At 61.6% G+C, this 111,780-nt stretch carries 93 protein-coding genes and 3 tRNA genes (1 of these 96 only partly in view); 44 read left to right on the forward strand and 52 right to left on the reverse strand.

Going from position 1 to position 111,780, the window contains the following annotated elements:
• Both CCR95_RS08935 and CCR95_RS08940 read right to left on the reverse strand, forming a co-directional pair.
• A protein-coding gene (locus CCR95_RS08935; RefSeq protein WP_201093665.1) for a Uma2 family endonuclease crosses the window boundary here: on the reverse strand, nucleotides 1–478 show its 5' portion. It extends 401 nt beyond the left edge of the window; 478 of the gene's 879 nt are visible here — the first part of the coding sequence; its start codon is at nucleotides 476–478; the stop codon falls past the left edge of the window.
• Between the two features lie 123 nt (nucleotides 479–601).
• Nucleotides 602–1,354, reverse strand: coding sequence for a metal-dependent hydrolase (locus CCR95_RS08940; protein WP_201093667.1), 753 nt, complete (start codon nucleotides 1,352–1,354; stop codon nucleotides 602–604).
• Nucleotides 1,355–1,636: 282 nt separating this feature from the next.
• On the opposite strand from CCR95_RS08940, the gene CCR95_RS08945 reads away from it, so the two are divergent.
• From CCR95_RS08945 to CCR95_RS08960, 4 genes are all read left to right on the forward strand, one after another.
• Entirely contained in the window at nucleotides 1,637–2,527 is an 891-nt protein-coding gene (locus CCR95_RS08945; RefSeq protein ID WP_201093669.1) for a carbon-nitrogen hydrolase, read from the forward strand.
• 91 nt (nucleotides 2,528–2,618) lie between these two features.
• Nucleotides 2,619–3,740 carry an anthranilate phosphoribosyltransferase gene (locus CCR95_RS08950; RefSeq protein ID WP_201093670.1) on the forward strand — a complete coding sequence of 374 codons (1,122 nt, stop codon included), beginning with the start codon at nucleotides 2,619–2,621 and terminating at the stop codon, nucleotides 3,738–3,740.
• Between the two features lie 2 nt (nucleotides 3,741–3,742).
• Nucleotides 3,743–4,075, forward strand: a complete 333-nt coding sequence (locus tag CCR95_RS08955; RefSeq protein WP_201093672.1) for a non-heme iron oxygenase ferredoxin subunit — start codon at nucleotides 3,743–3,745, stop codon at nucleotides 4,073–4,075.
• 101 nt (nucleotides 4,076–4,176) lie between these two features.
• Nucleotides 4,177–4,611, forward strand: a complete 435-nt coding sequence (locus CCR95_RS08960; protein WP_201093673.1) for a host attachment protein — start codon at nucleotides 4,177–4,179, stop codon at nucleotides 4,609–4,611.
• Between the two features lie 56 nt (nucleotides 4,612–4,667).
• Here CCR95_RS08960 and CCR95_RS08965 read toward each other — a convergent pair whose 3' ends face one another.
• The 3 genes from CCR95_RS08965 to clpS form a co-directional block, all read right to left on the reverse strand.
• Nucleotides 4,668–5,453 (reverse strand): FRG domain-containing protein, encoded by a 786-nt coding sequence (locus CCR95_RS08965; RefSeq protein WP_201093674.1) that lies wholly within the window; start codon nucleotides 5,451–5,453, stop codon nucleotides 4,668–4,670.
• Nucleotides 5,454–5,473: 20 nt separating this feature from the next.
• Nucleotides 5,474–7,735 (reverse strand): ATP-dependent Clp protease ATP-binding subunit ClpA, encoded by a 2,262-nt coding sequence (clpA, locus tag CCR95_RS08970; protein ID WP_201093675.1) that lies wholly within the window; start codon nucleotides 7,733–7,735, stop codon nucleotides 5,474–5,476.
• 68 nt (nucleotides 7,736–7,803) lie between these two features.
• Entirely contained in the window at nucleotides 7,804–8,127 is a 324-nt protein-coding gene (gene clpS, locus CCR95_RS08975) for an ATP-dependent Clp protease adapter ClpS (RefSeq protein WP_201093676.1), read from the reverse strand.
• Between the two features lie 283 nt (nucleotides 8,128–8,410).
• On the opposite strand from clpS, the gene CCR95_RS08980 reads away from it, so the two are divergent.
• On the forward strand, nucleotides 8,411–8,617 hold the full coding sequence (locus tag CCR95_RS08980) for a cold-shock protein (RefSeq protein WP_014780733.1): 207 nt from the start codon (nucleotides 8,411–8,413) through the stop codon (nucleotides 8,615–8,617).
• A gap of 125 nt (nucleotides 8,618–8,742) precedes the next feature.
• On the opposite strand, the gene icd is transcribed toward CCR95_RS08980, so the two are convergent.
• Nucleotides 8,743–9,999 (reverse strand): NADP-dependent isocitrate dehydrogenase, encoded by a 1,257-nt coding sequence (gene icd, locus CCR95_RS08985; protein WP_201093677.1) that lies wholly within the window; start codon nucleotides 9,997–9,999, stop codon nucleotides 8,743–8,745.
• Nucleotides 10,000–10,426: 427 nt separating this feature from the next.
• On the opposite strand from icd, the gene rapA reads away from it, so the two are divergent.
• Nucleotides 10,427–13,216 carry an RNA polymerase-associated protein RapA gene (gene rapA / locus CCR95_RS08990; protein WP_201093678.1) on the forward strand — a complete coding sequence of 930 codons (2,790 nt, stop codon included), beginning with the start codon at nucleotides 10,427–10,429 and terminating at the stop codon, nucleotides 13,214–13,216.
• 119 nt (nucleotides 13,217–13,335) lie between these two features.
• On the opposite strand, the gene CCR95_RS08995 is transcribed toward rapA, so the two are convergent.
• Complete coding sequence (locus tag CCR95_RS08995) at nucleotides 13,336–13,902, reverse strand: NUDIX hydrolase (RefSeq protein ID WP_201093679.1); 567 nt, start codon at nucleotides 13,900–13,902, stop codon at nucleotides 13,336–13,338.
• Between the two features lie 369 nt (nucleotides 13,903–14,271).
• Here CCR95_RS08995 and phoB point away from each other — a divergent pair, with 369 nt between their 5' ends.
• From phoB to CCR95_RS25820, 4 genes are all read left to right on the forward strand, one after another.
• A complete protein-coding gene (gene phoB, locus CCR95_RS09000; RefSeq protein WP_201093680.1) occupies nucleotides 14,272–14,958 on the forward strand; it encodes a phosphate regulon transcriptional regulator PhoB in 687 nt (228 codons plus the stop codon).
• Nucleotides 14,955–16,328 carry a phosphate regulon sensor histidine kinase PhoR gene (gene phoR, locus CCR95_RS09005; protein WP_242523139.1) on the forward strand — a complete coding sequence of 458 codons (1,374 nt, stop codon included), beginning with the start codon at nucleotides 14,955–14,957 and terminating at the stop codon, nucleotides 16,326–16,328. The genes phoB and phoR overlap by 4 nt, the downstream gene beginning before the upstream one ends.
• A 14-nt stretch (nucleotides 16,329–16,342) precedes the next feature.
• A complete protein-coding gene (locus tag CCR95_RS09010) occupies nucleotides 16,343–16,582 on the forward strand; it encodes a hypothetical protein (RefSeq protein ID WP_201093801.1) in 240 nt (79 codons plus the stop codon).
• Nucleotides 16,583–16,666: 84 nt separating this feature from the next.
• Nucleotides 16,667–16,792, forward strand: a complete 126-nt coding sequence (locus tag CCR95_RS25820) for a hypothetical protein (protein WP_276570244.1) — start codon at nucleotides 16,667–16,669, stop codon at nucleotides 16,790–16,792.
• Here the strand turns inward: CCR95_RS25820 and CCR95_RS09015 are convergent.
• Nucleotides 16,785–17,210, reverse strand: a complete 426-nt coding sequence (locus CCR95_RS09015) for a cobalamin biosynthesis protein (protein ID WP_201093681.1) — start codon at nucleotides 17,208–17,210, stop codon at nucleotides 16,785–16,787. The two genes, CCR95_RS25820 and CCR95_RS09015, sit on opposite strands and share 8 nt — an antisense overlap.
• Before the next feature lie 16 nt (nucleotides 17,211–17,226).
• Here CCR95_RS09015 and CCR95_RS09020 point away from each other — a divergent pair, with 16 nt between their 5' ends.
• A complete protein-coding gene (locus tag CCR95_RS09020; protein WP_201093682.1) occupies nucleotides 17,227–18,645 on the forward strand; it encodes a cobyrinic acid a,c-diamide synthase CobB in 1,419 nt (472 codons plus the stop codon).
• A 277-nt stretch (nucleotides 18,646–18,922) separates the two neighbouring features.
• Nucleotides 18,923–19,762, forward strand: coding sequence for a TIM barrel protein (locus CCR95_RS09025; protein ID WP_201093683.1), 840 nt, complete (start codon nucleotides 18,923–18,925; stop codon nucleotides 19,760–19,762).
• A 338-nt stretch (nucleotides 19,763–20,100) separates the two neighbouring features.
• Here CCR95_RS09025 and CCR95_RS09030 read toward each other — a convergent pair whose 3' ends face one another.
• Nucleotides 20,101–20,457 carry a hypothetical protein gene (locus CCR95_RS09030; RefSeq protein WP_201093685.1) on the reverse strand — a complete coding sequence of 119 codons (357 nt, stop codon included), beginning with the start codon at nucleotides 20,455–20,457 and terminating at the stop codon, nucleotides 20,101–20,103.
• Between the two features lie 18 nt (nucleotides 20,458–20,475).
• On the opposite strand from CCR95_RS09030, the gene CCR95_RS09035 reads away from it, so the two are divergent.
• Both CCR95_RS09035 and CCR95_RS09040 read left to right on the forward strand, forming a co-directional pair.
• Nucleotides 20,476–20,658, forward strand: a complete 183-nt coding sequence (locus CCR95_RS09035; RefSeq protein ID WP_201093688.1) for a DUF5132 domain-containing protein — start codon at nucleotides 20,476–20,478, stop codon at nucleotides 20,656–20,658.
• Nucleotides 20,655–20,831, forward strand: a complete 177-nt coding sequence (locus CCR95_RS09040) for a hypothetical protein (RefSeq protein WP_201093690.1) — start codon at nucleotides 20,655–20,657, stop codon at nucleotides 20,829–20,831. Before CCR95_RS09035 ends, CCR95_RS09040 begins: the two co-directional genes overlap by 4 nt.
• A gap of 234 nt (nucleotides 20,832–21,065) precedes the next feature.
• Here CCR95_RS09040 and smc read toward each other — a convergent pair whose 3' ends face one another.
• A complete protein-coding gene (gene smc, locus CCR95_RS09045) occupies nucleotides 21,066–24,671 on the reverse strand; it encodes a chromosome segregation protein SMC (RefSeq protein ID WP_201093693.1) in 3,606 nt (1,201 codons plus the stop codon).
• Nucleotides 24,672–24,885: 214 nt separating this feature from the next.
• On the opposite strand from smc, the gene CCR95_RS09050 reads away from it, so the two are divergent.
• Both CCR95_RS09050 and CCR95_RS09055 read left to right on the forward strand, forming a co-directional pair.
• Nucleotides 24,886–25,653, forward strand: a complete 768-nt coding sequence (locus tag CCR95_RS09050) for a metallophosphoesterase family protein (protein ID WP_201093694.1) — start codon at nucleotides 24,886–24,888, stop codon at nucleotides 25,651–25,653.
• Nucleotides 25,650–25,955 (forward strand): hypothetical protein, encoded by a 306-nt coding sequence (locus tag CCR95_RS09055; RefSeq protein ID WP_201093695.1) that lies wholly within the window; start codon nucleotides 25,650–25,652, stop codon nucleotides 25,953–25,955. The genes CCR95_RS09050 and CCR95_RS09055 overlap by 4 nt, the downstream gene beginning before the upstream one ends.
• A gap of 113 nt (nucleotides 25,956–26,068) precedes the next feature.
• Here CCR95_RS09055 and CCR95_RS09060 read toward each other — a convergent pair whose 3' ends face one another.
• The 7 genes from CCR95_RS09060 to CCR95_RS26095 form a co-directional block, all read right to left on the reverse strand.
• Nucleotides 26,069–26,482 (reverse strand): response regulator transcription factor, encoded by a 414-nt coding sequence (locus CCR95_RS09060; protein WP_201093696.1) that lies wholly within the window; start codon nucleotides 26,480–26,482, stop codon nucleotides 26,069–26,071.
• A 63-nt stretch (nucleotides 26,483–26,545) separates the two neighbouring features.
• Nucleotides 26,546–29,461: a PAS domain S-box protein gene (locus CCR95_RS09065; protein WP_201093697.1), complete on the reverse strand. Its 2,916-nt coding sequence runs from the start codon at nucleotides 29,459–29,461 to the stop codon at nucleotides 26,546–26,548.
• A gap of 26 nt (nucleotides 29,462–29,487) precedes the next feature.
• Nucleotides 29,488–29,931: a response regulator transcription factor gene (locus CCR95_RS09070; RefSeq protein ID WP_201093698.1), complete on the reverse strand. Its 444-nt coding sequence runs from the start codon at nucleotides 29,929–29,931 to the stop codon at nucleotides 29,488–29,490.
• Nucleotides 29,932–29,999: 68 nt separating this feature from the next.
• Nucleotides 30,000–34,463 (reverse strand): PAS domain S-box protein, encoded by a 4,464-nt coding sequence (locus CCR95_RS09075; protein ID WP_201093699.1) that lies wholly within the window; start codon nucleotides 34,461–34,463, stop codon nucleotides 30,000–30,002.
• The gene (locus tag CCR95_RS09080; RefSeq protein WP_201093700.1) at nucleotides 34,438–34,809 is read right to left on the reverse strand and encodes a hypothetical protein; all 372 of its coding nucleotides are present in this window, start codon (nucleotides 34,807–34,809) and stop codon (nucleotides 34,438–34,440) included. The genes CCR95_RS09075 and CCR95_RS09080 overlap by 26 nt, the downstream gene beginning before the upstream one ends.
• Nucleotides 34,810–34,894: 85 nt before the next feature.
• Nucleotides 34,895–36,121 (reverse strand): EAL domain-containing response regulator, encoded by a 1,227-nt coding sequence (locus CCR95_RS09085; RefSeq protein ID WP_201093702.1) that lies wholly within the window; start codon nucleotides 36,119–36,121, stop codon nucleotides 34,895–34,897.
• Between the two features lie 264 nt (nucleotides 36,122–36,385).
• Entirely contained in the window at nucleotides 36,386–37,087 is a 702-nt protein-coding gene (locus tag CCR95_RS26095; RefSeq protein WP_201093704.1) for a response regulator, read from the reverse strand.
• A 444-nt stretch (nucleotides 37,088–37,531) separates the two neighbouring features.
• Here CCR95_RS26095 and rpoH point away from each other — a divergent pair, with 444 nt between their 5' ends.
• The 5 genes from rpoH (at nucleotide 37,532) to CCR95_RS09115 (ending at nucleotide 46,050) form a co-directional block, all read left to right on the forward strand.
• Complete coding sequence (gene rpoH, locus CCR95_RS09095) at nucleotides 37,532–38,371, forward strand: RNA polymerase sigma factor RpoH (protein WP_201093705.1); 840 nt, start codon at nucleotides 37,532–37,534, stop codon at nucleotides 38,369–38,371.
• Between the two features lie 106 nt (nucleotides 38,372–38,477).
• Nucleotides 38,478–39,707: a phosphoserine phosphatase SerB gene (serB, locus tag CCR95_RS09100; RefSeq protein WP_201093707.1), complete on the forward strand. Its 1,230-nt coding sequence runs from the start codon at nucleotides 38,478–38,480 to the stop codon at nucleotides 39,705–39,707.
• A 295-nt stretch (nucleotides 39,708–40,002) separates the two neighbouring features.
• On the forward strand, nucleotides 40,003–43,428 hold the full coding sequence (locus CCR95_RS09105) for a response regulator (RefSeq protein ID WP_242523140.1): 3,426 nt from the start codon (nucleotides 40,003–40,005) through the stop codon (nucleotides 43,426–43,428).
• The gene (locus CCR95_RS09110) at nucleotides 43,421–44,338 is read left to right on the forward strand and encodes a GGDEF domain-containing response regulator (protein WP_201093712.1); all 918 of its coding nucleotides are present in this window, start codon (nucleotides 43,421–43,423) and stop codon (nucleotides 44,336–44,338) included. The genes CCR95_RS09105 and CCR95_RS09110 overlap by 8 nt, the downstream gene beginning before the upstream one ends.
• 98 nt (nucleotides 44,339–44,436) lie before the next feature.
• Nucleotides 44,437–46,050, forward strand: coding sequence for a c-type cytochrome (locus CCR95_RS09115; protein ID WP_242523141.1), 1,614 nt, complete (start codon nucleotides 44,437–44,439; stop codon nucleotides 46,048–46,050).
• A gap of 60 nt (nucleotides 46,051–46,110) precedes the next feature.
• Here the strand turns inward: CCR95_RS09115 and CCR95_RS09120 are convergent, their stop codons facing one another.
• Genes CCR95_RS09120 through CCR95_RS09150 form a run of 7 tightly spaced genes read right to left on the reverse strand, consistent with a single transcriptional unit; the run spans nucleotide 46,111 to nucleotide 51,066 of the window.
• Nucleotides 46,111–46,797 carry a PTS sugar transporter subunit IIBC gene (locus CCR95_RS09120; protein WP_242523142.1) on the reverse strand — a complete coding sequence of 229 codons (687 nt, stop codon included), beginning with the start codon at nucleotides 46,795–46,797 and terminating at the stop codon, nucleotides 46,111–46,113.
• Entirely contained in the window at nucleotides 46,797–47,510 is a 714-nt protein-coding gene (locus tag CCR95_RS09125) for a retron system putative HNH endonuclease (RefSeq protein ID WP_276570245.1), read from the reverse strand. Before CCR95_RS09125 ends, CCR95_RS09120 begins: the two co-directional genes overlap by 1 nt.
• Entirely contained in the window at nucleotides 47,507–48,898 is a 1,392-nt protein-coding gene (locus CCR95_RS09130; protein ID WP_201093715.1) for an AAA family ATPase, read from the reverse strand. Before CCR95_RS09130 ends, CCR95_RS09125 begins: the two co-directional genes overlap by 4 nt.
• 33 nt (nucleotides 48,899–48,931) lie before the next feature.
• Nucleotides 48,932–49,141 carry a putative PEP-binding protein gene (locus tag CCR95_RS09135; protein WP_201093716.1) on the reverse strand — a complete coding sequence of 70 codons (210 nt, stop codon included), beginning with the start codon at nucleotides 49,139–49,141 and terminating at the stop codon, nucleotides 48,932–48,934.
• A 3-nt stretch (nucleotides 49,142–49,144) separates the two neighbouring features.
• Nucleotides 49,145–49,711, reverse strand: a complete 567-nt coding sequence (locus CCR95_RS09140) for a hypothetical protein (RefSeq protein ID WP_201093717.1) — start codon at nucleotides 49,709–49,711, stop codon at nucleotides 49,145–49,147.
• Nucleotides 49,708–50,778, reverse strand: coding sequence for an ATP-binding protein (locus CCR95_RS09145; protein ID WP_201093718.1), 1,071 nt, complete (start codon nucleotides 50,776–50,778; stop codon nucleotides 49,708–49,710). The genes CCR95_RS09140 and CCR95_RS09145 overlap by 4 nt, the downstream gene beginning before the upstream one ends.
• A 15-nt stretch (nucleotides 50,779–50,793) precedes the next feature.
• Complete coding sequence (locus CCR95_RS09150; RefSeq protein ID WP_201093719.1) at nucleotides 50,794–51,066, reverse strand: hypothetical protein; 273 nt, start codon at nucleotides 51,064–51,066, stop codon at nucleotides 50,794–50,796.
• A gap of 38 nt (nucleotides 51,067–51,104) precedes the next feature.
• Between CCR95_RS09150 and CCR95_RS09155 the strand changes: the two genes are divergently transcribed.
• Nucleotides 51,105–51,344 carry a PIN domain-containing protein gene (locus tag CCR95_RS09155; RefSeq protein ID WP_276570248.1) on the forward strand — a complete coding sequence of 80 codons (240 nt, stop codon included), beginning with the start codon at nucleotides 51,105–51,107 and terminating at the stop codon, nucleotides 51,342–51,344.
• A 170-nt stretch (nucleotides 51,345–51,514) separates the two neighbouring features.
• Here CCR95_RS09155 and CCR95_RS09160 read toward each other — a convergent pair whose 3' ends face one another.
• Nucleotides 51,515–54,589, reverse strand: coding sequence for a sacsin N-terminal ATP-binding-like domain-containing protein (locus tag CCR95_RS09160; RefSeq protein WP_201093722.1), 3,075 nt, complete (start codon nucleotides 54,587–54,589; stop codon nucleotides 51,515–51,517).
• 8 nt (nucleotides 54,590–54,597) lie between these two features.
• Nucleotides 54,598–58,140 carry a helicase-related protein gene (locus CCR95_RS09165; protein WP_201093723.1) on the reverse strand — a complete coding sequence of 1,181 codons (3,543 nt, stop codon included), beginning with the start codon at nucleotides 58,138–58,140 and terminating at the stop codon, nucleotides 54,598–54,600.
• Nucleotides 58,141–58,296: 156 nt separating this feature from the next.
• Between CCR95_RS09165 and CCR95_RS25835 the strand changes: the two genes are divergently transcribed.
• Entirely contained in the window at nucleotides 58,297–58,425 is a 129-nt protein-coding gene (locus CCR95_RS25835; RefSeq protein WP_276570246.1) for a hypothetical protein, read from the forward strand.
• Nucleotides 58,426–58,537: 112 nt separating this feature from the next.
• Here CCR95_RS25835 and CCR95_RS09170 read toward each other — a convergent pair whose 3' ends face one another.
• Genes CCR95_RS09170 through CCR95_RS09180 form a run of 3 tightly spaced genes read right to left on the reverse strand, consistent with a single transcriptional unit; the run spans nucleotide 58,538 to nucleotide 64,511 of the window.
• The gene (locus CCR95_RS09170) at nucleotides 58,538–60,625 is read right to left on the reverse strand and encodes a PTS sugar transporter subunit IIBC (protein ID WP_201093725.1); all 2,088 of its coding nucleotides are present in this window, start codon (nucleotides 60,623–60,625) and stop codon (nucleotides 58,538–58,540) included.
• A 22-nt stretch (nucleotides 60,626–60,647) separates the two neighbouring features.
• On the reverse strand, nucleotides 60,648–63,179 hold the full coding sequence (gene ptsP / locus CCR95_RS09175; RefSeq protein ID WP_201093726.1) for a phosphoenolpyruvate--protein phosphotransferase: 2,532 nt from the start codon (nucleotides 63,177–63,179) through the stop codon (nucleotides 60,648–60,650).
• Between the two features lie 24 nt (nucleotides 63,180–63,203).
• Nucleotides 63,204–64,511 (reverse strand): carbohydrate porin, encoded by a 1,308-nt coding sequence (locus CCR95_RS09180; RefSeq protein ID WP_201093727.1) that lies wholly within the window; start codon nucleotides 64,509–64,511, stop codon nucleotides 63,204–63,206.
• 670 nt (nucleotides 64,512–65,181) lie between these two features.
• Between CCR95_RS09180 and surE the strand changes: the two genes are divergently transcribed.
• The 14 genes from surE (at nucleotide 65,182) to CCR95_RS09250 (ending at nucleotide 78,664) form a co-directional block, all read left to right on the forward strand.
• A complete protein-coding gene (gene surE / locus CCR95_RS09185) occupies nucleotides 65,182–65,931 on the forward strand; it encodes a 5'/3'-nucleotidase SurE (RefSeq protein WP_201093728.1) in 750 nt (249 codons plus the stop codon).
• Nucleotides 65,931–66,593, forward strand: a complete 663-nt coding sequence (locus tag CCR95_RS09190) for a protein-L-isoaspartate(D-aspartate) O-methyltransferase (protein WP_242523143.1) — start codon at nucleotides 65,931–65,933, stop codon at nucleotides 66,591–66,593. The genes surE and CCR95_RS09190 overlap by 1 nt, the downstream gene beginning before the upstream one ends.
• 110 nt (nucleotides 66,594–66,703) lie before the next feature.
• Nucleotides 66,704–67,513: a peptidoglycan DD-metalloendopeptidase family protein gene (locus tag CCR95_RS09195; protein WP_201093729.1), complete on the forward strand. Its 810-nt coding sequence runs from the start codon at nucleotides 66,704–66,706 to the stop codon at nucleotides 67,511–67,513.
• Nucleotides 67,514–67,544: 31 nt separating this feature from the next.
• Complete coding sequence (gene rpoS, locus CCR95_RS09200; protein WP_201093730.1) at nucleotides 67,545–68,561, forward strand: RNA polymerase sigma factor RpoS; 1,017 nt, start codon at nucleotides 67,545–67,547, stop codon at nucleotides 68,559–68,561.
• A 256-nt stretch (nucleotides 68,562–68,817) separates the two neighbouring features.
• Entirely contained in the window at nucleotides 68,818–70,251 is a 1,434-nt protein-coding gene (gene ccoN, locus CCR95_RS09205; RefSeq protein WP_201093731.1) for a cytochrome-c oxidase, cbb3-type subunit I, read from the forward strand.
• Nucleotides 70,252–70,268: 17 nt separating this feature from the next.
• Nucleotides 70,269–71,018 (forward strand): cytochrome-c oxidase, cbb3-type subunit II, encoded by a 750-nt coding sequence (gene ccoO, locus CCR95_RS09210; protein ID WP_201093733.1) that lies wholly within the window; start codon nucleotides 70,269–70,271, stop codon nucleotides 71,016–71,018.
• Nucleotides 71,011–71,226, forward strand: coding sequence for a CcoQ/FixQ family Cbb3-type cytochrome c oxidase assembly chaperone (locus tag CCR95_RS09215; RefSeq protein WP_014777561.1), 216 nt, complete (start codon nucleotides 71,011–71,013; stop codon nucleotides 71,224–71,226). The genes ccoO and CCR95_RS09215 overlap by 8 nt, the downstream gene beginning before the upstream one ends.
• Nucleotides 71,213–72,109, forward strand: coding sequence for a cytochrome-c oxidase, cbb3-type subunit III (ccoP, locus tag CCR95_RS09220; RefSeq protein WP_201093734.1), 897 nt, complete (start codon nucleotides 71,213–71,215; stop codon nucleotides 72,107–72,109). Before CCR95_RS09215 ends, ccoP begins: the two co-directional genes overlap by 14 nt.
• 347 nt (nucleotides 72,110–72,456) lie before the next feature.
• Entirely contained in the window at nucleotides 72,457–73,884 is a 1,428-nt protein-coding gene (gene ccoG, locus CCR95_RS09225; protein ID WP_201093735.1) for a cytochrome c oxidase accessory protein CcoG, read from the forward strand.
• Between the two features lie 16 nt (nucleotides 73,885–73,900).
• Nucleotides 73,901–74,431 (forward strand): FixH family protein, encoded by a 531-nt coding sequence (locus tag CCR95_RS09230; protein ID WP_242523144.1) that lies wholly within the window; start codon nucleotides 73,901–73,903, stop codon nucleotides 74,429–74,431.
• A gap of 15 nt (nucleotides 74,432–74,446) precedes the next feature.
• Nucleotides 74,447–74,911 carry a DUF29 domain-containing protein gene (locus CCR95_RS09235; RefSeq protein WP_201093736.1) on the forward strand — a complete coding sequence of 155 codons (465 nt, stop codon included), beginning with the start codon at nucleotides 74,447–74,449 and terminating at the stop codon, nucleotides 74,909–74,911.
• Between the two features lie 55 nt (nucleotides 74,912–74,966).
• Nucleotides 74,967–77,423: a heavy metal translocating P-type ATPase gene (locus tag CCR95_RS09240; RefSeq protein ID WP_242523153.1), complete on the forward strand. Its 2,457-nt coding sequence runs from the start codon at nucleotides 74,967–74,969 to the stop codon at nucleotides 77,421–77,423.
• Nucleotides 77,424–77,503: 80 nt separating this feature from the next.
• On the forward strand, nucleotides 77,504–77,704 hold the full coding sequence (gene ccoS, locus CCR95_RS09245) for a cbb3-type cytochrome oxidase assembly protein CcoS (protein WP_201093738.1): 201 nt from the start codon (nucleotides 77,504–77,506) through the stop codon (nucleotides 77,702–77,704).
• A 33-nt stretch (nucleotides 77,705–77,737) separates the two neighbouring features.
• Nucleotides 77,738–78,664: a sulfotransferase gene (locus CCR95_RS09250; RefSeq protein WP_201093739.1), complete on the forward strand. Its 927-nt coding sequence runs from the start codon at nucleotides 77,738–77,740 to the stop codon at nucleotides 78,662–78,664.
• A gap of 33 nt (nucleotides 78,665–78,697) precedes the next feature.
• Here CCR95_RS09250 and queG read toward each other — a convergent pair whose 3' ends face one another.
• Nucleotides 78,698–79,786 carry a tRNA epoxyqueuosine(34) reductase QueG gene (gene queG, locus CCR95_RS09255; RefSeq protein ID WP_201093795.1) on the reverse strand — a complete coding sequence of 363 codons (1,089 nt, stop codon included), beginning with the start codon at nucleotides 79,784–79,786 and terminating at the stop codon, nucleotides 78,698–78,700.
• Between the two features lie 107 nt (nucleotides 79,787–79,893).
• Here queG and CCR95_RS09260 point away from each other — a divergent pair, with 107 nt between their 5' ends.
• The 4 genes from CCR95_RS09260 to mutL are packed head-to-tail and all read left to right on the forward strand — an operon-like array spanning nucleotide 79,894 to nucleotide 85,221.
• Complete coding sequence (locus tag CCR95_RS09260) at nucleotides 79,894–81,408, forward strand: NAD(P)H-hydrate dehydratase (RefSeq protein WP_242523145.1); 1,515 nt, start codon at nucleotides 79,894–79,896, stop codon at nucleotides 81,406–81,408.
• Nucleotides 81,393–81,863 (forward strand): tRNA (adenosine(37)-N6)-threonylcarbamoyltransferase complex ATPase subunit type 1 TsaE, encoded by a 471-nt coding sequence (gene tsaE / locus CCR95_RS09265; RefSeq protein WP_201093745.1) that lies wholly within the window; start codon nucleotides 81,393–81,395, stop codon nucleotides 81,861–81,863. The genes CCR95_RS09260 and tsaE overlap by 16 nt, the downstream gene beginning before the upstream one ends.
• A gap of 55 nt (nucleotides 81,864–81,918) precedes the next feature.
• Nucleotides 81,919–83,340, forward strand: coding sequence for an N-acetylmuramoyl-L-alanine amidase (locus CCR95_RS09270; RefSeq protein ID WP_201093746.1), 1,422 nt, complete (start codon nucleotides 81,919–81,921; stop codon nucleotides 83,338–83,340).
• Nucleotides 83,341–83,346: 6 nt separating this feature from the next.
• Nucleotides 83,347–85,221: a DNA mismatch repair endonuclease MutL gene (gene mutL / locus CCR95_RS09275; protein ID WP_242523146.1), complete on the forward strand. Its 1,875-nt coding sequence runs from the start codon at nucleotides 83,347–83,349 to the stop codon at nucleotides 85,219–85,221.
• An 18-nt stretch (nucleotides 85,222–85,239) separates the two neighbouring features.
• Here the strand turns inward: mutL and CCR95_RS09280 are convergent, their stop codons facing one another.
• Nucleotides 85,240–85,425, reverse strand: a complete 186-nt coding sequence (locus CCR95_RS09280; protein WP_201093747.1) for a hypothetical protein — start codon at nucleotides 85,423–85,425, stop codon at nucleotides 85,240–85,242.
• 83 nt (nucleotides 85,426–85,508) lie between these two features.
• Nucleotides 85,509–86,180, reverse strand: coding sequence for a Bax inhibitor-1/YccA family protein (locus CCR95_RS09285; protein WP_201093749.1), 672 nt, complete (start codon nucleotides 86,178–86,180; stop codon nucleotides 85,509–85,511).
• A gap of 221 nt (nucleotides 86,181–86,401) precedes the next feature.
• Between CCR95_RS09285 and CCR95_RS09290 the strand changes: the two genes are divergently transcribed.
• Nucleotides 86,402–86,489 (forward strand) — tRNA-Ser (locus CCR95_RS09290).
• A gap of 663 nt (nucleotides 86,490–87,152) precedes the next feature.
• Here CCR95_RS09290 and CCR95_RS09295 read toward each other — a convergent pair.
• From CCR95_RS09295 to htpG, 19 genes are all read right to left on the reverse strand, one after another.
• Complete coding sequence (locus CCR95_RS09295) at nucleotides 87,153–88,874, reverse strand: acyl-CoA dehydrogenase family protein (protein ID WP_201093751.1); 1,722 nt, start codon at nucleotides 88,872–88,874, stop codon at nucleotides 87,153–87,155.
• A gap of 7 nt (nucleotides 88,875–88,881) precedes the next feature.
• Nucleotides 88,882–89,901 (reverse strand): electron transfer flavoprotein subunit alpha/FixB family protein, encoded by a 1,020-nt coding sequence (locus CCR95_RS09300; RefSeq protein ID WP_201093753.1) that lies wholly within the window; start codon nucleotides 89,899–89,901, stop codon nucleotides 88,882–88,884.
• Between the two features lie 6 nt (nucleotides 89,902–89,907).
• On the reverse strand, nucleotides 89,908–90,798 hold the full coding sequence (locus CCR95_RS09305) for an electron transfer flavoprotein subunit beta/FixA family protein (protein WP_201093755.1): 891 nt from the start codon (nucleotides 90,796–90,798) through the stop codon (nucleotides 89,908–89,910).
• A 428-nt stretch (nucleotides 90,799–91,226) separates the two neighbouring features.
• The gene (locus CCR95_RS09310; RefSeq protein ID WP_201093756.1) at nucleotides 91,227–93,149 is read right to left on the reverse strand and encodes a SurA N-terminal domain-containing protein; all 1,923 of its coding nucleotides are present in this window, start codon (nucleotides 93,147–93,149) and stop codon (nucleotides 91,227–91,229) included.
• A gap of 77 nt (nucleotides 93,150–93,226) precedes the next feature.
• Nucleotides 93,227–93,303: transfer RNA gene (locus CCR95_RS09315), tRNA-Asp, on the reverse strand.
• A 37-nt stretch (nucleotides 93,304–93,340) separates the two neighbouring features.
• Nucleotides 93,341–93,416, reverse strand: a tRNA-Val gene (locus tag CCR95_RS09320).
• Between the two features lie 13 nt (nucleotides 93,417–93,429).
• A complete protein-coding gene (locus CCR95_RS09325) occupies nucleotides 93,430–93,702 on the reverse strand; it encodes an HU family DNA-binding protein (RefSeq protein WP_201093757.1) in 273 nt (90 codons plus the stop codon).
• 242 nt (nucleotides 93,703–93,944) lie between these two features.
• Nucleotides 93,945–96,398, reverse strand: coding sequence for an endopeptidase La (gene lon, locus CCR95_RS09330; RefSeq protein ID WP_201093758.1), 2,454 nt, complete (start codon nucleotides 96,396–96,398; stop codon nucleotides 93,945–93,947).
• A gap of 326 nt (nucleotides 96,399–96,724) precedes the next feature.
• Complete coding sequence (clpX, locus tag CCR95_RS09335) at nucleotides 96,725–97,999, reverse strand: ATP-dependent Clp protease ATP-binding subunit ClpX (protein ID WP_201093759.1); 1,275 nt, start codon at nucleotides 97,997–97,999, stop codon at nucleotides 96,725–96,727.
• A 188-nt stretch (nucleotides 98,000–98,187) separates the two neighbouring features.
• A complete protein-coding gene (gene clpP, locus CCR95_RS09340) occupies nucleotides 98,188–98,832 on the reverse strand; it encodes an ATP-dependent Clp endopeptidase proteolytic subunit ClpP (protein ID WP_201093760.1) in 645 nt (214 codons plus the stop codon).
• Nucleotides 98,833–98,920: 88 nt separating this feature from the next.
• Entirely contained in the window at nucleotides 98,921–100,216 is a 1,296-nt protein-coding gene (gene tig, locus CCR95_RS09345; protein ID WP_201093761.1) for a trigger factor, read from the reverse strand.
• 127 nt (nucleotides 100,217–100,343) lie between these two features.
• Nucleotides 100,344–101,729, reverse strand: coding sequence for an oxygen-independent coproporphyrinogen III oxidase (gene hemN, locus CCR95_RS09350; protein WP_201093763.1), 1,386 nt, complete (start codon nucleotides 101,727–101,729; stop codon nucleotides 100,344–100,346).
• Nucleotides 101,730–101,793: 64 nt separating this feature from the next.
• Nucleotides 101,794–102,117, reverse strand: a complete 324-nt coding sequence (locus tag CCR95_RS09355) for a general secretion pathway protein GspF (protein WP_201093765.1) — start codon at nucleotides 102,115–102,117, stop codon at nucleotides 101,794–101,796.
• Complete coding sequence (gene prmB / locus CCR95_RS09360) at nucleotides 102,114–103,037, reverse strand: 50S ribosomal protein L3 N(5)-glutamine methyltransferase (protein WP_201093767.1); 924 nt, start codon at nucleotides 103,035–103,037, stop codon at nucleotides 102,114–102,116. Before prmB ends, CCR95_RS09355 begins: the two co-directional genes overlap by 4 nt.
• 196 nt (nucleotides 103,038–103,233) lie before the next feature.
• Nucleotides 103,234–103,710, reverse strand: a complete 477-nt coding sequence (locus CCR95_RS09365; RefSeq protein WP_201093769.1) for an Rrf2 family transcriptional regulator — start codon at nucleotides 103,708–103,710, stop codon at nucleotides 103,234–103,236.
• 166 nt (nucleotides 103,711–103,876) lie between these two features.
• Nucleotides 103,877–104,383: a DUF1249 domain-containing protein gene (locus CCR95_RS09370; protein WP_242523147.1), complete on the reverse strand. Its 507-nt coding sequence runs from the start codon at nucleotides 104,381–104,383 to the stop codon at nucleotides 103,877–103,879.
• Nucleotides 104,384–104,642: 259 nt separating this feature from the next.
• Nucleotides 104,643–105,014: a thioredoxin gene (gene trxA / locus CCR95_RS09375; protein WP_201093770.1), complete on the reverse strand. Its 372-nt coding sequence runs from the start codon at nucleotides 105,012–105,014 to the stop codon at nucleotides 104,643–104,645.
• A 247-nt stretch (nucleotides 105,015–105,261) separates the two neighbouring features.
• A complete protein-coding gene (gene adk / locus CCR95_RS09380; RefSeq protein WP_201093771.1) occupies nucleotides 105,262–105,921 on the reverse strand; it encodes an adenylate kinase in 660 nt (219 codons plus the stop codon).
• Between the two features lie 172 nt (nucleotides 105,922–106,093).
• Nucleotides 106,094–108,013, reverse strand: a complete 1,920-nt coding sequence (gene htpG, locus CCR95_RS09385) for a molecular chaperone HtpG (protein ID WP_201093772.1) — start codon at nucleotides 108,011–108,013, stop codon at nucleotides 106,094–106,096.
• Nucleotides 108,014–108,224: 211 nt separating this feature from the next.
• On the opposite strand from htpG, the gene CCR95_RS09390 reads away from it, so the two are divergent.
• Nucleotides 108,225–109,859 (forward strand): alpha-D-glucose phosphate-specific phosphoglucomutase, encoded by a 1,635-nt coding sequence (locus tag CCR95_RS09390; RefSeq protein ID WP_201093773.1) that lies wholly within the window; start codon nucleotides 108,225–108,227, stop codon nucleotides 109,857–109,859.
• A 62-nt stretch (nucleotides 109,860–109,921) separates the two neighbouring features.
• Here CCR95_RS09390 and CCR95_RS09395 read toward each other — a convergent pair whose 3' ends face one another.
• Entirely contained in the window at nucleotides 109,922–110,335 is a 414-nt protein-coding gene (locus tag CCR95_RS09395; RefSeq protein ID WP_201093774.1) for a PilZ domain-containing protein, read from the reverse strand.
• A 196-nt stretch (nucleotides 110,336–110,531) separates the two neighbouring features.
• On the opposite strand from CCR95_RS09395, the gene CCR95_RS09400 reads away from it, so the two are divergent.
• Nucleotides 110,532–111,780 (forward strand): J domain-containing protein (locus CCR95_RS09400; RefSeq protein WP_476718523.1); only part of this gene is annotated, 1,249 nt, incomplete at its 3' end.

Consider the following 111,780-nt stretch of genomic DNA (forward strand, 5'->3'; position numbering starts at 1 on the left):
ACCCGGCGCGGTCTTCCGGATTGAAAGGATCGAACCAGAAATACTCGGGCACCCGCATCCGGTCCTGATAGATCTGTTTCTTCTCGCCTTTATCGCTGGCCGCCGTGCTCCGCGAAAGCAATTCGATGACCACGTCCGGCGCCTTGCCCTGCTCCCACACCACCCAGCTCTTGCGTTCGCCGCGCGGCACGCCGAGGACGACAAAGACATCCGGCCCCCGAAAATGCCGACCCCGCGTCTGCTCCAGGCTGAAATAGACGAACATGTTGCCGTTCGTGTAGCCCTCGCCCTTTTCCTGCAACCAGAGATCGAGCGCATCGATCAGGAGATCCATCTGCCACTTGTGCCGTTGCGTCTCCATGGGTTCTCCATCGTCACAAGGGAGTTCATCCTGTGTGGGCGGAACCGGCGGCATCCCCTCCGGCGGATCGCCCACCGGCCAGTCGGGATCTGAAAACAGCGGTTGGGCCATCGACATGGGCGCTTTCCTCAAGTGGCTTGCGGTGCGTCGGCGAACGTTGCAATCTAGCGCAGCCCAGGCTCCGAGTACAGTTCGGCGCAACCCGCCAAGAGCGAGAACCGACTGACATCGAAATCCGCGTCAACCCATCAAGCGCATCCACCAGACAGTCGCCTGGAGGCGGACCTGCTCGACCGCATCCTGGATCATGCCTGGTACCGCGTCCAGATCCACGGGCATTTCCAGACTGATCCGGCCCGACCAGGAATCGGCTGGCGGCGAGACCCATGCCAGCGCCAGGACCGTTGCCAGCATGGCCAGGCTGCTCCAGGGATTGTTGAGACTGAAAGGCTTGAGCGCCGTCCCGAAGGAGCGTTTCAGACGGGCGTTAAAGAGATCGACACTGTAGATCTCGTCCAGGCTCAAATGGGTTAGATAGCCGATGCCCACCATCAGACCCGCAAGCCAGGCCGGTTCGGGCGGCAGTCGCCACAACCAGGAGGCGAGATTGACGGTCGCGAGCGTCACGGCCGCGATCGCGAGCCAGGAATGCCAGATGCCGCGGTGCACCGTGAGACGGGAAAAAATCTCGAAGAAGCCATAGCGCACGCACAGATACACGCCACCCCAGATCAAGGTCAGCTCCAGCGGCGGAAAGCGGTCGATCAGGGGCAATGTCATGACGAAGGCCAATCCGGCGCCGAGCACGCTAAAGAGTGCATTGACCGGCTTGGATCGAGCCGAGTCGATATCCGGCAGCATGCTGCCGACGACGCCGAGCACGAAATACGGCAGCGCCTGGTCGTCCTGAATCAGACCGGTCGTGTGCAAGCCAAGGGTGACAGCGGCACTCACGACGATGCCGACATTCAGATGTGTTTGGAAATTGGCCATTGCTGGAAATTCAGTCGTCAGGTATCAGCATTCGTCCGGGCACGGGCATTGAGCAGTTTAACCTGTTCGCGTTTTACGGACGTGTTTGCAGTCGTGGGATCGCAAACCGTGACTTGCCGCGAAAATCGCCTACAACTGAACCGCGAGGAATGCTGAAGACTCGATATCTGCCAACTGCCAACTGACAACTGACAACTGACAACTGACAACCCCGCTTTCTAGGACGAACGACGAATTGCGCGGATAATGCAACGCCAACTCCTTCCCCTGAGGTTCAGTTTCATGCCACGGCCATCCTTGACCATCGCACTCGTTCAGCAGTCCGACCAGGGCAGCACCGCGGCGAATCTGGACGATTGCGAAACCTCCATCCGCACGGCGGCGATTCGCGGCTGCGGACTGATTCTGCTCCAGGAACTCCATAACGATCCCTATTTCTGCCAGACCGAGGATCCGGCGGTCTTCGATCTTGCCGAGCCGATCCCCGGTCCGACCACCGAGCGTCTGAGCGCGCTGGCGCGCGAGTTGGAACTCGTGATCGTCGGTTCGCTGTTCGAGCGCCGCGCCCCTGGGCTCTATCACAACACGGCGGTGGTGCTGGACTCGGACGGTTCGTTGGCGGGCATCTATCGCAAGATGCACATCCCGGACGATCCAGGTTATTACGAAAAGTACTATTTCACGCCGGGCGATCTGGGTTTCAATCCGGTCGATACCGCCGTCGGGCGCCTGGGCGTGCTGGTCTGCTGGGATCAATGGTTTCCGGAGGCGGCCCGCGCCATGGCGCTGTCGGGCGCGCAACTGCTGCTCTATCCCACCGCGATCGGCTGGGATCCGAACGATCCGCCAGCGGAGCAGGCCCGGCAGCTCGATGCCTGGATGACGATCCAGCGTAGCCACGCGATCGCCAACGGCCTCCCGGTCGCGGCCTGTAACCGGGTAGGCTTCGAAGCCGACCCCAGCGGCATCAGCGCCGGCGCTCGCTTCTGGGGGCATTCGTTCGTCTGCGGACCGCAGGGCGAAATTCTTGCGCAAGCGGACGATCAGGCCCCCAAGCTGCTGATCGTCAAGGTCGATCTGTCACGCACAGAACAGGTTCGGCGCGTCTGGCCCTTTCTGCGCGATCGGCGCATCGACGCCTATACCGACCTTAATCTACGTTACCGCGATTGAGCATTCCTCGGGAATGCTCAATGGGGTTTTTTATTGGGGTTCGATCCCATTTTCCACTAGCCATTAAAATTGACCGTCCCGGAGGACAGCCATGAGCAGCACCACGACCGCCACAGACGAGGCCAGACTTCAGATGCGCTCGATCATTCAGCGCATCGCGACCGGCCCCGAGCTGTCCAAGGACATCTCGATGGAAGAGGCGCGCATTGGCATGCGCGCGATCCTCGACAACGCGGTCGATCCGGTCCAGGCCGGCATCTTCTTCATCGCGCTGCGTATGAAGCGCGAGACCGACGAGGAGTTCAAGGGCATCCTGGACGCGATCCGCGAGGTCACCGGCCATGTGGTGGCGGAGGTGGATGACGTGGTCGATATCGCCGACCCTTACGATGGCTACAATCGCTGTCTGCCCGCCGCGCCTTTCCTGATGCCGCTGCTCGCCGAATATGGCGTGGCGGCGATCAGCCAGGGCGCGCATGCCGTGGGGCCGAAATTCGGCGTCACCCATCGGCATATCCTGGAGGCCGCCGGCGCGCCGGTGGATCTGAGCCCGGTGGAAGCCGCCGACCGGCTGGCCGATCCGACGCTCGGCTGGAGCTATGTCGATCAGCGCGCCTTCTGCGCCCCGCTGCACAATCTGGTCGACCTGCGTTCGGCCATCGTCAAACGTCAGGCGGTGACGACGGTGGAAGTCATGGCCCGCCCGATTCACGGTCGCAAGCATACGCATCTGGTCACGGGCTATGTCCATAAGCCCTATCCGCGCATCTATGCCCTGCTCGCCCGTCATGCCGGATTCGACTCGGCCCTGCTGGTGCGCGGCGTCGAGGGCGGCGTGATTCCCTCGCTGCGGCAGAAAGGCACCTGCTTCAACTATCAGCATCACTCCGAGGAACAATCCTTCGAGATCGACCCCGCCGAACTCGGGATCGCGCAGTCGGTCCGCGCCGTTCCGCTCCCCGAGGATCTGCCCCAGACCACCCGCCCTGGCGACGAGATCGCCGTTGCCGTGGATGTCCCGGCCACTGCCCGCGCCGCCGCCGAGGCGGGCATGGCGGCGCTCAATGGCGCCCAGGGGCCGACCTACGACAGTCTGGTGTTCTCCGGCGCGCTAATCCTCTGGCACCTGGGACGCGAGGCATCGCTCGCGGTCGCCGCCGACCGGCTGCGCGACATTCTGGACTCCGGCAAGGCCACGCAACGGGTGCGTTGATCATGGACCAGCCATTCGTTGCCGTCGCCGCCACGGACGCCATTGCGCCCGGAAAATTCGTCAAGGTCCTGGTCGATGAGCGGCCTTACATCGTCGCCAATGTGGACGGACACTTTTATGCCGTCGAGGACAATTGCAGCCATGAGGACTATCCGCTGTCCTATGGCTGTCTGGACGGCGACCGCATCAAGTGTTCGCTCCACGGGAGCCGTTTCAGCCTGGCGACTGGCGCGCCGCTCGACGAGCCTGCGGACGAACCGATCCGCACCTATCGATTGGCGGTCGCCGAGGGTCAGGTGTGGCTCGATCTATCGAGTCCGGCGGAGATTGGATGATTGGCGGATCTTGACTACAGTTAAATCAGGAGTTTCCCCTCGAACGGCGGGCGCCGTTCGCACGCGGAGACCCTCGTGAGTCGATAGCGGGAGGTTTCCTAATGAAGACCTGGATGCTCGTGGCAAGCGATGCACGCGCGCGCCTGTTCGAGGTTGCCAACCGGAACGCAACCCTGAATGAGGTGCTGGATCTGGTGAACCCGGAAAACCGGCTGCAAGGCAAGGATCTCAAGACCGACAAGCCTGGACGGGCGTTCGACTCGCTGGGCGGACACCGGCATGCCACCCAGACGCCGGTGGATCCGAAGGAGCAGAGTTCCATCCGCTTCGCCAAGCGGGTGGTCGACGAACTGGAGTCCCGCCTCCACGAGAACCGCTTCGAGGCGCTGAACGTGGTGGCTTCGCCGCATTTTCTCGGTCTGCTGCGCGGGCAGATGAGCGATGCGTTAATGCGCGCGGTGAAGGAAGAAGTGGCGAAGGATCTCACGCTCGAGGATGCGGCGTCACTGCAGGTGCGTGTCGCGCAACTGTTCTGATCACGGGGATTGCCGAGTCGCATTCGGCAATCCTCGGGGCAACACCCTCCGGGCAATCATCCCCGCGGACTGTAGTGGCGCGTGAGCCAGGCGGTCAGTCCTTCCAGACCGGGAAAGAACACCCGCTCAGTGACGTTCGACTGGTCGAGCTTATCGCGGATTTCCCATTTCAACTCGGCGGGGATGACGATCCGCATCCAGATATCCGGATAGTCGGCCAGCCAGCGATCGATGGCCAGCGTTGGGTCCGAACTCATCGAGAAAAACGCGAACTGATTGACGATGCGGTCGTCAATGGACGGCGGCTCGAAAAACAGCGTGAAGGGCTCGTCGCGGAGCTGATCCAGTTCGGCCAGAGTCTTGACGCTCTCGGAGAGCATCTCGACGGTGAAGACGTTGGCCCCCTCGTATTCGAGCCGCGAACGCAGCAGATCCGGGGCCATGCGATGGGCGGCAATATAGTTGACGCCCCAGATAGCGCCGTCCCGGTCGAACTTCTCGATATTGGACGTGGCGAAGTGCAGCGCGGCGAAGGGCGAATAGGTCCAGTCCAGCAGCCGGGTCGGCAGACCATAATGCTGGGCGACCGAGAGCCAGTGCCAGACCGAATCGCGCTCCACCACCCGCCGATGGGCATACTTGCGGAAATTGCGCAGCAGATGTCGTTCCAGTTGCGCATACTCGCCGCCGAGACGCATCAGGGTCGTCTCCAGCGGATAATTCGCGTCGGACAGGCCACGGAAGGCATAGCGCGAACGATAACGGCCAATCTCCGGCACCCAGGAATCGGCGAAGAGCACATCCTGGATTTCAGCCCAGGACGTGACCCGGATCGGATTCATGACGACGCTGCCAAACCGGTTTACAGCGCCCGTTTTTCCCCATTGAGATCGAATGCAAGTTCGCCATTCTCCACGCGGACGCGAACCGCGCCGCCGCCAACCAGTTCGCCGAACAGCAATTCGTTGGCGAGCGGTTTCTTGATGTGGTTCTGAATGACGCGGGCCATGGGGCGCGCGCCCATCTTGGGGTCATAGCCCTTCTCGGCAATCCAGCGACGGGCTTCGGCATCGACGATCAGGCTGACCTTTTTCTCTTCCAGTTGCTGTTCCAGCTCGAAGACGAACTTATCGACCACGCTGCGGATGGTTTCTTCGCCCAGCGAGCCGAACTGCACGACGGCGTCGAGTCGGTTGCGGAATTCGGGCGAGAAGTAGCGCTTGAGGGCCTCCAGACCGTCGGTCGAGTGATCCTGTTCGGTGAAGCCAATGGAGCGGCGCGCGGTCTCCTCGGCACCGGCGTTGGTGGTCATGACAAGCACGACGCTGCGGAAATCCGCCTTGCGCCCGTTGTTATCGGTGAGCGTACCGTGATCCATCACCTGCAACAGCAAATTGAAGACATCAGGGTGGGCCTTTTCGATCTCGTCGAGCAAGAGCACCGAATGCGGATGCTTGTTGATCTGCTCGGTCAGCAGCCCGCCCTGATCGAAGCCGACATAGCCGGGCGGCGCGCCGATCAGACGCGAAACCGTGTGCCGCTCCATGTACTCGGACATATCGAAACGCAGCAGTTCCATCCCGAGAATGCGGGCTAGCTGGCGCGTGACCTCGGTCTTGCCGACGCCGGTGGGTCCGGTGAAGAGGAATGAACCGATGGGCTTGCCCTCGTTGCCCAGCCCCGAGCGATTCATGCGGATCGCCGAGGTCAGGGCATCGATGGCCGGATCCTGACCATAGACCACCATCTTGAGATCGCGATCCAGGTTCTTGAGCGATTCGGTATCGGACACCGAGACGCGCTTGGACGGAATCCGCGCCATCTTGGCGACGATGGCCTCGACATCCGCCACGTCGATGCGTTTCTTGCGCTTAGCCGGGCTTTTCAGTTGCACATGGGCGCCGGCCTCGTCGATCACGTCGATCGCCTTATCGGGCAGATGCCGATCGTTGATATAGCGGCTGGACAGCTCGGCGGCGGCGCGCAGAGCCGGATTGGTATAGGTGACCTGATGGTGATCCTCGAAGCGCGACTTGAGCCCCTTGAGAATCTCGAAGGTCTCCTCGATCGAAGGCTCGTCCACATCGATCTTCTGAAAGCGCCGCGCGAGCGCCCGGTCTTTCTCGAAGATGCCGCGATATTCCTGATAGGTGGTCGAGCCGATGCAACGCAGATCGCCGGAGGCCAGCACCGGTTTGATCAGATTCGAGGCGTCCATGACCCCACCCGAGGCCGATCCGGCGCCGATGATGGTGTGGATTTCGTCGATAAAGAGGATGGCGTGCGGCTGGCGCTTGAGTTGCGCAAGCACCGCTTTCAGGCGTTTCTCGAAGTCGCCGCGATATTTGGTGCCAGCGACCAGACCGCCGAGATCCAGCGCATAGATCACGGCATTGTTCAGGATTTCGGGAACCTCGCCATCGACGATCTTCTTGGCCAGACCCTCGGCGATCGCGGTCTTGCCCACGCCGGCCTCGCCCACGAACAAGGGATTGTTCTTGCGCCGACGGCAGAGAATCTGAATGGTGCGCTCCACCTCTGGGCCGCGGCCGATCAGCGGATCGATCCGACCCTGGCGCGCTAGTTCGTTCAGGTTGGAGGCAAAACTTTCGAGCGGGCTGGAGCCTTCTTTTTCCTCGCCGCGCACCTCATCCGATTCGCCCGGCGCATCGTCTTCCTGATTCTCGCCCGGCACCTTGGAAATGCCGTGCGAGATGTAATTGACGACGTCGAGCCGGGTGACATCCTGCTGATTGAGAAAATACACGGCTTGGGAGTCCTGTTCGCTGAAGAGCGCGACCAGGACATTCGCCCCCGTCACCTCCTTCTTGCCGGCGGACTGAACATGGAACACGGCGCGCTGGAGCACCCGCTGAAAACCGAGCGTAGGCTGAGTATCGCGCTCTTCCTTCGCGGGGATCAGCGGCGTGGTCTCCTCGATGAAAGCAGAAATCTCGCGGCGCAGACGATCCGCGTCCAGTCCGCAGGCCCGCAGCACCTTGGCGGCCGTCGGATTGTCCAGCAGCGACAGCAGCATGTGTTCCACGGTCATGTATTCGTGGTGTTTGGCGCGCGCCTCCTTGAAGGCCCGGTTCAGTGTAAATTCGAGTTCTTTGCTCAGCATCGGCCTGTTCCAAGCGGGGGGTTTAGGAAACCATAACACTGTGCCGCACTGCGGTCTTCAAACAGCGCCTACGCCTCTTCCATTGTACACATCAGCGGATGCTGATTGCTGCGCGCGTAATCGTTCACCTGCGCGACCTTGGTCTCGGCGATCTCCTTGGTGAAGACGCCACAGACGCCAACGCCGCGGGTATGCACATGGAGCATGACCTGGGTCGCTTTCTCGCGGTTCATCCCGAAAAAAATCTCCAGCACGAGCACCACGAACTCCATCGGGGTGTAATCGTCGTTCAGTAGCAGGACTTTGAACAAGGGCGGACGCCGTAATTTGGGTTTGGCCTCTTGGACGGTCAGCCCGGATTCGCGTTCGTCTCCTGGTAGTTCGTCACTCATGATCTCGAATTCTAGTCAAAAAATGATCGTCCGCGATGCGCATCCATCGGTTCGCGTGACGAAAGTCGGGATTGGCGAGAATCCGTGCGCCCACCTGCGCCATTGTTCTGCACTCCGTTGTGAAACCGCGGAAAGCGGATCCAGCCGCAGAGCCGGTTTGACCAGCGAAATCAACTCACTATACTACTGAATTGTGGTGCCGATCGCCGGATTCAAGGTACGGTATCAGACAACAATAATGACCGCCAACCAAAGACCCGCAATCCTTAGGAGGAGTGCACCAATGATTACCGGTGTCGTCAAATGGTTCAATAACGCCAAAGGCTATGGTTTCGTGCAACCCGAAGGACGCGACGAGGACGTTTTCGTGCACTTTTCGTCTATAGACATGGATGGTTACAAGACCTTGCGAGAGGGACAACGGGTCGAGTTCGAGTTGAGTCAGGGACCCAAGGGACTCCATGCGGCCAATGTTCATCAGGTCAGTTGATGGTTTTCAATAACCTTTAAAAACATGATCTTCACTGTTTCGTAAACTGACTTGCGTCCAAGCCAATGGCATGGACGCAAGTTGTCATTGCCGCTTCCCGGCACGCGCTTCGCGTTGGAATCCGCCTACATTTTGCCGATCACCGCCGCGCCAAAGCCCGAGCAACTCAGCTTGGTCGCGCCGTCCATCAGCCGATCCAAATCATAGGTCACGGTCTTGGCCGCGATCGCCCCCTCCACGCCCTTGATGATCAGATCGGCCGCCTCGACCCACCCCATGTGACGCAGCATCATCTCGGCCGAGAGGATGAGCGAACTGGGGTTGACCTGATCCTTGCCGGCGTACTTGGGCGCGGTGCCGTGCGTCGCCTCGAACATCGCCACCGAATCGGACAGATTCGCGCCGGGCGCCATGCCGATCCCGCCGACCTGAGCCGCCAGCGCGTCGGAGATATAGTCGCCGTTCAGATTCAGGGTCGCGATCACGGAATAGTCCTTCGGGCGCAGCAGGATCTGTTGCAGGAAGGCATCGGCGATCACGTCCTTGACGACGATCTCGGTTCCGGTTTTCGGGTTCTTGAAGCCGCACCAGGGACCGCCATCAATCTCCACCGCGCCGAATTCCGCCTTGGCCAGATCATAGCCCCACTGCTTGAAGGCACCCTCGGTGAACTTCATGATGTTGCCCTTGTGCACCAGGGTCAGCGACGGGCGGTCATTGTCGATAACATATTGGAGCGCCTTGCGCACCAGACGTTCCGTGCCCTCGCGCGAGACCGGCTTGATACCGATCCCGGATGTCTCTGGGAAGCGGATCTTGGTCACGCCCATCTCGTTGCGGAGAAAATCGATGACCTTCCGCGCCTCGGGCGTCCCTTCCTGCCACTCGATACCCGCGTAGATGTCTTCCGAATTCTCGCGGAAGATCACCATATCGGTATGCTCGGGCGCCTTCAAAGGGCTCGGCGTACCGGTGAAATAGCGCACTGGGCGCAGACAAACATAGAGATCCAGTTGCTGACGCAGGGTGACGTTGAGCGAGCGAATGCCGCCGCCGACCGGCGTCGTCAATGGCCCCTTGATTGAGACGACAAAATCCTTGACCGCCGCGAGCGTCTCCTCGGGCAGCCAGACATCCTCGCCATAGGTGCGAGTTGACTTCTCGCCGGCATAGATCTCCATCCATTGGATCTGGCGCGAGCCGCCATAGGCTTTCGCCACTGCCGCATCGACCACCGAGCACATGACCGGCGTGATGTCGATGCCGATGCCGTCGCCTTCGATATAGGGAATGATTGGCTGATTGGGGACGTTCAGCGACAGGTCGGCGTTAACCTGGATCTTCTCGCCGGTTGCCGGAATCTGGATTTTTTCGTAGGCCATGGATGCTGTTCTCTTGGATCTTTAGGGGGATCGCCACAAAAACGTCATCCTACCACCGAGCCCAAGCGTTGCGCAGACCGAAGACGCCGTGTTTCGCGCGTCTTCAGACGTTTTTGAAGAAGATGCAGATGCACAATCTCGCCGATCTCACGCTCGCTCGGGCGACGATTCAGGACTGGCTCTCGCAATCGGCGGGTTGAGTTGCGCTCGGTGGATCGATGCATCGTATACTGTTTTCAATCACGGTCGTGCCGGAGCGAAACGCTGTCAGCCGGAGCGGCGTTGCGATGAGGCCTTCGTCAGCGACGGTCGGTTTTTAACGTGGCGTATCGGCGGATCCCCGATGCCTGGAGGTTGCTTCATGAATCCCCTGTCCCGTATCGATCCCGATGCCTGAGCCAATCACGATCCGATATTGCACATTGTCATGTTGACAGTGTGTGAATTTCTCCCCGGCCAACGCTGGCTGAGCGAAACCCAAGGCGAACTGGGCCTTGGCCTGGTCGAGGCGGTCGATGGTCGCCACGTTCGGATGGCCTATCCGGCGACGGGCGAAACTCGTCTGTACGCGATGCGCGAGGCCCCGCTGGCGCGGGTCGAACTGGCCCCCGGCGAGCGGATCCGCGATCGCGCCGGACAGGCGCTCCGGGTGTTGGAGACCCGGTTGCGCGACGGTCTGCTCATCTATCGCTGCGAGACGCCGGACGGAAGCGTCCGCGTACTCCCGGAGTCCGAGCTGGATGATCGTCTGCATCTCAACCGGCCCCGGCAGCGTCTGCTGTCCGCCCGGTTCGACGGCGATCAATGGTTCACGCTGCGCTACCGGACTTGGTTGCAGGGGATGCGGGAGGCCGATTCGCCGATCCTGGGTCTGCTCGGCGCGCGGGTCGCCCTGATTCCGCATCAGCTCGCGCTCGCGGCGGAGGTGGCCGGGCGCGATGCGCCGCGTGTGCTGCTGGCTGACGAGGTGGGACTCGGCAAGACCATCGAAGCCGGGCTGATCCTGCACCGGATGCTGCTCACCGGACGGGCGCGGCGGGTTTTGATCGTCACGCCCGAGCCGCTGCTGCATCAGTGGCTGGTGGAGATGCGGCGGCGGTTCAATCTGCGTTTCGCGCTGTTCGACCGCGCGCGTTTCGAGGCCATCGCCGAATCCAATCCCTTTCAGGCCGAGCAACAGGTGCTCTGTAGTCTGGATCTGCTGGTCTCGCGGCCGGACGCGGGGCGCGCCGTGCTGGACGGGCAGTGGGATCTGCTGGTGGTCGACGAGGCCCATCATCTGACCTGGTCCGAGTCGGGCGCCAGCCCGGAATACGCGCTGGTCGCCTCCCTGGCCGCGCGCACGCCCGGCGTGCTGCTGTTGACCGCCACCCCCGAGCAGTTGGGGCGGGCCGGTCATTTCGGGCGTCTGCGTCTGCTCGATCCGGCGCGCTTTCACGATGATGCGGCGTTCCTGGACGAGGAAGCGCGCTATGCGCCGGTCGCCGATCTGGCCGCGCGGCTGCTGGATGGCGCGGACCTGAGCGAAGCCGACCGGATGCTGTTGCGCGCGTTGCCAGGCGATCTCGACGGACTGAGCCGGGAGGCGCTCATCGAACAGTTGGTGGACCGGCACGGCACCGGTCGGGTGCTGTTCCGCAACACCCGCGCCGCCATCCGTGGTTTTCCGGAACGCCGGCTGTTGTCGTATTCCCTGCCCGAGCCGGACGCCTATCGCGCGCTGACGGCGGATGCCGTGACGCGACTCACGCCCGAGCACGCGCGCGGCGCCGACTGGGTCGAGTTCGATCCGCGCATCGACTGGCTGGTCGCCACCCTGCGCGCGCGGCGTCCGGCCAAGATGCTGCTCATCTGCGCCCACGCCCGGACCGTGCTGGAGCTGCGCGAGGCGCTGCTGCGACGCGCCGGCATCCACGCGGCGATCTTCCACGAAGGCATGGAGATCGTCGAGCGCGATCGGGCCGCGGCCTATTTCGCCGCCGCCGAGGATGGCACCCAAATTCTGCTGTGCTCCGAGATCGGCAGCGAGGGGCGGAATTTTCAGTTCGTGCATCATCTGGTGCTGTTCGATCTGCCCCTGGAACCGGATCTACTGGAACAGCGCATCGGTCGACTCGACCGCATCGGTCAGACCGAGACCATCCGTATCCATGTCCCGGTGCTGACCGGCGGCCCCGGCGAGGTGCTGTTTCGCTGGTACGCCGAGGGATTGGGTGCCTTCGACACCATCTGCCCGGCCGCGCCGGCCGTCTTCGCCCAACGGCGCGCGTCGCTCCTGGCCGCGCTGGAGGAGCCGGCGGGGACCGATGCGCTGCTCGAAGAGGCCCGTCGTCTCACCGCCCGGATCAACGCGGATCTATCCGCCGGGCGGGATCGTCTGCTGGAACTGCATTCGCATCGCCCCGCCCTCTCCGCCGCGCTGGTGGAAGCCATCGAGTCGGTGGACGCAAGCGGGGATGCCGCCGAGTATCTGCGGCGCTTCTGGGACGCCTTCGGAGTCGAGCATGAGCCCGGCCCCGGCGGTTCTGCGGTGGTGCGTCCCGGTCTTCACATGCTGCACGAAACCTATCCCTGTCTGCCGGAAGAGGGGCTCACGGCGACCTTCGCGCGCGCCGATGCCCTCGCCCACGAGGATCGCGAATTCCTGACCTGGGAACACCCCATGGCGCGCGCGACCATGGAATTGCTGACCGCCTCGGATCTGGGCGCCGCCGCCATGACCCTGGTGCGCGACGGGCATGGCAAGTCGCCGACGCTCCTGCTGGAGATGCTCTACGTGGCCGAGTGTCCGGCGCCGCCCGACTTGCAGGTCGGGCGTTTTCTGCCGCCGACGGTGGTGCGTTTGCTGCTGGACGCGGAGGGCAGGGATCGGGCCGGTGAGATCGCGCACGATGCCTTGCAGGGCGAGTGTCTGACCCAGAATCTCAAGCTCGCCCGGTCGGTGGTCCAGTCTCAGGCGTCCCGTCTCGCCACCCTGCTCAAGCGTGGCGAGGAGTTGGCGCACGAGGCGCTCGGGGCGCTGGAGACGGATGCGCTGGCGCGCATGCAGGTCTTGCTCGGCGCGGAACTGGAACGCCTGACCGCCCTGGCGCGGGTCAATCCAACGGTACGCGCGGACGAGATCGAGCGTTTGCGCACACGGCGCGACCGGCTTGGACAGGCACTGACCCGGACGGATCTGCGCCTGGATGCGGTACGGCTGGTAGTGATGGCGTAGAGACAAGGCGTTGCCTTGCCTCTACAACGCGGCCATGAACGCCATCGCCGCCGGTCGGATGGTGGCGGACGGGTTGGGCGGATGGCGACACCACCATGGGTAGGCAATCAACGCAACCATCAGCAGCCAGATTCTTCCGATAACATGTCGATCGTGTTCTTGATGAATGCGCCGGCGCGATAAAGTCCGATCAGGGTTTTGCTGTCGGTGATGGTGCCATCGTGACACCAGTCCAGCGCCTGACCCAGCGGCAGCCAATGGATCTCGATCACCTCGCCAGGCTCGTGGGCCGGCGGTTGAGTGGTGAGCCCGCGCGCGAGCCAGAGATGAATCACCTCGGTGAAGATGCCAGGAGAACTGTGCATCAAACCGAGCTTTGTCCAGTCCGCGGCCAGCAGTCCCGCCTCCTCCAGGAGTTCGCGGCTGACCGTGTCAAAGGGCGATTCCCCCGGATCGATCCGTCCCGCCGGAAGCTCCCACAGCCAACCCTGACTGGCGTGACGGAACTGACGCAGCAGACAGACCCGGTCCTGGTCATCCAATGCCACGGCGGCGGCCCCTCCCGGATGATGTACGATCTCCAGTTCAACCTGATCGCCGTTGGGGAGTTCCACGGTCTCAAGGGCAATCTCGATCACTCGACCTTGATAGATTGGTTCGCGTTTCAGGACTTGGCCTTCGCTCATCGACAGTTCCTCATGATGTTTGGCCCGATAGTAAACCGCGTTTGGCCGGCGATGCGGAGTTTGTGCAACGACGCGAACTCGCATGAACCGATAAAGGTCGTCATGGACGCGGTTTCAGGGATCATCATCGCCGACCACCGCCTCCAGGTCGAGGTTTGAAGCGCCGGTCGGCGATCCCTTGGCGGCCCGCGGATCGCGTCCGATGCTGGCGGCGGTCGACACGGTCATCCGACCGTAACCAGACGTCAATAAACTAGCTCCGGATCGGTTTGTGACGGGCGGCTTCGATTGACGCTGCCACGGCGCGGATGACGGTTCTCTCTCGGCGCCCCGAACGCGGCGCTCAGTCTCCCTTCAGGACCCATGGCTATGGCAACCATTCTTGTCGTCGACGATGAACCGGATATCCGCGAGGTGATCCGTTTCGCACTGGAAAACGCACAGTTCCGAGTCATTGAGGCTGGTCATGCGGACGATGCCCGTAAACTGCTCTCCAACGAAAGCCCGGATCTGATCCTGCTCGACTGGATGCTGCCCGGACGCTCCGGTCTGGAACTCGCTCAGCAGCTTAAACAAAACCCCAAAACGCGGAGCCTGCCGATCATCATGATCAGCGCCCGCGGCGAGGAGGAGGATCGTGTCAAGGGGCTGGATACGGGCGCCGACGACTATATCGCCAAGCCGTTCTCGCCGCGCGAAATGGTCGCCCGCGTCAAGGCAGTGCTACGCCGGACCCGGCCCGGCGAACTGGCCGACGAGATCGAGATCGGCGGTCTGTGCATCGATCATATCAGTCACCGGGTCAGCGTGGACGGACGCGCGGTCGAGGTTGCGCCAACCGAATATCGCCTGCTGCATTTTTTCATGACCCATGCCGATCGTGCCTTCAGCCGCTCGCAGTTGCTCGATCAGGTCTGGGGCGATCAAGTCTACGTGGAGGAGCGCACTGTGGATGTGCATGTTCGCCGCCTACGCAAGGCGCTGGAGATCTCTGGCCATGATCGTCTGCTGCAAACGGTGCGCGGCGTCGGCTACCGGTTTTCGGATAAATCTTGAGCGGTTTGAGCGCCTTGTTGGTCGAGCGGGGGGCGTCCGCGCACCGCACCCTGCTCTTCGAGCTGGGTCTCCTGCTGGTGCCGGTCGGCATTGGCGGCGGGCTTTGGCTGTTCGGTGCGAGTCTTGCGTGGGTCTGGCCGCTTGTCCTCCTTCCGTATGTTCTGCGCCATTTCTACCACCTGACCCGGCTTGCGATTCTGATCCGCCGTCATCATCGGCTGGTTCCCCCCTTTCCGCGCGGGCTATGGGGCGATCTCTATCGCAGCATCGCCCGTTATCAACAGCGTGGGCGCAAGAGCCGCAAGCGGCAAATTCGTTTCTCAAGGCGTTTTCGCGAGGCTGCCAACGCCGTGCCCGATGCGCTGGTCATCCTCGATAAACAACTTCGCGTCGACTGGGCGAATCCGGCGGCGGCCAAGCTCATGAATATCCATTGGCCCGAGGATGACGAGCGTCGCTTCACGGAACTCCTGACGAACCCGGATCTTGAGCAGTTTATCGAGGCGGGCGACTACATGCGCCCTCTGGACATTGCGCCGGCGCACAATCGCGCCATCATGCTCTCGCTGCGAATCACGCCCTTCGGCGAGCGTAAGAAGCAGCGTTTGGTGGTTGGGCGCGACATCACCAAGATCTACCATCTGAACATGATCCGCCGCGATTTCGTGGCCAATGCTTCGCATGAGTTGCGCACGCCCCTGACCGTCATCGCCGGTTTCCTGGAGCCGTTGATCGAGGCGCCGATCACGCCCAACAACCATCGCCGGCCGCTCTCGCTGATGTTCAATCAGACCGAGCGCATGCGCTCGATCATTGAGGATCTGCTCACCCTCTCGCGGCTGGAGATGCACGACAGCCCCGAAGCGCAGACGGTTGTCGATGTGCCGGACGAACTGCATCTGATCCTGCAGGAGGCGCAGGCACTCAGTAATGGCCAGCACCAGTTCGAGACCCGGATCGAGGATGATTTATTCCTGATCGGTCATCGGCCGGAGTTGCGCAGCGCCTTCTCGAATCTCATCTTCAACGCCGTCAGGCATACGCCGCCAGGCAGCCGGATTTCGATTTGCTGGCGTCATGACGTCGAGGGGGCGCTATTTGCGGTCGAGGACGATGGACCTGGGATTGCCCAGGAACATCTGCCGCGTCTCACCGAGCGGTTTTATCGCGTCGATTGCGCCCGCTCGCGCGATTCCGGCGGAACCGGGCTGGGTCTTGCGATTGTCAAGCATGTTCTGAATCGGCACGATGCGCGTCTGTGGATCGCCAGCGAGGTCGGGAAGGGGAGCATTTTTTCCTGTCGCTTTCCGATACATTTATGCGGCCAATCGTTAGCGATCAGCAACACATGCACACCCGTTTCCGAGTGAGAGGAGACGTTCGAGTGGATGGACATCCTGGAGAGCCGCATCGCCAGTGCGCGCGCGCACGCCTGGCGGCCCGGCCGGTGGTGCTGTGCGCGCGGGACACCACCGAGCTGAACTTCCACGGACAGGCCATCGACGCTCTGGAGCGGATCAAGAACCTCCTGCCGGGGCGTCCGGGTTACGTTGGGGCGACCGCACGCGATGATCGGCTGTTTGTTGAAGCCGTGTTGTATCGCGACCGTGCCGGCATGCCTTGAGCGGCTGGCAGGCCTCTGACCTGGTCGGCGCCGATCGCTTGCTGCCCGGCTTGGACGCCGAGGCGTGACTGGCCGACAAGGCGTATGACGCTCAAGCCATTCAGAGCGATTGCCACCCGCGATGACAAGCTGGCCCGCAATTTCCTGGCGGGAGTCCATGTGGCCACGGTCAGCATCCTGCTCACAGGATGGAAGAAGGGCACTACTTGATCTTTCTTCTGGGGCTCATGCGCGCGATGGCCACTGTCACGCCCAGGCCATCGGCACCGCGATGGATTTGCTTAGCCACCAGCAGTTCCCGACCGCCGGCTGCGAGCAGAGCGGCGGCCTCGGCGACGCCGGGCGTACCGACCGCGTTCGCCGTGCGGGACGAGGGGTTCGGAACCTGGACTGCGGCCAGGGTCTCGGCCGGAAAGAGCCGCAGCGGCCAGCCGCGTATGCGGGCCAGCGCCAGGAGCGCCACCTCCTCGGCCTTGCCGGCATGACTGGCGATGCAACACACCTCGACCTCGCCGAGTGGCCGCAAGGCATCGGCGATCGCGGACTCCAGAGCCGTCAGCGAAATCCCGCGCCGACAGCCCAGACCGATGGCAATCTTCAGTCTTTCAACAATCTCTTGATCAGCCATTCGTCGACCCATGCCCATGTCAGAGCTACAACCGCCCCTGTCCGATCCCGCCCCGCGCCAGTGTCCGGCACTCTTCCTGACCGCCTCCGCGTCGGGACAGGGCAAGACGACCCTGGTCGCCGGTCTGGCGCGCCATCACCACCGCCTCGGGCGACGGGTGCGGGTGTTCAAAACCGGACCGGACTTCCTCGACCCCATGATCCTGAGCCGGGCCAGCGCGGCGACGGTCGGGCCGCTCGATCTCTGGATGGTCGGTGAATCCGACTGCCGCCGCAAGCTCTGGGAGGCTGCCGGCGAGGCGGATCTGATCCTGGTCGAGGGCGCGATGGGGTTGTTCGACGGCCTGCCGAGCGGGGCGGATCTGGCCGAGACCTTCGGGATTCCGGTCGCGGCCCTGATCGACGCGCGCGGCATGGGCCAGACCTTCGGCGCGCTCGCGCTTGGCCTGGCAACCTATCGTCCGGCCCTGAGCTTCGCCGGCATCCTGGCGAATCGGGTCGCGAGTCCGCGTCACGAAGCGATGATCCGGGGCGGATTGCCGCCGGGGCTGCGCTACCTGGGGGCTATGCCGCGACTGGCCGAGGCCGAGCTGCCGAGCCGGCATCTGGGGTTGGTTCAGGCGTCGGAGATCGTCGACCTGGAGTCGCGTCTCGACCTGATCGCGGATCGGATCGGCGACACCGCCCTGGCAGAGCTGCCCGCGCCGGTCCGGTTCGCGCCGCCCGCCGAGTGGCCGGTCCTGTCCAGGCCGCTCGCCGGACGACGCATCGCGATCGCGCGCGACGCCGCCTTCTCCTTTCTTTACGAAGACAACCTGCGTCTTCTGGAGGCATTGGGCGCCGAGCTGAGCTTCTTCTCGCCGCTCGCCGACCCCGATGTCAGCGCCGACGCCATCTATCTCCCCGGCGGTTATCCCGAACTCCATCTGCACGCCCTGGCGGCCAACGCCGAGATCAAGAACGCGCTCGCCCGGCATCTCGCCGCGGGCCGTCCGCTCTATGCCGAGTGCGGCGGCATGCTCTATCTGCTCGACCGGCTCACCGACAAAGCGGGACACACGGCGGAGATGGCGGGCCTGCTCCCTGGCCACGGCCAGATGCGTCAGCGTCTGGCCGGTCTCGGCATGCAGTCGTTCGACCTGCCGCCGGGTTGTCTGCGAGGGCATAGCTTTCACCACTCGACCATGGAGACCCCTGTCGAGCCGGTCGCATCCGGTCAACGCCAGAGCGACGGGCGGGCGGGCGAGCCCTTCTACCGCCACGGCACGCTGCGCGCGAGCTATCTGCACCTCTATTTTCCCTCGGCGCCCGCGGCGGCGGCCGCCTTGTTTCTTCCAGACCGCGAGATGCTCGCGCAGGCGCCCGAGACGACACTCGCCCGGCAGGCGAGAGCAATCCGAACGCCCGATAATGCTCGCCGCCAACCGACACCATGACTCACCGACCTCCACTGATCTAGTCGATCATCCGCTCGCGCTGCCTGATCGAGTGATCAGTGGCCCGCAAACCGGACTGCTGCACTGGCGGCGGCCCAACCGCGTCACGCTGAGCAACCTGCTGCACTATCCCACCGCCAGACGGCGGATGCGGTCAACACTGATGGCATGCCATCGGCGTGCCGGTGGATCCGCCGCTGGGGGCGCCCCAAACGGTCATGTCGATCCGGCATAATCGCACCCAGCGGGGCGATCCCGCGGCAGCACTTGGGTGACCATGAAGACCTTCGGATTCAAGATCGTCGAGCGCGATCGCGGGGAGATCGAGCCGGTGGTGAGGCAGGCGCTGGCTCTGGACTGTCCCCTGGAGGTGGGGCTCTATTTCGGCGAGGCGCAGGCCCTCTCGCTGCTGCGGGAGTGCCTGCCTGGGTCCAGTCTGCCGATCATGGCCCATCTGGACCACCGGCGTCTGAGCCTGTATGGCCTGGAGGCGAACGGCGAGGCGCTGTGCGCTCAGCTCGAGCTGGCGGCGGGCCTTGGAGCACGCTATGTGATTACCCATGTCTCGTCGTACCCCATGACGCCCAGGCCGGAGCGCCAGGGCGAGGTTCTGGAGCGGCTCATGACCGGGCTCGCGTTCGCCACCGAGCGATGCCGGGGCATCGGTCTCGCGCTGCACATCGAGAATACCTACCACGGCCTCGACTTCTACCGACGCTTCTTCCAGGAGACGGCTGCCGTGGGGCTCGGGGCGACCCACTTCTGCTTCGATCTCGGCCACGCGAAGATTTGGTCGACCGAGGGGCTGCAGGACTGGCTCGGGTTTCTCACGGAGTTGGACCTGGAGGGGCGGCGTATCCACTGCCATCTGCACGCCAATGCCGGACTGAACGACGATCACCTCTCCTTTCTCGCCGCCGAGCGCAAGGGACTGACCGGAGCCGACGGCTTCACCGGCGCCTGGGACGATTACCAGGCGTTGAACGCCCTGGCGATGGCCCTGCCAGCGGCCTTCAAAGTCTTCGAGGTTCCACCGGCGGAGGCCGTGGAAAACCGCGCTCATGTGCTGGCGCGCCTGGCTGCGGCCCGATCCGCCGGGGCACCACCAGGCGCCTGAGGGGCACGCGTCGGCGGATTCTCATTTTCCCTGAGCGATCTCGGTCAGCATCTGCGCGGCGCGTAACCGATTGGTGCTTGGGCAGGAAACCACGGCGGAGACATCCCATGAGATCGCGGCGATCCCCCAAGCGCTTCGCGAAAGGGCGTCGAGGATTTCTTCACGACCACCGTCGCTGGTCCGTTCGCGCATCTCCGATGCAGACACCGGGGAAACCGATCCGGACCATGGGCGCCTTGAGATCCGGTGTTCCTGGACCTCGGCCTTCAGTGGTGCGTCGAGATCGTCGGCGTGCCCAGACGGCACCACGCGAGGGCTTGACGGAGCGCCGCCACGACCTATGCTTCCTGGATCCCGGAGAGTTGCTCGTTGAGCGAGAGGATGGCGTCCCGATCCGCCTTGGCGAGGGCGCGACCCGGTTCCAGCAGCCAATCGCACCGTTCGAGCAGCGCGCCCGGACTGCCCTTGACGGCGACCAGTCGTTGCTCGTCGGCCCCATGATGAAGCGTGCTGAGCAATGGGCGCCCCTCGGCCCGCTGATGCATCTCCAGGAACGGGTGGGCGCGGCGAACCTCGTCCGGATCCAGGCCGCAGCGACGCACGAGATCGAACAACGCCTGCTCGGTGGGCGAGCCGGTAAGCTGACCCTCGCCCTCGACACCGGCTTCGTTGCAGAGGGCGAGGATCTGGAGCAAGGACCGGAGCCCCTCGCCGTGCGGGGCGCTCCAGTCGTGGCCTATGAGAAGAGTCGCGAGGCCGCCGTCGATCTGGGCGAAATGATGGACGATCTGGTCGCCGAAGTACAAGACGAACTCGTGGAAGAGCGGTTGCGCGCGGCGGCCAGTCAGGCTGAAGAGGTGGTCGAGGCCGGCTCGAGGTCCGGATCGGTGACATGACCCCAAAGGTTCGGCGCGTCCACAAGGCCTCTGGGCGCCTGCGTCTGCGCGTGGCGGAGCGACGCGGGGATCGTCCTTGGCTCAACGCGATTGCCGAGCGCATCGCCGCGATTCCCGGTGGTTTGCAAGCGGCGGCATCGAAGACCATTGCATCAACGACATCGCCGATCTGAAAACTGAGCTGTTCAGGATCGCCGAGCAGCTTCTCCTCAACTCGCCCGTTACCCATCGCCATCCAACCCCAAGGGGAGAGCGCACTCCCCACGAGAACGGTGCGTCTCCCCATCTTTCCACGGAGACCGCACCATGAAACGCCAGCCTCGCGCACGGCGGCTGGAATCTGAAGCCCTTCGACGGAACACTCTACCCGACAGCAATCAGGCGTTGGTCGCCGAAATGACGCCCATTCAGGAAACCGCCGCCAGACGGACCGCCTCGTCCACGTCCACCGAGACCAGCCGCGAGACGCCCGGCTCGTGCATGGTGACCCCCAGCAAATGGTCGGCAATCTCCATCGTCACCTTGTTATGGCTGATGAAGATGAACTGAACTTGCTCCGACATGGCACGGACCAGCTCGCAAAAGCGCACCACGTTAGCATCGTCCAGCGGCGCGTCCACCTCGTCGAGCATGCAGAAGGGCGCCGGATTGAGCTGGAAAATGGCGAACACCAGGGCGACCGCGGTCAGCGCCTTTTCGCCGCCGGAAAGCAGATGAATGGTCGAATTGCGCTTGCCCGGCGGCCGCGCCATGACACTGACCCCGGTCTCTAAAAGATCCTCATCGGTGAGTGTCAGATAGGCTTGTCCGCCGCCAAAGAGACGCGGGAAAATCTCCCTGAATCCCTGATCGACCCGGTCATAGGTTTCCTTGAAACGGTGGCGCGTCTCCCGGTCGATCTTGCGAATCGCCTGCTCCAGCGTCTCCAGCGAGCGCGTAATATCTTCATGCTGAGCATCCAGATACGCCTTGCGCTGCGACTGCTCCTTGAATTCGTCGATCGCGGCCAGATTGATGGCGCCCAGGCGCTGGATGCGCGCGCCGACCTTGGACAGTTCCTCCTGCCACACCGCCTCGCCGTCCTCGGCCGCGCTCGCGGCGCGCGCCGCGTCGTCCATGGACTCCAGCACCGCCGCCGGGACGGCGTCCGACTCGGCAAGCTGTTCCTCCAGGGTCCGCCGCCGCACCAGTCGCTCCTGACGTTCGAGCCGCAGGGCATCCAGGCCGCGCTGATTCGCGTGAACCCCCTGCTCCACCCGCAGACGTTCCTGCTCCAGCCCGCGCACCTCGGCATCGAGCGACTCGCGCCGGTTGCGGGCATCGCCGAGCGCCTGTTCGACCTCGACCCGCAACGCCAGATGTTCGTCGAGCCGTTCGCGTTGTTCGAGCAGCGGTTCGACATCTTCCTCCAGCGCATCCTGCAACTCGTCGCGCCGCTCGCGCAGTTGGGTCTGCTGCTCGTCGGCGCGTGTCAGACTCTGCTGGGTCGCCGCCCGCGCGGCCCGGTTGGATTCGACGCTGACCCGCAGCCCCTGGCTCCGATCGCGGCAGGCGCGCTCGCGCTCGCGCCCCTGGGCGACCGCCGAGCGCAAACGGTCGCGCTCTTGCACCATGGAGTCGCGCCGCTCGGCCAGCGCATCCATCTCGGTCAGGTGTTCGTGAAGACGCTCGCGCGTCTCTTCCATCTCGGCGATGGCGTCGGCGGTCTGCCGATCGAGTTCCAGCCGTTCGTCGGCCAGCGCCCGCAGACGTTCCTGCTGATGCTCGCGACGGGTGCGCGCGCTGCTGAGTTCGGCCCGCAGACTGGATAATTCACGTTCCAGCGCCGTGCGTTGCTGATCCATGGCAAGACGCGACTGCTCCGCCTCGGCCCGCGCCGCGCGCAACTGCTCCGCGTCCGCCAACAGGGCCGACTCCCCCGCCAGCAGGTCGGCAATCTCGCTCCGCAGCGATTTGACGGCATCCGCCCGCGCCAGCACGCCGCCGCCGTCCTCGGTCGCCGGCGCGCCCAACCAGTTGCGACCGACCTGTACGCCCTCACGGGTGATCAGACGCTCGCCCGGCCCCAGAGTCTCGCGCGCATCGAGCGCGTCCGCGAGTCCCTCGGCAACCCGCACGCCCCCCAGCAGACTGGCGAGCGACCAGGGCGCGCGGACCCTGGACGCCAGCGTATCGACCGGATCGCCCGACCGCGCGGCTGCGGCTTCCTCTAAGCCGGGCTCCCTTATCCCTTCCTCCTTGTCCCTTGCCACTTGCCCCTTGCCCCTTTCCTCCATGACCGGCGTGGTATCCAACAGCACCAACCCCGGCAGCAGCGGCTCGTCCGCCGCGCCATGCCGATCCAGTCCGGTCGTTCCCACCGCCCGCAGCGCGTCGCCAAGCACGGTCTCCAACGCGGTTTCCCAGCCGGCGTCGACCTCCAGATGATCGACCAGACGGGGCGCCTCCGCGAGCCCCTGACGCGCGAGCCACGCGGCGCGCTCGCCATCCCGGTCGGCGAGCGCCGCCTCCTGCAAGGCGCTCAGCGAGGCCAGGCGTCCCCGCGACTCCTGAAGCCCCGTGCGCAGCCGGTCGAGTTCGTCGGCCAGTTGACGCAGCGCCGACTCCCGACTTTCCAGATCCTCGGCGCACCCCTGTTGATGCGACTCGATCTCGCCGATCCGCTCCTCAAGCCCCAATTCCCGCTCGGTCAGATCTTCGATCCGCGTCGCGACATCGCCCGCCTCCAGACGCGCGGCCTCCTCCTCAATGCGGCGCAGACGCTCCCGATCACGCCCGACGCGCTGCTCCAGCGCATTGATACTCGCCCGCTCGACCTGCGCCTGCTGGGCCGGGCGGGCCGCCGCCTGATTGAACGCGTCCCACTCGGACTCCCAAACCTTGAGTTGATCCTCGGCGGTCATCAAGACCCCAACAGCCTCGCCCAGCGCCTGTTCGGCCGCCTGCCATTCGGGCTCGTCGCGCGCCAGCTCGCCCGCGATCTCGGTCAGGCGCGTCTGGTCGCGCTCCAGATGACGTTCGGCCTCGTACAATTCCTGTTCCAGCCGGACCAATTCGGCCTCCCGTCGACCGCGCGCCTCGTTAGCGAACTGGATCGCCTGCTCGGCCCGCGCGATCTCCGCGCCCACGGCATAGAAACGCCCCTGAACCTCGTTGAAGCTGTCCGAAGCGGCGTTCTGATCCTCACGCAGCGCCTCGATATCCGCCTCCAGGCGACGCTGTCGCGCGATCCCGGACTCGGTGGCGTTTTCCGCCTCGGCCAGCAGACGCTCCTGGCGCGCAATCTCCGCGTCCAGCGCGCGCCAGCGCAGCGCCTTCAACTCCAGCTCCAGACGCCGCTCGTCAGCCCGAAGCTGGGTGTATTTCTCGGCGGTGGCGGCCTGACGTTCCAGATGCTGAAGTTGCTTGCCCACCTCCTCGCGCAGATCGTCGAGTCGGTCCAGATTCTCGCGGGTGTGACGGATACGGGTCTCGGTCTCGCGCCGCCGCTCCTTGTACTTGGAAATCCCCGCCGCCTCCTCCAGAAAGAGCCGCAGATCCTCCGGGCGCGACTCGATGATCCGCGTGATCATCCCCTGCTCGATGATGGCGTAGGAGCGCGGCCCCAGACCGGTGCCGAGAAACAGATCCTGAATATCGCGCCGCCGGCAGCGCGAGCCGTTCAGAAAATAGCCGGACTGACCGTCGCGCGAGACCTGGCGCTTGACGGCGATCTGATTGAAGGCCGCGTACTCGCCGCCGACGCCGCCATCGCTGTTGTCGAACACCAATTCGATGCTGGCCACGCCCACCGGCTTGCGCCCGGTACTGCCGTTGAAGATGACATCGGCCATCGACTCGCCGCGCAGCATCTTGGCCGAGCTTTCGCCCATCACCCAGCGCACGGCATCGATCACGTTGGACTTGCCGCAGCCGTTCGGCCCCACGACGCCCACCAGATTGCTTGGGAACGAGACCGTCGTGGGATCGACGAATGACTTGAATCCGGCCAGCCTGATCTTTTCGAGTCTCATGTCTCACTACTGCCAGGCGGTTTCATACGGGAAGGAAGATCTCGCCCTAAAAGAAGAGGGGTTTGTGGTGGTGGTCATGATCCGAAAGCATCATCGATGGGTGCCGGATGTGACGGCCTCCTCTACAATGGATCGACTGTTTCGACGAGTATCGAACCAACGCTCGGGCATGGCCACATACACCGAAGGATAACAAGGTAGAATCGACCGCCTTATGCTAGCGATCTTCAAGGAAAAGCGCACGCACCGCGCAGCGCTTCCGACACTTCCGCGCACGCCAGAAGGTGTACGGGTCTACGCGATCGGCGACATCCATGGACGACATGACCTACTGCTTACCTTGCAGGACAGGATTCTGGCGGATGCGGCGGGCTATCCCCAACCGGAAAAGGTTGTCGTCTATCTCGGCGACTACGTTGATCGCGGACCCAACAGCCGTGAGGTCTTGGAACAACTGAGCACGCGCCCACTCCCGGGCTTCACCTCCATTCATCTCCGAGGGAATCACGAATACTCCTTGTTGGGGTTCATGCGAGAACCGGAAGTCTATTCCAACTGGCTCGATTATGGCGGCCTGGCAACACTAAGCTCCTATGGCGTTGCTTCCGGTCACGCCGACACACGACAAGCCTTGCGACAGATGGCGCATGAATTGACTGTCAGCATGCCGGACCATCATCTCGCTTTTCTCGATCGACTGGAGACGTATCGACTGCTGGGGGATTACCTTTTCGTTCATGCCGGCATTCGACCCGGCATCCCGATCCAGGATCAATCCGCACAGGACTTGCTTTGGATCCGGAAGGATTTTCTGACATTCACGAAACCCCACCCGTATTTCGTCGTCCATGGTCATCAGATCTGCGATGAGCCTGATGTCAGAAACAACAGAATCGGCATCGATACCGGGGCTTTTGCCACCGGACGGCTGTGCTGTCTGGTGCTCGATGGCGAGGAGCGGGAGTTCATCGACACGCGGTGAAATACTGGAAAGGAATTTCATCGAATGATGCTGGACGAGGACGGCGCGCGGCTTCCGGCGGATATACCAACGTCCTGATCGTCAACGACGCAGTGCTGCTCCCGGTCGATGACGACATGAAATCTTCGTCTGATGAGCCCATTGCAAAATTGCCGGTAGCGGTGGAGCCCAAGCCGGGCGAGGGGCAAGAACGGCTGTTGCTTGCCCCTTTCCGTGTGCTACGTCATATTCCGCTCTGGCGGCATGGAGTGATCCGGTTTTCCGGCCATCGGGTAACTTCGCCGGCTGGCGTCTACCACTGAAAAGCCTTTCGCTGGCGACACCCGCTCTTCCCTCCGCTGTTGCGATCCCTGCGGGACGCATCATCCCTGCACTGCGCGATTTTGCAATTGGCTTTTCATGGCAGTACGGTCGCTCATGGGGCTTCGGTTCGCCCCTGGCGGCGACCCGCGTCATAGCGGCGCAGCACCGCACGAATTCGCCCGATCAGTTCCTCGGGATGAAAAGGCTTGGTCAGGTAGTCATCCACGCCATGTTCGAGCGCGGCGAGCTTGTCGGCCTGAAGCGTGCGAGCGGTGAGAAAGATAAAGGGAATCTCGGCGGTGAGCGGATCCTTGGCAAGTAAGGCCTTCAACATAAAGCCATTTTGACCGGGCATCATAATATCGCAGACGATGATATCCGGCCGCTCGGTCCTCGCCAGTTCAAGCCCCGACGCGCCGTCGCCGGCCGTCACCACCTCAAACCCGAAGCGTTTGACGATCAGGCTCGCGGCGAACAACTGATGCGGATCATCGTCGATCAACAATACTTTTTTATCGGTTTCCAACATGATGCCTGTTCCTGCCTGAATCGGTGATCGAGACGCTCGGGGGCGATTGCCGGACGCGGTTCACGTCCCGGCCTCCACGTTTCCGAGCCATTTTACCAGCGCCTCGGCCAACGCACCCGGTCGCACCGGCTTGGCGACATAATCGCTCATCCCCGCCGCCAGACATTGCTCGCGGTCGCCCTGCATGGCATTGGCGGTCATGGCGATGATGGGAACGGCATGATCGAGGACGGCGCTGCCCGGATCGCGGATGCGGCGCGATGCCTCCAGTCCATCCATCACCGGCATCTGCACGTCCATCAGCACCAGATCATAGGGAATGCTCGCCAGGGCGACCAGGGCTTCCGCGCCATCGGCCACGGCATCGGCCCGTAGACCAAATTTTTTGAGGATGCCCAGGGCCAATTGCTGGTTGATGCGATTGTCCTCGGCCAACAGGATGCGCGCCTTCGTCTCCGCGAAGCGCGGCGCGTCGGTCTTCTGTAACGACTCCCGCAAGGCATGACGGGTCAGGATGCCCGGCGGAGCGTTCCGCTCGGGACCGACGTGCAGCAGTACCGACAGCAGCTCCCAGAGTTCCTGCTGCCGCACCGGCTTGGGCAGATAGGCCGCGAAACCGTCGGCGGCAAAGCTGCGGGGATCGCCCCGCAGGGCCAGCGAGGGCAGAATCACCATCCGCAGCTCGGACAGCCGCGCATCGGTGCGAATGGCACGGCCCAAGGCGTCGCCGTTCATGCCAGGCATCTCCAGGTCGATCAGCGCCACGCGGTAGGGATCCGTCTCGGCGAGCCCCCGCTCCAGCATCCGCAGGGCCGACTGGCCATCCGCAACCGCGTCCGGGCGCATCCCCCAGAACCGCAATCGGGCGCTCAGGATGTCACGATTGCTCGCATTGTCATCCACGATCAGCGCACGCACGCCATCAAAAGCGTCGAGTGGGCCAGTGTAGGGCTCGTTCCCCTCGGCCTGCTTCTCCAGGCGCACGGTAAACCAGAACGACGAGCCGTGGCCGTCCTCGCTCGCGACGCCGATCGTCCCTCCCATGAGTTCGGCCAATTGTCTGGAGATGGCCAGGCCGAGCCCGGTGCCGCCATACTGGCGCGTGGTGGAGGCATCGACCTGACTGAATTTATTGAAGAGCAGCCCGAGCTTGTCGGGCGGAATCCCGATCCCGGTATCGCGCACCTCGAAGCGCAGCAGGACCGCGTCCCCGGTGTCGGTTTCCAGCGCGACACGGATCGCGACCTCGCCGGCCGCGGTGAATTTGACGGCGTTCCCCACCAGATTGGTGAGGATCTGCCGCAGCCGCCCAGGATCGCCACGCAGCCGCGTGGGCACCCCCGGTTCGATGGCGCAGAGAAACTCCAGACCCTTCTCGTAGGCCCGCTGAACCAGGCTGGCGGCGAAGTCGTCGAGCAGGCCGGACAAATCGAAGTCCAGGATGTCCAGATCCAGCTTGCCCGCCTCGATCTTGGAGAAATCCAGGATGTCGTTGATCAGACCCAGCAGCGCCTCGCCGCTGGCGCGGATGGTCTCGGCGTAGCGTTGCTGCTCCTCGCTCAGCTCGGTATCGAGCAGCAGCCCGGTCATCCCGATCACCCCGTTCATCGGGGTGCGGATCTCGTGGCTCATGTTGGCCAGGAATTCGCTTTTGGCGGCGCTCGCCGTCTGCGCCTGAAGCGCCAGCGCGTTGGCGCGGGCGTTGGCGTCCTGAAGCTGGCGGTTGGTTTCGCGCAGCGCCTCCGCCGCGTGCTTGCGCTCGGTGACGTCGCGGGCAACCGCGTAAATCCGTGTCCCAAAGGGTCGGGAGCGCCATTCGATCCAGCGGTAGGAACCGTCCTTGCAGCGATAACGGTTCTCGAAGCTCGACACCTCCTGCTGATCATCCAGCGTCGAGAGCGCCTTCAGCGTGCGTTCGCGGTCGTCGGGATGGACGAGATCAATGAAAAACCTGCCTTCCAGCTCCGCGATGGGATACCCCAGCACCCGCTCCCATTCGGGGTTCAGGCGCAGAAACTGGCCATCGGTCTGGGCGATGCAAAGCAAATCGAGACTGGATGAGAAATAGCGGTCCAGTTCATCGCGCGCCGCCGTTTCGGCGGTCAAATCCTTGCTGACGCCAAAGATGCAATCCAGGCCATCCCATTGACCGTGCCAGATTCGGCTCTCGACCGGAATCAGCCGGCCATCCCGAGTCACCAACGGCAGCGGGCAAGTGTCGCGCTGACCGGCCAGCAGCGCGGCCAGGATGTCCCGCGCCTCCTGGCGTCGCTCCGCGGGATGGAGATCCAGCAGCGAGAGTCCCGTCAGATCCTCGACGCGATAACCCAGCGTGCGTTCGGCGGACGGGTTGAGATAGCGAATCCGGCCCATCGGCGTGGTCACGAAGATCAGGTCGTCGATGCTCTCGAAAAAGGCGCGGAAGTTCGCCTCGCTCTCGCGCAGTTGTTCTTCCGCGCGCCAGCGATCAGTGATGTCGCGGCTGATGCCGAGCAGCCCGGCCAACTTGCCATCGTCAGCCCAGTAAGGGGTTTTCAGGGTATCCAGCAGTTGTCGGCGGCCATCGGGAAAGGTGACCCACTCCTCGTTGCGGGAGGGTTCCAGCATTTCCAGCATGCGTTGGTCAAAACCCCGAAAAGCCTCCGCGATGTCAGGCTCGAACAGGTCGACATCGGTTTTCCCCAGGATCTCCGCGCGCGGACGCCCGACAAATTCGGCGAACATCGCATTACAGCCGAGATAGACGCCCTGGAGATCCTTGAAAAACACCAGATCGGGAATGGCATCCAGCAGGGTCGCGATCAAACCGTCAGTGCGTGCCGACGCCGCGCCCGGCCGCGGGTGGTCGATCGTCTCCGTCGGGACCGCTCTCAGCCAGACCAGATCGGGAATCGCGCCCAGCAGATGGGCGACCAACTCGCGCTGCTCCTGTTCGAGTTTCTCCTTTTCATGCCGGTACTCGGTATTCTCGATCATCGGTGGTTCGCTCCGGCAAGGGTCAGTCATCGCGTGCCCGCTGGTTCGGTCTTTTCAGCCGCCTCGATCGAACCCTGACGGCGGCCGGCTTCATGGCGGCGCAACACCGCCCGCACCCGCTCGTTGAGATCCTGCGGATGATACGGCTTGGTAATGTCATCGTCCGCGCCCTTGGACAGGCCGGCGAGTTTGTCGATCTCATAGGTGCGGGCGGTCACGAAGATGAAGGGAATATCGGCGGTCCGCGGATTGTCGGCCAAGAGCGCGCGTAACTGCATGCCGTTCATGTGTGGCATCTGCATATCGCAGATGATGAGATCCGGCCGGTCTTGCTTCGCCCGCTCCAGCCCCGAGGTGCCATCGGCGGCGGTCATCACCTCGAAACCGAAGCGCTGCATGATGATGCGCGTGGCCAGCAACTGGTGCGGATCGTCGTCGACGATTAACAATGAGTTTACGATTTTTGCCATCGTTTATTCTTCTAAATTCCAACTTCGCCGCACACGGTATGCTCTGCATTTCATTGGTTTAACGGATCTCAGGCGGCATCCCGCGCGGCGGCGGAATGATCGCGAAACACCTCGCCGATCACGCGCATGAGCCGGTCGGGATCCAGTGGTTTTGGCAGGATCAGCGGCCGTCGTTCATCGGTGTCCAGACGATGGGGCTTGAGATCCTGGCCAGTCATCAAAATGACCGGCAAGTCAGGGCGTTCGCGCGCGAGGGTTCGGAACAGGTCGATCCCATCGAGCACCGGCATGGCGATATCCGACAGCACCAGGTCGAAGTCCGGCTCTTGCCGCAAACGCTCCAGACCGGCGGCGCCATGTTCGGCGGCGGCAAAACGGATGCCGTTCGCGGTCAGCAGGCGACCGACCGCTTCGCGTACCCGTGGATCATCCTCGACCAGCAGGATCCGCGGCATGGCGCCGACGCTGATCATGGGCGGCCTGTGGTTTAACTCCAGAGGCGCGGCGGGCGCGCTGGCGTCGATGGGCAACCACAAGCGGAATTCGCTCCCCTCGCCCAAGCGCGAAGCGACCGCGAGCGCGGCGCCGGTACGGGTGACGAATTCCTGCACCATGAACAACCCGAGTCCGTGACCGCGCTGCTTGGCCTTGGTCGAAAACAGCGGCTCGAAGATGCGTTCCAGGGTCTCGGGGCGCATGCCGTGGCCGGTATCGCTGACGCGGATTTCGAGATGCGCGCCGCTCAGCGCCTCGCCTAGACGCTGAGGCAAGGCTGGCGCCGCGTTCACCCGGCAGGCTTCCAGCGACAATTGGCCGCCATCGGGCATGGCGTCGCGGGCGTTGAGCACCAAATTGAGCAGGGCCGCCTGCAGGAAGGCGCCATTGCTGGACGCGAACAGCCCATCCTCGGTCCAAATCCGCACATCGAGGATACTCGGCAGCAACTGCCTCAGGATCGCGGTCAGTTCTTCGAAGACCTGACTCAGCGCGACCCGTTCTCGGGGAATCCCGCCGGCCCGGCTCAAGGAGAGCATTCCCGCCGTGATGATCTTGGCATGACCGAGCGCGCTCTGGGTCTCGCCCAGGATTTCGGCGATCTCCGGGTCGGCGCCCTCCCCGCTCAGCGAATCGCTCAGATAGTAGAGATTGGCGTCGATGACCCCGAGCAGGTTATTGAAATCGTGCGCGATTCCGCTGGCGAGATGGCCGATGGTCTCGCGCTCCCGAGCGCTCTCCAGTTCGCGCTGAAGCCGCTGGTTGTCCGCCTGGACCGCCATCCGCTCGGTGATGTCCTCGACCATGCCGACCGGCAGCGGCGGCTCGCCCTCCGCCACCGGCATTAGCATGACCCGCAGATCGCCCCAGACGATCTCGCCATTGGGACGGCGATAGCGCCGATTCATGCGATAGCTGTCGCGTTGGCCCGACATGAGTTCGGTAAACAGCCGATCGGTCTCGGCGCGATCGTCCTCATGAATCATAGGATCGATCGGCTGACCGATCAGCTCGGCACGATCACGGCCCAGCAGGCGTGCATAGGCATAATTGACATAGACGAAGCGGCGTTCCCGATCCGGAATGGCGATCCCAATCGGGGCATGGTCGAAGACGGTGCGCAGACGCTGCTCGCTGGCGGCGAGCCGGGCGAGCGTCTCTTGGCGTTCGGTGATGTCCTGATCGGAGCCGCGATAGCCCAACAGTGCGCCATCCGCGTCGAAAAACGGCTGGCCGTGGGTAACCAGCCAGATCCGGCGACCATCGCGATGCTCGGCGACATTGACGAAATCCGACAACAGCGCGTGCCGAGCGAAGGCATCGAGCCCCTGACGTTTGAGCGTCGCGCGTTCGGCGGCGGGCGCCAGATCGTAAAAATGACGTGTTCCGACCAGTTCGCCCGGCCGCCATCCGAGTACCGGCTCGGCCAGCGGGCTGACATAGGTATAGAGCCCTTGCGCGTCGACCTCCCAGGCGAAGGAACGGGTCTGTTCCGCGAGCCGATCATAATGCGCGAGACTCTCGCACAATGCCCTGTCGTTGCGCTCGCGCAGGAGCGCGCCGACCAGCAGATTGGAATACAGCCGCAGAAACTCGCGCTTGTTGCTGCTCCAGCGATGCGGCAGGCGCACCGCTTCGAGACCGACGAATCCAAGCAATCGATTGGCGTGGATCATGGGCATCAGCAACAGCGAGCACGTTTCCGGAGACGCCAGCCGGGCGCATTCGTCGGCCCAGTCCACGGACAACTCGGACACGTTCTGCAGGCTCACTGGCTCATTGGCGCGCAGTTGCTGGAGCATGATCGGGAAACCCGCCAGCGGCGCGCGCTGGCCGTGCGCGCGCCGGGGCGAGACGCCGGCGGCCGTCCACTCATGGGTCTTGCTCAGGGTGTCGGTCCGTTCGTCGATGAGACAGCAAAAGGCGCGGTCGAGATGACGGCCAAGGCGCCCCAATGAACGCTCGATGAAGGCATCGAGTCCAGATGGCGGCAGGTTGACCAACTCGCCGGCCAGATCGACCAGCAGATGATCCAGCGACACGCGCCGTTTCAGTTGGATCTCGGCGTCTTTGCGTTCGTTCTGGTCGAACAGATAACCGCGAATCTCGACGATCTCCCCCTGCTCGTCGCGCACCAGCTTGGTGAAATCGTAGAACCAGCGGTACTCGCCGGCGCGAAGCTTGAGCCGATAGGATTGTTCGAAGACATCGCCTTGCGCGTCGATGTGCCCCACGATCTCCGCGACAACCTGCTCCAGATCGTCCGGATGGATCAACGCCGCGTACTGGAAAGCGGCGTCCATCATCTCGGCGGGCGTGTAGCCGAGAATATCGGCCACGTTGCTGGAGACCTGGCGCACCGGCCAACTTTCCGATGCACCCCAAACGATGGTGAACACCGGCCCGACGGAGAACAGATCGCGCTCGGCGCGCAACTCATCGCGCACCGCCATTTCGTCGGTGAGATCCTTGCCGATGCCGAACAGACAGTCCTGGCCATTCCATTGCCCGTGCCAGGCTCGCGTGGAGACCGGAATCCGAGCGCCCTCCCGGGTCAACAAGGGTAGGGAGCAGGTGCCGCGATTGCCCGCTCGCAGCACGGCCAGATGCCCCTCGCACTCCTGACGCTGCTCTGCCGGGTGGAGCGCCATGATCGACAACCCCGCCAGTTCCTCGGCGCGGTACCCGAGCGTGCGTTCGACGGCCGGGTTGACATCGAGAATCCGGCCCTCGGACGTCATCACGAAGATCAGATCGTCCATGCTGTCGAAAAAGGCGTGGAAATTGACTTGCTCGCGTTCGAGCGCGCGGAAGCTGGCGTCCAGCGAGTCGGCGATCGCGGTCAGCGTGGTCGCCAATTGTTCCGTTTCGACGAAGAGGCTGGACGGCGGCGCGGTCCAGGACGCGCGGTCGCGGAGCGCCGCCGGCAGGGCGCCTGCGCTGGCGTTCAGACGCCCCAGCAGACGCGACAGATGACGGCTGCCGATCCCGGCGACGAGCAGGGCGATCAGCGTCAGGAGCGTCAGCGTCTGCATCGCCTCCATCACTGCTCGCTGGGAGCGCTCGATCAGCGAGGCCGCGCTGACCGAGACGATCAAGGCACCGCCGGCATGGGGCAAGGCGAGTTCGTAATGCGCCTCGCGATAGCGTTTCATGCGCGAACCCTGTCCCGTCAGATGGTCGGGCAGGTGCAGACGCGTCACGCCATCGGTTGGCGTGACGTCGCTGGCTGGCGCCAGGCGGACTTGCGGCTCTTCATACTCCAGCAGATCCGCGCCGAACAGCCGACGTAAGGCATTCAGCTCGGGGGATGTCGGAGTGGTGGCGAACTCGGCGGGCGGCATCGCGTCGAGTTCGCGTGCCACCAGGTGGGCGAAGAGATGAAGCCGCTGGCCGAACCGCGTCTCCAGCTCGGCGGTAAACAGCCGGTTGTCGGCGAAGGCGACCAGGAGCCCCGGCAGTAGGATGCCAGCCAGCAGGGTGGCAAAGTGAAAATCGGCGATCGGCACCCCGCCTCGCGGTTGGCGGACCAGCGCGACCAGCAGCAGAATCAAGCTCGCCAGGGCCGCGTTGAAAATGCCGTTGAGCGGTTGTTTTAAGGCGATCAGCAGGGTTTGCGACCCGTTCAAGCCGAGTCCGAGACGATAGAACCACAGCACCAGCGGCACGCCGACAAGCAGCCAGAACGCCGCGCTGGCGACGGCCAGCGGCGGCGCTGGCCGGCCGCGCCGCCGGGCCAGCGTGCGCAGCCCGCCGATGATCGCGATCTCGGCGACGAAGATGATCAGCGCATAGGGATGACCCCACAGCAACAGGGTGTAGGCTCCGCCTGCGGCGGCGACCAGCAGGGCGGGGATAAACCCGAGCCAGACCAGCGCCAGCAGCGCGGCCACGGAGCCAAACAGCAGATCGACTCCGAAGAAGAACGAGAGCGGAAAGGCATTCACGACGGCCGCGACGGCCGCGAGCAGTGCCGTGAAGAGTGCGCGCCGCGCGGCGCTGACCGAGACGTCAGGTCCAGGATGGTGGGCGGTCATCAAGATCCTCCGTGAGAAAACCTAAACCGTGTCCGGCACGGAAAACGTTGCGACGGGGTGAATACCCCGTCGCGCTGTCGTCGTTCTTGCTTTCGTTCTTGCTTTCGTTCTTGCTTTCGTTCTTGCTTTCGTTCTTGCTTTCGTTCTTGCTTTCGTTGTCGTTGTCGTTGTCGTTGTCGTTGTCGAATCGAATAACGACAACGACAACGACAACGACAACGATCGTCGCGGATAACCTGTTCCAAACCTGAGGCGGGACGGGGTATTCACCCCGTTCCATACGTTTATCCGCCGCCCCATGTGCCCGCCGCGCCCGGAAAACCTTCCGACTCTCCGCGTGAAACATGGAACGTATCCATCAACTGTTTCCCGACTTGAGCGGTACTGTCCGGTCGACATCGGGACGTAGAAAATGGACAGTTGCTAAGCGCTCAAGCCTCAAGAGCGCACGCGTCGAAGGGATCGGTGGCATCAGCGCTCAAGCGCGACGCCGCGACCATCCGCTCGATCGCCGCCAACTCGCCGGGCCGCCCGAACAGATAACCTTGGGCGAATTCCAGCCCGGCGCTGAACAGCAAGTCGCGCTGGGCCTCGGTCTCGACGCCCTCGGCGATCATCTTCAGGCCAAGACGCTGACCGAGCCCAATGATCGCCAGCAGGACGGTCATGGCCTTCATGGAGTCGAACATCTCCGACACGAAGCTGGTATCGATTTTCAGGGTATGGACGGGAAACTCCGCGAGGTCGCGCAGGGAAGCGTAACCGGTGCCAAAATCGTCGATCGCCAGCGACGCGCCCAGCAGTTGAATCTGGGCGCCGGCGGTCTGTAACAAGCGCCGGTCGTGACAGACCTCGGTTTCAGTCACCTCCACGATGACGCGACAGCAGTCCTTCAGTTCGGTCACGAGCGGTTGCAGCAGGTCGTTGACCTCATTCCGTTCAAGGGTGACCCGCGACAGGTTCACCGCGAGAAAGTTGAGATCCAACGGCCGCAGCCGCTCCTTGAGGGCGATCACCCGACGCAAGAGCGCCTTCGTCATCGGCGTCATCAGACCGGTTGCTTCGGCCAGCGGGATGAAGTCGACGGCGTTCATCAGGGAACCGTCCGCCAGGCGCAGCCGCGCCAGCACCTCAACCCCGCAGGGACGCCCATCCAGTAAGGAGACGATGGGTTGAAAGGCCGGCTCCACGCCGCCGGCATCGATGCGCTCGGCCAGCATGGCGGCATCCAGCCGGATGCGCGAGGCGTCGGCCGCACCTGGGCTGGCGCTCGGAAGTCTGTGCGGCGGACCGACTGGCGGCGGATCGAGCAATGGCATCAGATCGCTCGCCAGCAACGCTTTGGAGACCAGGCCGCGGATTTCAACGCCGCGCGACTTCGCGATCCGCTGCGCGGTGTCGAGCAGATCGTCGCCGTATCCCGACAGGAACACGACCGGCAGCGGGATCTGTTCATCGGCCAGCCAGTCGATCACATCGAGACCGCTCTCCTGTCCCAATCCGAGATCGAGCAACAAGAGGTCCGGCGCATTGGCGGCCACGGCGGTCTTGCACGCCTTGATCGATGCGCAGAACTCGAAGCCATGTCCCTGGCGCTGAACCAACCGTCGCAACGTAGATTCCATGCGAGGCTCGTCATCGAGATACAGAATATTCATGCAGATCCATCTCCGAAAAAATCGTTGGCAAGTGTAAAGATCAAACGAAATCGGGGCACCGGCGCGGTCGATCCGCATCAAGACCCGCTTGAATCGCGAACTCAATGACTCCGACCGGCGGGGGGCAGCCTTCTCGGAGCGTATTAAGTCTGTCTGATGGCGACAAAGGCAAGTAAAGGTTTGTAAAGGGTCTTGAAAGCGTGAAATCGGTTCCGGATACGCGCCTTCACGTCGCCTCCCGGGAGCGGGCAACCCGGGGGCGCGTCACGAAATCGAGGGTTGGGGCTCGACGGTCAGCCGGTAACCGTGACCCCGAATCGGCAGGATGATCAGCTCCTGATAGTTCGCCTCCCGCAACTTGCGCCGGATGCGCCCGATATGGACATCGACCGAACGATCGTCGGGGCTCCAATCGGCTCCCCGCCGGAGATTGGCGCGGCTGATCGAGCACCCCGTATGGCGGATCAACTCGGCCAGGATGAGGGTCTCGGTTTCGGTTAGAACGACGTCTTCGCCGCCCTCGCGGCAGAGCCGGCGTGTCCGTGAATCCAGTGTCGCCGATCCGGCCCGCAAACGGCCATCGGACTTCACGGCCTGACCGCGACGGCGCAGCACCGCCCGAACGCGCGCGCGCAGCTCGGCGAGCGCCACGGGCTTGATGAGATAGTCGTCGGCACCCGCATCGAGTCCCTCGACGCGATCCCGCAGATCGGCGCGTCCGCTGACGATGATCAGCCCAACCGCGGTCGTCGCGGCCAGTTCGCGGGCGAGATCCATCCCGTCCTCGGCGCCCAGATTGAGATCGAGCAGCACCAGATCCGCGCCTTCCGAGCGATACTGGAGACGCAAGTCGGCCCCACAGATGGCGACGGCGACCTGGTAACCATCGGCTTCCAGACAGCGCCGCATGATGCTGGCCGGGAGCGGATCGTCTTCGACGATAATGATTTTGATTGATGACGGCACAGTTTAGTCGCATTAAGGCGTCAACGACGCTTCATCATTATCCTGATCCACATTCCTTCATCGTATCGAATGTTTGCTGAGCCAGTTTCGCGGAGCCGTGGCGCAGGCAATGCGCCGTTCGGCCTTCCTCGGTTTGTCTATCCAGGGGCAGCCTGCCGGATCGATGATCGAAGCCGACACGCCTTCGGCGAGTTCGCGCGCACGCCGGGCGATACCCCGTAAAAGACAAAAAAACAAATTTATATTCATAACCGGTACCTATGATGACCATCGGAACATACGATGCTCGCTGTCCTGCGGCTGTATTGTGCAAAGTCGCTGTTTTAACCTAGAGTCGATGAAACTTTTGTCGCGATTCAATCTCGAAAACCACGTCGGAAGTGCTGGCTTAAACCTGACTTTATTGGTAGGCTTAATTTAAAGAGACAACTCAGGTATTGGAACATGGCTAAAGATTTCTCACTGATGCCGACAGGCACGATCGAGTCCTATATCAGCAGCGCGTATCAGATTCCGGTCCTGACCCCGGAAGAGGAAAAGTCTCTGGCGATTCAGTTGCGCGACCATGGCGATCTGGCGGCTGCACGCCGGCTGGTGACCTCCCACTTGAGATTCGTGATCCGCATTGCACGCGGCTATCTTGGCTATGGTCTCCCGCTGCCGGATCTCATTCAGGAAGGAACTGTGGGACTGATCAAGGCTGTGCGTCGCTTCGAGCCGGACATGGGCGTTCGCCTGGTTTCATTTGCCGTGCACTGGATTCGCGCCGAGATTCATGAGTACATATTGCGTAACTGGCGCATCGTGAAGGTCGCCACCACCAAGGCCCAGCGGAAGCTGTTTTTCAATCTGCGCAGCTCCAAAAAACGTCTTGGATGGTTTACCAAACAGGAAGTCGAAGACGTAGCGGCGGATCTCGGCGTCAAACCGGAGACCGTTCTCCAAATGGAATCGCGTCTGTCCAATCAGGATCTGTCGTTCGACGGATTAGAGGACGACGACGATGACTCCCCCACCGCGCCGTCGACCTACCTGCCCGATACGCGCATGGAACCGGCGAAAATGCTGGAGATTGAAGATACCGATCGCAATCAGCGTGAGCGACTCTATGCCGCGCTTCAGGGTCTTGACGAGCGCAGCAAAATCATTCTTCACGAACGCTGGTTGTCGGAAAAGAAGCAGACGCTTCACGAACTGGCCGAACAGTTCGGCGTCTCCGCCGAACGGATTCGACAGATCGAGAAAAACGCAATGAAAAAGATGCGCCTGCAACTCGAGGTTTAGAGCGATAGCGTTCGCCAGAGAGGCCATTTTTACCTGATCATCGATTCGACCGACAGCATCGTTGAGATTGCTTCGGCACATTTGCACGGATAGAAGCAGACACGAGATGAGCGAAATCGTCCTGATCAATGTCACGGGCGAGGATCGGCCGGGCATTACCGCGGCTTTGACCGAGATCCTCGCCCGTTATTCTGTTCCCATCCTCGATATCGGCCAGTCGACCATCCACAATGCCCTCACGCTGGGATTACTCATTGAGCTTCCGCGTGATGGTGCCGCCTGTCCGGTCTTCAAGGATCTGCTCTTTCGTGCCCATGGCATGGGGCTCGATATTCGTTTTACCCCTATCGATGCCGATGACTATGAAGGATGGGTGCATGAACAGGGCCGGCCACGGCACATTCTCACACTGCTCGGTCGTGAAATCGACGCCGAACACATTGCGCAAGTTTCGGCGGTCGTCGCCGAACGGGGCCTGAATGTCGACCGAATCGTGAGACTCACCGGACGCATCTCGCGACGCGATCGGCACCCGCATCCGCTGGCGTCGGTCGAACTCTCGGTGCGGGGCGCCGTCGATGATCTCTCCGATCTGCATCGTGCCCTTCTGGCACTGGGCCAGGTGATGGATGTCGACGTGTCGGTTCAGGAAGACGACATCTTCCGACGGAATCGTCGTCTCGTCTGTTTCGATATGGATTCGACTCTGATCCAGACCGAGGTGATCGACGAACTGGCCGCCGTGGCCGGCGTTGGCTCCGAGGTGGCGGCCATCACCGAGGCAGCCATGCGCGGCGAACTGGACTTTCAGGAGAGCTTCCGCCGTCGCATGGCCCTGCTCAAGGGGCTGGACGAATCCGTGCTGGCCGGGATCGCCGATCGGCTTCCGATCACCGATGGCGCGGATCGTCTGATCGCGACCCTCAAGCGCCTGGGTTATAAAATCGCCATTCTGTCCGGTGGCTTTACCTATTTCGCCGAGCATCTGCAACGCCGCTTCGGGATCGACGATGTCTTCGCCAATCGTTTGGAATTTCGCGACGGCAAGTTGACTGGCGAGGTTTCGGGCGAGATTATCGATGGCGCGCGCAAGGCTGACCTGTTGCGCGAGATCGCCGCCCGCGAGGGAATTCGCCTGGAGCAGGTCATCGCCGTCGGCGATGGCGCGAACGACTTGCCGATGCTTTCCATCGCCGGACTCGGCATCGCCTTCCATGCCAAACCCGTCGTCACTCGACAGGCCAGGCACTCCATCGCCACGGTCGGGCTCGATGGCATCCTCTATCTGCTCGGCATGCGCGATCGGGATGTGGCGATGCTGGTTGAAACCCGATAGGGACTGATCGGCTCTCAACTCCTCGCAGGCGTTCCTAAGGGACGCTTGCGGGTCACCAATTCGGCCTCTGACGAAGACGTTTTCCGTGCTGCGCAACATCGCGCCGGCCGCGCCCTATTTCCATTCCGGGCAGATTTGGGATATCAAGCTGTCGACCTTTGTCATGCACCGATCATCGGACAGGATCGCCGGGAATCGGTATAGTCCGTCCCTCGCCACTCCCCCTATCGACCGATGATTTCCAATGTCAAGCTCCATCATACGATCTCGTCGTTTTGGTCTTCAGTGGCGATTGATGCTCGTGTTTGTTGCAATCGCGCTATTCGTCTCCGCGCTGACTTCACTGGTTCTCTTTCAGACCGTGCGCGATCAAGCGATGTCGGATCTGCGCCAACGCTTGGGCGATATCGTCGGTGTCGCCGCCGCGAGTCTGGATGCGGATCTGCATGTCCGCGTCACCCCGGAGGCGGGAATGGATTCCGATGACTTTCGGCGCATGAAGCGCGCCCTGCAAGCGATCCGCGATGGGGCTTCGGATCTCCAATACGTCTACTCGCTGAGGCATGACCCGGACAGCGCTATCCGTTTCGTGGTCGATGCCGAGGACGATCCGGCCGACATGGTGGATTTGGGAACCCTCTATGACGATGCCAGCGAGTTGCTGCGCCGCAACATCGCGACCCTGGAAGATACGCTGGTCGAAAGCGAGGTCTATACGGATCGGTGGGGAACCTGGCTGTCCGGTTACGCCCCCATCCGCACCGCGGATGGGAGCCGGGTTGGGGTATTGGGCGCCGACATCTCCGTGGCTACCCTGAAGTCTTACGAACGCCGCGTACTCGGAATCGCCTTGGCCGTGTTCGCCGGCACGCTTCCCCTGATTCTTCTCGGGGGTTGGTGGATGGGACGCATGATCGCCCGGCCCATCGTCGCCCTGAACCGGGGGGCGCTGCGGATTGCCGAGGGTGACTTGGACGTCCGTCTCAACATCCAGCGCGGCGACGAGATCGGCATCCTGGGACAGTCCTTTGACCGCATGGCCTCCGAACTGGCCGCGGCGCGGCGACGCCTTGAGGAAGTCGTGGCCAAGTACCGAGCTATCTTTGACAATGCCGCCGAAGGGATCTTTCAGAACACCCCGGATGGACAGTTCGTCACCGCCAATCGCGCCATGCTGGATATGCTGGGCTACGCAGATCTGGAGCAACTCCGCGCCAGGGTTCAGGATCTCGGTTGGCAGGTCTATGTCAATCCGGCGGATCGTCAGACCATGCTCGCACTGGTGCGCGAGAACGGGTCGGTCGATGCGTTCGAGGCGGAATTCCGGCGCGCCAACGGCTCTACCTTCTGGGCCGAAATCTCGCTGCGACGGGTCCGGCAGGGTGCCGGTCCAGACCTGCTGGAGGGCATGATGCTGGATCTCACGGAGCGCCGCCGCCGCCAGCAGGCCGAGCGCGAACGCGAGAGCGCCCGCGCCGCCAACGAGGCCAAGAGCGGCTTCCTGGCCAATATGAGCCATGAGATCCGCACCCCCTTGAATGCCGTCATGGGCCTGACCGATTTGCTGCTGCGCACCCAACTCGACGAGCGTCAGCGCGACTATCTGTCCAAAGTCAAGGTCTCTGCCCGGTCGCTACTGGCGGTCATCAACGACATTCTGGATTTTTCCAAGATCGAGGCCGGGCGGCTGGAACTGGAGCGCACCGCCTTTTCGCTCGATGAAGTGCTGGCGAATTTGACTGAGATGTTCGCCTATCGCGCCCACGAGCGCGACATCGAATTGATCGTGTCGGCCGCCGAGTCGGTGCCGCGCGCGCTGGTTGGCGATCCCACCCGCCTGGGCCAGATCCTGATGAACCTGACCGGCAACGCGATCAAGTTCACCGAGCGGGGCGAGGTAGCGGTGACCGTCACGCGGATCGAGCCGCCGCCGACCGCCCTGAACCCCGATCAGGTCATGCTATGTTTCAGTGTGCGGGATACGGGGGCCGGCATTCCCGAGGACCGTCTGGCGGCTATTTTCCAGTCGTTCTCCCAGGCCGACGGTTCGATCACGCGACTCCATGGCGGAACAGGGTTGGGGCTGGCCATCGCCCGCCAACTTGCCGAATTGATGGGCGGCGACATCCGAGTCGAGAGCCAAGTCGGGAAGGGGAGTTGCTTCAGGGCCACCGTCGCGCTGAGTCGTCAGCTCGAAACGGACGAGCAGCGTCCAGTCACGCCCATCGATCTACGCGGTCTCCGGGTGCTGGTCGTGGAAGACAACGCGACCTCGCGCGACATTCTGGTCAGTCAGATCCAATCCTTCCAGATGGCGGCGACGGGCGTGGCCTCGGGCGAGGAAGCGCTGGAGCGCCTGTCCGCTCCGGACCAGATCTTCGATCTGGTGCTGATGGATTGGAAGATGCCCGGCCTGAACGGGCTGGAGACGACCCGGCGGATCCGCGCCGACCTTAAGCTCGACAAGACCCCGGTGATCTGCATGATCTCTGGCTATGCACGGGAAGACCTGATGCAGCCCATGGAACGCGCCGCGCTGGATGCCTTTCTGCATAAGCCGGTCAATCAGTCTTTCCTGTTCGATACCATCATGGGCCTGTTCGGGCATCAGGATGCCGCCATTGCCGGCAACCTGATGCGCCCGACCGCCGACACCCTCGACACGCCGCCGGATTTCACCGGACAACGGGTGCTGCTGGTCGAGGATATCGAGATCAATCGACTGGTCGCGATGGAATGGCTGGCGTCGGTCGGGCTGGAGGTCGACATCGCCGAGAATGGCGCGGAGGCGATCGAACGGCTCGACCCCGCCCATCACGCGGCCGTGCTGATGGATCTTCAGATGCCGGTCATGGACGGTCTGGAGGCGACCCGGCGCATCCGTGCCCGACCCGAGCAGGCGGCGGTGCCCATCATCGCCATGACCGCCCACGCGCTCAAGGGCGATCTGGAGCGCTGTCTGGCGGCGGGCATGAACGATTACGTTGCCAAGCCCGTGGACCCGGCGCGTTTGTTTGCCGCTCTGGCCCGCTGGATCGAACCGGCGTCTGGTGCCCCTGCCCAGGGTTCAGCCGAACCGGACGCCCCGGAGGCGACAGCGGAGCCGCTGGCCGGACTGTCGCTGCCCGGCATCGATCTCGCCGACGGTCTGGCGCGCGCGAATCGCAACGCCGCGCTCTATCAGAAAATGCTACGCGGGTTCAACCGATCCTGGGCCGATGCCACGCGCCGGGCCGAGGTCGACCTTGCCGCCGGACGCCTGGAGGATGCGCGGCGGACGGTCCATTCGGTCAAGGGCGTGGCGGGGAACCTGGGCGCTAAAACCCTGTACGAGCGAGGTCAGGCGGCCGAACGCATGATCGCCGAGGGCACGTTCGATCCCGCGTCGGCCATCTGGCGCGACTTCTCTGCCGCCTTGGACGAGGTGGCCGAAGGGCTGGAGACTCTGCCGCTGGAGAGCGGGGTTGCCGTGCCCGTCAGCGGTGGCGATGCTGGCATGGAGCCCGGCGCGCTGCGCCAGGGGCTCGCCGAACTGGTGGCATTGCTGGACGACGATCTGGGGCGGGCGCAGGCGCAGCTTGAGCGCCTGGGTCCCACGCTGGCACAGCGTCTGGGCGCGGCGCGGGTGGACGCGGTGCGCGCGTGTATCGACGATTTCGACATCGATGCCGCCATCGCGAGCGTGAAGCAGATGCAAGGGGAATTGGAACGTGATGACTGAACGTGACGATCGACCGAAAATTCTCATCGTCGATGACACCAAGGAGAACATCGACCTGTTGCTGGAGGTGTTCCGCGACGATTTCCGGGTCAGCGCGGCCACCAATGCCGAACGCGCGTTGAAATTGGCCCGCGCCGACCATCCGCCGGACATCATTTTGCTCGACATTCTGATGCCGGAGATGGATGGCTACCAACTCTGCGCCGCGCTCAAGAACGACGAGACCACCAAGGGCATTCCGGTGGTCTTCGTGACCGCCGTCTCCGAGGTCATGGACGCCACGCGCGGCTTCGCCGCCGGCGCCGTGGACTACATCACCAAGCCCTTCCATCCGCCGATGGTCAAGGCGCGCGTGCGGCTGCACCTGGATCTCAAGAGCAAGTACGACCTGCTCGAATCCTATGCCTTCATCGACGCCCTGACCGAGGTCAACAACCGCCGCCGCTTCGATCTGGTGCTGGAGGAGGAATGGAATCGGGCGCGCCGCTCCAAGCGTCCGCTGTCGCTCATCTATCTGGACGTGGATCACTTCAAGGCATTCAACGACACCTACGGTCATGGCGCGGGCGACGATTGTCTGCGCCGTCTGGCGGCGGCCATGGCGGGCGCGCTGCACCGTTCGGGCGACTTCATCGCGCGCCATGGCGGCGAGGAATTCATGATCCTGCTGCCCTATACCGACCCGGACGAGGCGCTGAGCATCGCGCAACGCCTGAACCAGATCGTCGACGGGTTGGCCATTCCTCATGTCTCCTCGCCGGTGGCCGCGCAGGTGACCGTCAGCATGGGCGTGGTCTCCGTGGATCCGGATGCCAGACTGACCACGCGCGAGATCGTCGACGCCGCCGACCGGGCGCTCTATGACGCCAAGCATGCCGGCCGCCATCGGATCGAGCAAATCGCGATTTGAACGCCCGCTGGTCTGGAACGCGGTCTCCTCTGCAATGACCGCGCCGCATCCTAAATCAGGAACCCAACGCCATGTTAATCCGGCTGGAACCCGTAATTTTGACCCTTCTGATCGGCTTCGCCACGGCGGTCCCTGCCGAGGAGACGGCCAAGCGATTGGCGATCCTGGGCGACTCGGAGCGGGGCATCGAACCCTGCGCGCTCTGCCACCAAGCCAATGGCGGCGGCAGCGAGGCGATCGGCGCGTCGCGCCTCGCGGGGATGGATGCGCGCTACCTGACTCGGCAGATCGAGAATTTCAAGAACGGTCACCGTCCGCACTCCGTCATGCAGCCCTGGGCGGAACGGCTCACCGACGCCGAGATCGTGGCGCTGAGCGAGTATTTCGCGGCACTGCCGCCCGCCACCAATGCCAAGGTGCCCGACGGGATGGATCTCAAGGCTGGCGAGTGGCTGGCGCTTGACGGCGACTGGTCCGGGCGCCGGTTGCCGGCCTGCGGTCAGTGCCATGGCCCGGGGGGGATCGGAGTTGGTCAACATTTTCCCGCGTTGGCCGGCCAGCCTTACAACTACTTGGTCAGACAGTTGGCCGCCTGGACCACCGGAGAGCGTACCGGCGATCCGCTCGGCATGATGGGCGCGGTCAATGCCAAACTGTCGGTGGCGGAGACGCAGGCCGTCGCGGCCTTCTACGCATCCTTGCCGGTCGTCAAGGCGTTGGACGTCACCGTCGAGCGCCAGCACGGCGCGGTTCCGCCTGACGCGGACGACAGGCATCCGCTGAAGTCGAGTATCGTGCCAGCCCCGATGGCGCACACGGAACCGCTTGTGCATCAAGGCAAGGTACCCGCTGGTCGCGCACCAGGGACCGCCGGACATTTCGAGCCCCCGGCACGCGGCGACAAGCCTGACGGTGAGTTTGGCGCGGTGGTCGCACTCGGCGAAGCCATCTTTAGGCAAACCGACCGTCATGCCATCTCCGGCAAGTATGTCGGCAATGATCAGGTGTGCGAGGGTTGCCACCTGGACGCCGGCCGGCTCGCCGACGCCTCGCCGATGTGGGCCGCCTGGGTCGCCTATCCGGCCTATCGCGATAAGGATCGGCAGGTCAGCACCATTGTCGAGCGCATCCAGGGTTGTTTCAAATACTCGATGAACGCCCAGGCATCGGAAGCCGGTCATCCGCCGGCCGCCGAGAGCCGTACCATCCATGCGTTGGCGAGCTACCTGTATTGGCTCGCCACTGGTGCGCCTACCGGCGACAAGACGATGCCGGGCCGCGGCTATCCGACCCTGGCCGAAACCGAACAGGGCTTCGATCCGACGCGCGGCGCGGAGGTTTACGCGGACAACTGCGCGATTTGCCACGGCACCGATGGCGAGGGTGGCGATGCCGGAGACGCGATGGTCTTTCCGCCACTGTGGGGCGCGCGCAGTTATAACTGGGGCGCCGGGATGCACATGATCGACACGGCGGCCGCGTTCATCAAGACGAATATGCCGCTTGGCAATTTCCTCGAACTGACCGACCAGGAGGCATGGGACGTGGCCGCCTTCATGAACGCTCATGAGCGCCCGCAGGATCCCAGATTCACCGGCGATGTCGCCGGGACCGCCGAGCAGTTCCATGGAAGCAAATTCGACTACTACGGCAAGCGCGCGGGAGCGGATGGAAAAATGCTCGGCACATTATCGCCGGGGTCTGCTCAATAGCGCGGTGTTCAAATCTGGCGCCCGCCGACCAGGTTGCCGGCGGGAGCCCCCTTCACTGGCTTATCCCGCCATCGCCGCCTTCATCTCCGCCGCGTACTGATCAGCATTGAGTCCGACCAGCAGATGCAGGACGTTGTCCGGCAGCCGCAGGATGCCCTGGACACCCGCCGCCTCCAGCGCCGGCTCATCGAGCTTCGCGCCGTCGCTGACCGTGACCCGCATCCGAGTCTCGGCGCAGGACTCGGCCAACTGGACGTTGTCGGTTCCGCCCAGGCCGGCCAGGATGGCGCGGGCGTTCTGCGGCGCCAGCGGATCGCGATGACGCGGCTTCAGATCATCGCTCTTGTAGCGCACCTGGGGCGCGGCGGCGCCCTCCGGCAACTCGGCTTCGGGTCCGGCGGTGCTCAGATATTCCTCCATGTCGGTCTTCAGATTGTCCGATTTGGGTCCGAAGATGGCCTGAAGGTTGTTCCCGACCGTGACCACGCCGGCGGCTCCTAACGCCTTGAGCTTGCCCGGATTGGCCTTGCCCATGTCGGCGACCTCGACCCGCAGTCGCGTGATACAGGCGTCGAGTCCCAGGATATTGCGCTTGCCGCCGAAGCCAAGCATCAGTTCCCTGGTGAAGTCGTCCGCGATGACGGACTTGATGTCGGCCATCTCCGGAGTCTCCGCCTCGCGTCCCGGCGTCTTGAGATCGAACCGCAGGATCAGCACGGAGGCCCCACTTCCTCGCTTGCCCAACATTAAAGCAGTTCCGGGGCTTCATCTCGAAGAACTTGGTCGGCGACGCGGCCGAAAAACTGCCGGGTCGCGGTGAAGAATGGACTCAGGCGCCTATTTGTCGGCAGCAAGTCGACCGCTGCAAGGTGATAGACACTTTGATCTTCGTCGATGTGCTGTTGCAGCAACTTGTCGAGTTCGTCCCACCACCGCCGGCGACGGTTGACGAGGAACGGGCAGTTCAGGTTCAGCAGATCCCTGGTATAAAGCGCCCGGTCGCGATCCGCCGAATCGAGTCCGAGAGCAGGCTCCACGCGCCCGTCGGAGAGATAGGCGAACAAGCGCGGGCAGTTGGGATCAAGACACGACACGAACAACGTGCTGTCGTATGTGCTGCGCTTGGCATGTCCACCAAAGACCTCGGCGGCAGGGAGTGCCTTGAGGTCGCTATCGGCCAAGGCGCTGGCCACAAGATTACCGTAGAGAAAGGTCTCCGCGGGGAACTGGCTCTTTGGCCTGAGGTGCTCGATGTGATAGCCGAATCCCTCCGGCTCGGCTTGGATCTCCGAATAGGCGCACAGCCCGTATTGCTCGCGCAGGAGTTGTTCCATGAGAGCGGGCTTATGCCGTCGAAAGCTCCTCCAGCGTGTTTCCGCATCCTGTCCCGTTGCCGGCGGGCTTTCGTGCGCCTGTTGCAGGGCGTAGGTTCCATTTCCAGTCTTACGGATGGCCCTCATCGCTTGAGGGCCTCCTGGCGCCTGATGCTGCGCTCGATTCGTTGCAGTTGCGGATGGCTTCCACGCAGTCGATCCTGCAAACCCCGCAGCAATTGCTGTGCTTCATCGGTTGCGTACCGACCCTGGTCCACCAACTCGACCAAGCGCCTTAAGTCTGGCCTTTCCTTGATCGGGGGCTGAGGGTCGACCAGCATGATGCTTTCCAGCACGTCGCTGCTGATCTCGCCGTAAGAGGCGGCGAGCGGCTCGCTGGCGACATACTTCCCCTCGGCCGTTCGTCCCAGGGTGCGAATCTGTTCCTTGTGGATGGATGTCAGCACTTGCGGACTGTGCGTCGTCACAATGAATTGGATCTTCGGAAATGCCTCCCGCAAACTGGCGATGACAAGCTGTTGCCATTGCGGATGAAGATGCATGTCGATCTCGTCGATCAACACGATTCCGTCGGTTTCCAGCGGTGCGCGGGTGCCCAGAGCGGGATTTAATTTGACGCAGCGATAAGCGATATCGCCGGCCATGGCGATCATGTTGCGCTGACCGTCGCTAAGCTGATCCACTTTCAATTCGCCAAATTCCGGATGGGACATGACCAGGGTTTGGTTGCTTGGGCTATATCGCAGCCCCGTCCAACCCGAGCCGCTCATCATCCGGTCAACCGATGCGGAAACCGCTTTCAGGATTTCCCCATGATTCGTTGAATCGAATACGCCATGAAAACCCTGGCGTTCGAGCGTCTTGGTCTTATGTTCGAAATCGGCGGCGAAATTGAAAAAGAACCAGTCCAGGAAAGAGCTGTAGTCCGACGCGGATTCCAGGCAGCCATGATAGGCATAGGTGCGCGAGAACAGGGCGTTTTTCTGCTTGCGCTGGAGCGTAAGTTTGCGCGACTTCCAAAGCCGGCCGGTCCCGTAGTATGCAATGACTGGCAGCTTCAAATCGGAGTGGTCGTCCTCGCTGTCCTGCTCATCCTGGTGCCTGATCCGGGCCTGATAAGCCGACCCGATTTCAGCCAGGGGTTTGGCGTCTCTGACTGTCGTCTTCGACCCGCGACTGACCTTGTCGCGCGACCGCGACCAAACGACTTCCCGTCCGTCGATCACGGCCGTGGCGGAGATCACCGATGGCAGCCGAGGTTCCATATCCACGGGAGTCGTCGCACCGACTGGACGCATCGTTACATCGTCGATCTCGATCCCGGTCCCAGACTGCGTCCCGCTCACCACATCGAAGGCGCTGACGTAAGGCCACAAGGCAATGCGGATCGCGTCGAGAATCGCGCTTTTCCCTTGACCGTTCGGCGCGACCAGGACTGTCAGAGACTCATCCAGCGCAATGGTGAGTGTGTCGAAACAACGATAATTCGTCAGCGACAACCGAGTCAGTTTCATACGAGCGATCTCTGGCTGTCTGCACAGGCAACATCAGAATGGTTCGTCATATTTCGTGGTGCGCTCCCGGTTTTTCTTCTTCAACGTCATCACGGAATCCTCATCGGGAAAGGTTTGGTTCAGCGGTTGGCCGTTCAGGGCTGCCGAAATGTCGCTATAGATCTGGGTCTGCTCATCATCCGTCGGCGCGGTAGAGCGGTCGAGATAGAGGAACTCCGAGCGCAGGAGCCCGACCTTCCTCACTCTCTATCCGACTGTTGCCGTCTCGTCGGCGTTGCCGGGAGCGCTGATCAGGCCCCATTTCCTCGCGTGCTCGTCGTTGATGACAGCGACCGCAGTGGGGGAGAGTCCCATCGTCCTGACGAGGGGTAAGAGTGCCTTATGCAAGGCATCCTGCAATGGCGCGCACCAGTCTGGCTGGTGTCCTTTGACCACCAGTATCAATCGGAAGCTAACCTTCGCCAGGTCGAGCGTGATGAAATTTCTGGGCAAGAGATCCCGAGTCGCACCGTGGCGTCCCAAGCAGCTCGCGAGCGTGATCTTGAGCGCGTTGTCCAGCTTCTCGCTCACCTCGTTGATAAAGCGATCTAAACGTCCGGCATCATCGGTACCGGCTGGCCTCGGCGAACTCGACTTCGCCTCGATGATCCAGACCGTCAGCCCGCCTTGCGCCTGCCTGAGCACGGCCATTTCAGCGATCTTCACGCCCTGTCGCATCCGCTGGTAGAGCGGGCTCTGCTCGATCGCGAAGCAGTCGTCCACATCGAAGGGGCCAAAACACATGCCGGATTCTTCGAGCAGGATCTCCGTCACTTGAGCGCCAGCTCCACTTCCTGCTCGTAGAGTCGGATCGACTCGTCGATGATGGGATTCGCTGGCATGCCGTCTCGAAGGTCCGTGGTCTCCCATTGCTCTCCATCGGCCATCGCCATCGGAATGGATAGCCCCTTCTGCTGAGCGATCAGATAGAGCTTCTTGACCACGAAGTAGGAATGGCTCGCGATGAAGAACTGAAGCTTGCCCTGGAAGACCTCGATCAGTGCGACGATCAGGTCGACGAATGCCGAGATCGCTTCGGGATGCAGACCGCTTTCCGGCTCGTCGATGAAGATGATCGAGTTGTAGCCCAGTTGTCGATTGAGGAAGAGCGCATAGAGAGCGGAGATCTTGCGTGCCCCCTCCGCAGCCATGCCGACTGGGTAGTCTTCACCATTTCTCTTGAGTCGCCAGGTTTGACGCGGAATCGGTGCTCCATCAGGGAGTTGCTTGAATTCAGACTGCATGCGACCACCGACTTTGCTTTCGAGATCGGTCATCGCGCTTTCCGCAGGCTCCGCCAAGCCGGCCATGTCGCGTTGCCAAGACAGCGCCTTCGCGAGATCGACATAGGTATCGTCGAAACCGAACAGCCGGTCGCTCTCGCGGGAGCGCAGTATCACGCCCTGGAGCGACAAGACTTCTTTGGCGGGCAGAAAGATCGACCGAGCGTCTCGTGCCCCCGCCGTACTGTGAAAACGGACATCGGCGCGATCAGCGGTATGGTCGAACGCGAACTGAACTTGCTCAGGCGGAGCATTCACGCACTGCTCACCGCGCAGCATCAAGGAGACCGAAGACTCGGAGCCGCTTCCGCGACGCACCAGATCGCCAATCCGATCCGGCTGGAAGGTCCAGTAGAGCTTGTCGCCCAGAATCTCTTTATAGCTGCGGGGCTCGTCGCCACGCCGCTCCTCCAGGGTCCGGATTGCGCAATAGAGCGCCTTCAACAGAAAGGTCTTGCCGGTCCCGTGTCGGCCGATCACGAGATTGATCGGGGCTAGGCCGCTCCAGGCGAAATCAGCCAGTGGGCCGAAGTTCTTGATCTCGATGGATTCGATCATGTCAGCGGATACTCTCTAGGCGGCATCGCGATCTTCCCGCAGGTTGACGACGAAAGCACCGGTTTCAAATCCAAAAGAACCGAGCAACCGTCGGATGTTGTCGCGGATCTGATTGGCCGAGAGTTTGGTTTCTGCCAACATCCCCCGCTCGTAGTCGCGCGATCCCCGAAGATCCGTAACCGCCCCGCTGTCATTGTGGTCGATTGTGAATCGTCCGATGTCCGACACGGTCACGGCATTCTTGTCTCGCTTCTTGACCCAACCTGGATGCAATTTCTTACGGAACAACCAGGCAACGCATCTGGAAACCTAATCGGCGATTTTTTCTGGGTTGCGCCATGGTGCCAATGGACGCGGAAGTGTTTTCGCTGGCCACGGACTTGCGTGTTGATGATGCGATCAAGACCCCTGACGCCCTGCATCTTGCCGCTGCGCTACTCGGTGAAGCCACCGAACTCTGGACCAACGATAAGCGCTTGGCCGCCGCCGCGAGAGACCGTATTCACATCCTGACATGGGGTGACTTCGACGGATCGAGAGCCGACACGACAACATCGCGCACCTGATGTCCATGTAAACGCCACAAACGCTGGTTTACCAGGCTGGTTAGCGCGCGGCGTGTGCCAAACCGCGCGGAGCATGACACCTTGGGTGGAGACGGCGAACCTCAACGTACTCGATCAGGGCGCTTATCGCCGACGCCAGGGGGCTCTTGGCCAGTGGATCGCCCTTGTCGTCAATCATCCTCACTGTCCGAATCATCCATCTTGATCAGCGCATTGAGATCGATGATATGAGTTCGCGTGAAATAGATGGTCGCGTCCTCTTCCGCAAGCATGACATCCATCTCGTTGGCTTCGATTGCAAGGAAGAAGTCCCGCATCTTTTCCGTAGTGCCATTTGCGTATTTGTACATCGCCGCATGGTTTGGGCAGAGGGAAAGATAATTCTGATAGTGACGCTTCTTGAGCCCTGGTAGAAACTCAACGGCCTCGAAGTAATGGCTGCCATCGGAAAGCTTGAAAGGAAGAGCCGTTTTGCACACCTGGCAAATCATTTCGCCGTCGCTGTTCGTATACTGGGCTCGCAGATAGGGATCTGTTTCTTTCTTGACCGCTTCTCTTGCAATGGAGACGGATCTGGTTCGTTGTTCAGTCAGGCGCTCCGGCGCCTCGGATGCTTGCTCTTGAACGCGCGTTACACGTCGCTCAGAATTATCAGGTGTGCGTTCAGGCAACTCGATTTGGCGCCTGTTTTTATATTCCTGTTTTAATCTTGATCGCTCGCCTGAATCGAGTTCCGCGAACCACTTGGCATCTTTCAGTGATTCATCGTCATCGAAGCCTAACTGCTTCGCTATCTCACGTCTTCTACGGCTATCCGCGGATACTTTTGAAATCTCTTCACCGAAATGAATTGCTTCAAGCCAGGACCAGCCAGAATCAAAGGCAAACCCGTCAGGGAGAAGGTCACGGTCTGCATCTCTGGGACGGACAAAGCCCCCCTCTTTTTGTGGTATCCACTTGCTTTTAGTCAGCAAAACGGCGAGCTGAGAAGGTGCTTCGCGTAGCGGGTAACTTGAGTTATTTCGATATATCGCTTTAGTCCAATCCTGGTTTTTAGGATTTGCACAAGCTTTCCAAACAAGTCGCGAGAGACATTCACACTGGTTTTTCAAAATGCCACCTAATCCAGGGATCGTGAAGTCTCTATCAATTTTATAGGATGTTATATTTCCTGGTGCTTTCCAAACAAGGTTTTTCACGTCAGGGTTTTCATTGCAGGAAACCTCGTGTATATACAAATCGTCAACCACCCCCAATTTCCTTGAAAAAGCAACAAGCCTACGAATCGATATTTTTTGCTCTTTATAATCTCCAGACAAAGCGAATCGACGCTCAATTTTTTTAATAGCCAGATAATAGGCGCCTAACCCTGAATCCGAATATGGAACATCAAGATACATATGGCCTGGGCGACACCAGTTGCCATCTTCATTTTTGAAAATCCAGTAGTCCTTGAAAAGGATTGAACATTCTGGCCGATTCTCCACCAGTGCCATGAAACGTTTGATATCACTAATCCTTGGATCAAATTCATCATCGATAACATAACGTTGCTGGAGCAACGCCTCAACCTGTTCAGGCTCTCCAACCTCTCGAACGCCTATTTTTTCCAAGAGTTTTTTTGCAGTCTCCTGTTCAGTTTTATTATTTCCAGATGTATAAATCTCCACGGCAACCCTGGGAAGCAATTCATCATGCACTTCCTCGGCATCTGGAAAAAAGCACTGATTACCGACACTGTAATCACCGTTGCTTAGCTTAATGATTCGGAGTTCTTTCAATCGTCCAAGGCTGTACTGAGAATCCAACTCATGGTAAATGAGCGCATAGAGGTTTTGATGCCACTCGTCCGACTTCGTAGCCATCCAGTCCAAAAACTCGGTTTCTGGATTAGACCAATCATTATCCGTCACACGCCTCTCAAGCACTTTCAGGAAGCTATCGATATCCCATTCACGGATCTCCAAACCAGAAAGAAAGCGATCTGCATCGCTATTCTTTTGTGTTATGCCAACCGCCCACTCCCATCGGTGGTCACCGAAGTCTACCAGAAATAAAATGTCATCCATGGATAGCAAGCTTTTAAGTGATGCTTTCGCCTGTAACAGATGACTGGCAGGCGCATGAGATTTGGCAAAGGTCGGGGTTAATGGCTTGGTTATCATCTCATCCCTAATCGCTGTGCGTATGGTGTTATATCTTTGGGGAATGCGGTCTTGAAGATTTGGCAGTACCCCGAGGAAATCGCCAGTCAATAAGTTGAGGTCTCGGATGACGTGAAGTGAATCTGCTACCAATCTCGCCAGGTTGTTAAAAAGTGGAGCATTCGCAGGCGTTTCCTTGATGCTCGCACGACTGAGTTCCGGTACGAATGGACCGTGCAAGTGAAATCGTAGTCCAGATGTCTCTTTTTGAGCGGGAAAGAAAACGGCAACATGACCCAGACTGGCTGGCACGATCCTGAATTGATCCGCGAGGTTCTTGCGAGCTTTTTTGTCGCCGATCATCGGCAGCTTCTCCAACTCGAACGCAACAGCAACACGCTGTTTTTTAAATCCTTTGACTGCACGCATAAAGCGTAAATAATGTGAACTCGCTGTGGTTTCTCCTACGATGCGCTTTTGTATTTCAATATGATGCTTGGAGTGCGTAATTCGCACCACTTCTCCCTTGAAACCGCCAGGTGATTCCCAAGCGATAGAACTGATACGAGATAGAAAAAGCAGCGTGGTTTCAGACAATTCATTCAATCCTTCCTCAATCTCGGCATAAGCATTGCTTGCCGGCTTCTTTGGATTATTGAATGGAAAAACGAAACGGGTAACGCCGTCTAGCTCCGAATCCAACGGCAACTCAGAAGGCAAGACAAGCTCCGAAATTTCAAAGGCAAAGGTCGGAGACCAGATACGCGGCGTTTCCGTGTAAGCAAAAACCGCTTTGAACCCGATCCCAAAGCGTCCGATTTTGTCCTCGTCCTTAACCTTTGTCCCTTCGCCTATATCCGTGATGGCATAGATATCCTGGGGCTCAAACGGACGCCCATTGTGTTCAAAGGTGAGACTCGTTCTGGTCAGGATGAACTTCGCTTCGGTCGCACCGGTATCCTCGGCATTCTGTAACAGCTCGTAAATGAAATGAGCTCTGTCTGGATACAGATCCTCGACGATCTTGCGGATTCCCGTATGTTTTTTCAGCACTCGGGCCAGATCTTCCCGATCGAGTCGAATATCTTCAATGATGCTCATGGCCCTTCCTAATTCGTGATGGTCAACACGCCCAAAACCACCGGCGTCGCATGAATATCCCCACTCTCAGCCGCCCGACGCAAATCAGCCAGACGCCGCTCGAAATCCTCCCGCGCTCGGGTCAGCTCGCCTTGCCGCATCAGCCGGATCTTGTCATTGGTCGCCGCCGCGAGTTGGTCCTCAAGGAGCGTGCAGCGTGCGCGGTGACTGACGGTGAGACTCTGAATCCGATGTTCGACCAGCTCGCGGTTTCCAGCGATATGGTTCGCTTGAGCCAAACTCCACTGACTGTGATGCCGAGTATCCAGTGCGTCAAACTGCGCCACATTTGGGACTGCACCCTCTGGCGTATCCGTCGCTATCGGTAACAACCTCATGAGCGCATCCTCGATGACCGCCTCCGTTGACACGGCGATCAGTGTCTCATCCACCTTCACGCCCCACTTCTGCCAGCGGTAGAGCGCAAAGGGATAGTCACCGGCGGCAACTGCCTCGCTGTACACGGCGAGAGACGCCTGGACCGCCTCGGGTTGTTCCAGTTGCCGCGCGGCCTGCCGCACCAGGGGGTGCAAGACATTCAGATGGACGGTGTTTGGATGGTCCGCGGCCGTCTTCTGATCGAAGGTGACAGAGAGCGTGAGTTGCCCGCCCTTGAGCCATTTTTCCCACTCGCGGGCCACCGGATCATTGGCGCGCGGCAAACCTTTGAAGTCGTTGAGCAGCCGGGCGCGGGCTTCCTGATTCAGGCGCAGTGTCTTCAGCGGTTTCTCACCCTTCAGGTACTCGGTGTCAGGCTCCAGGCGATTTGCCAAATAGGTCGTCACGCAGCGTTGCAGTGCCGCCGGGGACAGCCAGAAGGTTTCCGCCGCCTCGATCTCCTGGCGCCAGGTCTGGTTCGGCACGTCGAGTCCAAATAATTCGCTTTGCGTCGACTCCAGCCGCTCCTCCTCCTGAATCTCCCGAATCCCGTTGTCCGCGAGCTGCTGCAAGCGTTGCGCACGTTGCGCCGGGGTCAGCGTGAAGTTATCCGCGATGTCATGCAGTTCCTTGGTGATCTCGCCGAGAATCTCCTCGCTACCACCGACGGCATGCTGGAAGACACCAATGCGCCACAAACAGCGTTCGTAGATGTCGGCATCGACGGTCCCCGGCGTGATGAGGTTGACGATCGCCACCATCTCGCTTTTTTGGCCGTAGCGGTCGATACGGCCGATGCGTTGCTCGATCCGCATAGGGTTCCATGGCAGGTCGTAGTTGACGAGCAGATCGCAGAACTGGAAGTCGAGTCCCTCGCAACCCACCTCGGACGACAGCAGCACGTCCAACGCCTCGGGGAGATCCTTCGGGAGTGCGAAACGGCGGCGCAGATCAGCCCGTTCCTCATCGGGCACATCGCCATGGATCAATCCATAACGCATCCCGGCGCGCTGCGTGTGATCGGCCAGATATGCCAGCGTATGACGGTAGGTGCTGAAGACCAGGGCCTTGTTGTTGGACATCTGGCCTTTGTCGCGCAGAACCTTGACGAAGGCGTCAACCTTCGGATCCTGCGGATCGAGATCCGCTGCCTGCTCCAGCAAGGCTTCAATGTCCGCCCGTACCTGATCGACAAAGCTGAAATCGACCTCGATGTCGCTATCGCCAGATTCCATCGCTTCGAGCTGATCCAGCTTGCCGCCGAGGATGTTCCGCAACAGAGGTGCAAGACCATAGATGCAGCTTGCCGCCTGACGGCGGATGGTCGTCATCATGAATTTCACATTCTGCTGGCCGTGGCAGAACGTCAGGATGCGCGCCACGAGATCCAGCAGATCGTCATGCAGACGCTGCTGCGCGGGCGTGAAGGCGAGGGTCAGTGTCTCCGGCTTGCGAGTGGTGAACTCGCCGATGTCGCGGCGACGGGTGCGGTTGATCAGCGGACTGAAGGTGTAGAGTTCTTCCAGGGCGCGCGTCAGACCCACCCGCGCGGCAATGTCGATGGGCTCATCCGTCAGCCGGTCATAGATGGCCTGGAATGCCGGCGATTCACGCAGGAACAACCGGCCCCATTCGGTCTGCGCAACCTCATCTAGGCAGGTCCGCGCCTCGGCCTGCCAACCGTCCTCGGCTGACCGGCAATGCTTGATGGCCTGATTGATGGGTCGATTCGGCGCGGCCATCTGCGCGAAGCTGGCGTGGTCGATGACCAGATCCGGCCGCAAGACATTGAGCAGGGTAAAAAGATCCTCGCTGCCCAACTGCACCGGCGTGGCGGTGAGAAACACCGCAGCTTGAGCGTTGTCGCAGAAATAGCGCACACCCTGATGGAGATAGGTCGCCGGGTTGCGGATATGGTGCGCCTCATCGACGATCACCAGATCGAACTTGGGCGGCGGATCCAGCGCCAGCAATCCCCGTTTCTTCTGCTTGCCTTTGCCGCTGTCGCCGAAGACTAGATCCTCGTTGAAGAGGGAGAACGGCAGAATGGCCTTGGCGTACTGTTCGGGCCATTCGCCGTCGAGATGCGTTTCCTGCAAGCAATGCCGCAACAGTGAACCATCCAGCGCCGTGAACTGCTCATCGAAGCGCCGCATCTCGACATACCATTTGCGTTCGGAGACGAGCGCCTTGGGGCAGATGATGAGCACGGATCGAATGTCCATGCGCGCCCGCAGTTCCTTGATGATCAGCCCTGCCTCGATGGTCTTGCCCACCCCGACCTCGTCGGCGATCAGCATGCGGGGACGATCGGCCCGGATGAGCTTCAGCACCGGGCGGTATTGGTAGGGAACGAATTGCACCCGCCCCGAGCGCAACGAAAACAGATTGGCCGTCGAGGGCGAGAGCAGTTGCAGACTGGTCAGGTAGGCATGCAACCCCTCGACGTTCAGGCATGTCCGTGCGCTCTCCGCCTCCTCGGCGGGAAGTTGGATCTGACCTTCGTAATAGGTGACTTTCTTGTTGTCCTGAAAGACCCGGTAGCGGCACTCGGCACCGCCTGGGACGACCTCGATGATGGGCATCAGCACGCTAGGGTTTGAGCGCAGCGCGACCAGATCGCCGACCTTGAACAAGGATGCCGGTCTCGCTGGCGTGTTGATTGCTGGACTCGGCTCGGGCGGTTCCGGTCTGCTCGATCCGGCCATCGCCGCGACAGCCGCCGCCTTGGCGGCTTCGATCGGTGCCAAGACCTCCGCGTCGGCCCCCAGCATTTGTAGCAGGCGGCTCAATGTATCGGCATCACGATAGATCTCGGCATCAGGCATCGCCTGCGTCGAGAGATGCGACCACTTATTGCGGACAGTCTGCGCTTCTTTGACCCAGGTGCGGCCTTCCCGAGGCAGGCTGAGTTCCCGCGACAAGTCGTACCAGTTCTGATCGAGTAGCCGCAGGAGCGCGGCGAGGTCGAGCTTGTCCAATGTCGTCAAGCCGCGCTCCTGGACCATGCGCTGTTGCTGGAAGGTGAGGAGGTTTTCGACATGCGTTTTCCACCAGTCCGGGGACAAGGCAGGAAGATGCGCAGCAAGAAAACGGACCAGCGTAGCCGTGGTAAGTTGGAGCAGGTCGTTCAAGATTTTCCTTCCGTTGATGGTGCCTGGACCGACTCAGGATTGCTGTAGTGGTTTGTGGCTTGCAGCTGAACGTCTTTAATACTCGGCCATGCGAATCCCAGACAACGTTTACCATACGTCATCGACAAGGTTTTCATCAGCCCCTGGAACAACGGTTTGATTCAGACCAAGCCCAAGGAATTCAAGCTCGACGGCGGCGATAAGCTCAAATTTTTTCGGGACATGGCCGAACCCGCGCGGCGCATCCTTGAGGTGCGGCAGGTTGTGGAGAAGTTGACCGAATAGGCAATTTCCAGCCGCATGAATCGCAGTCATTAGCCCCTGCCACGACACGCACTCATATCGCACTCGCACGGCGCCCGCCGACGCTGTCGCCGCCGGGCGCCGGGTTCCCGAATCACCCTGCCATCGCCGCCTTCATCTCGGCGGCATACTGATCGGCATTCAGGCCGACCAGCAGATGCAGGACATTGTCCGGCAGCCGCAGGATGCCCTGGACACCCGCCGCCGCCAGGGCCGGCTCGTCGAGCTTCGCGCCGTCGCCGACCCTGACCCGCACGCGGGTCTCGGCGCAGGCTTCGGCGACCTGGACGTTCTCGCGCCCGCCCAAGCCGGCCAGAATGGCGCGGGCATTTTGCGGCGCCATGGGATCGCGATGACGCGGCTTGAGATCATCGCTCTTGTAACGCACCTGTGGCGCGGCGGCGCCCTCCGGCAGTTCTGCCTCGGGTCCGGCGGTGCTCAGATACTCCTCCATGTCGGTTTTCAGATTGTCCGATTTGGGTCCGAAGATGGCCTGAAGGTTGTTCCCGACCGTGACCACGCCGGCGGCGCCCAGCGCCTTGAGCTTGCCCGGATTGGCCTTGCTCATGTCGGCGACCTCCACCCGCAGTCGCGTGATGCAGGCGTCGAGTCCCAGGATGTTGCTCTTGCCGCCGAAGCCAAGCACCAGTTCCTTGGTGAAGTCGTCCGCGATGACGGACTTGATGTCGGCCATCTCCGGGGTCTCCGCCTCGCGTCCCGGTGTCTTGAGATCGAACTTCAGGATCAGCACGCGGAAGGTAACATAGTAGACGGCGGCAAAAATCGGCCCCAGGATCAGCACCACCCAGGGGCGGATGTCGTTGACGTAGTAGAGCGCGTAGTCGATGAAGCCGTGGCTGAAGCTGTATCCCAGACGGGCGTCGAGCAGATAAGTGACGAGATAGGCCACCCCCACCAGGACGGCATGGACCGCGTACAGCAGTGGCGCGACGAACAGGAAGGCGAACTCCAGCGGCTCGGTGATGCCGGTCAGGAAGGCGGTCAGCGCGGCGGAACCCATGATGCCGGCGACTCGCGCCTTGTTCTCGGGCTTGGCGCTCCGGTAGATGGCGAAGGCGGCGGCGGGCAGGCCGAACATCTTGAAGACGAAACCGCCGCCGAGGATGGCCGCCTCGTAGTCGCCGGCGAAGAAGCGGCTGATGACGCCATGGACGGTCTTGCCGGTCTCCGGATCAACATAGGTTCCTACCTCGAAAAAGAAGGGGACGTTCCAGATGTGATGCAGACCGAAGGGCAGCAGCATGCGTTCCACCACGCCGTAGATGGTCACCGCCGCCGCTGGATTGCCGTAGGCCGCCCAGTCGCCGAAGTCGCGAATGGCCGCGCCGATCGGCGGCCAGATGACGGCGAGCACCGCCGCCAGCCCGATGGCCGCGAAGGAGACGACGATCGGCACGAAGCGTTTGCCGGCGAAGAATCCGAGGTAGGGCGGCAGCGAGATGCGGTAGTAGCGGTTGAACAGATAGGCCGCGATCAGCCCGATCAGGATGCCGCCGAAGACGCCGGTATCGATGGACTCGATGCCGAAGATCTTCTTGATCTCGGCGCGGCTTTTGGCGGGCGGAAAGGCGACCATCTCGCCCCGACCCGCATCATAGAGCGCGATGGCGCCTTGCTCACCCTCGCCCACGCCAGACTGGAGTGCGAAGGGCACGCTCGCGCCGTCGCAGACCAGCGTCTCGTCCTTGACCTCATCGGCCCTGAGTTTCTCCAGCGTTCGCCCATCCTTGTCGAGACACTGGAAGCGCGCCCGCTCGCTGTCGTACTCGACATAGATCGCCTTGCCCGCCTCGCCGCTGATCCGCAGCGGTTCGACAGGGGCCGTCAGACCGATGAATTGAAGGCCGATAACGCCCAGGGCCGCCAGCATGACGAAATAGCCGACGGTCGCCGCGAGCGCCGCCACGCCGTCGTTCTTGGTAAAGCCAAGGACCACGCCGATGGCGAAGATCAGCGGCAGGATCATGAAGATGGCGTCGCCGGAGGCGGACATGACCCGCCCGATCTCGGCGAGCCAGGCGGTATCGGCCTCGCGGGCGATGGAGGCCCCGACGCCGAGCAGGATGCCGGCGACCGGCAGCACGGACACCGGCAGCATCAGTGCCTTGCCGATCTTTTGCAGACCGCCGAAGGTATTGCCCCAAACGGATGAAATGCTCATGGTTGCGTCTCCCGTAGTCGGCTCAGTCATCGCTCTGAACCAGGGCGCGCACCTCGGCGGCGGTCCCCTGGGTCAGTGCCTGTTGGGCGAGGGTCTGGCACTCGGCGAAGGAGCGCGCGCGTACCGCGGCCTTGATGGCCGGGATCGCCGGGACGCTGACCGAGAGTTCTTTCACCCCGAGTCCAATCAGGATCGGTACGGCTTGCGGATCGCTCGCCATGCCGCCGCAGACGCCCACCCATTTGCCCTCAGCGTCCGCGCCCTCGACCGTGAGCGCGATCAGCCGTAGGATCGCCGGGTTCATGGCATCGGCCTTGGCGCCGAGCTTGGGGTGGCCGCGATCCATGGCGAGTCCGTACTGGGTCAGGTCATTGGTTCCGATGGAGAAGAAACTCACCTCGCGGGCAAACTGCCGCGCCAGCACGGCGGCTGACGGCACCTCGACCATGATGCCCAGCTCGACGTCGCCGGCGTCCGGGAGCTTGGCGCGCTCTTCCTCCACCAGCCCCTTGACTGAGCGGATCTCGTCCAGGGTCGCGATCATGGGGAACATCATGCGGATCTTGCCGGTCTTCCCGGCCCGCAGGATGGCGCGAACCTGGGTGCGCAGGATCTCCGGGCGGTCGAGTCCGATCCGCACTCCGCGAATGCCGAGCATGGGGTTCTCCTCGCGCGGCATGGGGAGATAGGCCAGCGGTTTGTCGCCGCCCACGTCCAGGGTGCGGATGATCAGCGGCTGGCCGTTCAGGGCCGCCGAAATGTCGCTGTAGATCTGGGTCTGCTCGTCCTCCGTCGGGGCGGTGGAACGGTCGAGATAGAGAAACTCGGAGCGCAGGAGTCCGACCCCTTCGGCGCCCAGGGTCATGCCCTTGCGCGCGTCCTCGATCCCGCCGATGTTGGCCACGACCTCGACGTTGTGACCGTCACTGGTGGTCGCCGGCTCGAAGGCGGCGGCGAGATCGGCGGCCTTTTTCGCGGCTAGGCGCGTCTTGGTCTCGACGATGCGGTCGATCTCCGCCGGCTCGGGGTTGATGCGCAACTGGCCCCGTCCGCCGTCCAGGATCACATCCGATCCATTGGGGAGATCCAGCGCGCGCGGCTCGATCCCGGCCACGGCGGGGATATCGAGCGCCCTGGCCAGGATGGCGACATGCGAGGTCGCCCCGCCACTGACGGTCGCGAAGCCCAGCACCTCCGCCGGGTTGAGTTGGGCGGTGTCCGATGGGGTCAGTTCCTCGGCGATCAGGATGGAGCCGACGGGGATCTTGGGCTCTTCGACCGGCTGGCCGGTGAGGATGCCAAGGACACGCCGGCCCACATCGCGCAGATCGGCGGCGCGACCGGCCATGACCTCGTTCTTGAGCCTGGACAGACGCTCGGCGTGGGTCGTATAGGCACGCTGCCAGGCGAAGGCCGCGCCCTTGCCCTTGGCGATGGCGCTCTCGGCGATGTCGATCAGATCCGGGTCGCCCAGCAGTTCCTGATGCGCGGCGAAGATGGCCGCCTTCTTGGCGTCCGACTGCGCCTTCAGTTCGGTCTGCAACGCCTCCAGCTCGTTCTTGCCCCGGTCGAGCGCGTCTTCGAGCCGGCGTCGCTCCTTGCGCGGGTCGGTGTCGCCGGTCTCGGGAACCTGGATCTCCTCGCGGCGCAGTTGGTAGACCTTGCCAACGCCAAGACCGGGTGACGCGGCCACGCCCAGCAGTAGATTCGGATCGTCCGACAGCGGTCTGGGCGCGGGGGCCTTGGCTGGATCCGGCTCGGTGGTGGCCGGGGCCGGGGCGGGTCGACTGCCCTCGTCACCGAGTCCGGCGGCCAGCTCCGGCGCGAGTGCATCGATGGCCGCCTGGGAGTCCGGACCCTCCGCGATCAGCACCACCTTGTCCCCCAGGGCGATTTCGAGCCCCATGATGGAGGTGACGCTCTTGGCGTTGGCCTGATCGTCGCCGCGCTGGAGCAGGATTTTGGACGCGAACCCTTTGGACAGGTTGGCGAGCACGGCGGCCGGGCGGGCATGCAGGCCGGTCGGGTTGGGGATCAGGATCGCGTCGGAGGTCACGCGCTTGCCCGCGATCTCGGCGGCAGCGCCAGCGCCGTCCGCCAGGGTCAGCGTCAGGCAGGTATCCTGACCGGCCCGCACCCGTCCGCTGGCCTGGACCATCCCGGCGATCGACTCGCCATTGGTCACGATCATCAGGGTCACGAGACTCTTGGCGCGGGTGGCCAGGAAATCGGCATCGAAGGCGATCAGTGCATCGCCCGTGGCGACCTGCTGTCCCAGCGTCACCTTGGGGGTGAAGCCCTCGCCCTTCAGCGTCACGGTGTCCAGACCGATATGCATCAGGATCTCGACCCCTTCGCCGGTGGTCAGGGTCACGGCGTGACCGGCGTGGTGGAGCTGGCTGATCGTCCCCGGACAGGGTGCCGTGAGCACCTGACTCAGGGGGTCGATCGAGAGTCCATCGCCGACCATTTTTTGCGAAAAGACCGGGTCCGGAACCTGTTCGAGTGGAAGGATGATCCCGTCCAGGGGCGCGCGAAGCTCAAGTGTCAGCACTGCGTTTCTCCTGTAGATGGACGATCAGAATTGCACGCTCACTTTGGCGCCAATGACCAGTGCATTGTCGATGTCGCCGGTCGCCGCCGGGCGGATGACATACTGAAGATCCGGCTGAATGGCAATGCCGTGGCCCAGGACGAACTTGTGGTTCAGTTCGATCACCGCCTCGTAATCCTTTTCGGCCAGATCCTGGGCGTTACGCGCCACATTGACGCGGTCGCCGAACCAGCCGCTAGTGATCGCCAGCCCTGTGGTGTCCCTGGGACGGGCGCGGAAGAGCCCCTCATAGATCAGACCGGTGTTGAAGTACCAGGTCATGGGATTGACGTCATCGGTCAGGCTGAAGACGACCGCCCCGAAACCTGAAAGTCCGCGATCGGCACCGGCGCTCTCGCGGTAGAGCATCTGATCCGCCAGCACCCAACCCATGGCGTTGCCCGTTTCGGTGGCGTTGTCGAGTCGCCCGACATTCTGGAACTCGCCGGTCATGTAGTAGCCGCCAATCTTATAGACCCCCGGCAAGGTGTCCTTGGAATCGCGGTTGACGTGATAGTGAATCTCGCCCGCCAGGGTCACGCCGTTGTCGCCGAAGCCCCAACTGGTGCCGTGATCGTTGTGGCCGAGGCTCGCCGGATCGCCCTCCTTGCCCTCGGGGTCGCCGTCGTAGATGGCCGCCTGAATGGTCCAGTGTCTCGCGGGGGTGTCATAGCGCGCCCGCGCGCCCCAAGTCGCCAGCGGATAGGCGGTGAAGGTGAAGGGATTTTGCAGGAACACCGGCTTGGGGCTGCCGCAGAAAGAGTTGTTGATGAACTGGCAGTAGAGCGGCGAGCGCAGGAAGTCGTCGTTCGCGATCAGACGACCATAGGCGAGGTTGAGCCGGTCATCGAGCAGGCGGGTATTGAACTGGACATTGGCGAGCTTGACGTTCTGGCCGCCATACAGCTCCTGGACGGTAAAGAGGTTCCCGCCCTCGGAGGGGGCAACGAAGCGCTCGGAAACACTCAGACCGTCACGCTTGGAGACCTTGATCAGCAGGTCGGTCCCGCCAATGCCCAGGAGACGTTCCAGGTCGAAACCGAGATCCAGGCCGATGTTGTCGGCGTAGGTTCCGCCTTTCACCTCGCCGCCGGAGACATTGGCCATGGGTTCGGCGGTATAGCCCAGATTGATGGTCACGCCTTGTTCCTTCCAGCGATCTCGCACGCCGCCCCAGTTGCCGGTGAGAGAGTCGCTGCCAGGGAAGTCGGTTGCCGCAGTGATCGGCGCAATCAGAACCGCGGCAATCGTCAGCGCCGCCAGGTCACGCTTGAGAGGTGGAAAGTCAGCCATTCTTGACGTGCTCCATATGAAGTGAACTTATAGGGTGGCGCGGATGAGGCGCCGCTCGGGAAGCGTGTCGATGCTTGGGATCTTCTCCCAATGGGAAGAATAGCGTCCTGACCTGTTGTGAGGTTGGATGGTCGCGTTCTAATCCGCCGCGGTCAACAGGATGGTCGCGGCGGTGCATCGCGTGCGAGAACCGACGGAAACTGCAATGCAGGCTCCGTCCCTCAACGCCCCAGGTTTCCCCATATACCCATTTTTGTTCGAGATCCCCTCTTGAATCAAAAAGTTGAACTCAGCGCGACCGTCGCCCGAGCCGGAGCGAAGAGGCTGAATGCAACTCGGCGATCACCGCGCGTTCGACGATTCCAGATCGAGCTTATCTCAAATCACGATCGGACGTAGATCTGACCCGGGCCTGCGTGTGCGCCCATCCACCAGGCTCGTCGGCGTGAGGCGCATGACGACGAGGGCATTCACACCCTATTGTTTTGCGGCAAGCCCCCCGACATGCTGCGCTCGGCCAAGATTTCAACCCTTTTGCTCGGCTGACGTTCTGGCTGACGGTTTGCGGGGTTCAAAAGCGTGTGGCTGCCGACGCGGGCGGGATGCTCGCCGACCTTCAATTGGGTATGATCGCGACATTGCCCCAGCGTATCGATCAGGTCGCGTCTCTATGAAGATCCTTGTCAGTAACGACGATGGATATCAATCGCCGGGCTTGATTGCGCTTGCCGACGCGCTCGGACAACTCGGTGATGTCGTGGTGGTGGCGCCGGAGCGCGACCGCAGTGGCGCCAGCAACTCGCTGACCCTGGATATTCCGCTACGGGCAACGCGGATGGCGAATGGTTATATCCGGGTGGATGGAACCCCGACCGACTGCGTCCATCTTGCACTGACGGGTTTGTCCGAAACCGATCCCGATCTCGTGGTTGCAGGGATCAATCATGGACCAAATCTGGGCGATGACGTGCTCTATTCCGGAACGGTCGCGGCGGCGACCGAGGGGCGCTTTCTTGGACTGCCGTCAATGGCTGTGTCCATTGCCTCTCATGAGCCCCGGTACCTTGAGACGGCCTCCAGAGTGGCCGTGCAGTTGGTGTCCCGGCTCTGTGTGAATCCGCTGGAATCGAGCATCATCCTGAACGTGAATGTGCCGGATCGGCCTTATGAGGATCTCAAGGGATTCGTGGCAACCCGGTTGGGGCATCGACACAAGGCGGAACCCGTGGTGATGGCGCGGGATCCCCGCGGTCGGACGATTTACTGGGTTGGCCCCGCGGGGCCGGAGCAGGATGCCGGGCCGGGTACGGATTTCGATGCCGTGCGCAATGGGTTCGTGTCGATTACCCCGTTACAGGTCGATCTGACCCGGCACGCCGCGCTAGAGACGCTTGGCCACTGGTTGGCGGCGCGCGGGTGATGGTGGGCAAGATGGATCCAGGGATCGGCATGACCTCCCTGCGTACCCGTCAGCGATTGATTCTTCGTCTGCGCGAGGCAGGCATTCGTTCGCCAGAGGTGCTGGCGGCACTGCGGGATCTCCCGCGCCATTTGTTCGTGGATGAGGCGCTGGCAAGCCGTGCCTACGAGGATTCGGCGCTGCCGATCGGTCATGGCCAGACGATCTCTCAGCCTTATACCGTGGCGTTCATGACACAATCGCTCCTGGAACGCGCCAGGCCGGATACGGTTCTTGAAGTTGGCACCGGCTCGGGTTTTCAGACTGCCGTTCTCGCGTCGCTGGTCCGTCGCGTCTACAGCGTGGAACGCGTCCGGGAACTGCTCGAACGCGCACAACGACGCCTGGGTGTCCTCCAGCAGAGAAACGTTCGTTTTCTGCATGCCGACGGTGCAAGGGGTTGGCTGGAATACGCACCTTACGATGGTATTCTGGTCACCGCCGCGCCACGCGGGGTGCCCCGGATGTTAGCCGAGCAATTGGCGCCTGATGGGGTCATGGTGCTGCCGATCGGAGATGCTGCTCGGCAGATGCTCGTGCGAGTGACCCGGGTCGGGGATGGATTCGAGCAGGAGATGCTCGAAGCGGCGAGCTTCGTGCCCATGCTAACGGGGATTTCTTGATCGCAATGCAACCGCGCGCATGAGAGCCTGCGCGGTTTTGACGCATCGGCCGGGTTGACATCAACGCATGACCACCGGATCAGACTTGGTTTAGAAGGATAAATGGGTTCATGGGTGTCGAACAAAGGCTGGTTTTGCTTGCCCTTTCGATGGCGTTCTGGTTGCCGCTCATCCTTGACGGTTGCAGTTCCACGACCCCCGCGCCAGTGTATGGCTGGAATTGGCAGGGACCGGCGCCCGACGGTTTTTACCGTGTGCGCAAGGGCGACAGTCTGAGCGTCGTCGCGCAGCGACTCGGAATCGGTACGCGCAAATTAGTGAAATGGAATGGACTTAAGCCGCCCTATCTCATCTATGCGGATACCTTGCTGCGCGTTGTGCCGCCGAATGCCGCTAGTTCCAGGCGGATTGCAAAGAAAGCGGTTACGCCACCCAGAAAACCTGATGTCACGCCAGAATCGCGCAGCAAGAGTAGCGCGAACGCCGTGGCCGCCATCCCAAAGGAAACGCGCGAAGATGCCCCCCGCCGCCGACCCGAGACATCAGGAATCACTTGGGAATGGCCCTTGGACGGCCCGCTGATGCAGGGGTTCCAAGCCAGTGACCGGACTCGCCAGGGCATCCGCATCGGTGGTCGCTCCGGCGCACAGGTCAGAGCCAGCGCGGACGGTTGGGTGGTTTACAGCGGCGGTGGACTCAAGGGTTATGGCAACCTTATTATCATCAAACACAATGACCGATATTTAAGTGCATACGGCTTCAACCGCTCGCTGTTCGTCAAGGAGGGGGATCGCGTGACACGCGGTCAGGCGGTGGCGGAGGTTGGTCAGGGGGCCGAAGGAACCCATCTACTGCACTTCGAGGTCCGCCTTGACGGTACGGCCGTCGACCCGATCGCTTACCTGCCCCCGCGAAACTAAGCCCGTCCCAAATGAACGGAGGGAGATGTGGATGCCAATCGTCGAAGACCTGGAGGCAAACGAGAATCCGCTCGAAGTCGACAGCGTATCGCTGTTGCTGCTCAATGAGGATTCCGACTCGATCGAGGTCGAGGAGGCGATCGAGCCCGACGAGATCGATTCTCCTGGCGTCGATGTCATTGCGCCGGCCAGCGATCGCTTCAGTTCGGGGGATGGCGACTTCGATGCCACCCGTCTCTACCTCAATGAAATCGGCGAATCCAAACTCCTGAGCGCGGAGGAGGAGGTCTATTTTTCGCGCTTGGCTCAGGGAGGCGACAATGCCGCGCGCTCGCGCATGATTGTCAGCAATCTGCGGCTCGTCGTAAAGATCGCCCGTCGCTATCTAAACCGTGGCCTGCCGTTGCTCGATCTGATCGAGGAAGGCAATCTGGGTCTCATCCGTGCCGTGGAAAAATTCGACCCGGAACGTGGGTTTCGCTTTTCCACCTATGCGACCTGGTGGATTCGCCAGACCATCGAGCGGGCGATCATGAATCAGACTCGCACAGTTCGTCTGCCGATTCATGTCGTCAAGGAGATCAACATCTATCTCAAGGCGGCACGCAGCCTTGGGCAGCGGCTCGATCATGAGCCAACCACCGAGGAGATCGCCAACCTGCTCGACAAGCCTATCGGTGAAGTGAAACGCATGCTGGGACTCAACGAGCGCATCTCCTCGGTCGATACGCCTTTCAGCAAGGATGCCGACAAGCCATTGCTGGATATGCTGGAGGACGAGGCGGCCAGCGATCCATCCGACAGCATCCAGGATACTGATATCCAGGCCAATCTCGAACACTGGCTGAGTAAACTCAACGACAAGCAGCGCGAAGTCGTGGAAAGGCGCTTTGGCTTGCACGGTTATGAATATTCGACGCTGGAGAGTGTCGCCCAAGAATTGGGCGTCACTCGCGAGCGCGTTCGTCAGATCCAGATGGATGCACTGAAGCGTCTACGAGACATCCTCGAAAAAGAAGGGTTTTCGGTCGACTCCTTCTTTAAATAACCAGCAGCGTTTCCTCTCGCGCCAAGGATGAATCTATTTCCGGTGCGGCGTCTTTATTCAGGATCGCCGACCCGGCGAACAGTTCATCGTATAGCGCTTGTTTTATGGGGGCATTTGCCGTACTGCGTATTGACTTTAGACAAGCGATCCAGTGTGATGCAGACCGCAACGCCCAGGGAATGAGGCAATCCAACGGCTGGATGCCTTATTACCTTAAATGAAATACTGTTTTCCCTGATGTTCCCTGGGAGGGTCTATGCAAGCCAGTCTGGAACAAAAGTACAATTTCGACGTTGTCCGCTGGTTCACGATCATGGCCGTTGTCTACCTGGTGGTGGGCGCGTCCGTCGGGGTCTATATCGCGTCGGAACTGGCCTGGCCGTTCCTGAACTTCGATAGCCCCTATATCTCCTTCGGACGCTTGCGTCCGGTGCATACCAATACGGTCATCTTCGCCTTCGGCGGCTGTACCCTCATGGCGACCGCCTTTTATAGCGTGCAGCGCACCTGCGGCGTGCGGCTGTGGAGCGACAAAATGGCCCGCTTCACCTTCTGGGGCTGGAATGCGGTCATCGTGCTGGCGGCGCTGACGCTGCCCTTCGGCTTCACCCAGTCGAAAGAATACGCCGAGCTGGAATGGCCGATCGATATCCTGATCGCGGTCGTCTGGCTGTCCTTCACGATCAACTTCATCATGACCATCGCGACCCGGAAGTCCTCGCACATCTATGTGTCGAACTGGTTTTTCCTCGGCATGATGATCATGATCGTCTATCTGCATGTCGTGAACAGCCTCGCAATTCCGGTCGGTCTGTTTAAGTCCTACTCCATCTTCTCCGGGGTGCAGGATGCCATGATCCAGTGGTGGTGGGGGCATAACGCAGTCGGCTTCTATCTGACCGCCGGGTTCCTCGGGATCATGTATTACTTCGTGCCCAAGCAGGCCGGGCGTCCGATCTATTCCTACCGACTCTCGGTCATCCATTTCTGGGCGCTGATGTTCGGCTATGTCTGGCTCGGCGCGCACCATCTGCAATACACCGCGCTGCCCGACTGGACCGGTTCGCTCGGCGCCGCCGTGTCGATCGCCATGATCATCCCCTCCTGGGGCGGTGCCGTAAACGGCATGATGACGCTCTCGGGCGCCTGGGACCGGCTGCGCACCGACTATGTGCTGCGCTTCCTGATCATCGCGCTGGCCTTCTATGCCATGTCCACCTTCGAGGGGCCGGTGATGGCGCTGAAGACCGTCAACGCGCTCTCGCATTACACCGACTGGACGATCGGCCATGTGCACTCCGGCGCGCTGGGTTGGGTCGCGGGCGTCTCCATCGGGGCCATCTACCATCTGATGACGCGGCTCTATCACACCGAGATGTACTCCGAGCGGCTGATCAACTTCCACTTCTGGACCGCGACCATCGGCACCGTCATCTACATCGTCGCCATGTGGGTCTCGGGGATCATGCAGGGTCTGATGTGGCGCGCCTACGACGAGTACGGCACTCTCGCCTATACCTTCGTCGAGTCGGTCGACGCCATGCACCCCTATTACGCCATGCGCGCGATCGGCGGGGGCATCTTCCTGCTCGGTGCCGTGGTCATGCTCTTCAATGTGCTCATGACCGTTCGTAAATCCGCCGTCGAGGGCAGCCTGACCAAGGCGCGCGCACTCGCGGTCGCGGTCTGATTCCGGGGAGTCACGAGATGGCGAATTATCCGAAGACGAAGGTCAAGAGCCTTCAGGAATGGTTGGAAGTCAACATCTGGGGGCTGGTCATCGCCACGGGACTGGTCCTGTCGGTGGGCGGCATCGTGGAGATCGTGCCGCTCTTTTTCATGAAGGACACCTTTGAGCACACCAAATTTCCCGAGATCGTTTGGGATGGTGCCGGGAAGGAGGCGATCGCCGCGGTCGACGACGCCGGCAAGACGCAATGGAACTGGAAAGCGGGCGACGGTGTGCGGCCGTTCACCGCCGTCGAACTGGCCGGGCGGGATATCTTTCAGCGCGAGGGCTGTTATCTCTGTCATTCGCAGATGATCCGACCCTTCCGCGACGAGAAGGAACGCTACGGCCATTACTCGCTGGCCTCTGAATCCATGTTCGATCACCCCTTCCAGTGGGGCTCGAAACGGACCGGTCCGGACTTGGCGCGGGTCGGCGGCAAGTATTCGGATGAGTGGCAGCGTCAGCACCTGCGCGCGCCGCGCTCGCTGGTTCCGGAATCCGTCATGCCGGGCTATCCCTGGCTCGACGAGACCTATCTGAAAGGGAAGCGGATGCAGCGCCACATGCGCGGTCTGCGCAGGGTCGGTGTCCCTTACTCGGATGCCGACATCGCCGCCGCGCCCGCGCTGGTCGAGGGCAAGACCGAGATGGACGCGCTGGTGAGCTATCTTCAGTCGCTTGGCACCATGGTCGCGCTCGATGATTCCAAGGTCTACCGTGAATAGTCTGCTCGAGTATTTCGACACCGACTGGCAGGCGATGACGCTCAACGACTGGATCGGAACGATCCTCACCGTCGTCATCTTCCTGCTGATGATCGTGGCCTATTTCCAAGTCTTTCGTCCCAAGAACCGGGAGCGTCTCGAAGCGCGCAAGCACATCCCGTTCGACGAGGACGATGACAACAGCGGAGACAGCGATGGCGGAAAATAACCCCTTTCCCGGCGAAAACAACACCGGACACATCTGGGACGACAATCTGCGCGAGTTGGAGAATCCGCCGCCGCACTGGTGGATGATGGGATTCTGGGCCTCGATCCTCTTCGTGGTCGGTTACACGATCCTTTATCCAAGCTGGCCGGTCGGTCAGGAACCGACGCCCGGCATCATGGGCTGGAGTCAGATCAAAGAATACGAAAAAGGTCTGGAGCAGGTGGCGGCCATGCGCGCCCAGTTCGAGGACCGGATCGGCGGCATGACCGCCGATCAGATCATTGCCGATCCGGGACTGACGCAATATGCCCTGGCCTCCGCGAAGGTGCTCTTCGGCGACAACTGTTCCGCCTGCCATGGCAGCGGCGGCCAGGGGAATCCCGGTTATCCGGTGCTGGCCGACGACGACTGGCTCTATGGCGGCAAGACCGCCAAGATTGCCGAGACCATCAAGGGCGGGCGCAAGGGCGTGATGACGGCCCATCGCACCATCCTCACCGAATCAGAGGTGGACACGCTAGCCAATTGGGTGGTGCAAATGAGCGAGACCGCCGGGGAGAGCGGCAGCGAGGAAGGTTGGGCACTATTCAAGGCGAAGGGCTGTACCGCCTGCCATGGCCAGCAGGCCAACGGCGTGCTGGCCGAGCTTCCCAATGGCGATATCGTGACCGTTGGCGCCGCGAATCTGACCGACGGTATCTGGCGTTTCGAGCCGGGCGGTTACGACAGCGCCAAACATACGATTCTCAACGGCGTCAATCAGACTGGACTTGCGGAAACGCGCGACGCGGTGATGCCGGCCTTTGGCGGGCAGGGCAAGTTGAGCGAACAGGACATCAAAAAGCTGGTGGTGTATGTCCACGAGCTGGGCGGCGGTCAATAGTCGACTCGCCTGTCTCTGCACTGGACGAGTGGTCATGACGACATTGAAGTGCCGCGATGCGGAGGAAAATAACCATAAATCCTGAGATCCGCCTCTGAGAACGCGGCGTTCAAGCCTGATGGGGGATCCTGCGATCCCCCTTTTTTATGCTTTAAATCGAATGCAAATCAGATGGTTATATTCTTGAAAAGACATAGTCAAAGCGTCTTTGTCAAGGTAACCTGTAGGCGGAACCATCGGACCTGAACCGCGCCTCGCCGCTTGTCGCCGATGACCGCGAGACTGGGGCCGCTGAAAACAACGCCTGTCACTTTGGACACGGTTCAGCCGTGAAGATGGTCAAGTCGATGAGTCATTCCGATGTATTGCCTACCGCTGTCGACTCACTCTATGAAGAAGCCGATCGCTGGCACATCAATACCGGCGGTCAGACCATTCATGCCAAGCGGATCGCCGGGCGCTGGCGCACCATAAAATGGCTAACGGCCTCGGTCTGGCTGATCTATCTGCTGGGGCCCTATCTGCGCTGGGAAGGCCGTCAGGCGGTCTTGTTCGATATCCCGAATCGGCAATACCACCTCTTCTCCGCGACCGTGCTGCCGCAGGATTTTTGGATGCTCTCGCTCCTGCTGCTGTTCTTTGCGATCCTGCTGGCCGTCATGACCGCCTTGGTGGGACGTGTCTGGTGCGGGTTTTTCTGCTTCCAGACGGTCTGGACGGATCTCTTTACCTGGATCGAGGAGAAGTTGGAAGGGCCACCGCCCGCGCGCCGCAAACTCGATCAGGCACCCATGAGTCTGGATAAGATGCGGGTCAAGGCCATCAAACACGCGCTCTGGCTCGCGATCGGATTCCTGACCGGTTTCAGTTTCGTCGCCTGGTTCACCGATGCCCCGACACTCTGGCGCACCTTTTTCATGGGCGAAGCGAACGCGACGGCCTATGTCACAGTCGCCCTGTTCGCGGCGGGCACCTATGTCCTGGCCGGTTTTCTGCGCGAACAGACCTGTTTCTGGCTCTGTCCCTACGCGCGTATTCAGGGAGTGATGCTGGACCGCACCACCATCGTCCCGACCTACGACGAGAAACGCGGCGAGCCGCGCGGTCGCGTCAAGCGCGGCGAGACCGAGGACCATCGCACCACCGGCGACTGTGTCGATTGCAATCAGTGCGTCGCGGTCTGCCCGACCGGGATCGATATCCGTGAGGGCCAGCAGGAGGGCTGTATCACCTGCGCGCTTTGTCTCGATGCCTGCGATCAGGTGATGGACAAGGTCGGGCGACCGCATGGCCTGATCCGTTACGCCTCGCTCGACGAACTCGAAGGGCGTCCGACCAAACCCTTGCTGATGCGGCCCCGTGTCTGGGTCTATGGCGCCATCCTGTTTTTAGCTCTCTCGGGCATCGTTTACGGTTTTACGGCGCTGGCGCCCATCGAACTCAAGGCGCTGCATGAACGCGCCCCGCTGTTCGTCCTGTTGAGCGACGGTTCGATTCAGAACAAATACACGCTAAAGATTTTGAACAAGGTACCGGAGACACTATCGGTGACGATCCGCGTCTCGGGGCACGATGACATGACGCTGGTCGGTGGCGAAAAACCCGTCACGGCCGAGCCCGGCGGTGTAACGCCAACGGTGGTCTTCGTCAGAATTCCCCGGCGATCGCTCGCCGCGGAGCAACAAGCCATTATTTTTCACGCCGAGGCGACACGTTCTTCCGGTGCTCCGATCGAGACCGAACGTGAGAGCGTTTTCGTCGGTCCACGCCGCTAGAAGCCGAGCCATACCCATGAATTTGTCCGAAATGAAGATGACGACTCAAGCAAAGCCCACGAACACTCCGGCCCTGCGCAATCCCTGGATCATCGGCTGGCTCGGGCTGGTGGCCGCGGTGCTTATCGTGAATCTCGTTATGGTCTATTTCGCAGTCTCTACCAATCCGGGGCTGGTGAATGCCGACTATTACGATCGCGGTCAGGAATATGAACAAACCCTGGTTTCGCGCCAGGCGCGCGATCCCAACTGGACCATGCGGGCCGATATCCCAAAGCCACTGCGGGTTGGCGAGGCGGACATGCTGCGGGTTGTTCTGGTCGACAAATCTGGCCAGCCGGTCGAGGCCGACGCGGTCACTTTCCATGCCTATCGTCCCTCGGACGCCGCGCGCGATTTCTCCCTGCCGATGACGCGCGAGGATCGCGGGCGTTATGCCGTCAAGGCCGCCTTCCCGCTGATCGGCGTCTGGGACACCCTGATTGCCGTGCAGTCCGGCGCGGATGAGTACAGCATCGGCGAGCGGGTCACCGTGAACGGAAATTGACCGATCCGAGTTGAGATGACTGACCTGACACAGCTCTACCAGCAGGATTATTCCGAATGGGCGCGCCGGAACCGCGATCTGCTCCGCGCAGGGCGTTTCGCGGAGCTGGACATCGAGTATTTGCTGGAAGAACTCAGCGACATGGGGAAAAGCGAGCGCGATGAATTGGAAAGCCGCTTGCTGATTCTGCTCGCGCATCTGCTGAAATGGCAATATCAAGACCGCTCGCTCACCGACCGCTGGCGCGAATTCGACGGTCGAAGCTGGCGCGCGACCATCGTCGAACAACGGAAGCGGCTTGCCATGCGTCTGCGCAAATCGCCCGGATTGAAGTCCGTGCTCAATGACGCCATTGCGACGGCCTATCCCGACGCATGCGATCTGGCGAGTAAGGAAACGGGTCTGCCAATGGACACCTTTCCACCGGCATGCCCCTATCGCAAAGAGCAGATGATTGACGACGATTATTACCCCGACTGACGTCAGCGACCGCTGTTTCCACTGCGGTCTGCCGGTCACGCCATCCGCGCGCGTGATGGCTCCCATCGCCGGACAGGAGCGAGCCTTCTGCTGCACGGGCTGCCGGGCGGTGTGCGAGGCGATCCATGCCGCTGGACTCGAGGGTTTTTACCGGCGCACCCCGGCGGGCGACGTGTTCGGCCCGCCGCCGGAGCCGCCGAAGAATCTCGCACTCTATGACCTGGATGCTGTTCAGGAAGAATTCACCGATGTCGCCTCGGAGGCCCGCGAGATCAATCTGCTGGTCGAGGGCATCCACTGCGCGGCCTGTGTCTGGTTGATCGAGAAGGGGCTTGAAACCCTGCCCGGCGTGGAGGATGCGCGGGTCAATCTCACTGGGCGGCGGCTGCGCGTGCGCTGGGACAACGAGCGTCTAAAACTCTCGCGCATCCTCCAGCGGCTGGCCGATATAGGCTACGCGGCCGCCCCCTTCGATCCCGACTCCGCCGAGGGCGCGTTGAGCCGCGAGAACCGGGGCCTGCTGTTTCGCCTGGCCTGGGCCGGATTCGCGATGATGAACCTGCTGTGGATCTCCATTGCACTCTACAGCGGCGCAGACCGGGGCGAATTCCGCGAACTCTTCCACTGGATCGGCTTTCTACTGGCCACGCCAACCATCCTCTATTCGGGCGCACCCTTTTACCGAGGCGCCTGGTCGGGTCTGCGCAGCGGTCATTTGAGCATGGATCTGCCAATCGCCATCGGCGTGACCGTCACCTATCTGTATTCGCTCGCCGTCACCCTCGGGGACTCCTTCGGGGGCTCAGGGATTGGCGCCGTCTACTGGGACACGGTCGTCAATTTTCTCTTCGTTATCCTGGTCGGTCGCTATCTGGAGGCGATCTCGCGGCGGCGCGCGGTCGCCGCGACCCAGCGTCTGCTCGATCTCCAGCCCAAGGTCGCGACTCGTCTCCGGGAGGGCGACGAGGCCGTGGTTCCGGTGCGTTCGCTCCAGATCGGCGAAACTGTGCTGGTGCGTCCCGGCGAGCGTATCCCGGTCGATGGCGAGGTGCTCGCCGGCCAGGGCAGCGTGGACGAGTCGATGCTGACCGGCGAATCGCGCCCGGTCGCCAAAACCCCGGGCGAGCGGGTGTCGGCGGGAACCATCAACGGGGCGGGCGTCCTGACGGTGCACATCACCGGTCTGCTGCGAGAGACCGCGCTCGGGCGCATCATCCGGCTGGTCGAAGAGGCCCAGGCCAGCCGCGCGCCCATCCAGCGTCTGGCCGATCGCATCGTACCCTGGTTCGTGGCGGCGACGCTCGGACTCGCGGCCCTGACCTTCATTTTCTGGATGCGCACGGATCTCGAATTCGCCCTCATGGCCGCGACCGCGGTGCTCATCATCACCTGTCCCTGCGCCTTCGGCATGGCGACTCCGATGGCGATTGCCGTGGCCTCCGGGCGCGGCGCCGAACGCGGCATCCTCGTCAAGAATGGCGCAGTGCTCGAACGGCTATCCTCGATCCGGCATTTCGTGTTTGACAAGACCGGCACCCTGACCGAAGGCCGACCGGTGGTGGTGGGTGCCTCGCTGGTCGTTCCGACGACTCAGCCCGTCGCGGCCTGGCGCGAACTGGATTGGGGCGGGGAAACCGTTCCGACCCTCACCGAGCGCGAGCATCGGTTGCTGCGCCAACTCGGCGCGCTGGAGCGTCTGTCCGAGCATCCGGCGGCGCTCGCCATCCTGGATCTCTGCGCGCGCGCAGGCATCGGTCTTGCTGGCGTGGCGGTCGATGAGGTAGAGGTTGCGCCAGGGTTGGGGATCGGCGGGCGGGTCGAGGGGACTCGGGTGACGATCGGCAGCCAGGACTGGCTGCTGCGCAACAACGTCAAACTGGCATCGACGGAGCGCGCGGCAGCGACGGACGGCGAAGCGGGCCAGATCTATTGCGCCGTGGACGGCCACGAGGTGCTCCGACTGCGCATTCAGGACCGGCTCCGACCGGGGGCCGTGTCCATCGTCCGACGCTTGCGCGAGCAGGGCATCCGCGTGACCCTGCTGACCGGCGATCGCCGCGTGGTCGCCGAGCGCATCGCCGCGCAGCTTGGCGAGGTCGACCTGATCGCCGAGGTGCTGCCCGAGGACAAGGACTGCGTAATCGCTGATCTCCAGCACCAGGGCCAGCGGGTGGCGATGGTCGGCGATGGCGTCAACGACGCCCCGGCGCTAGTGCGCGCCGATGTCGGCATCGCCATGGGCAGCGGCACCGATGTCTCCATCGCGAGCGCCGACATCGTGCTGATGTCCAGCGACCTGGAGCGGGTGGCCGAGGCGGCGGAACTCTCCCGACGCACGCTCCGGACCATCCGCCAGAACATCGGCATCTCCATCCTCTACAATCTCATCATGGTGCCGCTCGCCATGGCTGGGGTCATCACGCCGCTCATCGCGGCCGTCTCGATGCCGGTCAGTTCGCTGGCGGTGATCGGAAATTCGGCGCGGATTCGCGCATTCCAAAAAACCGCTTGAACGATCTCCCGATCGCTCAAGCGGTTTTTTGGAATCGGTTTGGACGGATTTTTTGTTTACCTCAGAGATGGGTTGAAGCAATGGACGTGATCTATGGTTTGATACCTGGCATGTTGATTCTGGGGATCGCCGCCGTCGCTGTCCTGTTCTGGGCCGCCCGGAGCGGGCAATTTGATGATCTCGATGGCGACGGGCAGCGGATCCTGATGGACGAGGATGAACTCGATCAGCCTCGCCGCCCGGATACCGAGCACGACCAGCGTGCGGAAAAGGGTGATTGAGTCAACGTTTGCGCCTATAGGATTTTTTCGATTATGAAAAACGTCGCGCTTTTGTCATCGTCGTATTCTGGCTCAACGCTGTTAAGCATGCTGGTCTGTTCACATCCGAATGTGATCGGGTTTGGCGACACCTATAATTATCAATTCCTCCATCCTGACGATACGCGCTGCACCTGCGGCGCGCGTCCCTCGCGCACCTGTCCGGTGCGGATTGAAATTGAAAACAAGATGCGGACTTCAGGGGCTGACTTTAACTGGATAACATCCAATCCAACGCCTATTTTCGATGTTCTGCGCACCAATAGGAGCGCGGTTATTCTCTCCAGAAAGGCGGCTTGGGTTCCTGTCTTCCGGGCGTTACCCGATTCGGCGAGATTGCGGCTACTCTCCGATTATTATCATGAAAATAAAAGTTTCATGGCCGCGTTAGCGAAAACCGGTGATTACAGCCATTACTTCGACGGTTGCAAAACCCTCTTAAGACTGGAATTATTGCGCACGATTTTTCCGGAGACCAAGGTCGTTCATCTGATTAAAAACCCCAATGCTTATCTTCATTCGTTCCTAAAGCGAAAAAAACGTCGCGATCATGGCATTGTCAACGGTTGGTTCCGATACAACGCGAGCGCCCACGACTATCGAGAGATTCTGGGCCCGGAAAACTATCTGCTGGTTACCTTTGAGGAACTGACGAAAAAGCCGGAACAACTGCTTCAGGAAATCTATCGATTCATGGGATTGCCGGAACGAGAAGGCTCCGTCGAACAATGGATGGACATGGCTAAAATCCATGTGATTGGCAGCGAAACCAAGAACGTTTTCAGACAGGTCGATGAGAAAGCGCCGAAGTGGAAAACGGATCTCAACGCCGGGCAACTTGCTTACATCAAAAAACGTGTCGCCGAAACACGCTGGTTGCATCCCATCTTCCCCGACATGGATGCGATCCAACCGCATTGATCGCGGCGACGGTCGATCGGCCATTGCCTGGAATCATTCATTGCGCTGGCTAAGTCCCCATTGAACATGCTCCTGCACGAGCGGATTCGGATGATTGACCTGTAAGCGGAGCGCGTTTTTCGCCTCGGGAGCGTTCGGCGCATTACCGAGGGCAACGGCCAGGTTGCGAAGCCATTGGGCATGGCCGATCCGACGAATCGCGGAGCCCTCGGTGCGTTGCAGGAAGGTCGTCTCGTCCCAGGCGAAGAGTTCGATCAGGGTCGCGGTCTCCAGGCCGTGACGGGGACAAAAATCCGTCTCGGCCGTGAGCGTTGCAAAGCGATTCCAGGGACAGACGAGTTGGCAGTCGTCGCAGCCATAAATCCGGTTTCCGATCAGCGGGCGCAGTGCCTCCGGGATACTGCCTCGATGTTCAATGGTCAGGTAAGAGATGCAGCGTCGTGCGTCTAATTGATACGGTGCCACGATGGCCCGCGTCGGGCAGATGTCCAGACAGGCATGACAACGGCCGCAATGATTCTGGATCGGCGCATCGCTGGGGAGCGGCAGGTCGGTGTAGATCTCGCCGATAAAAAACCAGGATCCGGCGCGCGGATGGATCAGGTTGGTGTGTTTCCCGATCCAGCCCAGCCCGGCCTTTGCGGCCAATGGCTTTTCCAGCACGGGCGCCGAATCGACGAATACCCGATAACCGAAGGGGCCGATGTCCGTCTGGATCCGCTCCGCGAGGCGTTGCAACCGTTGTCTCAGAACCTTGTGATAATCTCGTCCCAGCGCATAGCGGGAAATGAAGGCGCTCCCCGGATCGTCCAGCGAATGTCGCATCGCTCCGGGCGGCTCGGCAAGATAATCCATCCGCGCCGAAATGACGCTCAAGGTTCCTGGAATCAACTCCGCTGGGCGCGAGCGCCGGACGCCGTGTCGTCTCATATACTCCATGTCGCCCTGATATCCGGCGTCGAGCCAGGCGAGCAGATGCGACTCGGCTTGTTCAAGATGGGTGTCGGTCATGCCGACCTGCTGGAATCCCAATTGCCGACCCCAGATCTTGATGCGATTCGCCAGTGTCCGAACCGAATCGTCTGAATCGGCAAGGTGGCGGGGATAAAAAGGGACGTTGATGCTGGACGATTTCACGTTTGATCCGGCGCTTGAGCGCGGCCTGATTCAGGCGACCTTATTGACATGCGAGACCGACAATTGGAGTGCTTGACCGGATGATACGCTTGATGCCAGACAGGAATCGCCTTCCTCATGCGCTCTATCGCGCCGAGCAGGTACGTCACCTGGATCGTCTCGCGATCGAGGAGTATGGGATCCCCGGCATCGAATTGATGAACCGCGCCGGGGCCGTCGCCTATCGGATTCTCCGCGCCCGCTGGCCGGCAGCGCGGCGGCTGACCATCCTGGCGGGTATCGGCAACAATGGCGGCGACGGTTTTGTCGTCGCCCGCCTGGCACTCGCCGATGGTCTGTCGGTGCGTGTGCTGCAACTGGGCGAGACGGCGCGTCTGCGCGGGGAGGCCGCCGAGAGTTGTGCGGCGTATCGTGCCGCAGGTGGCGTTCCGGAAGCGTATCGGGGATTGCCGCGCGATGCCGATCTGATCGTCGATGCCTTGCTTGGGACGGGCTTGGAGCGCCCGGTCGAGGGCCTCTGGGCGGAGGCGATCCAGGCCATCAACGACCAACGGGCGCCCGTGCTCGCACTCGATCTCCCCTCGGGGCTGCAGGCCGATACCGGCCTTGCACTGGGCGTGGCGGTGCGCGCCTCGGCGACGGTCAGCTTCATCGGTCTCAAGCAGGGACTGTTCCTCGGTGACGGGCCGGACTGTCGCGGCGACGTGCATTTCAGCGCGCTGGACATCCCGGCCGCGGTCTATGCGCGCGAGATTCTCTCGCTGCGTCGCATCGACTGGGACCAGCAAGCGTGCTCGCTCGGACCTCGTCCGCGCACGGCGCACAAGGGCGACTGCGGGCATGTGCTGGTCATTGGCGGCGCCCCCGGAATGTCCGGCGCCGCCCGTCTGGCGGGAGAGGCCGCGCTGCGCGCTGGCGCAGGACGGGTCACGGTTGCTACGCATCCCGCTCATGCGGCCTGGCTCAACCTGAACCGTCCGGAGCTGATGGTGAGCACCGTGACCGGGCCGGAAACGCTGGAACCCTTGATCGCGCGGGCGGATGCGGTCGCGATCGGACCTGGATTGGGTCGCACGGCTTGGAGCAGACGGCTTTGGCAATGTGCGCAAGACAGCGCGAAGCCGCTGGTGGTCGATGCCGACGCGCTCAATCTGCTTGCTGAGACGCCTTCGATGGGATCGGATTGGGTGTTGACGCCGCACCCCGGCGAGGCCGCCCGGCTGCTTGGGGTCCGCGTGTCGGAGGTGGAACAGGATCGTCCGCGCGCCGCCCGCGAACTTCAGCGGCGCTTCGGCGGCGTGGCGGTGCTCAAGGGGGCCGGTACCCTGATTCAGGGCGATTCGCAGCGACCGCCGGCGGTCTGTAGCGACGGCAATCCCGGGATGGCGACAGCAGGTTCGGGCGATGTCTTGACCGGCGTGATCGCGGCCTTGCGCGGCCAGGGGCTGGACGCGGAAGACGCTGCTTGCGCTGGTGTCTGTCTGCACGCGGCCGCGGGAGATCGCGCGGCGCGGCAGGGCGAGCGCGGACTGATCGCCGGCGACATCGTGTCCGCCTTGCGGGCGGTCGCCAATGGTGTGGGAGAGGACGAATGCAGATTCGCTTAAAAGATCCGGAGGCCCAGCTTGCGTTTGGCGAGCATCTCGCCGCCTTGCTGCCACCGGCCTGCGTGATCTATCTTGAAGGTGATCTTGGCACCGGCAAGACCACTCTGACACGAGGCATCTTGCGTGGGCTCGGCCATCGCGGCACTGTGCGGAGTCCGACCTATACCCTGATCGAGCCGTATCAGGTGCCGAGCGGACCGCTCTATCATCTGGATCTCTATCGTCTGGCGGATCCGGAGGAGTTGGAATACCTCGGACTGCGGGATCTCATGGGCGAGGACGCGCGCTGGGTGATCGAATGGCCGGATCGCGGTGCCGGGATGTTGCCGGCGGCCGATCTGCGGATCATGATCGAGTATCTTGCCGAGGGACGCCGTCTGACGCTGTCGGGCGGGACAACGGAAGGTCGCTCAATCATCGCAGCGTTGCTCGAAGCGGAGAATGCCGGCGCGTGACAGCGGTTGCAAATTGGCGATAAACCCTGAAAACGAGTTTAGGAAAGACGGCACCTTGAACAGGCTCATCTTACTTCTTCTGCTACTGCTCTCTTTGCCTGTCGCGGGATCACAGGTATCGGTGGAATATGCTGGCGTCTCGACCGACGCCGAAAAGACGCGTCTGATTCTCGATACTTCGGCTTCGGTTTCGCATCAGGTCTTTACCCTGGACGGCCCGGATCGCGTGGTGGTCGATATTGCGAACGCCCGAATGATCGGTCAGTTACCTCAAGCCACGACGAAAAATCCAACTCTGATCGGATTGCGCAGCGGAATACGCAATCAGGGGGATCTACGCATCGTTCTCGATCTCAGGCACGGGGTTCGGATCAAAAGCTTTTCGGTGCCCTCCGCGGATGGCCGCGGGCATCAACTGATCGTCGACCTGATCCGCAAGGCAAACGCCCCTTTATCCAGCGAGCACCGGCCGGATCCCACGGCGACGGACCTGGAAAACTCTCCGACACCGCCAAAGAAGGGGGTGTTACGGACCGCTGTCATCGCCATTGATGCGGGACATGGCGGAGCGGATCCGGGCGCGATCGGACCCTCGGGAACCCGCGAGAAGGATGTCACCCTGGCGATTGCCCGTAAGCTCGCCAGCCTGGTCGAGAAAGAGCCGGGGATGCGCGCACTGATGATCCGCGATGGCGACGAATTTATCGGCCTTCGTCAACGCATCCTGAAGGCGCGTGAGCACACGGCGGACATTTTCATCTCGATTCATGCCGATGCCTTTAACAATACCGATGCGCATGGTTCTTCCGTCTATACCCTGTCCAATGTCGGCGCGAGCAGCGAGGCGGCCATGTGGCTGGCCGATCGGGAGAACAGCGCCGATCTGGTCGGCGGTGTCGACATCTCGGCCAGCGACGATCTACTCGCGACCGTGCTCCTGGACATGACTCAAAATGCCACCATCGAGCACAGCACCGAGGTGGCCAGCGCGGTGCTTTCCTATCTGGGTGCGGTCGGTGATATGCACAGGAAAGACGTCCAGCGGGCCGGTTTCGTGGTGCTGAAATCACCGGATATCCCGTCGTTGCTGGTCGAAACGGCGTTTATTTCAAACGCGAACGAGGAAAAGCGATTAAAGAGCAATGCCCATCAGCAGCGGCTCGCCCAAGCCATTTTCGCAGGCGTTAAGGCGTACCTCAAAAAATTCCCGCCACGGGGAGTCCAGGCCGCGGCAGCAGTCGCTCCCTCAACGGCTGGTCCTGCGACTTCAGCCAGCGCAAAGGCGCTGGTGATCCAGGCATCGGCGAGCAGTCGCCCCAGCGCGACCCGCGAGTATGTCGTCAACTCGGGAGATACCCTGTCCGGGATCGCCAAGCGCCATCGGGTCAGCCTGCCCTCGCTGAAGGCGGAAAATGGACTTGAGGAAGGCGACATCATTCGCGCCGGGCAGGTTCTCGCGATTCCCGCGGATTCCTGAGCGAGCATGCCGCACACCGTTGGGTCTGTTTTCATCGGTTTCATGCCCAGTCCGATTCGTCTCCTTCCCAGTCATCTCGTCAACCAGATCGCTGCCGGCGAAGTGGTCGAGCGTCCTGCCTCCGTGGTCAAGGAGTTGATCGAGAACAGCCTGGACGCGGGCTGCGGACGCATCGAGATCGAGGTGGAGCAGAGCGGGGTCAAGCGTCTGCGGGTACGCGACGATGGTCGCGGCATTCCGCGCGATCAGCTCGCCCTGGCGCTCGCGCGTCACGCCACCAGCAAGGTCGCGGATCTGGCGGATCTGGAAGCGGTCGCCACGCTCGGTTTTCGGGGCGAGGCGTTGCCCAGCATCGCCTCCGTGAGTCGTCTGACCCTGACCTCCCGGACCGCGCTTTCCGAGGTCGCGGCAGATGACGATGGCCGCGCCTGGGAGGTTACGGTCGGCGCCGACGGGCAGGTCGAGGAGCCACGTCCCGCCGCCCATCCGGTGGGGACGAGCGTCGATCTCCGCGATCTTTTTTTCAATACGCCCGCGCGCCGCAAATTTCTGCGCAGCGACAAGACCGAGTTCGGTCATCTGGAACAGGTCGTCCGCCGCATTGCTCTGGCGCGACCCGACATCGGATTCCAGTTACGCCATAACGGCCGGCCGGCGCTCGACCTCGCCGCGGCCAACGGGAACGACGCAGGCGTCCTGAATCGCCTGGACCGACTCCTGGGCAACGGCTTTTCCGCCCAGTCGCTGGCGCTCGACGAGTCGGCGGTGGATCTGCGGCTGCATGGATGGGTCATGCGTCCAGCCTTTTCGCGCAGTCAGGCCGATCAGCAGTTTTTCTATGTCAACGGGCGCATGGTCCGCGACAAACTGGTGACCCATGCCGTGCGCCAGGCATTCAGCGACGTGCTGCATCATGGCCGCCATCCGGCCTATGTGCTCTTTCTGGAGATCCCGTTGCGAATGGTCGATGTCAACGTCCATCCGGCCAAGCACGAGGTGCGTTTTCGTGAGGGCCGGCAGGTGCATGACTTCCTTTTCCGGTCGCTGCAACGACGTCTGTCACAGGGAACCCTGGGCGCGTCGCCTGTCTCCGCCGGAATCTCCCGTGAGTCGCCGCCGCCGGCAGTGGAGCGCGAGCGAGATGCCGCGGCCTCCCGGCCATCGCGCCCGTCGACGCTGTCGCTTGGCATTGGCGATGCGCGCGGGCGCTATCGGGCCGATCAAGCCTTTCAGCGACCGCTGTCCGACGCTGGCTTCCCCAACACCGAAACGCCTGTCCAAAATGGCGACCCCGACATCCCGCCGCTCGGCTATGCGCTGGCGCAGCTCAACGGCGTCTATCTGCTCGCGCAGTCAACCGATGGACTCATCATCGTGGATATTCACGCCGCTCATGAACGCATTGGTTACGAGCGGCTCAAGACCGCCTGGAAGGATGGGCGCCTGATCCGCCAGCCCCTGCTCCTGCCCTTGACCGTGCAGGTCAGTCCTCACGAGGCCGAATTGCTGGAGAGCCAGTCACCGGTACTCGACCGTCTCGGTCTGGCGATCGATCGCCTCGGCGTGGACAGCCTGGTTGTGCGAGAGGTTCCGGCCCTGTTGCGGCAAGCCGACATCGAACGTCTGGTACGGGATCTGCTAGCGGATCTGGCCGAGCACGGCCGCAGCGGGCGTATCGACGAGGCGATCGACAGCGTGCTGGCGACCATGGCCTGTCATGGCGCCGTGCGGGCCAATCGCCGCCTGACGCTGGATGAAATGAATGCACTGCTGCGCGAGATGGAAACGTCCGAGCGGATCGATCAGTGCAACCACGGCCGTCCGACCTGGATCCAGGTCAGTCACGCCGAGTTGGATCGGCTCTTTGCGCGCGGACGCTGATTGAACGCTTGGCCAATCTCACCGCACGGCCATGATCAACACGATGACAAACAGAACCACGGCGCCGAGCGGCAGGATAGCCGCCTGCCAGTCGCCTTTCTGGGCCTTGGGACCACTCTCCTGCCACTGCTTGTAGACGGGCCAGAGGTAGAAAAGCATCAAAACCAGCAGGGCGGCGGCCGCGATCTTCAGGAACAATTCCATGCTGTCCTCCAGTCACGATCGGATGTTTGAAGCAAAAACCCCGGCGCGGGGCCGGGGTTTTGAGGTCATGCGTCCGTCATCGTTCAGTCGTCGCCGCCCATGATGCCGAGAATCTGCAACAGACTGATGAAGATGTTGAAGATGCTCAGGTAGATGCCATAGGTGGCCATGATGTAGTTGGTTTCCTCGCCCCGCGCGATCCGACCTGTGTCGAACAGGATGAAGCCGCTCATCAGTAGAATAATGGCAGAGGAGATGGCCAGCGACAGCGCGGGTATCTGCAGGAAGAGGTTGGCGATGATCGCGATCATCACCACCATCATGCCGGCGAAGATGAAGCCGCCCATGAAGCTGAAATCACGCTTGCTGGTCAGGGCATAACCGGACAGACCCAGGAAGATCGCCGCGGTTCCGCCAAAGGCGAGGCCGACGGTTTGCGGTCCGTTCGGCAGGGCCAGATACTGGGTCAGAATGGCGCCGAGCCCAAAGCCAAGCAGACCGGTGACCAGGAAAATCACCCCGATGCCCGAAGCGGAATTCGCGGTTCTGGGGAGGACGAAAATCCCGAGCACCATCGCAACGATCACGGACGCCAGATAGGTCCACGCCGGCATCGCCAGCGCGATGGACAACATGGCGGTCAGCGCGCTGAATCCCAGCGTCGCGGACAGCAGCAGATAGGTGTTTTTGAGGACTTTATTGGCCGAGATCACCCCTTGGGCGTCACGGACGACTGAAATGCCTGGATTAGCCATGTGGTTCATTCCTCGTTTGGTTTGAGCGGATAACGATTGGGCGGTGACCGAGTATAAGACCCGGCGATACGGGTACGGTTCCAAAAGCATACCTGATGATTTAGCCGGCGCAAGACATCATTGATGTTGGGCAAAGTCTCGGCGTGCGGTATGATACTGCGCTTGAAAATGTGGGCGATTTGGATGGAGCCAAGGGTTTCCCTTGAGTTTTCGCAATGTCCGGAGAGGTGGCTGAGCGGTCGAAAGCGGCGGTCTTGAAAACCGTTGACTCGCAAGGGTCCGGGGGTTCGAATCCCTCCCTCTCCGCCAATTAAAACAGTGACTTAGAAAAATACCCTTTCCTTTTCTCTCCCGCCAAGTCTCGATCCTGAGACAAATTTGAGCCAAGTCTTTCTAAAAAGCGGTCTATGCTCGTGTTGATTGTCGGCGAGTTGGTCGAGATGGGTGACTCGGCTGCAGGATCAAATTCTACTTGACATCGTCGATCATTGCCGGATCGAACGGACGCGACGGCCATCGCGGAACCTCAAAACAGGCATCTTACGCAAGGGCGTTGACCAGCCAGGTTTGACCCTGGGTCAGGCGCCAGAACTGCTCAAATGCTTCGGGAGTGAACATCTGCCCGGTCTCGCGCGTGCGATGTCCAAGTAGCGCAGTGACCCTATCTGCGCTGGAATCGCCTGTTGTTTCTCTCCTTAATTAAGATGAGAAATTCCCCGGCTTTGCCAAGGGGTGACCGTAGGAGTTTGACCTTTCCTGGCTCGGCTATCCGCGGATCCCAGGGATCTTCAATAGGGAGCAGATCCGCCTCCTTTTCGTTCCCCGCTTGTTCCGGTCGTACCCAGTCTCTTCGGCACCGACGGCTCATGGCCGACCGTGATTCCGATGAAGCGGTGAGATGTTTGCGCAGACAAACAAACCACCGGGAGACGCCAGACACCAACCGGCGCCGCGCCTCCCGGCCATCCTGAGTCAGATCAGAATTTCGTCGGCGTGGAGCAGGTCGGCGAACTGATCTTTCTTGATCACGTCCCAATTCCGGCGTGCCTTGGCTGACGCGCCGATGATATAGCGGCGGGCGATGAAGACCTTGCGGCTATCCTCTTCAGCCTCGTCCATCAGCAGCCAGCCGGTGTACAGATAGGAATAGATCTCCACCAATTCCTTGGCGGCGATGCTCTGGAAATGCTTGTCGGTCTTGTCGGTGACATACTTCAGCGCGTCCAGGAACAGCACCCGCATTTCCTTCAGTTCATCGGCCAGACGCGCCAGACTGCCGGACGTCTCCTTTTGCTCGCGGGCGGTGAACTCCTCGGCGAAGATGTCGTTGATCACCCCGCCGGTGGCGGCGACGATCTGGAGTTGCGAGGTGCCCTCGTAGATGTTGGTGATGCGCGCGTCGCGGGTCAGTCGCTCGACATTGAATTCCTTCATGTAGCCCGTGCCGCCATGGATCTGCAGGGCGTCATAGGTAACCCGGTTGGCGTTCTCGCTCAACACGTACTTAGCCATCGGGGTGAGCAGCGCGGCGACTCGGGTCGCTTCCTTGAGCTTGGCGCTCTGCGCGCTGGAATCTTTGCCCTCGGCCTTGAGTTCCTCGACCTTTTCTTCGAGTTTGTTGCGCAGGTCGACCCAGTGGCAGGCGGCGTAGAGCAGCGAGCGATCGCTCTCCAGGGTCACGCGCATGTCCATGAGCAGATTGGTGATCACGGGGATCGCATAGATGCTCTTGCCGAACTGCTCGCGTGCCTTGGCGTAACGCAGTGCCTCGTCATAAGCCGCCTGGGAGATGCCCAGACCCTGAGCGGCGACGCCGAGACGCGCACCGTTCATCATGTCCATGACGTACTTGATGAGGCCGAACTTACGCTTGCCGATGAGCTGCGCCGGGGTATCGTTGAACTGCAACTCGCAGGTCGGCGAGCCATGGATCCCGAGCTTGTTCTCGATGCGCCGCACGACGACGTTATCCTTGCCGTAACAGGCGAACAGACTCAGGCCGCGGCCATCCTTGGTGCCGGGCTCGGAACGGGCCAGGACCAGCAGAATCTCGGCGTTGCCGTTGGTGATGAAGCGCTTGACGCCTTTGAGCCGCCATTGCCCGTCATCGTCCAGATAGGCCAGCATGTTGACGGCCTGCAGGTCGGAACCCGCGTCCGGCTCGGTCAGCGCCATCGCGCCCGTGGCCGCGCCGCTGGCGAACTGCGGCAGGAACTCCTGACGCTGCTCCTCGGTGCCGTATTTGTTGATGGTCTCGGCGATGTCCTGCAAACCGAACAGGTTCATCAGCGATGCCTCGGCACGGGAGACCATCTCGATCGCCATGGTGTAGAGGGTGGTGGGGATGTTCAGACCGCCATAACGCCGGGGCAGCGTGAAGCCCATCAATTCCGCCTGGGTCAGCAGACCTAGCGCCTCCTGGATGCCCTTGGCATAGGCGACCTTGCCGTCGGCGAAATGGCTCCCCTCCTCGTCCACGGCGGCGGCCTGAGGGGCCACGTTATTCGCCGTGATGTCGCCGACGATCTCCAGCACCTTGCGATAATTATCCAGGGCATCCTGGTAGTCGACCGGCGCGAAGTTGAAGTCAGCGGTCTCGGTGTAGCCGTGCTCGGCGATGTCGACCACCTCCTGAAGCTTCAGGCGGTCGAAATGAAAGAGTAGATCGGTGTTGTCGGTGAAATAGTTGGCCATGGCTCGACTACTTTAATTTGTGCTTGTAGGCATCGATGAGCTTCGGAATCACGTCCATCACATCGCCGACGATGCCGTAATGGCAGACACCGAAAATCGGCGCGTCGGGATCGTCGTTGATGGCGATGATCTTGTTGGAGTCGCTCATGCCGGCCCGGTGCTGGATCGCGCCGGAAATGCCGCAGGCGATATAGAGCTTGGGCCGCACGGTAACCCCGGTCTGTCCAACCTGCCGGACGTGATCAATGAAACCGGCGTCCACCGCCGCGCGCGTGCCGGCGACCTCGCCCCCGATGACATGGGCCAGATCGTAGAGAATCTGGAAGTTCTGAAAGTTGCCCATGCCGTAGCCGCCGGAGACGATGATCGGGGCGGCCTTGAGATTGACTTTGCTCTCTTCGTGATGCTGTTCGATGATACGCACGAGCTGGTCGGCATCGTCGGGCGTATAAGGGACGGGCGTGATGCGTCCGGCGACCGGCTGCGCCAGCGGGATCTTTTCCATCACCCCCTCGCGCACCGTCGCCATTTGAACCGGGGCATCCGGGCAGATGATGGTGGCGATGATGTTGCCGCCGAAGGCTGGGCGAATTTGCAGGAGCAGTTGGGAGTAATCCTTCCGCAGATAGGTCACGTCGGAGATCTGCAGATCCGTGCAGTCCGCGGTCAATCCGCTGCGGGTATGGGAGGCAACCCTTGGCGCCAAGTCCCGACCGATGAAGGTGCCGCCGAACAGCACGATGCGCGGTTGATGCTGGTCGACCAGCTCGCTCACGATGCGGCTGTAGGGCAGCGTGTTGTAGTGTTTCAGTTCGGGGTGATCCGCCAGCAGAACTTCGGTGGCACCATACCGAAAGGTCTCCGCGGCCAGGGCCTGCAGGTCATGACCGATCAGCACCGCCTTCAACTCGCCGTGCAGGCTTTCCGCCAGCTTGCGGCCCTTGGAGAGCAGCTCGAAGCTCACATCGGCGGGCTTGCCCTCGCGTTGCTCGATGAACACCCAGACCTGTTGTTGATTTTCGCTCATAGGGGCTTATCCGAAGATGTGATCTTCCATCAGTTTATCGATCAGCGCGTGCATGCCGTCCTTGGTGGGGGGAATGATTTCATGCGCGCCGCCGCCCAGGATCACCGACTCGATCTTGTGGACCTTGGTCGGCGACCCGCCGAGACCGCAACGCTCGGAATCGACATCGAGTTCGTCGGCGGTCAGGGTGGGGATAAACAGACCCTTGGAGACATACTCATCCTTGAGCTGATCGAGATAGAGCAACGAATTGCCTTCGATCATCTTTTCGAGTTCGAGCAGGGTATGGGCGTTCTTGTAGGCCATGACCCGCTTGGCCATGAAGGGCCGGGGCGTGGCGGCGTCCTTGATCACGGTGATCAACAGGGGCAGCGTGCCTTCCAGAATCTCGAAGCCGCGGTCCACCTTGCGCTTGACGGTGATCTTCCCGCCATCCGCCTGGAGGATCGCTTCGGCATAGGTGATCTGGGGCAGTCCCAATTTTTCAGCGGTCTGAGGACCGACTTGGGCGGTGTCGCCATCGATCGCCTGCCGGCCGGCGAAGACGATATCGTAGGGTGCCAGTTGACGCAGCGCCTCGGACAGCACATAGGAGGTCGCGAGGGTGTCGGCGCCGGCGAATTTGCGGTCGCTGATCAGGATGGCCTCATCCGCGCCCATGTAGAGACAGTCGCGCAGCAGGTCCGAGGCTTTCAAGGGCCCCATGGTCATCACGCGCACGGTGCCGCCGTAACGGTCCCGCAGCTGTAGTGCCAATTCGAGGGCGACTTTGTCCTCGGGATTGAAAATGGTGGGGAGTTTACTGCGGTTGACGGTCCCGTCCGGCTTCATGACCTGACCGGAGATATTGGCCGTGTCGGGAACCTGTTTAACCATTACGATGGAATGGTAGCTCATGCTCTGCCTTGTCACATTCGTCTGGAAGCGTTGGGGACGCGGTCACGGCCAAGCCCGGCGATCGGAGAACGCAGGGCTGCGATGACGACATCGCCCGGAAGGTGGTTCGCGTCGAAGTCCAGCCTGACTCAGGACAGCCGACATCGAGAGTCGGCAGGAAAAAGTCGGGGCGGTTGAATTGGGACTCCCTGAGTGTCGACGCTCGCCACCGCCTGAAAAAAAGGGGCGCGAAATTCTAACCTTGATCTTGTCGACCGGCGCGATTCGCGCGGGGCATTCAGGGTATGAACTTCAAGGACTCCGAACCCATGTTGACGGATACGGAGCCGAAATTCAACCGCATTAGGAGGGGTATAGCGCGCCACTCCGTCGGCGATGCAGGCTTCCTGCCTGACGGGACAGGCCAAGATGGCCTATCCGCAACGGGATCAGAGATCTTCCACAGAACTGACAGCCTTTCGTTCGATATTCGCACGACTCTCCATGTCTCTCAGCATGTCCGCATAGAGTTGCCGCGCCATCAATTGAGACAGCATGGATGCCTCCGGCGCCGTCTGACCGGCCTCCTCCGATTTGATCTCGCCATCCTGTACGCGGATCAGTCGTACGACCGCCGCGTCGCCATGATCGAGCGCAGCCGTCCCAACACTGATGGATCCCTCGCTCGGCGCCGGCAATGTAAAGGCGGTGTCGAGGATCGGCGCGGGCACGCTGGTCGCCTGCCGATCCACAAGCCCTGGTTCCTCCAGCTTGAGAGTCCCGAGAGTCGCCGCCCAGTCCGCCCCATCGCGCAACTTCGAGACGGCGGATTCGGCGGCCGTTTGGGCGGCTAGCCGGGCTTTTTCCCTGCCGATCTCGGCGATGATCTCCTCGCGCACCTCGTCCAGCGGTTTGGTCGCCGCGAGGCGATGCTCGACAACCCGCAACACGATTGCCTGGAGCGAATCGCGCTCCGGCTCGATCAGGTCGCTATTGTTACCCTCGACAAGCACCTCATTGCTGAATGCGGCGGCAAGCACCTTGGGCTGGCCAAGAATTCCCTCGCCGCCCTCGCGACCGATCCAGTCGCTCTGCTGAATGTCGAGCCCCAGTTCCTCGGCGGCCGATTCCAGACTGTCCGGCGATTCGTAGACGAGATTCGCCAATCGTTCGCCCAACTCGTAGAACAGGGTATCGGCGCTTTGCTTGGCGAGTTCCGCGCGTAATTGGTCGCGAACTTCCTCGAACGGTTTAACCACCGAGGGCACGATTTCGTCCACCCGGATCAGGTGATAACCGAATTGGGTCCGCACCGGCTCGCTCAGTTCTCCCACCGGGAGCGTAAACGCGACTTGCTCAAAGGCCGGGACCATGACGCCCTTCTCGATCATGCCGAGCGAACCGCCCTTGGCGGCACTGCCGGGATCGTTGGACAATTGTTTCGCTAATTCATCCATGGATTCGCCAGCGAGGATACGATCACGAACCGCCTTGATCTCGGACAACACCTGGTTGGCCACGGCCTCATCCGCATCGCTCGGGACACTGAGCAGCAGATGGCCGACCTTGCGGCGCTCTGGCTGACTGAAACGCGCCTGATCGTCATCGTAATGACGGCGCAGTTCCTCTTCGCCAATCTCGGCTGTGCCTGACAGCGTGCTCGCGTCAAGGATCAGATAGTCGAGTTTGACTTGCTCGGGAGTCTGAAAGCGTGCCGCATTCGATTCGTAGTAGGCCGTGATCGCGGTCTCGTCAATCGGCTCCGTGGACGAAAAATCGGCGACGGGGAAGCGCGCATAGGTCAATTCGCGCTTCTGTTGCGCGAGGCGCTGGTACTGCGAGAGTTCGGATCGAGTGACGAATTCGCTGCCGGACACGGCGCGGACCAACTGGGTGCCGGTCATCTGCTGGCGTAGACGCGCTTCGAACAGTGCGGGCGTCATCCCCTGAAGCTCAAGAATTCGCTCATAGGAGTCCTGATCGAATCGGCCATCCTTCTGGAAGGCCGACTCAGAGAGTACCTGGAGCTGAATTTCACGATCCGACACACGTAGACCCAGGCGCCGTGTCGCATCCAGCAATAGCACCTCCCGAACCATCTCGTCGAGTACCTCAGCACGGAGTTGCTTGTCAGTGAACTCGGCGAGGTCATAAGCAGCGCCAAGCCGCTCCCGAAGCTCGATTCTGGCCTCTTGAACGCGCCGATCCAAATCACGGGCGGGGATCTCCACACCGTTGATCTTTGCCGCGATCGGCTCTCCGCCGACCCCCAGATAGGACTGAATCCCCCAGAGAGCGAATGGAACGCTGATCAGCACGACGATGACCCAGGCAATCCAACCTTGAGCACGATCCCGGATGGTTTGAAGCATGGCGATAGCTAGAAATAGCGAGTGGGGCTTATATAAAAGAAAGGGGCACCCAATGGGCACCCCCGTTCTATCCGAGATGGCGGAGCGGACGGGGCTCGAACCCGCGACCCCCGGCGTGACAGGCCGGTATTCTAACCAACTGAACTACCGCTCCAAAATTTTGACTCTGAAATCTGATGTATCAGAAATCTTGGTGGGTGCTGCAGGGATCGAACCTGCGACCCTCGCCTTGTAAGGGCGATGCTCTCCCAGCTGAGCTAAGCACCCTTCAAGCGAGCGACTATTGTACGGCGTCCTTCAGTGCTTTGCCAGCTTTAAATGAAGGCGTCTTGGATGCCTTGATTTCAATGGGGTCGCCGGTTTGAGGGTTGCGCCCGGTGCGCGCTGCCCGTTCCTTGATCGAAAAGGTTCCAAAGCCGATCAGCGAAACAGTGCCACCCTCCTTCAAGGCGATGGCGATCTCATCGGTCATTGCGTCTAGGGCACGCGCCGCGGCGGCCTTGGAGATATCCGCGGCATCCGCCATCTTTTCGATGAGTTCCGATTTATTCATTTATTGGTTTCCCCTATTAACTGACAAAGTGTTCGAACGTTCGGCGGCGGGACAACCTGGCTTGGCCCTAAACGCTGGCCGGCAAGGCATCCTAAAATGATGCTGCATGCTAAGGCGGAGACGGCGCGAGGGCAACAGACTTTTCACCTGTGCTCGATTCAAACCGCGCAATCATCGATGCCAGATCGCTCCTGCGAAAGGCCGCGCCGCGGAACCAGCGCGGCACGGCCGCCGATCGCGGTTTAATGATGCAAGCGCGCCGTTTGATCCCGCGCCGGGTCGACGGTCGTTTCCAGGCTATCGGCATCGACGGTCACCGGATCCTCGCCGTCGATCTTTAAGGCCGCCGCCTCAGGATGCTGCGTGAGCGCAAGTTCCAGCACTTCATCGATCCAGCGCACCGGATGGATTTTTAGATGTTGCTTGATATTTTTCGGAATTTCAGTCAGATCGCGCTCGTTTTCCAGCGGGATGATCACCGTCTCGATGCCACCGCGGTGCGCGGCGAGCAATTTTTCCTTCAAACCGCCGATCGGCAAGACTTCTCCACGCAGGGTAATTTCGCCGGTCATGGCGACACTCGAACGGACCGGGATCTTGGTCAGGGCGGAAACCAGCGCGGTGCACATGGCCACGCCCGCGCTCGGACCGTCCTTGGGGGTCGCGCCCTCGGGCACATGGATATGCACATCGAAGTTCGTGTGGAAGTCAGGTGGCACGCCGAGCGCGTCGGCGCGCGAGCGTACCACGGTCATGGCGGCCTGGATGGACTCCTGCATCACATCGCCCAGTTGGCCGGTGTAGCTGAACTTGCCCTTGCCAGGAACAAGCGCGGATTCGATCCGCAGCAACTCGCCACCCACCTCGGTCCAGGCCAGTCCGGTGACCTGCCCGACCTGATCGTGCTCGTCGGCACGACCATAGCGAAAACGCTGGACCCCGAGATATTTTTCGAGCGTTTTGGAACTCACCGTCGTTGGCGTATCCCGCTTTTTGAGCAGAACTTCCTTCACGACCTTGCGGCAGATTTTGGAAATCTCGCGCTCCAGATTCCGTACCCCCGCCTCGCGCGTGTAATGACGGACGATGTCGCGCAGGGCGCTTTCGCGAATCACCAGTTCGCCCGGCTTGAGGCCATTGTTCTGCGTCTGCTTGGGGACCAGGTAGCGTTCGGCGATCGCAACCTTCTCGTCTTCCGTGTAGCCCGAGAGTCGAATCACTTCCATGCGATCAAGAAGCGCGGGCGGGATATTCAGGGTATTGGCCGTGCCCACGAACATCACCTCGGAAAGATCGAAATCCACCTCCAGATAGTGGTCGACGAAGGTGTGATTCTGTTCCGGATCCAGCACTTCGAGCAGCGCGGATGCCGGGTCGCCCCGGAAATCCATCGCCATCTTATCGATCTCGTCGAGCAGGAAAAAGGCGTTGCGGGAACCCGCCTTGGACAGATTCTGAATGATTTTGCCCGGCAGAGCGCCGATATAGGTCCGTCGATGACCACGAATCTCGGCCTCGTCGCGCACACCGCCGAGCGACATGCGCACGAATTTGCGATTGGTCGCGCGCGCGATGGACTGACCCAGCGAGGTCTTGCCAACGCCCGGCGGTCCGACCAGACAGAGGATTGGCCCTTTCAGCTTGCGCACGCGCTGCTGCACCGCCAGATATTCCAGGATGCGTTCCTTGACCCGCTCCAACCCGTAGTGGTCCTTATCCAGAACCGCCTCGGCGACTTGGATGTCATTGTGAATCCGGGTGCGTTTTTTCCAGGGGACGCCAACCAGGGTATCGATATAATTGCGTACCACGGTCGCCTCGGCTGACATCGGCGACATCAGCTTGAGTTTGTTCAGCTCGGCCTGCGCCTTGTTCTTGGCTTCCCGCGGCATGCCGGCGGCCTGAATCCGCTTGGCGAGATCCTCGATCTCATTGGGCGCGTCCTCCAGTTCGCCAAGTTCCTTCTGAATCGCCTTCATCTGTTCGTTCAGATAGTATTCACGCTGATTCTTCTCCATTTGACGCTTGACGCGTCCACGGATGCGCTTTTCCATCTGCAGGATGTCATTCTCGGACTCCATCAGGCCCATCAGATGTTCGAGCCGGCCCTGCACGTCGACCATCTCCAGAACGCGCTGCTTCTCGTCGAGCTTGAGCGCCATGTGCGCGGCCATGGTATCGGCGAGCCGGCCGGCGTCCTCGATGCTGGCCAGCGAGGTGAGCACCTCGGGCGGCACCTTCTTGTTGAGCTTGACATACTGATCGAACAGGGTCATCGCCGAGCGCATCAGCACTTCCTGCTCGCGATCGTCCGCCTCCAGGGTCTCGTCCATGGGCTTGATAATCGCGGAAAAGGAGTCTTCCGTGGTGACAAACCGGCTGATGAGCGCACGCTGATTGCCTTCCACCAGCACCTTGACGGTTCCATCGGGCAGCTTGAGAAGTTGCAGGATATTCGCCAAGGTTCCGATTTCGTACAGATCCTTGACGCCGGGATCGTCCACATCGGCGCTTTTCTGCGCGATCAGGAGGATCTGCTTGTCGGTCGTCATGGCCCCGTCGAGCGCTCGAATGGATTTGTCGCGCCCCACGAAGAGCGGAATCACCATATGGGGATAGACAACGACATCCCGCAATGGAAGCACCGGGACTTCCTGGGAAGAGACGATCGAGGAAGCAGTATTCTGTAGCGCCATGGATACCTGTACTCGTTCAAGCGACAGTCCACGGGGTTGGCGATGCGAGTTGTCTGGGTCTGCGACCGGCGAATCGCCACCGCGGATGTCGGTGTGATGGGAATAAGGAAAGGGTCGGGGCGATAGGCAGTGAGTTCAACGACCTCTCGTGCCCGACCTTAAGTCACGCAAACTGATGCGCTAGTGCAACTGTGCGAAAGTCCCAAGACCGTCTTCGGTCGTTGTCGTTGTCGTGGTCTCGACATGGCGAATACTCGATTACGACAACGACAACGACAACGACAACGACAACGACAACGACAACGAGGATGCCTCGGTCTCGGAACTCAATCCGCCACGGCGACCTGCTTCTCGACGCCTTCATAGATGAGGAAAGGCTTGTTATCGCCGGCGATCACGGAGGCGTCGATCACCACCTTGATCACATGATCCATGGAGGGAAGGTCATACATTATGTCAAGCAACACCTGCTCCATGATGGTCCGCAAACCGCGGGCGCCGGTCTTGCGCTCCATGGCCTTGCGCGCGATCCCGCCCAACGCGTCGTCGCGGAGTTCCATGACGACGCCTTCCATCTCGAACAATCGCGCGTATTGTTTGACCAAGGCATGCTTTGGCTCGGTCAGAATCCGCATCAGCGCCGGTTCGTCAAGCTCTTCGAGCGTCGCCATGACGGGCAGACGGCCGACGAATTCCGGAATCAGCCCGTAGCGAATGAGATCCTCGGGCTCCACGGCGCTCAGGAGTTCGCCGATCTGACGGCTGTCGTCCTTGCTGTGGACCTCGGCCGAGAAGCCGATGCCCGTCTTGCGCGAACGGTTCTGGATGACCTTGTCGAGCCCGGCGAAGGCGCCGCCCACGATGAAGAGGATATTGGAGGTATCGACCTGGAGAAATTCCTGCTGCGGGTGCTTGCGTCCGCCCTGCGGCGGCACCGAGGCGACGGTACCCTCGATCAATTTTAGCAGCGCCTGCTGGACACCCTCGCCCGACACGTCACGGGTAATCGAGGGGTTATCCGACTTACGCGAAATCTTGTCGATCTCGTCGATATAGACGATCCCGGTCTGCGCCTTCTCGACATCGTAGTCGCACTTTTGCAGCAGCTTCTGGATGATGTTCTCGACATCCTCGCCGACATAGCCCGCCTCGGTCAGGGTGGTCGCATCGGCGATGGTGAAGGGCACATTGAGCAGGCGGGCCAGGGTCTCGGCGAGCAGGGTCTTGCCCGAGCCGGTCGGCCCGATCAGCATGATATTGCTCTTGGCAATCTCGATGTCTTCCTTGGCCTCGGCCACCTCAAGACGCTTGTAGTGGTTATAGACCGCGACGGAGAGAACCTTTTTGGCCTTCTCCTGCCCGATCACGAACTCGTCCAGACGCGCCTTGATCTCGCGCGGCTTAGGAAGGTGGCTGGTGGTTTCGCCAACGTTTTCCTGCATCTCCTCGCGGATGATGTCGTTACAGAGTTCAACGCATTCGTCGCAGATGAACACGGAAGGTCCGGCGATGAGTTTGCGGACTTCATGCTGGCTCTTGCCGCAGAACGAACAGTAAAGCAGTTTGCCTTCGTCGCTCTTGCCGTGATTGTTTCCACTCATCGAGGATGGGTCTCCAGTGGGTCGTTTGAGGACGCAATACCAGCAGTCCCGATCGATGCCTTTTCAATCATAACCATTTGGACTTATATGGCAAGTTCGTTGATGAACGCTTTGTTGCGCGTCACAAAGTCGCGCACTCGGCGCGCCCGGAGGGGGCGCCAAGCATGCTGTCGTCAAAAAAGCTCGAGTCAGGCTTTGACCGGCGCTGGTCCACGCTCGTTGATGACCTTATCGATCAATCCGTATTCCTGGGCCACTTCTCCGCTCATGAATCGGTCGCGCTCGGTGTCCTCGGCAATTTTTTCGATCGGCTGTCCCGTATGCTCGGCCAGGATCTCGTTAAGTCTATCCCGGATATAGAGGATTTCGCGGGCATGGATATCGATATCGGTTGCCTGTCCCTGGAAACCGCCCAGGGGCTGATGGATCATCATGCGCGAGTGCGGCAGACAATAGCGCTTGCCCTTCGCCCCGCCAGCGAGCAGGAGCGCGCCCATGCTCGCGGCCTGCCCGATACACATAGTGCTGACATCGGGGCGGACGAAGCGCATGGTGTCATAGATGGCGAGACCGGCCGTCACCGAGCCGCCGGGGGAATTGATATAGAGGTGGATATCCTTATCCGGATTCTCGGACTCCAGGAACAGGAGCTGCGCGACCACCAGATTCGACATGTGGTCCTCCACCTGACCGACCAGAAAGATAACGCGCTCTTTCAAGAGTCGGGAATAGATGTCGAACGAACGCTCGCCGCGCGCGGTCTGCTCGACGACGATCGGTACCAGCCCGAGCCCTTGGGGCTGCCAGTCGGTACGGCTCTGAGGATTGGTCATGATAGTGGTCTTCACCTGTAACTAAATGATTGCGGGCACAACGAAACGCTCGGTGACGCTCGCTCAACCCGCACGCGAGGCGTGACGATCAGAGTTCCTGCGTCGGGTTCGTCAATTCCGCGAAATCGACGGTCTCGTCTTCGACCGTGAGCTGTTCCATCGTCAGCTCGACGATTTGATCCTCAAGGACGACCACCTCGACCGCACCGAGACGTTCGCGATCGCTGTAATAGTAGTCGACCACCGCCTGCGGCTGATCGTAGGTGGATGCCATCTGCTCGATAACGCCTCGGACCCGCCCAGCATCGACCTTGAGACTGTGTTCATTGACGATCTTGCCGAGAATCAACCCCAGCGCCACACGCCGGCGCGCACCCGCTTCGAACAGCGAAGGCGGCAGATTCAGCTTCGCGCCTCCGAGCGACTGGGCCATCTTCCCGGCCATGGCGTTCATCTCGTTCTCGACCAGCGCGCTGGGCAGATCGAGCGGATTGGCCTCGACCAGCAGATCCATGACCCGTTCCTTGATGCGGGCATTGAGCCGCTCTTTCAATTCACGTTCCATATTGGCGCGCACGTCGGCCAAAAAGCGGTCCAGATCGCCGTCCTCGACACCGAACGCCTTCGCGAACTCGGCGTCGACAGCCGGCAAGGTGGGTTCGGTCACGGCATCCAGGGTGACCTCGAAGCGGACCGGCTTGCCGGCCAAGTGGGCGGCCTGATAGTCCTCGGGGAAGGTCAGGTCAAGCGTGCGCTGCTCGCCGACGCTTGCGCCGATCAGCGCCTCCTCGAAGCCTGGAATCATCCGACTGGCGCCAAGCTCGATGGTCAAGCCGGTCGTGGATCCGCCCTCGAAGGCTTCGCCGTCCACGGTGCCGGTAAAGGACAGGGTGACCTGATCGCCGCTCTGACAGGGGCGCTCGACCGGCGTCCAGGTCTTGCGCTGAATGCGCAGCCGTTCGAGCATCGCGTCCAGATCGGCGTCCGTCAGTTCGCACACAGGGCGCTTCAGGCTCTTGCCCGCCAGGGACGCGAGTTCGAACTCGGGCATCACCTCGAAGACCGCCGTATAGCTCAAGCGTTTTTCGTCCAGATCGATCTCCGGCTCGATCCGCGGCATCCCGGCGGGACGCAGGGACGCCTGAGTCAGCGCATCCTCGTAACTGGACTGCACCATCTCGCCGAAGACTTCCTGATGCACCTGACCCGCAAAGCGCTGCCGCAGCACCTTCATCGGCACCTTGCCCGGACGGAAGCCAGGCAGCCGAACCGTCCGCGCCAGCTTCTGCAAACGCTTGTCGACTTCAACCTCGACCTGCTCGAAAGGCAGGTCGATCTTCATCCGTCGTTCGAGCCCCTCGCCCGCTTCCACCGAAACTTGCATTCATTCTCTCCCGTGGACACCGGCCGAAGCTCCGGTCCGTACCTTGCTGAATTCTGACACGGACAACTCGCCCGCACCGTTAAAGCCGTCCAGTATAGCCCGCGGGCGATCAAGGCTCCAAGCGCCATCAGATCACTCTGGAGAAACCGATCGGCCCCGTCTTGGTCGCCAGATAGGCATCGAAGGCCATGCAGATGTTGCGCACCAGCAGGCGCCCGCGCGGCAGGATGCGGATCTGCTCGGCACTGATCTCAACCAGGCCATCCTCGACCATGCCCTGGAGTTTCGCCAGCGCATCGGCGAAATAGTCAGCGAACCGGATCTCCCACGCGGCCTCGGCGGCACGGATGTCCAATTGGAAGTGACAGATCAGCTTGGTGATCATGTCGCGCCGGATCAGATCGTCGCGGTTCAGTTCGATCCCGCGGAACACGGACAGATGCCCGGCGTCGATGTCGGCGTAATACTCTTCAAGTTCGCGGCGGTTCTGCCCGTAGGTGTTGTCGACCTTGCCGATCGAGGTCACCCCGATCCCGATCAGGTCGCAATCGGCATGGGTCGAATAGCCCTGGAAGTTGCGATAGAGCGTCCCCGCCTGCTGTGCCAGCGCCAGTTCGTCGTCGGGGCGCGCGAAATGATCCATGCCGATATAGACATAGCCCGCTTCGGTCAGCCGCGCGATGGTGGACTGGAGAATGTCCAGCTTGACCTCGGGCGCGGGCAGATCGTCGTCCTTGATGCGGCGCTGCGGTTTGAAACGCTCCGGCAGATGGGCGTAGTTGAAGATCGACAGACGCTGCGGATTGACCGCGATGATGCGCTCCAGGGTCTTCGAGAAGCTCTCGACGGTCTGGAACGGCAGGCCATAGATCAGATCGATGCTGGTCGACCGGAAGCCTTCGGCGATCGCCGCCTCCAGCACCGTCATCGTCTCGGCTTCGGTTTGGATCCGATTAACCGCCGCCTGCACTCGGGGATCGAAGTCCTGCACGCCCAGACTCATGCGATTGAAACCGATGCGACGCAACAGTTTCACCGTGGCGGCATCGGCCTCGCGCGGATCGATCTCGATGGAATATTCGCCCACGTCATCGCCGGCCAACGTGAAGTGACGGCGCGTCACGTCCATCAGCTCGGTCATCTGATCGTGGCTGAGGAAGGTCGGCGTGCCGCCGCCCCAGTGCAACTGCTCCACCTGACGCGCGCGATCGAACAGCGCGGACTGCATCTCCAGCTCACGATAGACACGCTCCAGATAGGGCGGTGCCAGCGAGCGGTCCTTGGTCGCGATCTTGTTGCAGGCGCAATAGAAGCAGACCGTGTCGCAAAAAGGGATGTGGAAATAGAGCGAGAGCGGGCGTCCGCTCTCGTTACTGCGCGCGCAGGCCGCCTGGTAGGCCGCCTCGCCAAAAGACTCGGCAAACTCCACCGCAGTCGGGTACGAGGTATAACGCGGACCGCTCTGGTCGTAGCGACGAATCAACTCAAGATCAAAGGAAACACCTTGCTCCACCGTTCAATCCTCCAGCCGCGGGGCGCGCGTCTGGCCCCCGAACGACATTGATCGTAAAGCCTGTTCAGGCATCATCCCCGCCCACCTCGATCCCGCGACGATGGGTCTCGTTGATCTGTTTGAGCAGGGTATGGAATGGAATCTCTTCCGCGTACTTGCCGGCCAGATCCATGAACGGCAGATCCTCGCGTCCAAAGGCGTAACTTCCGTCCTTCATGGCAGCGTAAATGGCCTTGATGCCGGCTTCGAGCGGGTCGAGAAAGGCGGGAAAGGTCGCTAGATCCTCGTTTTCGTATTCCAGACAGTCGCGCAGATCGTCCACCTCGAAGACGGCCTGACGCACCCACTCGACATACTCGTCGACGCTCCGCGCGCGTCTCAGGCTCATGTAATGAATGCCTCCTCGAATTGCGACTGGTACTCGACAAGCTGTTCGCGCGGCAGCAGAAACACGCCCTCCCCGCCACGCTCGAATTCGAGCCAGGTGAAAGGGACGTCCGGCAGGCGACGTTCAAGTGCCGGAGCCGAATTGCCTACCTCGACGATCAGGATACCGCCCTCGGTCAGATACCGGGCGGCGTCGCTGAGGATGCGGATCACAAGGTCGAGCCCATCCTCGCCGCCCAGCAGCCCCAATTCCGGCTCATTGTGATATTCGGCAGGGAGTCCCGCAAATTCGAGTCGCGAGACATAAGGGGGATTGGAGACGATGACATCGTACTGACTACCCGCCAGTGCAGCGAACAGATCGGATTCCAACACCCGAATCCGCTCCCCGATGCCAGAACGCTCGACATTGCGGCGAGCAACCGCTAATGCCTCCGGCGAAATATCCACCAAATCCACATCCGCATCCGGGAGATAGGTCGCCGCCGCGATTCCGATACAGCCACTGCCGGTACAGAGATCCAGGACGCGGCCAACCCGTTCGCTATCGATCCAGGGATCGAAACCGGCCTCGACCAGCTCAGCGATCGGTGAGCGGGGCACCAGCACATGCGGATTCACCGAGAATTCCAGCCCGGCGAACCAGGCGCGCCCAGTCAGGTAGGCGGCGGGAACCCGCTCGACGACACGTCGCTCGATCAGATCGCACACCAGCACCCGTTCGACTGGGGTCAAGCGGCAATCGTAAAAGCCCGTGGGCAGTCCAGGTTCCAGATGCAGACCGCTCAGCACCAATTGCGCGGCTTCATCGATGGCATTGTCGGTGCCGTGCCCAAAAAAAAGACCTGCCGCGTTAAATCGGCTCGCGCCCCAGCGCACGAAGTCTTGTATCGTGATCAAACCGTCCGGCTGTTCTGCCATAGCGAATATCGACGAGGTTGGTCCTTGACCAGAAAAGGGGTGTCGCGGGGATGACCGCGACATGCGGATAAGCGAGCAAGCATAACACCGCTGGGGAGATGTTTTCAGCTTGACCTTTTCACGAATGCATTTCCGCGGTCGATGTCCTTTTGCGGAACCCGGCTCGTCACTGGATTGGCCAAGCCATCACGGGCATTTAAGCCGCCCGACGCTTTCTATCCTGCTCCAGATCGGAATCCGGACCGGTCTTTGAGGGGACTGGAACTTGCCGTTGACCACGATCAATCAGATCCTGGAGCGTGATCGCGTCCAGGAAACGAAAGATCTCATCGCTCAGCTGATCCCACAGATGATGTGTTAGGCAGCGTTGTCCATCGTGACAATTTTCCCGCCCTCCACAGCGAGTGAATTCGACCCATTCGTCCACGGCGCAGATAATGTTGGCAACCGTAATCTCCCCCGCCGTTTTCCCGAGATAGTATCCCCCGCCCGGCCCGCGGACGCCGCGCACGAGTTTTTTCGCGCGCAAGGCCGCAAACAATTGTTCGAGGTACGAAAGAGAAATCCCCTGGCTTACGGAGATGTCCGCCAATGTCACCGGACCTTTGCCTGAATGCAGCGCAAGCTCAAGCATGGCAGTCACCGCATATCGGCCTTTCGTCGAGAGTCTCATAATTCGGGTGCCTGTAGCGTATCTATGTTGGTCGAGTCGGTTGGCGTGTCAAACGCCTTGTCTTATCGACTAAATTAGTCAACATTTTCGCCATTTCAAGACGGCGCTTGTGGATTTCACAGGGGAGTTCGTAGGCGCCCGCAACGCATGGCATGCCGAACGGTTATCAGGTGCAGAAAGGCGTGGACTCGACAAATCCCAGAGGTGGCACAGCAACCCCGCCATGCTGAAAGCAATGTCCCTGGCGAAGGCAAAACGTCAGCCATTTTGCGAGAAAAAGGTTTGCCTGCCACTTGTCCGCTAGCGCGGGATGCTGATAGCCGCCCCGCAGCGGCAACACCGATTGACGCAAATCAAGGATCTCGACCTGCCGTGCATCGTGGTAGACCCGCAGACGTGCGTTGGGATCGGGGCGTGGATCCGTGGAGCCGGGGAGATGAAAAACGTGGGTCAGGCGCAGTTGCGTCGTGTAAGGAGCCTGCTCCTCGACCTCAAGGAGCAGATCGACACCACCGGAACGACGCGAAGTGAGTCGCCCCGTAGCATCTCGAAGCCTCGGAGCCAGACGCAGCAACCGGCCGTGGTTCTCCTCGCACAAACTCATCAGCGCGCCCACATTCGGACGCCCCGAGAGCAGGCAAGCCGCGGGCCAGAGGTGAGAGGAATTCTGCATATCTGGATTCAAGGCACTCGCTGCGACGTCGCCGGATCCGCAGCGGATCTGACGACGTCACTCACCGCGGCATCGAGTGCTTCGCTGTTCAAGTTCCGAGACCGGGGCCTCCTCGTTGTCGTTGTCGTTGTCGTTGTCGTCATCGAATATTCGCCATGTCGAGACCGCGATCACGACAACGACAACGACAACGACCTGAGACGGTCTTGGGACTTTCGCACAGTTGCACTAGTGAACATCCGATCGCGAAACCGCGCGACTAGGCTTGATTGGCGGCTTGTTCGGCAATCTGGCGTTTCACGTCGACCATGTCGAGTTCTCCGGCCTTTGCGAGAAGATCGCGGAACGATCCCTCCGGCAAGGCGCCAGCCTGGGAGAAGATAATGACTTGCTCACGAAAGATCATCAGGGTCGGAATGGATCGGATCTGAAAGTGCGCCGCAATCTCCTGATGCTCTTCCGTATTGACCTTGGCGAAGATCACCTCGTCGAAATCTTGCGAAACCTTCTCGTAAACCGGCGCGAACGAACGACAGGGTCCGCACCAGGGCGCCCAGAAATCAACGATCACAAAGTCGTTGTCCTGGATGGTCTGTTCAAAGTTGGATGTTGCGAGTTCAACGACGGCCATGGGCGTTTCCCGTAAAAAAAGATGGCGGACATCTTAACAGAATGGGGTGCTCCCTGCGTTTTTCCATGACCGATCCGCCGTCAACCGCGCCCGGCGCGGTGCGCGCCGGGCGGACCGGCGCCAGTCTGCGGCCGCCTGCAACCGTCAATGAAACGCTGTTTCAGGTGATTCTCTGAAAACACTCCATCCACGGAGAGGCGGCGCATGGACAGGTTGCACCTACGCCGCCGATCATGCCGAACGCGGTTTAAACGGCATCGAGTTGCCCGAGGATCCCTTCGCGAATCTCCTCGACAGTGCCGATTCCATGCACCTTGATATACTTCGGAGCGCCCTCGCCGCCCCGGCTGGCCCATGAGGAATAGTAGTCGATCAGCGGTTCGGTCTGATCATGGTAGACTTTCAGGCGTGCCTTGACGGTTTCTTCCCGATCGTCCTCGCGCTGAATCAAGGGTTCGCCCGTCTCATCGTCCAGGCCCTCTTGGCGTGGCGGATTGAAGACGACATGGTAGGTCCGTCCGGAGGAAAGGTGCACCCGGCGCCCGGACATCCGGCGAATGATTTCCTCGTCCGGCACATCGATTTCGACCACCGCGTCGACGAAGACGCCCGCTTCCTTCAGCGCATCCGCCTGGGGCAAGGTTCGCGGAAAGCCGTCGAACAGATAGCCGGTCGCACAATCGTCGTCGGTGATGCGCTGCTTGACCATGCCCAGGATGATGTCGTCGGAGACCAGACCGCCCTCGTCCATGATCTTCTTGGCCGCCTTACCAAGCTCGGTGCCCTCCTTCACGTGCGCCCGGAGCATGTCGCCGGTCGAAATCTGCGGAATGTTGAAGTGTGACTTGATGAACCCGGCCTGTGTGCCTTTGCCGGCACCGGGGCCGCCGAGCAGAATGATGCGCATGCGATATGTTTCCTCATTGGTTAGAAAGGATCGGTGGTCGGAGTGTGCCACGGGTTTGCTGGCGCGACTACTCGTCACGGATCGACCTGTCTCGATCGCCGAGACGCGGAGCGGGCTGGAAACCCGCTCCAACGGGTGGACGTTCCGGACATTGCCCGAACGGCAAGGTGTCTCAGCCGCCCGCCATCATCATCTTCATCATCAAGCTGTTCAGCCGTCCGACAAACGCGGCCGGATCGTCGAGCTGGCCGCCCTCGGCCAATTGCGCCTGATCGAACAGGATCAGACCAAGGTCCGCAAACCGGGCCTCGTCGCTCTCAGACTCCAACCGCTTGACCAGCGGGTGATCAAGATTCACCTCCAGCGTCGGCTTGCTTTCGGGCGCGTTCTGACCGACCGCCTTGAGGACGCGCGCCAGGTTGGCGCTCATATCATGCTCGCCGACCACCAGACAGGCCGGCGAATCGACCAGGCGGGTGCTGGGACGGACCGCCTCGATCCGCTCGCCGAGCGCCGTCTTGAGACGCTCAAGCAAAGTGCCATGCTCGGCGGCGGCCTTTTCCTTGGCTTCCTTCTCTTCCTTGTCCGCCAGTTCGCCGAGGTCCAGGTCGCCCTTGGTCACTGACTGGAAATGCTTTTCCTTGTACTCGGTCAGATGGCTGACCAGCCATTCGTCGACCCGATCGGACAGCAGCAGCACCTCGACGCCCTTCTTGCGGAAGACTTCCAGATGCGGGCTGTGGCGGGCGGCGGGCGCGCTGTCGGCGGTGATGTAGTAAATCTTGTCCTGACCGTCCTTCATGCGCTCGATATAGGCGTCGAGCGATTCGCGCTGGGCGTCATCGTCGCGGTGGGTGCTGGCGAAGCGCATCAGTCCGGCCAGACGCTCCTTGTTGGCGAAATCCTCGGCCGGGCCTTCTTTGATGACGCGTCCGAACTCGTCCCAGAATGCGCCGTATTTTTCCGCGTCCTCGGTCGCCATGGTCTCCAGCAGACCCAGTACGCGCTTGGTATTGGCCTGACGGATGGTGTCGATCTTGCGGTTGTGCTGGAGGATCTCGCGCGAGACATTCAGCGGCAGATCATCCGAATCCACCACGCCCTTGACGAAGCGCAGATAGTGCGGCATCAGCTTGTCGGCCTCGTCCATGATGAAGACGCGCTTCACATAGAGCTTGACGCCGTGCTTCTGGTCGCGGTCCCAAAGATCCCAGGGCGCCTTTTTCGGCAGGTACAGCAGCGCCGTATACTCGTTGGTGCCCTCGACCCGATTGTGGGCATAGGCCAGCGGCGGCTCGAAGTCATGTGAAACGTGCTTGTAGAAGTCGTGATATTCCTCTTCGGTCACCTCCGACTTGTTGCGCATCCAGAGCGCCGTGCCGCGGTTGACCTGTTCGTATTCTGGCGGCTCGTCCTTTTTCTTCTCGGCCTCCTCGCCATAGAATTCCTTGCGCATCTCCACTGGCAGGGCGATGTGATCGGAGAACTTGCCGATGATCGAACGCAGACGCCAGCTATCCAGAAACTCCTTTTCCTCTTCCTTCAGATGCAGGATGACATCCGTGCCCCGCGTGGCCTTCTCCACCGTTTCGAGCGTGTAGCTGCCGCGTCCGTCTGACTCCCAACGCACGCCATGCTCGGCGGCGACGCCCGCCCGCCGCGAGATCAGCGTCACCTTGTCGGCGACGATATAGGCGGAATAGAAGCCGACACCGAACTGGCCGATCAGCTTGCTGTCCTTGGCCTGATCGCCGGACATGCTCTCGATGAAGCGACGGGTGCCGGAGCTGGCGATACTGCCGATGGTCTCCATCACCTCCACGCGGCCCAGTCCGATACCATTGTCCGAGATGGTAAGGGTACCGGCGTCCTTGTCCATTTCGACCCGGATGCGCAGTTCGGTATCGCCCTCGTAGAGCCCGTCATCGCTCAACGCCTCGAAGCGAAGCTTCTCGGCGGCGTCGGAGGCATTCGAGACCAACTCGCGCAGAAAGATTTCCTTGTTCGAATACAGGGATCGGATCACGAGATCCAGCACCTGGCTGACCTCGGCCTTGAATTCCAATGTTTCCTTATGCGCTTCGACGATCATGTTGTGTTGCTACCTTCTGTTTCGATTGCGATGGTTTGGCGGAAACCGCCCGAAGATTTGGCGCGAAGTTGTCTTCGTGGCCAATCCGCTTATTGTCGCATGGGCTCCGGGGGATACAATGTCTGACTTGTTCGTCGCGCATTGCCGCTTCACGACGCCCGCGCTGTCTCGCTCAGTGTAGGCAATCCGATCACTCATCAAGGGTTTGAAGATGGAACCACAGATCGTCGCCACCACGCCTTTCGACGGGCAACGCCCCGGAACCTCCGGCCTGCGCAAGAAGGTCAAGGTCTTCCAGCAGCCGCATTACCTGGAGAATTTCGTCCAGGCGATCTTCGACACCCAGCCCGCGCTGAACGGCGGCGTGCTGGCGGTCGGCGGCGATGGACGTTTTTATAACCGCGAGGCGATCCAGGTCATCCTGCGCATGGCGGCGGCGAATGGCGTGCGCAAGACGCTGGTCGGACGCGGCGGCATCTTTTCGACCCCCGCCGTTTCCTGCGTGATCCGCAAGTACAAGACCCAGGGCGGTATCGTGCTCTCGGCGAGCCACAATCCCGGCGGTCCGGACGAGGACTTCGGCATCAAGTTCAACGTCGCCAATGGCGGACCGGCCTCCGAAGCCGTCACCAACGCCATCTTCGAGCGCACCCAGACCATCGAGCGTTACCGGACGCTCGACTGCCCGGCGATCGATCTGGATCGGGACGGAACCTTTGCGCTGGGCGAGATGGAGGTGGTGGTCATGGACCCCGTCAGCGACTATGCCGCGCTGATGGAATCGCTGTTCGATTTCAACGCCATCCATCAGTTGTTCAACTCCGGCCTGTTTCGGATGCGCTTCGACGCCATGCACGCCGTCACTGGCCCCTATGCCGTCGCCATCCTGGAAAACCGGCTCGGCGCGGCGCCCGGCACCGTGATGAACGCCGTGGCCAGGGAAGACTTCGGCGGCGGACATCCGGATCCGAATCTGGCCCATGCCAAGGAACTGGTCGCCTTGACCGAAGGCTCCGACGGACTCGACTTCGGCGCCGCCTCCGATGGCGACGGCGACCGCAACATGATCCTCGGCAAGAATTTTTTCGTCACCCCGAGCGACAGTCTCGCGGTGCTGGCCGCCAACGCGCACCTCACGCCGGGCTATAAGACCGGCATTCGTGGCATTGCCCGCTCCATGCCGACCAGCCAGGCCGCCGACCGCGTCGCCGAGCAGATGGGCGTGGAATGCTTCGAGACCCCGACCGGCTGGAAATTCTTCGGCAATCTGCTCGACGCCGGGCGCATCACGCTCTGCGGCGAGGAAAGTTTCGGCACCGGCTCGGATCATGTCCGCGAAAAGGACGGCCTCTGGGCGGTGCTCTTCTGGCTCAATCTGCTCGCCATGCGTCAGCAGTCGGTGGCCGACATCGTCAGCGATCACTGGCGCCGTTTCGGGCGCAATTACTACACCCGTCACGACTACGAGGGCGTGGATCTCGCCGGCGCCGAGGGGCTGATGGACCATCTGCGGATTCTGTTGCCCGAGCTGCCCGGCAGACAGCTTGGCGATCAGATCGTTAGCTACGCTGACGATTTCGCCTATACCGACCCCATCGACGGCAGCGTTTCCAAAAAGCAGGGTATCCGGATCGGTTTCGAGAGCGGCGCGCGCATCGTCTTCCGGCTCTCCGGCACCGGCACCGAGGGCGCAACCCTGCGGGTCTATCTCGAATTCTACGAGCCGGACCCGACCCGTCATCACCGCGACACTCAGGAGGCGATGGCGCCGCTGATCCTGATCGCCCGCGAACTGGGGCAAATCGAGTCGCGGACGGGGCGCAGCGAGCCGGATGTGGTGACCTGATCGCGGCCGCTCGGTCGCGATGCTGAAATCAAAATCGGAGACGTCGGAGACGGCGTTGCCGATCACTGCGGAAAGCGCGCGGCATATTTCTTGATCCACTCCAGTGCAGCCTCCTCGCTGCTCAGGATACGACCCTCCGACTTGAAAATCTCATGACGGTAATGTTCGATCTGACAGACTTGCTCGACCATCCGGAGTCCGTATTCGGCATCCACTCCATCGAAACGGACACCGACCTCGAAGTTTTCCTCGGATGGTTCGCACCAGACGACGACCCCGTCGGCCTTGAAGACGGGTTCGGCAATCGGAATCTCGATATGAATATGGGCGCCTGGCGAAATGGCGATGCGCGACGAGAAGCACAGCCCGCCGGCGCCAATATTGCGAAGATAATGGCTGCGGTCGGTCACCACCTCCCCAAGATGATAGGCGAGGGGAACGTCGGAGGGATGGCGGAGATATTGACGCAAGGTCATAGACATGAGCTTCCGGCGACGCTGGCTGTACTTGATGAAGCATAGCTTAAAGCCAATCAGAACTCAGGAGACAAGCAAAGAATCGGTTGAGTGTAAGTCTCAAACCTTGATGATCGAACAACTGCCTTCACCACGCACCCTGCAAGAGGACGCGCTTGTCTTTAACGTTCGCTTCGCCCGACGCGCCGCCTAGCCATTGTCCTCGATAACCTCGCACTGGACGCACCAGCTCGCACGCGCTTTAGCGGCTGGACGGCTGACGACAACGCTTGAATCACACCTCGATGCGCTCCTGCTGTGGCTGAGCAACCCGGACAATCCCCGCGCAACCGCGGTGGGCAACGCGATCCGCCAGGCCGGTCTCAGTCGGCGGCAGGCTGCCGCACGCGCCTATGAGCTACTCGACCAGTGGCTCTTTGCCGATTCCGACCGGCCCTCGCCGCGCACGCTGGGCCTTCCCCCAGATGCCGATCCGACCCTGGCCAAGCAGCGTTATCGGCGCTTGATCCAGGTCTACCATCCCGATCGACATCCGACACGAGTCGCCTGGGCGACGCATCGCACCGAGCGCATCAATCTCGCTTTCGATGCCCATCGACAGGGCACCAATGGATGGCCGAGCCGCAGCGCCGCCGCCGCCAATCCGACCGCCGGCGCCCATGCGCAACGAGAGAGCGCTGCACCGACCTGGATCGGGCCGGCAGTCTGGTCCTGGCTCATCCAGTCATTGGAGATTGCCAAGGGTTTTCGGGGGCGCTTATTGGCTGGCGCTGCCTTCACTTGCCTGCTGGCGATCGGCGTTGTGTTCTTTTCCCATGAGCCCCGGCCCGTCCCTGCCCCAAGAGTGATCCGCCCGAGCGTGGAAACGCTGCCTCAACCCACGCCTCGGAGCAAACCGTGGGCGGACGCGGCGGAGACCCCGGAAGCGAACTCCGCGGTTGCGGTTACGAGCCAAGCCGACAAGGCACCCGACACGCCGGCTGAGTCGGTCGAATCGGACAGCGAGCCCGCGCGGACTCCGGTCGAGCCAAGGCTTGAGTCCGAGGAGTCTTCCCGAATGACGATGCGGAGCGAGTACGCGGACAGCCTTGAACCACTGCCCGAGTCACGCCCGGAGACCGCGCCGACGCTGGCCGAACCGATTGTTGCGTCAGAGATGCCCTCACCCATCGTCGCCCCGGCCGAACCGGCAGCGCCACCTCCCGCCGAACGCGCGCATCCGATCCTCCGGGAGAGCGCGGCAACCCAACCGTCGGAACCGCCGAGCGCGTCGACTCTAGCCGGTGCGGAACCCGTCAAGCGGCCGCCGGATCAAGCGCGGGAACCGCCCCGCTCTGTCCCGCCGGAAAGGTTGCCGGAGCCCGCGCCACCGCCGACCAGCCCCCGAATGACGATTCCGTCCGTCTCGCCGCCAAGCGCACCCGCGCCGCCGACGCAGCCCAACC

The organism is Thiocystis minor (assembly GCF_016653465.1).
Classification (GTDB): Bacteria; Pseudomonadota; Gammaproteobacteria; order Chromatiales; family Chromatiaceae; genus Chromatium; species Chromatium minus.

What these genes read in the sequence shown, in the direction of transcription:
- CCR95_RS09240 (WP_242523153.1), top strand. Translation starts at nt 74,967, where the DNA reads ATGGCTCCCATCGCCGGACAGGAGCGAGCCTTCTGCTGCACGGGCTGC.
- htpG (WP_201093772.1), bottom strand. Translation starts at nt 108,013, where the DNA reads ATGATCGTCGAAGCGCATAAGGAAACATTGGAATTCAAGGCCGAGGTC.
- CCR95_RS09110 (WP_201093712.1), top strand. Translation starts at nt 43,421, where the DNA reads ATGACTGAACGTGACGATCGACCGAAAATTCTCATCGTCGATGACACC.
- CCR95_RS09390 (WP_201093773.1), top strand. Translation starts at nt 108,225, where the DNA reads ATGGAACCACAGATCGTCGCCACCACGCCTTTCGACGGGCAACGCCCC.
- serB (WP_201093707.1), top strand. Translation starts at nt 38,478, where the DNA reads ATGAGCGAAATCGTCCTGATCAATGTCACGGGCGAGGATCGGCCGGGC.
- mutL (WP_242523146.1), top strand. Translation starts at nt 83,347, where the DNA reads ATGCCGCACACCGTTGGGTCTGTTTTCATCGGTTTCATGCCCAGTCCG.
- CCR95_RS09280 (WP_201093747.1), bottom strand. Translation starts at nt 85,425, where the DNA reads ATGGAATTGTTCCTGAAGATCGCGGCCGCCGCCCTGCTGGTTTTGATG.
- CCR95_RS09120 (WP_242523142.1), bottom strand. Translation starts at nt 46,797, where the DNA reads ATGTTGGGCAAGCGAGGAAGTGGGGCCTCCGTGCTGATCCTGCGGTTC.
- CCR95_RS08965 (WP_201093674.1), bottom strand. Translation starts at nt 5,453, where the DNA reads ATGAATCCGATCCGGGTCACGTCCTGGGCTGAAATCCAGGATGTGCTC.
- clpX (WP_201093759.1), bottom strand. Translation starts at nt 97,999, where the DNA reads ATGAGTGGAAACAATCACGGCAAGAGCGACGAAGGCAAACTGCTTTAC.
- ccoN (WP_201093731.1), top strand. Translation starts at nt 68,818, where the DNA reads ATGCAAGCCAGTCTGGAACAAAAGTACAATTTCGACGTTGTCCGCTGG.
- CCR95_RS09080 (WP_201093700.1), bottom strand. Translation starts at nt 34,809, where the DNA reads ATGTTTCACGCGGAGAGTCGGAAGGTTTTCCGGGCGCGGCGGGCACAT.
- tig (WP_201093761.1), bottom strand. Translation starts at nt 100,216, where the DNA reads ATGCAAGTTTCGGTGGAAGCGGGCGAGGGGCTCGAACGACGGATGAAG.
- CCR95_RS09190 (WP_242523143.1), top strand. Translation starts at nt 65,931, where the DNA reads ATGGTGGGCAAGATGGATCCAGGGATCGGCATGACCTCCCTGCGTACC.
- CCR95_RS09285 (WP_201093749.1), bottom strand. Translation starts at nt 86,180, where the DNA reads ATGGCTAATCCAGGCATTTCAGTCGTCCGTGACGCCCAAGGGGTGATC.
- CCR95_RS08980 (WP_014780733.1), top strand. Translation starts at nt 8,411, where the DNA reads ATGATTACCGGTGTCGTCAAATGGTTCAATAACGCCAAAGGCTATGGT.
- icd (WP_201093677.1), bottom strand. Translation starts at nt 9,999, where the DNA reads ATGGCCTACGAAAAAATCCAGATTCCGGCAACCGGCGAGAAGATCCAG.
- CCR95_RS08940 (WP_201093667.1), bottom strand. Translation starts at nt 1,354, where the DNA reads ATGGCCAATTTCCAAACACATCTGAATGTCGGCATCGTCGTGAGTGCC.
- CCR95_RS08950 (WP_201093670.1), top strand. Translation starts at nt 2,619, where the DNA reads ATGAGCAGCACCACGACCGCCACAGACGAGGCCAGACTTCAGATGCGC.
- CCR95_RS09300 (WP_201093753.1), bottom strand. Translation starts at nt 89,901, where the DNA reads ATGAGCGAAAATCAACAACAGGTCTGGGTGTTCATCGAGCAACGCGAG.
- CCR95_RS08995 (WP_201093679.1), bottom strand. Translation starts at nt 13,902, where the DNA reads ATGAGCGAAGGCCAAGTCCTGAAACGCGAACCAATCTATCAAGGTCGA.
- CCR95_RS09170 (WP_201093725.1), bottom strand. Translation starts at nt 60,625, where the DNA reads ATGAGCATTTCATCCGTTTGGGGCAATACCTTCGGCGGTCTGCAAAAG.
- CCR95_RS09260 (WP_242523145.1), top strand. Translation starts at nt 79,894, where the DNA reads ATGCCAGACAGGAATCGCCTTCCTCATGCGCTCTATCGCGCCGAGCAG.
- CCR95_RS09395 (WP_201093774.1), bottom strand. Translation starts at nt 110,335, where the DNA reads ATGACCTTGCGTCAATATCTCCGCCATCCCTCCGACGTTCCCCTCGCC.
- adk (WP_201093771.1), bottom strand. Translation starts at nt 105,921, where the DNA reads ATGCGCATCATTCTGCTCGGCGGCCCCGGTGCCGGCAAAGGCACACAG.
- CCR95_RS09160 (WP_201093722.1), bottom strand. Translation starts at nt 54,589, where the DNA reads ATGAGCATCATTGAAGATATTCGACTCGATCGGGAAGATCTGGCCCGA.
- CCR95_RS09075 (WP_201093699.1), bottom strand. Translation starts at nt 34,463, where the DNA reads ATGACCGCCCACCATCCTGGACCTGACGTCTCGGTCAGCGCCGCGCGG.
- CCR95_RS09085 (WP_201093702.1), bottom strand. Translation starts at nt 36,121, where the DNA reads ATGAATATTCTGTATCTCGATGACGAGCCTCGCATGGAATCTACGTTG.
- clpA (WP_201093675.1), bottom strand. Translation starts at nt 7,735, where the DNA reads ATGCTGAGCAAAGAACTCGAATTTACACTGAACCGGGCCTTCAAGGAG.
- CCR95_RS09295 (WP_201093751.1), bottom strand. Translation starts at nt 88,874, where the DNA reads ATGGCCAACTATTTCACCGACAACACCGATCTACTCTTTCATTTCGAC.
- prmB (WP_201093767.1), bottom strand. Translation starts at nt 103,037, where the DNA reads ATGGCAGAACAGCCGGACGGTTTGATCACGATACAAGACTTCGTGCGC.
- ccoS (WP_201093738.1), top strand. Translation starts at nt 77,504, where the DNA reads ATGGACGTGATCTATGGTTTGATACCTGGCATGTTGATTCTGGGGATC.
- ccoG (WP_201093735.1), top strand. Translation starts at nt 72,457, where the DNA reads ATGAGTCATTCCGATGTATTGCCTACCGCTGTCGACTCACTCTATGAA.
- CCR95_RS09050 (WP_201093694.1), top strand. Translation starts at nt 24,886, where the DNA reads ATGCTAGCGATCTTCAAGGAAAAGCGCACGCACCGCGCAGCGCTTCCG.
- CCR95_RS09130 (WP_201093715.1), bottom strand. Translation starts at nt 48,898, where the DNA reads ATGAAACTGACTCGGTTGTCGCTGACGAATTATCGTTGTTTCGACACA.
- CCR95_RS09325 (WP_201093757.1), bottom strand. Translation starts at nt 93,702, where the DNA reads ATGAATAAATCGGAACTCATCGAAAAGATGGCGGATGCCGCGGATATC.
- CCR95_RS09020 (WP_201093682.1), top strand. Translation starts at nt 17,227, where the DNA reads ATGTCAGAGCTACAACCGCCCCTGTCCGATCCCGCCCCGCGCCAGTGT.
- surE (WP_201093728.1), top strand. Translation starts at nt 65,182, where the DNA reads ATGAAGATCCTTGTCAGTAACGACGATGGATATCAATCGCCGGGCTTG.
- CCR95_RS09230 (WP_242523144.1), top strand. Translation starts at nt 73,901, where the DNA reads ATGAATTTGTCCGAAATGAAGATGACGACTCAAGCAAAGCCCACGAAC.
- CCR95_RS09105 (WP_242523140.1), top strand. Translation starts at nt 40,003, where the DNA reads ATGCTCGTGTTTGTTGCAATCGCGCTATTCGTCTCCGCGCTGACTTCA.
- CCR95_RS09310 (WP_201093756.1), bottom strand. Translation starts at nt 93,149, where the DNA reads ATGCTTCAAACCATCCGGGATCGTGCTCAAGGTTGGATTGCCTGGGTC.
- CCR95_RS09065 (WP_201093697.1), bottom strand. Translation starts at nt 29,461, where the DNA reads ATGATCGAGAATACCGAGTACCGGCATGAAAAGGAGAAACTCGAACAG.
- CCR95_RS09040 (WP_201093690.1), top strand. Translation starts at nt 20,655, where the DNA reads ATGACCCCAAAGGTTCGGCGCGTCCACAAGGCCTCTGGGCGCCTGCGT.
- CCR95_RS09355 (WP_201093765.1), bottom strand. Translation starts at nt 102,117, where the DNA reads ATGAGCCTGAGACGCGCGCGGAGCGTCGACGAGTATGTCGAGTGGGTG.
- CCR95_RS09025 (WP_201093683.1), top strand. Translation starts at nt 18,923, where the DNA reads ATGAAGACCTTCGGATTCAAGATCGTCGAGCGCGATCGCGGGGAGATC.
- tsaE (WP_201093745.1), top strand. Translation starts at nt 81,393, where the DNA reads ATGCAGATTCGCTTAAAAGATCCGGAGGCCCAGCTTGCGTTTGGCGAG.
- trxA (WP_201093770.1), bottom strand. Translation starts at nt 105,014, where the DNA reads ATGGCCGTCGTTGAACTCGCAACATCCAACTTTGAACAGACCATCCAG.
- CCR95_RS08960 (WP_201093673.1), top strand. Translation starts at nt 4,177, where the DNA reads ATGAAGACCTGGATGCTCGTGGCAAGCGATGCACGCGCGCGCCTGTTC.
- rpoH (WP_201093705.1), top strand. Translation starts at nt 37,532, where the DNA reads ATGGCTAAAGATTTCTCACTGATGCCGACAGGCACGATCGAGTCCTAT.
- CCR95_RS09250 (WP_201093739.1), top strand. Translation starts at nt 77,738, where the DNA reads ATGAAAAACGTCGCGCTTTTGTCATCGTCGTATTCTGGCTCAACGCTG.
- CCR95_RS09305 (WP_201093755.1), bottom strand. Translation starts at nt 90,798, where the DNA reads ATGAGCTACCATTCCATCGTAATGGTTAAACAGGTTCCCGACACGGCC.
- CCR95_RS09145 (WP_201093718.1), bottom strand. Translation starts at nt 50,778, where the DNA reads ATGATCGAATCCATCGAGATCAAGAACTTCGGCCCACTGGCTGATTTC.
- rapA (WP_201093678.1), top strand. Translation starts at nt 10,427, where the DNA reads ATGTTGACAGTGTGTGAATTTCTCCCCGGCCAACGCTGGCTGAGCGAA.
- ccoO (WP_201093733.1), top strand. Translation starts at nt 70,269, where the DNA reads ATGGCGAATTATCCGAAGACGAAGGTCAAGAGCCTTCAGGAATGGTTG.
- CCR95_RS09125 (WP_276570245.1), bottom strand. Translation starts at nt 47,510, where the DNA reads ATGAGGGCCATCCGTAAGACTGGAAATGGAACCTACGCCCTGCAACAG.
- clpP (WP_201093760.1), bottom strand. Translation starts at nt 98,832, where the DNA reads ATGACCAATCCTCAGAGCCGTACCGACTGGCAGCCCCAAGGGCTCGGG.
- CCR95_RS09235 (WP_201093736.1), top strand. Translation starts at nt 74,447, where the DNA reads ATGACTGACCTGACACAGCTCTACCAGCAGGATTATTCCGAATGGGCG.
- CCR95_RS09070 (WP_201093698.1), bottom strand. Translation starts at nt 29,931, where the DNA reads ATGGCAAAAATCGTAAACTCATTGTTAATCGTCGACGACGATCCGCAC.
- rpoS (WP_201093730.1), top strand. Translation starts at nt 67,545, where the DNA reads ATGCCAATCGTCGAAGACCTGGAGGCAAACGAGAATCCGCTCGAAGTC.
- phoB (WP_201093680.1), top strand. Translation starts at nt 14,272, where the DNA reads ATGGCAACCATTCTTGTCGTCGACGATGAACCGGATATCCGCGAGGTG.
- CCR95_RS08945 (WP_201093669.1), top strand. Translation starts at nt 1,637, where the DNA reads ATGCCACGGCCATCCTTGACCATCGCACTCGTTCAGCAGTCCGACCAG.
- clpS (WP_201093676.1), bottom strand. Translation starts at nt 8,127, where the DNA reads ATGAGTGACGAACTACCAGGAGACGAACGCGAATCCGGGCTGACCGTC.
- CCR95_RS08955 (WP_201093672.1), top strand. Translation starts at nt 3,743, where the DNA reads ATGGACCAGCCATTCGTTGCCGTCGCCGCCACGGACGCCATTGCGCCC.
- ccoP (WP_201093734.1), top strand. Translation starts at nt 71,213, where the DNA reads ATGGCGGAAAATAACCCCTTTCCCGGCGAAAACAACACCGGACACATC.
- CCR95_RS09365 (WP_201093769.1), bottom strand. Translation starts at nt 103,710, where the DNA reads ATGAGACTCTCGACGAAAGGCCGATATGCGGTGACTGCCATGCTTGAG.
- CCR95_RS09370 (WP_242523147.1), bottom strand. Translation starts at nt 104,383, where the DNA reads ATGCAGAATTCCTCTCACCTCTGGCCCGCGGCTTGCCTGCTCTCGGGG.
- CCR95_RS09180 (WP_201093727.1), bottom strand. Translation starts at nt 64,511, where the DNA reads ATGGCTGACTTTCCACCTCTCAAGCGTGACCTGGCGGCGCTGACGATT.
- smc (WP_201093693.1), bottom strand. Translation starts at nt 24,671, where the DNA reads ATGAGACTCGAAAAGATCAGGCTGGCCGGATTCAAGTCATTCGTCGAT.
- CCR95_RS09195 (WP_201093729.1), top strand. Translation starts at nt 66,704, where the DNA reads ATGGGTGTCGAACAAAGGCTGGTTTTGCTTGCCCTTTCGATGGCGTTC.
- lon (WP_201093758.1), bottom strand. Translation starts at nt 96,398, where the DNA reads ATGGCGCTACAGAATACTGCTTCCTCGATCGTCTCTTCCCAGGAAGTC.
- CCR95_RS09015 (WP_201093681.1), bottom strand. Translation starts at nt 17,210, where the DNA reads ATGGCTGATCAAGAGATTGTTGAAAGACTGAAGATTGCCATCGGTCTG.
- CCR95_RS25820 (WP_276570244.1), top strand. Translation starts at nt 16,667, where the DNA reads ATGACGCTCAAGCCATTCAGAGCGATTGCCACCCGCGATGACAAGCTG.